This window comes from Pseudarthrobacter sp. NamB4, assembly GCF_005796185.1.
In the GTDB taxonomy this organism is placed as follows: Bacteria; Actinomycetota; Actinomycetes; order Actinomycetales; family Micrococcaceae; genus Arthrobacter.
On record NZ_VAHM01000003.1, the window covers coordinates 170843 to 280327 of the forward strand.

The following is a 109485-nucleotide window of genomic DNA, read 5'->3' on the forward strand; positions in this document are numbered from 1 at the left end:
AGCACCCCCGTGGCCGCCACTGCACGCGCAGCAGGCAGGCAGAACCCTTTGGGGCTTTTGGCGTCCTTCCCGGATACCGCGTGATTGCCCATGAGATTGTCTCCAGGACCTGGCCAACCGCCCTCTGTCTTGACGGTACCTCCCATGGGAACATACGGGTCGGGAGCGTGTGAACCCTGCAATTCCAGACTGTGGTTTTTTTGTGGATGCCCACCGTTGTGTTTCTGCCTGCCGGCATCCCCGGACCTGCCGCCTTGTGCTTACGATTAGCCAAGACCCACCAAGTTTTCCACAGGAGGGCGCGCACATGAAGAGTATCCTGAGTCCCGTTAAGCGACGCCTGGTCCGCACGTTCAGCAATGGCTCTGAAGGCGTTCCGCAGTGGCAACTCGATCTTGCGGAAGGCGGCGACCCTGGCTACCACCTGCCAGGGTCTGCTGTATGGGCTGTGCACGGCTCGATGTCGCCCATTGTTGCCGGAATCCGCACACTGCTCATGCAGTCCCTGCACCCGGGCGCCCTGGCAGGCGTCCACGAACACTCGAACTTCCGCGAGGATCCATTGGGGAGGCTCGCCAACACTATCCGGTGGATCTTCACCGTCACGTACGGCTCCACGGAAGCCGCGGGAAATGCCTCACGGAGGGTCCGTCAGCTGCATGAAGCTGTGCATGGCACCTACAGCGACAACAGCGGGGCGGAACGTGGCTACAGCGCCAACGATCCGGAACTTGCCAGCTGGATCCACCTCACCTTCACGGATGCGTTCCTGACAGCGCACAAGCTGTGGGGCGGCAGCATCCCGGGAGGGCCGGATGCGTATGTCAAGGAATGGGCCCAGGCCGGCAGCCTGATGGGGGTGGAGGACCCGCCGCTTTGCGAGGAGGACATGCACAGGCAACTGGACCGCTGGTACGAAAGCGGTGAGCTTCGCGGGGACGCCCGAGTGGCAGAGACGGTGGAGTTCATCCGGAACCCGCCCCTGAACAGGTTGCTCCGGCCCGGTTATCGGGTCCTGTTCGCCGGGGCGGTGTACAGCCTCGAACCAAGGTACCGCCAGATGCTCGGACTGGCTGTTCCACGGCTGGGACCCGTGGCTCTGCCCGTAAGGTCTGCAACCAAGCTGGTTCTCGGCGTCGTACGCCTTGCGCTTGGAAGGAGGGGCCCCAGCGAGCTGGCGGCCAGGGAGCGGCTCCGGAGGCTGGGCCTGCCGGCTGCAGACGAACGATAAGCGCCGCGGGCGGCGTTTGAAGTTGTGGCAAAACGAAAGAACCCGGCCCCTGCGTGCAGGGGCCGGGTTCCGACCGGCGGAGAATGGGGGATTTGAACCCCCGAGGGCGTTAACCCAACACGCGTTCCAGGCGTGCGCCATAGGCCGCTAGGCGAATTCTCCAACTGCTTCTGAATCAAAAGCAGGTACCAGATTACCTGATCTTTTGCGCATCGCCCAATTGGCTCAGGGGAAGCCTGCCGGCAGGGGCCTCCACAACCATGCCGACAGGCCTGCAACCCCCTGCTTAACCACGAAAATGGACGCCCCCAACGCGCCCATTTCAGCGAAACACCGTTGAGCTGCCGGGTCCGGCCCCGTTCAGCCAGGCCACGCCGCTCACCACCTCGAGATTGCCCCAATCGGTGTATATATCCATAATCGGTGGAGCCGCAGGGATAAGCAACGGATTCCGTGCACCGACTTGGTTGGTTCCGGCACCATGGAGGGCATGAAGCAACTTCATGCTTTGGTGATCTATGTCCCCCGCTCCCATACCGAGCAGGTCCTGATCGCTATCGGCAATGCCGGCGCAGGGAAGGTGGGCAAGTACTCGCATTGCTCCTTTGTCGCGCCGGGAACGGGCCGGTTCACTCCGCAGGAAGGCGCCGAGCCTTATCTGGGGAAGGTGGGGCAGCCGGAACAGGCCGCCGAGGACAGGATCGAGTGCGTGGTTGAGCAGCCCTTGCTTGCCGGCGTGGTGGCCGCGTTGAGGGCCGCCCATCCCTACGAGGAACCGGCCTTCATGAGTTGGCAGGTGGAGGGCTGGCGTTAAGTTTCGGCGGATTCGAGTCATGCCGGAAGTTCGGGTAAAGTGTCTGACGGCCCCTCATGTGGCGTCATCCTGTTGAACTCCCCCAGGACCGGAAGGTAGCAAGGGTAAATGGGCTCTGGCGGGTGCATGGGGGGTCTTTACTATTCCCCCACAGGGCGGCACGATGTCAGCCCGGATTGGTAGGGTTTTCTCTGTGACAGTTACTACCGCCCTCTACCGCAGATACCGTCCAGATTCGTTCGCTGACGTTATCGGGCAGGAGCATGTCACCGAGCCGCTCATGACGGCGTTGCGGAAAAACCGGGTTAACCACGCGTACCTTTTTTCCGGTCCCAGAGGCTGCGGCAAAACCACGTCCGCGCGAATCCTGGCGCGCTGCCTCAACTGCGCGCAAGGACCTACAGACACACCCTGCGGCACTTGCCCGAGTTGCGTTGAACTGGCCCGCGGCGGCTCAGGTTCCCTGGATGTCATCGAGATAGACGCCGCAAGCCATGGCGGTGTGGACGACGCCCGGGATCTCCGCGAGCGCGCCACTTTCGCCCCGGTGCGGGACCGCTACAAGATCTTCATCATCGACGAGGCCCACATGGTCACCTCGGCCGGGTTCAATGCCCTGCTGAAGATCGTTGAAGAACCGCCGGAACATATCAAGTTCATCTTCGCCACTACTGAACCGGACAAGGTGATCGGGACTATCCGCTCCCGCACCCACCACTACCCTTTCCGGCTGGTGCCTCCGGAACCCCTGATGGCCTACCTGGAGCTCCTGTGCCGGCAGGAGAACGTCCCCGTGGCCCCCGGCGTCCTGTCGCTGGTGATCCGCGCCGGCGGCGGTTCAGTCCGTGATTCGCTCTCCGTGCTGGACCAGCTGATGGCGGGGGCGGGGCCAAATGGGCTGGACTATGAGCTCGCCGTCGCGCTCCTGGGCTATACCCACGCTTCGCTGCTGGACGACGTTGTGGAGGCTGTTGCCGCCTCTGACGCCGCCACCGTTTTCCGGGCCGTGGACCGGGTGATCCAGACCGGCCACGATCCCCGCCGCTTCGTGGAGGATCTCCTGGAGCGCTTTCGCGACCTCATCATTGTCCAGGCGATGCCGGAGAGCGCGCAGACCATTCTCCGGGGCATGCCCGCGGACCAGATTGCACGCCTGAAGAGCCAGGCACACAATCTCGGCGCTGCCGAGCTGTCCCGTGCCGCCGATGTCACCAACACGGCGTTGACCGAGATGACCGGTGCCACGTCCCCCCGGCTTCATCTTGAGCTGCTGTGCGCACGGATCCTGCTGCCGGGTTCCGAGCAGAACGAGCGCGGCATCGCAGCAAGGATAGACCGCGTGGAGCGCCGGCTTAACTACGCCGGGAACGACGTCACGACTCCAGCCGGCCCACGTGCGGCTGGCGCCGATGCCGCCGTTGCAGGTCCGGCAGCCCCCGCTCCGGCCGCCGCTTCGGCTGTCGGATCCCCCGCCTCCCAGCCCGGCACACGTCCGGCCGCCATCCAGCAGCCGCCGGTACCTGTTGCCGCTGCAGAGCCCAGCGCTCCCGCAGCATCTGTCACTGGACCAGAAGATCCCTCGACCCGTATTGAGGACATCTCCGCCGGACCGGGCGAAAGCCGCACGCCACTGGCTGCTCCCCGCGTCAGCACCAATGACTGGCCGAAGGAGGATTCGGCCGGGAGCAGGGCCGCAGGCGCCCGTACTGCCCATCCATCAGGGTCCGGGCGAGACGGGGGTCCGCAGAGCGCCGGGCTGGAACATTCCGGTTCACCTGCGGCGCGTTCAGAGCAAGGACCTGGCCGGGTATCCGGAGCCGGACCAGCGCCGGCGGCAGGCCAAACAACCGGATCGGGTCCAGTGCCGGGTTCCGGCCCGCGCGCAGTCCCCGGTGCTGGCCGGCCGGACAATTCAGTTGGCGGGTCCAGGTTCACTGCGTCGCCTGGACCAATGGGTGATGTCGAGGTCGTGCGCCGCGCCTGGCCGGACATCCTGCAGAGACTGTCCAAAATCAAGCGCAGTACTTGGGCATTGGTTGAACCCAATGCCCAAGTAGCTGCATTCGACGGCACCCTCCTCACCCTTGCGTTCACAACGCCAGGACTTGCCGGCGCCTTTGGCCGGGGACACCATTCCGAGAACCTGCGGCAGGCAATCCACAAGACCGTCGGCATCGACTGCCAAATCAATGCGTCCGCTAACGGCGGTACCACGCAGGCGAGCTCTGACCCAAACCCAAAAGCACCCGCCCACCGGGTGGCACCGGCCACTTCGGCTGATGTCGCCTGGGGGCTGGCGCCCGCGCCTTCGCCCAGCGGCATCTCCCTTCAGCCGGCCAGTGCAGGCGAGACGAGCGCCGGAATCCAGCAGGGCAACAAGCCGGAAACAGAGCCCCAGCGGCCCGCCGCCCAGGGGCAGGCACCGGGCGGTGCCGGCCGCACCCGCGCTGATGTCCCGGCAGCTGCGGCCCCGCCCTCCGCCGTGCCCGCCGCACCGGCAGCCGTGTCCGCATCACCCGACGGTGCCGGTCCCCAGGTCGCCGCCGTCCAGCCCAGCGCTTCGGGCCCTGCCAATCAGGTTCCACCCTCCCTTCAAGAGCCCTCTGTTCGGGCTCCTTACGCCGATCCGGCAGGAGACTATTCGTACTCGGACGACGATTGGGGCCCTGCCAGGGATGAAGACGCTCCTCCACTGGACGAGGAACCTCCCATGGATTGGGATTCTTCCTCCCGGTCCCAGCCTGCGGCAGCACCGACCGGTCTGGATTCGGCCCGTTTGAATCCGGCCGGCGCTATAGCGGGTTCCCCTGCGGCCGGTTCCGCTGTGGCAGGTTCCACCGGGAACGCCTACACGTCGTCCGGACAAACGGCCGGTGCCATCCCGGCGTCCCGACCCTATGGGCAGCCTGAGGCAGTCACGGCACCCACTGCAGACACCGATCCTTGGGCGCGGGCCGTAGAGCAGACACCCGGGGTATGGGTGGTCGGCGAGGAAAGTAACCTGGGCAGGACCGCTGCGGGCAGGGCGGACGAAACGCCAGGGCCCCAGGTCCCCCGCTACGAACCTGCCGCGGCCCAGGTTCCGCCCTCCATCCCAGTGGTGAAGGCGGGCCCGGAACCGGAACCGGAATGGGGCTTGGCGCCCCCGGGACCATCCGATGGTGCGGGTGGTACAGGGGAGCCTGACACAACGGAGCAACCCTCGGCAGATCAGGTCAGGGTGCCTGAATATGCCATGGCCACAACTGCTTCCGCTCCCGCGGTTGCCGCCCAGGCCAGTCCTGCCACCGCCCCCGATGTCACAGCTTCGCCGGCCACTGCGCCCCAGCCTAAGGCTGCGCCGGCAAAGGCTGCGCCGGCAAAGACTGCACCGCGAGCTCCTGCCGGCGCAGGGCATGCCCGGCAGAGCCTTTACCAGCGCCTGTCCAACAGCCCCGAAGCAGAAGCAGGGCGCGCCAAGGCGCCTGCCCGGGCTGTGGCTGCCGCTGCCACCTACGTCCAGGACATCCCGAGCGCCGATGATGAGACGATCGAGGAGTCAGGCGTGTTCGGACGTGCTGCGGTGGAGCGTATTCTGGGCGGAAAGTTGATTGAAGAGCGCTCCCCCGATGGAAGCCCCGTCACGCCGCGCTACTGACCGCCCGTCCCGGTGATTGGCCGGGCGGTCTTCCAGGATGACTTTGCTTTACCCGCAATCCACACCGAGCTGAAGAGGGAAACGTGTACGAAGGTGCTGTCCAGGAGCTGATTGATGAGCTCGGACGCCTTCCGGGGGTGGGCCCAAAATCCGCTCAGCGGCTGGCATTCCACATCCTTGAAGCGGATTCCCAGGACATGAAACGGCTGGTTGACGCGATCACCACAGTCAAGGATCGGGTCAAGTTCTGCACTGTCTGCGGCAACGTCACCGAACAGGAACTCTGCAACATCTGCCGCGACCCCCGCAGGGACCCGGCCATCATCTGTGTGGTGGAGGAATCGAAGGATGTGCTGGCCGTGGAGCGTACCCGCTCGTTCCGGGGCCGCTACCACGTGCTGGGCGGTGCCATCAATCCCATTGCCGGGGTGGGCCCGGAGCAGCTCCGGATCCGTGAGCTGCTGACCAGGCTCAACGACGGCGCCATCCAGGAAGTCATCATCGCCACGGACCCCAACCTCGAGGGTGAAGCCACAGCCACTTACCTGGCCCGGATGCTGAAGACCATCGGCATCACTGTCACCCGCCTTGCCTCCGGGCTGCCGGTGGGCGGCGACCTGGAATACGCGGATGAAGTTACCTTGGGGCGGGCGTTCGAGGGACGCCGGAACGCCCTGGCCTGAACTCAGCCGCAAGGAGGCGCAGCCCTCCTGCCGGCACACCCCGGCTGCGACCGGCCGGCGCACCGGCTGGTCCAAAGGAGCAGCCGGGGCTGGGCAGCGCCTGCTCAGGCGACACGCGTTCCGGGGGCAAGCCTACGGGCAGGCGTGCGGAGTGACCGCCAGCCCAGCCACAACAGCAAACCGGCGAGCGCGAGCTGCAGGACCAGGCCCAGGGGCCAGAGCGGGGTGGTCTGCGACAGGTACTGCGGCTTCACCTCACCATTGGCACAGGGGTATGAACCCTCCGGGCCAGCCAGGGCATGACGGGCTCCCTGGCTGATGTTCTCGATGGCGCCCGCCGGCATGTAGGAGTAATGCTGCGCCGTCCTGTCCCGGTACGGGATGGCATCGGCCACCACTACATAGGGGTTCATGGACAGCAGCCAGGCCACGCGTTCTGTGCGCATCGCGGGCTGCTCCTGCAGCGGGCCAACGCAGGTGTATTCCGGCTGCGTGGGCCGTTGCGACAAGGGCTCAGACTGGCGGTACTGCGGCTGGTTGGCCAGGACTGTGCCGTGGCTGAGGCCGGTGCCCAGCCCGAAGGCGATCAAGGTCCCTGCCGCCAAGCCGGCGACTGCCAGGTAGGTGGTCACGATGGCGAAGAGGGGACGCCCGGCCAATGCCGAGATACCCACGCCCAGGGCGCGCACACGATTCCCACTTCAAGGGCAAGCATCACCAGTGACACCACAACGTGCGCTGGTGTGAGCCCGCCCAGAGCCACTCCGATCACCAGGAACGGGGCACTGGCCACAAGAAATGCCAGGGCTGCCAGCCACGCGGCAAAGAATTTCCCCCACAGGATCTGGCCGGGTTCAAGCAGGGTGACCTGCAGAATCGCCAGGGTGCCGCCTGCCCGGTCCCCGGTGATCGCATTTGCGGACAAGGCTGGTGCCACCAGCAGTGCGAACAACAGGACAAACGCCAGTACCACTTCAAAAATCATGGAGCCCGGGCTGGAGGCTTCCGGCGGGATGTAGCCGCCGTAGGCCCGCTGGGCATCCAGCGAAGCGCTCCAGCTTGCCCACGTCAGCCACGTCACCACACCGGTCAGGGCAAACCAGATGGCCAGCATGATGTACCAGCCGCGCGAACGCAGCCGCTGCTTGAGTTCCAGGACCACTACGTCGCGGATGGCCGCAAAGTGGGCAGCGGGTGTCCGGCCACCGGAAGACTCGGACCTGTTGAGGATTACCTGACTCATGGCTGCTCCCCCTCGAGGTTCATGTAGGTCTCTTCAAGGGCCCCGGCGGCCGGTGCGAAGGAACGGATCGCGACGCCGGCCAGCACCAGGTCGCGCAGGAGGCGCTCCGCGTCGCCGTCGTTTTGCAGCATGAGGCTTACGCCCGGATGGCGTCCGTCCTCCTTGCGAAAGGTCAGGCCAAACTCGGTGAGTTTGGCGGCAAGGGCAGCAACGTCCGGACCGGAAATTGCGTACCGGCGCCCCGCGGCGGCCGCCTGTGCGGTGGTCTGTGGCGGACGGTTCGGCCCTTGTTGACAAACACCGCCCCGTCGGCCACCTCATCAAGTTCGTTGAGGACGTGGGAGGAGACCACCACGGCTTTGCCCTCCGCCGCCAGTTGCCTGAGCAGGATGCGCAGCTCCACACGCGATCCCGGATCGAGGCCTGAGGCGGGCTCGTCAAGGAGCAGGACGGAAGGATCATGGATCAGGGCACGGGCGAGGCTCAGCCGCTGCTGCTGTCCACGGGACAACACCCGGGCGGGCTGGTCCGCGAGCCCGCCCAGCCGGACCCGCTCCAGCATGTCCGAAACCCGCTGCCCGATCCCTGGTGCCGGCAGCCGGTAAAACCGGGCCATCTGCGTGAGGATCTCCCGCGCGGTCAAGGACTCCCAAACGCCCAGGGTGTCCGGCATCCAGCCCAGCTGCCCCTCACCTCGGCGCGCTGCCGCAAAGGGTCCAGGCCGCCCACGCTGATGGTGCCCTCATCCGGAGCCAGCAGCGATGCCAGCATCAGCAGGAGCGTCGTTTTGCCTGCGCCGTTGGGCCCAATCAGGGCGCGGTCACTTTGCCTGCCGGGGCATGGAAATCCATGTGCTCGACGGCGCGCACCGTACCAAAGCTTCGGCTGACGCCGTTCGCAGTTATTCCGTCACGGGGCTCCGGCCCCGCCGAAGCCCCCGGCACCTCAGAAATCACTGCCATGTAGTTGCACCCGTCCCCCACAGTGTTCATGCATGCTGACTTCTGAGCGTACGCCTCCCCTTCACGCTTGCGGGTGCGCGCAGGGGCTGAAAATGGTCACAATTCAACGGCCGGGAGCGGGCGGCGATAAACTGTGGAGAGAAGTCGCGCCAACAACGGCGTTAGTTCAGCCCCCCCTGGCCACCACAGCGTTACGGCTGCCGGCCGGACTCCAATTTGATCCAGTGAAGGTACGCGCATGAGTACGCCCACTACCGAAGTGCACAACGCGACGCAGCCGCAGGAGCTGCCCGACGGCCGTGTGGTGACCAAACAGCTGATTGTGCAGAAGTTCGGCGGCTCCTCCGTGGCTGATGCAGACGGCATCAAGCGGGTTGCCAAGCGGGTTGTGGATGCGCAGGCTGCTGGCAACGAAGTAGTAGTCGTTGTCTCGGCCATGGGTGATACCACTGATGAACTCCTGGACCTCGCCGCACAGGTGACGGACTCAGCTCCCGCCCGCGAAATGGACATGCTGTTGTCCGCCGGGGAGCGCATCTCCATGGCCCTGCTGGCCATGGCCATCAACAAGCTTGGCGCCTCTGCACAGTCCTTTACGGGTTCCCAGGCGGGCATGATCACTGACGGCATCCACGGCAAAGCCAGGATCATCGACGTCGACCCCCACCGCATCCGCACCGCCCTGGACAAGGGAAACATCGCCATTGTGGCCGGCTTCCAGGGTATGAGCCGGGCAACCAACGAGATCACGACGCTGGGCCGCGGCGGCTCAGACACCACCGCGGTGGCACTCGCAGCTGCGCTGGAAGCGGACGTCTGCGAAATCTACACGGACGTGGACGGCATCTACACCGCTGACCCGCGCGTTGTTCCCTCCGCCCAGAAGATCGAGAGGATCTCCAGCGAGGAGATGCTTGAGCTGGCAGCCTCCGGCGCCAAGATCCTGCACCTGCGCTGCGTTGAGTACGCCCGCAGGTTTGGCGTGCCGCTGCACGTCCGCTCCTCATTCAGCCAGCACGAAGGCACCTGGGTCATCCCCAGCGCCGAAGACAAGATCACCACACAAGAGGGAGTTGCCTTGGAGCAGCCAATCATCTCCGGCGTTGCACACGACCGTTCCGAAGCCAAGGTCACCGTTGTCGGCGTGCCGGACATCCCCGGCAAGGCGGCAGCAATCTTCCAGGTCATCGCCGACGCCCACTCGAACATCGACATGATCGTGCAGAACGTGTCCACCCACGGTACGGGCCGGACGGACATCTCCTTCACCCTGCCCATTGTGGAAGGTGCGGACGCGCTGGCGGCCCTGCACGCAGCGCAGGACCAAATTGGGTTCGAAAGCATCGAATACAACGAGCAGATCGGCAAGCTCTCCCTGATCGGCGCCGGCATGCGCTCACACCCGGGCGTCTCAGCGACGTTCTTCAAAGCGCTGTCCGGTGCGGGCATCAACATCAACATGATCTCCACCTCCGAGATCCGCATCTCCGTGGTCACCCACGCGGACCTGCTGGATGAAGCTGTGCGCGTCATTCACAAGGCCTTTGACCTCGACAGCGAAAGCGAAGCCACGGTCTACGGCGGCACCGGCCGCTGAACGGCGGCGAAAAGGCCGGGCTCCTTCCCATCAAGTGGAAGGAGCCCGGCCTTTCTGCGTTTGCCGCTGCGCTTGTCCTTGACGCGGACAATGCACCGGGTGCATCAGGTTAGCCCTGCTTCTCCAGGTCTTCGCGGCGGACAGCGTAGTGATGGCCGGCTGAATCGGTCTCCACGATAAAGTGCGAAAGCTCTTCCTCCGAGGCCTGCTCAAACTCATCGTGCCTATGCACCACTGGTGAGCTGGAGTCCAGCCGGGCAGCCGGGCCGAAGAAGAAACGGAGCCTGTCGGTCAGGCTCATGAACCCGTCGACGGAATGTGCCACTGTTTTCCACCCCCTTCCCATACCAGGGAAAAGTGCTGCTGTCTGCGAAAGCAGTGCCCTCATTTTAAGCCCTTGGGCGGGAAAATGCTCCCGCAGGCTGTCGGGCGGGGGTCAGCGCAGGGACCTGTCCTCCGGGTTCCTCGGCACCACATACGTACTGCCGTCCGGCCGGGTGATGGTTTCCCATTGCTGGGTCTCCGCCTGGCGCTGGGCCAGCAACCGACGGTTTTCCTCGGTCATCTCGTGTGCGATCGAGGAGCGGTTCGCCGGTCCGAAAACAGCCCGCAGCTTGCCCGTGGCCCGCATGAACCGCTGCGCCGCGTTGCCCCTGTCTTCAATGCGCCCTTTCGCCATCACCGGCTCCTTCCGTTTACCCTGCTCCTGCTATGAGTGTACGCTAATTGTTAGTGGCCTAACAATCGAAGGAGCTAGGACCGTGGACACCGATATCGCGCAGGACGACGACCTGCTTCTGGAGCACCAACTGTGCTTTGCGCTGACCGTCGCCGCGCGGAGCGTAGTGGGGGCCTACAAACCGGTCCTGGAGAAGCTCAACCTCACCCATCCGCAGTACCTCGTCATGCTGTGCCTATGGGAAACCAGCCCCCGGACGGTCCGGAACATCAGTGAAGCGCTTGCCCTTGAACCCGCCACCATCTCGCCGCTCCTGCGCCGGCTGGAGGCGGCAGGCCTCATTACCCGACGGCGTGCGGACGGCAATGAGCGCGCCCTCGCCGTCGAACTGACGGAAAAGGGCGCGGCACTCCGCCAGGAGGCCCTGAACGTTCCCGGCACCATGATGGAGCGGCTCGGGCTCACACGCGGCCAGGTCAATGAACTGCATGCCTCAATGATGGGGCTGATTGCGGCCACTTCCAACGGCGGACAGACGCAGGGCCGGCAGTAGAATATGTGCATGAAGGACAGGTCGCGGTCCATGCGCAAAATGCATCTGCAGGCACTTGCCCTGCTGTTGGCGGCAGCGGTACTGCCGGCCTGTTCCCCTGGACAGGGGGGCGGCACACCCACGGCAACCACCGCAGCTCCCACAACACCCGACACTGGGTCGCCGGCACCCAGCCCTGGCGGTCCGTCTCCGGATGCCGAAACTTCCGTTCCGGCCCCTGCCCCCGAGCCTTCAGCGGCACCTTCCGGCCCGGGCCAGGGAAATGCAGAACTGGCCATCAACATCATCCCGGCAGAGGGAGAAGCGGAAATCAGCTACACACTGGTGTGCACTGACGGAGTCCCTGCTGCCGAGAGCGTACATCCCGACGCTGATGCCGCGTGCGCCGCGTTGAAGGAGAACGCAGGCCTGCTGAGCCCCGCCACCCCCGGAACAGACCAGGCCTGCACGCAGCAATACGGCGGGCCCCAGAAGGCTATGGTTACCGGCGTTGTGGACGGGATACCGGTGGAGGCCAGCTTCTCCCGCACGGACGGATGTGCAATCAGCTCCTGGGACGCGGCAAAGGATGTTCTTGGTGAAGCCGGTGGAGCTTAAGCTCCTGGCTGCTGACGATTGGCAGGTGCTGGAGAAAGCCCACCACCTGCGTGTCAGCCGCTACGCCGACCCCTACCTCGCCCGCAGGTCTGCGGGCAGGAAGCACCCGGTGGAAGATTTCCTTTTCACCTACTACACGCAGAAGCCGGGCCAGCTGCGCCGCTGGCATCCCGGTGCGGGCTACGTCCTGCTGGGTAAGGACGCGGCGGCGCGGCGGGACTGGAAGCATTACCGGGTGCTCGACGACGGCGAGCTGGCCTCACTGGGGCTGCCGCCAGGAAGCAACGCGGTTACCTTTGACCGGGAGGCTTTCCTTGCCGACCGCAGGGAGGCCGTTGCCTTTGCCGGCATCATCCTGCGCGGAACGGCTGCACGGCCTGCCCAGTTTGGCTGCTTCGGACTCCACGAGTGGGCCATGGTGTACCACCAGGACAGGTTCGACCTGCGCCACGAATACCTGCAGTTGCGTTTGGGGTCCGCGGGAACTGACAAGGTGGTGGAGGAAAACCGGATCCGCTGCACCCATTTCGACGCCTTCCGTTTCTACACGCCGGACGCCGCGCCACTGAACGAGTTTGAACCGAGCCGGGAAAACCAGCGCCGGCTTGAGCAGCCCGGCTGCCTCCACGCCAACATGGACCTGTATAAGTGGGCGTATAAGCTCCTTCCTGCCCTGCCCAGCGAACTGGTGATGGACTGCTTCGAGCTGTCCTGGCGAATCCGTGCCATGGACATGCAGGCTTCCCCGTATGACCTGGCGGAGTGGGGTTATCCAGCGATCCCCATCGAGACACCACAGGGCAAGGCAGCTTACGTGGAGCACCAGCGTGCGTTCGCTGCCGAGGCAGCAGGACTGCGGGAGAAACTGGCCGTGGAACTTGGTGTGCTGTCCAATCCGGTCCCCGCATGATTTCGGATTCCCCGATGATCGACCTCACCATACGGTTGCGCGAGGATCCGGAGTCCCCCGAACGCGTATTCCGCCTGGTTGCGGGCGGCGGGGGCATTCAGCCTGCAACCACAGTCACCGATCCCGGGGCGGCCTTAGCAGCTGTTGAAAAGTACGGCGAGGACATTTTCTTCCCCCGGCCGGGCCCGCCCAAGCTGTGCACGCAACAGTACGGCGGGCCGCAGGTGGCCGTTGTCACCGGGACTTTCCACGGTCGCACCGTGGAATCTGTCTTTACCAGGACCGACGGCTGCGAGATCTCACGCTGGAAAGCCATGGCGCCTTTGCTCGGCAGCGCAGGCGGGGCCTTCGGCGCCACGTAGTCCGCGGCGTCCCGCAGCCGCCATTGCCGCAAGAAAAAACAGGATCCCGGCGGTTCAACCACCCGGGATCCTGTTTTCGTTTTGAACGTCAGGCTGCTACCTCGCGGGGACCGCATCCGCGAGCGCGACCTGCGGGGCTCCGGCCGGGGCAGCAGGCGCGTCGCCCACCCGGACGTTGACCCAGGTCCTGATTCCGTTATCGCCCAGGCTCAGCCGCGACAGGTGGGCACCCTGGGAGAGGCCGGCCCAGGACAATGTGGCTGATGTGGCGGTGCCGTTCGGAGCCACGATCGGGTTCGGTTCGACGGAGAGGTTTCCGGCGTCACCGGCGAAAGTCACGGCCTGCACTGAGGCGCTGGCTGCACCGTTGTCCGGAGTCGAGTACAGGTTGGCCACGACGTAGTACGTGCCGGGGCGGGGGGACTCAAGGTCCAGGAACTCGCTGGCGGAAGCTGTCGCCACCTGGGTGGCAGTGAGGCCGCCCGAAGCGTTCGGCGCGTACACCACCATGTCCCAGTCGACGTCGTCAGACTGCGCCTGGACGCCTAGTCGGGCAAACGAAGCTCCCTGCCGAACGGTCACCTGAAGCAGCGCGTTGTGGGCGTCGTTCCGCGGTGCGTATTCGCCAGGGGTTTTGGTGATGGCGGTCTCGCTCATTGGGGCCAGGCCTTCCACACCCACATTGATGGGACTGTCCGAACCCGAAACCAGTTCCATCGTCCCGCTCCCGCTGCCCGTGGGTGAGCTGAAGGAGAAGGACGGCGCGATCTGTGCATCGACCGGACGGATGGCGACGGGTGAACTGACAATCCGGGGGCCCTTCCAGGTCAGGGTGCCCGTGCTGAATTTGCCCACCGGGGCATTGACGTTCCGGATGGTGAGGGTGATCTCCCGGGTCTGGCCGGCTTTGGCGAAGTTCAGGGACTTTGGCTCCACCTGGACGTTGAAGCCGGGCAGGTTGACTTCCGGCCGGTACATTCCCGGAACCAGGGCCGTCAGCTGGCGCTTGACCTGCACTTCTCCCACCAGGCTGCCGAGCGCTACGGACGGCACGTTGAGGTCCCGGGCGGCGATGGTACCTGCCTGCGGAACTCCGGTGTCCACGCCCTGGCCGTTGAGGAAGCCGAGCCAGTCCTTGATGCCGGACTTGTAGACCAGACCGGGATCGAGGACCCGGGTTGAGTCGACATGGCCGGCGCCGCCGTGGAAGGGATCGGTGTTGGGCGAGCCGTCAGCGTTCACCAGCGGGTACGCGGTGGTCATCATGGCTGACTTCACCATGGCGGGGGACCAAACCGGCTGCTTGCTAAGCACCAGGGCACCGAAACCCGCGATGTGCGGAGCAGCCATGGAGGTGCCGGACATGAAGCCGAACTGGTCACCGTTGTTGCCGATGGTTGATACGCCCGCCAGGACATTGACGCCCGGCGCTGCAACGTCCGGCTTCAACAGGTCCCCGCCAGCGGCCAGGGTGGGCCCACGTGAGGAGAAGCCGGCGATCTGCGGCGCCGGAGACGGCGGCAGGCCGGTGAGGTCACCCTTGACCAGGCTGACAGTCAACGCCGGGTTCGCTTCCAGCTTCGACTTCAGCTCCAGGCTCTTGGGTGCGTTGACATGGACAGTGGGCAGCACGTGGTTATCGGCATCTTCGGAGCTGCTGGCGAGGTTTACCAGGATCATGCCGACGCCGCCCTTGTCCTGGACTTCCTGGCTCTTGGCCGTCCTGTCCACCACGCCGCGGTCGCAGACAACGACTTTGCCCGCCACCTTCGCGGTGTCAAGGGAGCCAGGAGCGCAGAGGCTCGCGTTTGCGGCTCCTGCCGCTGCCGCTGCTGCGGCAACCACAACCGGCTTGTCCGCCACCTCCGACTTCATGATGGATGCCCCGCGGTAGAGCGAGCCATCAGATACCTTGACCGTTCCCAGCAGGTCACTGGGGAAGGTCGAGGCGGCAACCGTGGTCAGCCACGGCGATGCGTGGTTGACCGTGGAAACGGTAGGACCGGAGTTGCCGGCCGAGGCGGAGACGAAGACGCCTGCAGCGGCTGCGTTCAGGAACGCCAGCGCCACGGGGTCCGTCGTGTTGTTGTTGTTCCCGGAAATCGAGTAGTTCAGGACATCCACGCCGTCCTTGATGGCAGCTTCAACGGCTTCCACCGAGGCTGAGGAGTAGCAGCCTCCGGTGTCGGGGTTGGTGTCTTCCCAGCAGACCTTGTACACCGAGACTTTGGCCGCGGGGGCAACGCCCGAGCTCTTGCCGAAGCCTAAGCCATCGATGACCTGCTCCACATTGGCGTTGCCCGCCGCGGTGGTGGCAGTGTGGGTGCCGTGGCTTCCGACGTCGACCGGGGAGATCAACTCCTCCGGCGCCCGGTTTTCGGGAGGCACGTACCGCAGGAAGGTATCCGCGAAGTATCGGGCGCCCACCACCTTGGAGTTGCAGAGGGATCCGTCAAATGATGCACCGGACCCCTGGCCCTTCTGGCATTCACCCTCGAAAGTGGTGCCGTCTGCTTTGAGCATGGCGATCCTGCCCTCGGCTGTGCGGTAGGGAACGCCCACCTGCGCCGGGCCGGTCAGCGGCTGGACGGGTTCACCCTGCAGGAAGGGGTTGTCCGGCGCATAGCCGGAGTCGATGACACCGACAACTACGCCCTTGCCGGCATTGGCTTCGCCGCCGAACTGCTTGGCCCATACGCCATCAGGGCCGGTCAGCTTGAGGAAGTCCGTGGTGGTGTAGTCAGGCTTGTTTTCCACATCCGGTGCTACCGTCAGGACGCGCTCATCCTTTGCCAGCTCCATGGCCTGGGCAGCTGTCAGCTCAGCCGTGAAACCGTTAAGCGCCGCGGTGTATTGCTTCCCAGGCGTTACTCCCTGGCTGGCGGCAACATCACGCTGGACTTTGCGCAGGTGTGCGTCGTACGCCTTGTAGTTAGGGCTGCCAGCGTCCAGCTTCCGCCCGTTCTGGGGCTTTGTGGCGCCAAAACCGGCAATCTCCCCTTCATAAGCGGCCGCTGCCGCACCCGCCAGGACAACGATGTAGCGGCCGTCCTTGAACGCAATAGTTGCCGCGTTCTTTGCGGTAACTGCTTTGCCCTGCCCGGCCGGCGCCGCCGTAGCGGGGCTTATGGCCATCGAGGTGAGGAGAAGCGGCAAGCCTACGGCCAGGGCCGCTGCCTTCCGGAATCCCCCGCCCCGCATGGGGCTCTTTCCAGTAGATCTCACGCGCAACCCTTTCACGATGTACCGGCCCAGCCAGGATCGGGGGCCCGAAATGACTTGGCATGGCACGCGAAGTTACAGATCTTGTCATTCCGTGAGACCAGCCGATTCAAAGAGTACAGACTGATAGCCGAATATGACATGGGCCACTCAAGCCGATTTCCCGAACGCTGCAAAGCGGCAGGAAAGGTCCTTCGACAGGAAAAGGACAGAAAAAAGGGCGCCCCGCAGGACGCCCCGGCGCAACCGGAACCCGCAGCCGCCCGCGCTATTGCCGTGGCGTGCGGACCACGTCGCTGATCCACTGCCTGGTCTTATCATTCATGGGTCCCGCAACCCTGTTCTCCCTGGCGAACCGGTCAGCCTTGATCTTCTGGAGCACCATCCTCCCCAGTCCGGCAAACACTGCAGCGGCGACCATGGGCAACAGCACGGATTTCGGTTTATCAGCCATTCAACAATCCTAGTGAGGCCATACCCACAACTCCAGAACCTCCCGGGGGCCGCCATCGCGAACCAGCATTTCGCTCCGCACACCGCAGGACCCGGTGCCCCGGCGGAGGCAGGAATCCGCCGAATACAGCGTGGGGCGTTCCGGCCGGTAGAATGGTAAGGCAAGCTCGCGGAGCGCCCGTCCACGATGTCTAAAAAACAGTGTCGAAGCAACAGTGTCCATGCACCGTGCCGCAGACACCCGGTACGGCGTGAGACGGCAACACTCCGCTGCGCCCTTACCCAAGCTCACGCACAGGAGTTACCGGATGCCCCGGATCGTTGTTGACGTCATGCCCAAGCCCGAGATTCTGGACCCGCAGGGAAAGGCGATCGTTGGCGCTCTCCCCCGCCTGGGCTTCACCAGCTTCAGCTCTGTCCGCCAGGGCAAGCGTTTTGAACTGACGGTCGACGGCGAGGTGACCGAGGACATCCTTGCCCAGGCCCGCGACGCCGCCGAGACCCTGCTCTCCAACCCCGTGATCGAGGACGTCGTCAACGTCGAGGTCATCGAGGCCTAAGATGACTGAACTTCCCCTGATCGGCGAGGCCAGCACCGTCGCCGCAGAACCGCCCCTCGCCGGTGCCCGCATCGGCGTCGTCACCTTCCCCGGTACCCTGGATGACCGCGACGCCGCCCGCGCCGTGCGCCTCGCCGGCGGAACCGCCGTCGAACTCTGGCACGCGGACAAGGAACTTGGCGACGTTGACGCTGTCATCCTTCCGGGCGGTTTCTCCTACGGCGACTACCTGCGCGCCGGCGCCATCGCCCGCTTCGCACCGCTGATGTCGAAGATCATCGACGCCGCCAACAGCGACGCGAAGCTCCCCGTGCTCGGCATCTGCAACGGCTTCCAGATCCTGACCGAATCGCACCTGCTGCCCGGTTCGATGATCAAGAACGACCACCTGAAGTTCCTGTGCCGCGACCAGGTGCTGCGCGTCGAGAACAGCAACACCGCGTGGACGGTGGACTACCAGGCAGGCCAGGAGATCACCATCCCGCTGAAGAACCAGGACGGCCAGTACATCGCGGACGAAAAGACCCTGGACGCGCTCGAGGCAGAGGGCCGCGTGGTGTTCCGCTACGTCGGGTTCAACCCCAACGGCTCCCGCCGCGACGTTGCCGGCATTTCCAACGCCGCCGGCAACGTAGTGGGCCTCATGCCGCACCCCGAACACGCCGTGGAGGCCGGCTTCGGTCCCGAGTCGCTGGACGGAGTCGGCGGGTCCGACACCGACGGGCTGGGCTTCTTCACCTCCGTTTTGACCAAGATTGTGGGAGGCAAGTAATGACCGGGATCTCGACAGGCTCCATCACTGACGGCGGAGGCACGGCTACCGCCGCCGCCTCGCCCACCGCTGCCCCGGGTGCCATCACCCAGGTCAAGAAGTTCAACATCGATACCGTTGAGCATGCCGCGAAGACTCCGGACACCGAACTGCCCTGGGCCGAACTGGGCCTGAAGCAGAACGAGTTCGACGAGATCGTCAAGGTCCTGGGCCGGCGCCCCACCGGCGCCGAACTGGCCATGTACTCCGTCATGTGGAGCGAGCACTGCTCCTACAAGTCCTCGAAGAACCACCTGCGCCAGTTCGGCCAGAAGGTCACCGAGGAAATGAAGAAGGACATGCTGGTGGGCATCGGCGAAAACGCCGGCGTGACCAACCTGGGGGACGGCTGGGCCGTGACCTTCAAGATCGAATCGCACAACTCGCCGTCGTTCGTTGAGCCCTACCAGGGCGCCGCGACCGGCATCGGCGGCATTGTCCGCGACATCATATCCATGGGCGCACGCCCCGTGGCCGTGATGGACCCGCTGCGCTTCGGCGCCATCGACCACCCGGACACCGCGCGCGTCATGCATGGTGCGGTGGCTGGCATCGGCGGCTACGGCAACTCCCTGGGCCTGCCGAACATCGGCGGCGAAATGGTTTTTGACTCCGTCTACCAGGGCAACCCGCTGGTCAACGCCCTCGCTGTGGGCGTAATGCGGCACGAGGACATCCGCCTCGCCAACGCCTCCGGCAAGGGCAACAAGGTGGTCCTGTTCGGTGCCCGCACCGGCGGCGACGGCATCGGCGGCGCCTCCGTGCTGGCTTCCGAGTCCTTCGACGACACCAAGCCCTCCAAGCGCCCCGCGGTGCAGGTGGGCGATCCGTTCGCCGAGAAGGTCCTCATCGAGTGCTGCCTTGAGCTGTTCAAGGGCTCCCTGGTGGAAGGTATCCAGGACCTCGGCGCTGCAGGCATTTCCTGCGCCACGTCCGAGCTGGCCTCCAACGGCGACGGCGGTATGCAGGTGGAGCTGACCTCCGTCCTGCTGCGTGACCCCACGCTGACTCCGGGCGAGATCCTGATGTCCGAGTCCCAGGAACGCATGATGGCCGTTGTCACTCCCGAGAACGTTGAAGCGTTCGAGGCCGTGATGGACAAGTGGGCCGTGGAGTATTCCTGGCTGGGCGAGGTGACCGACACCGGCCGGTTGATCATCACCTGGGAAGGCGACGTGATTGTCGACGTCGATCCCCGCACCGTGGCGCACGACGGGCCGGTCTACGACCGCCCGTTTGCCCGTCCCGAGTGGCAGGACGCGGTCCAGGCAGACACCTTCACCGGCTCCGTGCAGGACGCCGGCCGTCCGGCAGCTCCGGCCGAGCTGGCCAAGGCTGTCACTGAGCTTGTGGCATCGCCGAACATGTGCTCCAAGTCCTGGATCACCAACCAGTACGACCGCTACGTGGGCGGCAACACCTCCATGGCGTTCCCCGACGACGCCGGCGTGGTCCGGGTGGACGAGGAGTCCGGCCTGGGTGTTGCCCTGGCTACCGACGCCAACGGCCGTTACACCTACCTGGACCCGTACCACGGGGCGCAGCTGGCGCTGGCCGAGGCCTACCGCAACGTCGCCACCTCCGGCGCCATTCCGATGGCCGTCAGCGACTGCCTGAACTTCGGCTCCCCTGAGGACCCGGACGTCATGTGGCAGCTGGCCGAAGCCATCCGGGGCCTGTCCGACGCCTGCATGGTGCTGGGCATCCCCGTGACCGGCGGCAACGTCTCCCTCTACAACCAGACGGGCAGCACGCCGATCCACCCCTCCCCCGTGGTGGCTGTACTGGGCAAGCTCGACGACGTCGCGCGGCGCACGCCATCGGGCTGGCGGGAGGACGGGCAGGCTATCTACCTGCTCGGCACCACCAGCGCGGAACTGGACGGCTCCGAATGGGCGAACATGCGCGGCCATCTGGGCGGGCAGCCGCCGAAGGTTGACCTCGAGGCAGAGCGTACCCTCGGCGAGATCCTGATCAATGCTTCACGTGACGGCATGATCGACTCCGCCCACGATCTCTCCGAAGGCGGCCTCGCGGCAGCTCTCGTGGAGTCCGCACTGCGCTACGGCGTGGGCGCCCGGGTCGCCCTGCAGGACGTGCTGGACCGGGACGGCGTTGACCTGTTCACCGCACTCTTCTCCGAGTCGCAGGGCCGTGCCGTCGTGGGTGTCCCCCGCTCGGAGGAGGTCCGGTTCACGGACATGTGCACCGCGCGCGGCTTCGCCCACACCCGCATCGGCGTGGTGGACGCGGCCAGCGGCACGCTGGAGATCAACGGCGTGGAGAGCCTGTCCCTGGACGCCCTCCGCGAAGCCCACGAAGGGACCCTGCCGAAGTACTTCGGCTAGCCCTCCCCACCGCCGCCCTCGCCTCGCATGCTCAGCCAGGGAAACCCGGCGGCGTGGGCCCATTCCAGGATCCGCGGCGGATCCGGACCATTAGTACCCTAATTTCAGGGGACGTGTCCGGAACCGCCGCGGTTCGGCTTTAATCGACTCATGGGCAAGGTTGCAAGGTTTTTGGCTGCGCTGCTGTTGCCGGCCCTGGTGGCGGTTGCGGCCGCACCAACACCGCCTCCAGCCAGGGAGGCAGCGTACCCCGGCAGCATGGCAGCCCTTGGCGACTCCATCACGCAGGCCAACAATGCCTGCTGCGGCCCCGGGGACCGCCCGGAAAATTCCTGGGCCACCGGCGACGGGCCGGGCGACGGCGTGGCCAGCCATTACGAACGGCTCCTCCGGCTGAATCCCGCCATCAGGGGAAACAACGCCAACCTCTCCGTCAGCGGGGCAAAGGCTTCCGACCTGCCCCGCCAGGCTGCGCAGGCCACGGAAACCCGGGTGGACTATGTCACCGTCCTGGTGGGTGCCAATGATCTTTGTGCGCCGTCCGCAGAACGAATGACGCCGGTGGAGAGCTTCCGCTTGCATGTGGCGGAGGCGCTGGAGACCCTGGACCAGATGCGGCCGCGGCCCCAAATACTGGTTGCAAGCATCCCCAACCTCTACGGGCTCTGGAGTGCCCTGGGCAACGATCCGGCCGCCCAGTCGGCCTGGTCCGGATCCCTGATCTGCCAATCCATGTTGGCCGCGTCCAACACCGAGGATATGCGTCAGCAGGTGGTCGAGCGCCAACTGGCTTTCAATGTGGTACTGGCAGCGGCCTGCGGGAAGTACCCCACGTGCCGGACGGACGGCGGGGCCGTTTTCGCGCACGTGCCAAGCCCTGGCGACGTGAGCACGCTGGACTACTTCCACCCCAGCCTCCAGGGCCAGGCCACACTGGCGGACATCACCTGGAGGGCGGGCTGGCAGGGCTGACAGCAGTCAGTCCTCGCTGTGCAGCTCCCGCTGCCGTGCACTCAGCAGTTCAATTTCGGGGCGTCCTGCCACCAGGCGTTCGACAGCGGCGAGCACCTCCACGAGGTGCGCGCGGTCTGCCGCCACCAGCCCGGCACCGACCTGGGAACGCCGGTACTGGTCGTGGTCCCCCACCTCGGCGACCGAGACGTCGAAACGGCGTTTGATCTCGGCGAGCAGCGGCCTGATGACGGAGCGCTTCTCCTTCAGGCTCTGAACGTCGCCCAGGAGGATGTCGAATTCAATCCAGCCGATCCACATGGTTTCAGCCTACAGAGGTGGCGGAGCTAGATGGTGAGCTCGCCCATCCGGTCCCAGCCTTCGCCGTCGAGCTGGCGGCTGATGATCTGCGGTGTCTCGGCAAGGGCCTGCGGCATGTCTGCCATGGCCTGCTTGAAGTGGGCGCTGTTGACGTGGTCGCCGGCGGCGTCGTCCTTGAACGCCTCCACGAGGACGTACTCATTCGGGTCCTCGAGGCTGCGGGACCAGTCGAACCAGAGGTTGCCGGGTTCCCGGCGCGTGGCCTCGGTGAAATCAGCCACCAGGCCGGGCCAGCGCTCCGACCATTCAGGCTTGACCTTGAACTTGACGACGATAAAAATCACGGGATTTGTCCTTCCGCGGCGAGTTGGCGTGCCCCTTCAATGTACCGGGAAGTAACGTAGCGCTGCGCCGCCCGGGTCACCGGGCCGCCTGCTGCATAAAACCAGCTGCCCGGTTTACTGAAGGCACGGATCCGCAGGAGCACCTCCCCGCGCCCGTCTATCCGAACCTCAAACGATTCTTCCCCGCGGGCGGGATGCCCGGGCAACGCCCCGTAGCCGAAACCGGCAGACTGCGGTTCATCCTTTGGCCGCGGTTCACGGACCCATACCACTTGGCACGGCACCTTCAGCCGGAAGGGCCCGATGCCGAAACCGCTGACCACCCGCGCCCCGGAAACGACGGTGGGTGAATCCGCACGGACGCGGAGTCCGGCGCGCCGCTGCAGCTCCCAGGAAAGGATGCCCGTGGCCACCCGCTGGTACGTATCCAGCCCGGCGCCGAGGTGGACTTCCTTCAAAACGGTTGCGTAGCCTTCCGGCGCCGCGCCATGCTCAGTGCCTCCGATACCGGGGTAATCCAGTCCGCCCGGCCGCGGGTGCCTGGACTTCATCCGCCGCTCCCGCCGGAGCCGCCGGCCCCGGCGAGGCGGGCCCATCCAAGCTGCTCCTGTTGCTTCCTGCTGAGGCCGGCCACCACCAGGTCGTAGGAGTCCTCCACCATGTCCCTGACCATGCTGTCCGGAAGAGACCCGTCAAGCCGTACCCCGTTCCAGTGCGTCTTGTTCATGTGCCATGCGCCGGTAATTTCCGGGTGCACCGCGCGGAGCTGGACGGCCAGGGCCGGCTCACACTTGAGGTTGACGTAAAGGTCCTGGACGTCCATTGAGGACAAGGCAAAGATTTTCGCTTCATGCCGTGCTCCGCCGGCAATGTCCGCGCGCACCTTGAACACGGCGGTTTCCGGCCCGAAGGGGTAGTCCTCGTATGCTCCGGGGAACGAGAGGCAGATCTTCCGCAGTACGTCGGGGTCCATGCAGGAAGCCTATAAAGCAGCGGCTTCCGGTGCTAGTCTGCGAGGATGTCACACGATCAGGGGGCCATACCTGTTCTGGACCTGGGCACGGCGCGGCAGGCCAACGGCTCGTTCAGCCCCGACTTCATCAAGCAGTTGCGTAACGCCACCCACAATGTTGGTTTCTTCCAGGTCACGGGGTATGGCGGGTCGCCCGGCCAGGCGGAACACCTCCTGGACGTCATCAGGCGGTTCTTTGCCCTGCCGCTGGAGGAGAGGATGAAGCTGGACAACCGGCTTTCGCCCCATTTCCGCGGCTATACGAGGATGGGCACCGAAGTCACGCAGGGCCGCGCTGATGCCCGCGAGCAGATCGACTACTCGCCGGAGCGCGAGCCAGTGACGGATTACCCGGCGGATCAGCCGTACTGGCTGCTGCAGGGCCCCAACCTCTGGCCCGATGATTCGTTCCCCGAACTCAGGCCGGCAGCCATGGACTGGGCCGAGCTGATGTCCGGGGTTGGGATGGAGCTGCTCCGGGCCATCGCCGTTTCCCTTCAGCTGCCGGAGGATTACTTTGACGAGCCCTTCCGGGACTCCCCTGCATGGATGGGCAAGCTGGTCCACTACGTGGGCGGCGTGGTGGAGGCCGCGGGAGACCAGGGCGTCGGGTCGCATGCGGATTACGGCTTCGTCACGCTGCTGCTGCAGGATGACGTGGGCGGGCTGGAGGTGCTCCCGCCGGGGGCCAGTGAATGGGAGCCGGTGGAACCTGTCCCGGGAGCGCTCGTTGTGAACCTTGGCGAGATGCTGGAGGTGGCCACGGAAGGCTATCTCGCCGCCACCATCCATAGGGTCCAGGCGCCGCCGCCTGGCGTGGACAGGTACTCAGTACCGTTCTTCTGGTCCCCGCGCCTTGATGCCGTCATCGATCCCGTCCCGCTGCCGCCGGATTTGAAGGCGGAGGCGAGGGGCATTTCCGACGATCCCGCGAATCCGCTTCTGGCCTCATACGGGTTGAACATGCTCAAGGGCAGGATGCGGGCCCACCCGGACGTCACCAAACGCCATTACCCCCATCTCTTGACGCCCTGAGTCCTCATGGCGTGGGCCACGCCGCAGGAGTCAGAGGTTGTACTTCCAGGCCAGCTGGGCCGGGCAGGCATTCATCACAACGTCCAGCCCTGCCGCTTTGGCGCGTTCCGCGGCAGCCTGGTCGATGACTCCCAGTTGCAGCCACACTGCTTTCGCTCCTGCCGCGATGGCCTGGTCCACCACCGCCCCCACTTTTTGTGAGTTCACAAAGCAGTCCACGACGTCGATCGGGTGCTTTTCAGACGGGATGTCACCGAGGGTGCGGTAACCGGCTTCCCCGTGCACGGGGTCTCCGGGAAGGTTGACGGGAATAATCTCCATCCCTAACCGCTCACGAATGAAGAGTGACGTATCGTAGGCCGCACGCCACTCATTAGTGGTCAGACCAACTATTGCCCAGCGTCCCTTGGTTCGCATAAGGCGTTCTATGACTGCAGGATCGTTCGCGTGGCCCATTCCCCCACCATACGCCGTTGCCGATAGGAAGCTGGTGCCGAATTTTTCGCTGACTACCCCCGCATTCCGGCACGATGAACGAATATTACGTAAAAACTGCCAGCATTTGGGATATGCCATTCATTTAGGTTCAGTTGGTAGTGACCATCCCGAGCGGCAGAGAGACCTGGATCTGTGACGCCGCAGCAACCCTGGTTACCGGAGGCCCCCAGGCTCCGATAAAAGCAAGGTCCTGTCATGCGCGCCAAGGAACTGACCACTCCGGCCGCACCACCGGATCCGCAGGGTGCTACTGCCAGGACCGATGGAGTGAACCTATGACCACAGTTCTGCCTTCCCGTTCTGCCGGGACCGCCCTTGGCCACGCTGCTGCCCTGCCGTTGTCCTTCCGCGGCCTGCGCCGGACCTTCGGTACTGGCTCCGCAGCGCACACCGTCCTGCGCGACGTGACATTTGACGTGGCAGCCGGCGAAGTCCTGGCCATCCTCGGACCATCAGGCTGCGGCAAGTCGACGCTGCTGCGGGCTGCTGCCGGACTGGACTCGCCAAGTGCCGGCTCGGTGGTCATTGCGGACTTTCCCGTACAGGGCATCGATTCCCGGTGCGCCTTTGCCTTCCAGGAACCCCGGCTCCTGCCATGGCACACGCTGCAGGCCAACATTGCCATTGGGCTGCCCACCGGCTGCAGCGCCAGCGAGGGGAAAGCCAAGGTGGCCCGCCTGCTGGAACTCGTTGGCCTGGAGCGCTTCGCCAAGCACCGCCCCAGGGAAGTGTCCGGCGGCATGGCGCAACGGGCATCCCTGGCCCGGGCGCTGGCCCGCAACCCCGGCGTCCTTCTCCTGGATGAACCCTTCGGCGCACTCGACGCACTCACCCGCATCCGGATGCAGGACCTGCTCCTGAACATCCATAGGGTGGAACCGGCCACCGTCCTGCTGGTCACGCATGACGTTGACGAAGCGCTCCAGCTCGCGGACAGGATCATCGTCCTGGGCAACCACGACGCCAACGGTCCCGGTGCGACGATCGTGAGGACTGTCGAGGTACCGGGCGGCCGGCCAAGGGACCGCGCGGACGCCGAACTGGCACAACTGCGCGTTTCGCTGCTCCAGACCCTGGGCGTAGACGGCCACTGACTCCCACCCACCCAAAAAAGAGCGGCCCGCCCCTGCTTCCCGGGCCGGAGGCAGTACCCCGCTGCCCTGATCTTCCCTACATTGCCTGTCTACCCGACACTGATTGATCCTCACCTAAGGAAAACCATGCCGTACGCTCGCCCCATCACCCGCCGCTCGCTCCTTGGCGCAGCAGCCCTCGCTGCCTCCGCAGCCCTGGCCCTGACAGGTTGCGTCGCCGGTGAAGGATCTTCCGGCGGTGCTGCCGCCGCTGCCGGCGCCACCAAGGGCGGCACGCTGAACATCGATTTCGCCACCTACAACCCGCTTAGCCTGGTCATCAAGGACCAGGGCTGGCTGGAAGCCAGCCTCAAGGACCAGGGCGTCACGGTCAACTGGATTCAGTCGGCAGGCTCGAACAAGGCCAACGAGGCGCTGCGTTCCGGTGCCATCGATGTGGGTTCCACCGCCGGCTCCGCTGCCCTGCTGGCGCGAGCCAACGGCTCGCCCATCAAGACCATCGACATCTACTCACAGCCTGAGTGGGCAGCCCTGGTGGCACCCGCCGGCTCGGACATCACGTCAGTGGCCGACCTCAAGGGCAAGTCCGTCGCCGCCACCAAAGGCACGGACCCGTATTTCTTCCTGCTGCAGGCCTTGGAACAGGCCGGGCTCAAGCCCGGCGATGTGACGGTGCAGAACCTGCAGCACGCTGATGGCCGCACTGCCCTGGAGAACGGCTCGGTACAGGCCTGGTCCGGGCTGGACCCGATCATGGCGGGGGCGGAACAGAAGGGCGCAACCCTGTTCTACCGCAACCTGGACTTCAACACTTACGGCTTCCTCAACGCCACCGAATCGTTCCTTAAGGACAAGCCCGAGCTGGCCCAGGCGGTAGTGAACGCGTACGAAAAGGCCCGTGCCTGGGCAGCGGAGAACCCGGATCAGACAGCCCGGATCCTGGCTGAGGTTGCCGGCCTGGACCCCGCTGTTGCCAAAACGGTAGTGCTGGAACGCAGCAATCTGCACGTCAACCCCGCGCCGGGCGAGGCGCAGCGCAAAGTATTGGAGAAGATCGGGCCCACCTTCGTGGAAACCGGTGACGTCAAAACGCAGCAGCAGATTGACGACGCCGTAAACTCCCTTCTCGACGACTCGCTGGTGAAGAAGGCTGATCCCTCAGCCATAAAGGCCTCCTGATGAACCAGCCAGGAGAGACTTCCGCCACCAGCACCAGTGTTGCGGATGCGCGTGCTGCAGCCGCCACCGCAACAATGGCAGACGCGGCCCAGGCGGGCGCCACTGAGGCACCCGCTCCGGCACGTGGATGGTCTCCCGCCGGAGTCCGCTCCAGGAACTGGGCGCGTCTGCCCCTTGGCCTGATCATCCCGGCCGCCCTGCTGGCTGCCTGGCAGCTGGCCTCGTCCAGCGGCCTGTTCACCGTGGTGCAGCTGCCGCCGCCGGTGATGGTTTTGGAGGCCGCAGGGGAGCTGCTGGAACGCGGTGAATTGGGGATCCACATAGCCATCTCCACCCAGCGCGTCCTTATCGGCTTCCTGGTGGGGGCGGCCCTGGGCTTGGTCCTGGGTGCAACCGTCGGGCTGTCCAAGCTCGCTGACGCCCTGCTGGCACCCACCATCGGCGCCCTGCGGGCCGTTCCGTCACTGGCCTGGGTGCCGCTGTTGATCCTGTGGATGAAGATCGGTGAGGACTCGAAAGTCACGCTGATCATCATCGGCGCGTTCTTCCCCGTCTTCACCACCGTCTCCTTGGCGCTGCGCCATGTGGACCGCAATTTGGTGGAGGCTGCGCGCGCCTTCGGGCTCAAGGGAATCCGGCTGCTCACCACGGTGCAGCTGCCCGCCGTCGTCCCCGCCGTGTTCTCCGGCCTTCGCCTGGCGCTGGCCCAGGCGTGGCTTTTCCTGGTGGCCGCTGAACTGATCGCGTCCTCCATGGGATTGGGCTTCCTCCTGATCGATTCCCAGAACAACGGCCGGACGGACCGGCTGCTCCTGGCCATCGTGATGCTGGCCGTGATTGGAAAGGTTACTGACGCCCTGCTGGGCCTGGCCGAAAAGTGGGCGGTGAAACGATGGGCCTGAGCATCACGGAAACCTTCAACCTGAATACGGGCGTCCGCCCGGACAACGTCGCGTTCTGGGAGCAGCAGGCGCTGCGCCTTGACTGGGACACCCCCTGGCATACCGCCCACCGCTGGGTTCCGGCGGATGCCGGGGCGGGCAGGGGCCCGGGCATCAGCTGGTTCGAAGGCGGAAAGCTGAACGTCGCCGTCAACTGCGTGGACCGGCACGTCGCGGCAGGGCGCGGAAACAAAGTGGCGCTCTACTTCGAAGGCGAGCCTGGCGACCGCCGTTCCATCACCTACGGGGAACTCCAAAGAGAAGTCTCCAAAGCCGCCAACGCGCTCCTGGCACTCGGCATCACCAAGGGCGACCGGGTGGTCATCTACCTGCCGGTCATTCCCGAAACGGTCATCGTCACCCTGGCCGTGGCCCGCATTGGCGCCATCCACTCCCTGGTCTTTGGCGGCTTCTCCGCCGAAGCCCTGAAGTTCCGGGTGGAGGACACCGGCGCCAAACTGCTGGTGACCACCGACGGCCAGTTCCGCCGCGGCGTGGCCGTTCCCGTGAAGGACAATGCGGACGCGGCTGTGGCCGGCGGGAACGCCATCGAGCACGTGCTGGTGGTCAACCGCACCACCGCGGCCAGGGACCTGGCAACCGTCCCCATGACGGAAGGCCGGGACGTGTGGTGGCACGACGTCGTCGGTAACGCCGCGGATGTCCATGAACCGGAAACCTTCGACGCCGAAACGCCGCTGTTCATCATGTACACCTCCGGCACCACCGGCAAGCCCAAGGGCCTGGTGCACACCTCCGGCGGCTACCTCACGCAGGCGTCGTGGAGTTTCGAGCACCTGTTCAGCAACCCTGACCCGGCACTGCGTGACCAGGACGTCCACTGGTGCACGGCGGACCTCGCCTGGGTCACGGCGCACACCTACGAAATCTACGGTCCGCTGTCCAACGGCGTGACCCAGGTGATCTTCGAGGGCACCCCCAACACCCCGCACCCCGGCCGGCACTTCGAGATCATCGAACGCTACGGCGTCACCCAGTACTACACCGCGCCCACGCTGGTGCGGTCCCTCATGGGCTGGTTCCCCGACGGCGTGCCGAACACCTACGACCTCTCCTCCATCCGCCTGCTCGGGACGGTGGGGGAAGCCGTGAACCCGGAAGCGTGGCGCTGGCTGCGGCAAAATCTTGGAGCAGGCACGGCACCCGTAGTGGACACGTGGTGGCAGTCCGAAACCGGCGCCACCATCCTCTCCCCTGCTCCCACCGACACCGCCTTTAAGCCAGGCTGCGCTGCCCGCCCCCTGCCCGGCGTCAGCACGCGCATTGTGGACGAGGGCGGCACCACCGTTCCGCCGGGCGTCCAGGGATACATTGTGGTTGACTCCCCCGGTCCCGCCATGGCGCGTACCGTCTGGGGCAATCCGCGCCGCTACTTCGACTCCTACTGGAGCAAGTACGTGGAGCATGGATGGTTCCTGGCGGGCGACGGCGCGAAGTACGATTCCGACGGCGACATCTGGATCCTGGGCCGTGTGGACGACACCCTCAACGTGTCCGGCCACCTGCTCTCCACCATCGAGATCGAATCCGCCCTGGTGTCCCACCCTGATGTGGTGGAGGCCGGGGTGTGTCCGGTGCCCGATCCCAGGACCGGGCATGCCGTGGTGGCGTTCGTGGTCTTGAAAGCTGACGCGCCAGCGGACTGTGTCGCCGACCTTCGCAACCACGTGGCGAAGGAGATCGGCCCCATCGCCAAGCCGCGCGACGTCGTCGTGGTCCCCGATGTTCCCAAGACCCGCAGCGGAAAGATCATGCGCCGGCTGCTGACCCAGCTGTTCGAGGGCACAGCCCTCGGCGACACCACCTCGCTACAGAACGAACCGGCTATTGCCGGTATCCAGGAAGTCCTGCGCCAGCGGGCCCAAGCAAAGGAAAAGCCATGACCGAGATCAGCAATGTTGCCCGACTCTCCGAACCCCTGAAGTTCGCCTACTGGGTCCCTAACGTCTCCGGGGGCCTGGTGGTTTCAACCATCGAACAGCGGACCAGCTGGGACTTTGACTACAACAGGAAGCTTGCCCGGATCGCGGAGAACTCCGGCTTTGAGTACGCCCTGACCCAGACCCGCTACGCCGCATCCTATGGAGCGGACAAGCAGCACGAGGCCACGTCTTTCAGCCTTGCCCTGCTGGCCGCCACGGAACGCCTCAAGGTCATCTCCGCAGTCCACCCCGGCATGTGGCACCCCGGAGTCCTGGCCAAATACATCATCACTGCCGACCACATCTCCAACGGTCGCGCCGCCGTTAACATCGTGTCCGGCTGGCTGAAGTCCGAGTTCACCAACTTTGGCCTGGAATGGCTGGAGCACGACGAGCGGTATGTGCGCACCGAGGAGTTCATCAAGGTACTGCGCGGGCTGTGGACCGAGCAGGAATACAGCCAGTCCGGCAAGTACTACAACATCACCGACTTCACGCTGAACCCGGCGCCCGTCAACGTCCCCGGCCGCGCCCACCCGGAGATCTTTTTCGGCGGCAACTCCACGGCTGCCCAGGCCACCGCCGGCCGCGTGGCGGACTGGTACTTCTCCAACGGCAAGGATCTGGAAGGCTTCAAGGACAACATCGCCGGCGTTGTGGCCTCAGCCGAAGAAACCCGCCGCGGCTCTGAAGGCCGGCTGGCCGCACCCCGCTTCGGGCTCAACGGCTTCGTCATCGCCCGTGACTCCGGGAAGGAGGCCCGGGACACCCTCCGTGAAATCGTCGAAAAGGCGCACAAGCCGGCCGTCCAGGGCTTCCGGGATGCCGTGCAGGAAGCCGGCGCCTCCACCAAGGACGGCAAGGGCATGTGGGCAGATTCCAGCTTCGAGGACCTGATCCAGTACAACGACGGCTTCAAGACCCAGCTGATCGGGACCCCGGAACAGATTGCCGAGCGGATCGTCGAATACAAGAAGATCGGCGTGAACCTGTTCCTCACCTGCTACCTGCACTTCCAGGAGGAGGTGGCCGCATTCGGCCAGGACATCCTGCCGATTGTCCGCGAACTCGAAGCAGACCTTGCACGCAAGAACGGCACGGAACTTGATCTTTCTGCCACGCCCGTCGCCGAGGCGGTGGCAGTCTGATGGCCGACCGCACATTCGGTTTCCGCACCCGCGCCCTGCACGCCGGCGGCACCCCCGACGCCGAGCACGGCGCCCGGGCCGTGCCGATATACCAGACCACATCCTTCGTGTTCAAGGACACCCAGGATGCCGCCAACCTGTTTGCCCTGCAGAAGTACGGCAACATCTACTCCCGCATCGGCAACCCCACGGTGGCAGCGTTCGAAGAGCGCATTGCCTCGCTGGAGGGCGGCATCGGCGCGGTTGCCACGTCGTCGGGCATGGCGGCGGAATTCATCACCTTCGCCGCGCTGACCCAGGCCGGCGACCACATCGTGGCCGCCTCCCAGCTGTACGGCGGCACTGTCACCCAACTGGACGTTACGCTGCGCCGCTTCGGCGTTGACACCACGTTCGTCTCCGGCACGGACCCCGCTGACTACGCCGCGGCGGTCCAGGACAACACGAAGGCGATCTTCGTGGAAGTGGTGGCCAACCCGTCGTCGGAGGTCCAGGACCTGGCGGCACTTGCGAAGGTGGCGCACGACGCCAAGATCCCCCTGGTAATCGACGCCACCTTAAGCACGCCCTACCTGGTGCGCCCGATTGAGCACGGTGCCGACATTGTGATCCACTCAGCCACCAAATTCCTGGGTGGCCATGGCACCACCCTGGGTGGCGTGATCGTTGAGAGTGGCCGGTTCAACTGGGGCAACGGGAAGTTCCCCACCATGACCGAGCCCGTGCCCTCCTACGGAAACGTCTCTTGGTGGGGCAACTTCGGCGAGTACGGCTTCCTGACGAAGCTGCGCTGCGAGCAGCTGCGCGACATCGGCCCCGCCCTGTCGCCGCAGTCGGCGTTCCAGCTGCTGCAGGGGGTGGAAACACTCCCGCAGCGCCTGGACGAGCACCTGAAAAACGCCCAGGCCGTCGCCGAATGGCTGGAAAACGACGACCGGGTTGCCTACGTGAACTACTCCGGCCTGCCGTCCCACCCGCACTTCGAGCGGGCGCGGAAGTACCTGCCCCTCGGCCCGGGATCGGTGTTCTCGTTCGGCGTGAAGGGCGGGCGCGCCGCCGGCCAGAAGTTCATCGAGTCGCTGCAGCTGGCCTCGCACCTTGCCAACGTGGGTGATTCCCGGACCCTGGTGATCCACCCCGGCTCCACCACTCACCAGCAGCTGAGCCAGGCGCAACTGGAATCGGCGGGCGTCCCCGAGGACCTGGTGCGCATCTCTGTGGGACTCGAGGACATCGAAGATATCCTGTGGGACCTGGACCAGGCCCTGACTGCAGCGCAGCAGGCCCCGACGGAAGACGCCGTGGCCGCCGCGGTTGCAGCGGGACCCGCCACCACCGCGGAAGCCTGCACGATCGGAGCAAACGCATGAGCACCGCCGAACGCACCTGGACCGGCCCGTCGGCGCCCGAACGCCTCAGCCTGCTCCGGGAAGCAAAGTCCATCGCCATCGTCGGCGCGTCGGACAAGCCTTCACGTGCCAGCTACTTCGTGGCCACCTACCTGCAGTCCTCTACGCGCTACAAGTTGTACTTCGTCAATCCAGTGGCTGAGGAAATCCTGGGCCAGCCCACGTACGCCTCACTGGCAGACCTGCCGGAGAGCCCCGATATCGTGGATGTCTTCCGCAAGCACGATGACCTTCCAGGGGTGCTGGATGAGGCGGTGGATGCCGGCGCCAGCACGCTGTGGCTGCAGCTGGGGTCCTGGCATGAGGAGGTGGCTGCGGGGGCTGAAGCCGCCGGGCTCAACGTCGTAATGGACCGGTGCGTCAAGATTGAACATGCCCGCTTCCACGGCGGCCTCCATCTGGCGGGCTTCGACACCGGCGTTATTTCATCCAAGCGCCAGGTCCTGGCCTGATCGGAAGCGCTATTTAGCCGTCGGCTTTTTCAGCCAGGGCAGGACGGGGTCGCCCCCAGGGGCGGCCCCGTTTTTCGTTGCGCTCTTGGCTGCTTCACCGACGTGCGCCGCGATTCCCGGCGTCTGCGGAGCCCCCGGGGACGATTGGCTCGCGCCGCCGCCGGGATTCCTGCGGACTGCCGCCTCCTGCGCCGCGTGCACCGGCGCCTTGCCGGGTTCCTCCCCGCTGCTGCTTTCCCGGTGCCGCGCCGCACCGGAGTCGGGCACCTTCAGTCACGGACGTAGTGCTTTCAGTCAAAAGAGGGAGTTGTTGGAGGGAGAGCCTGTCCGGCCTGCGGAACGGCTTCTCCCCGCATCACCTTACCCCTCAGTAACCACCGCCCAAGACTGCCACGCGTACGCTGCCGGTCCCTTTGTGGCAGCTGCCCCTGCGATTGGAAAGTGAAAGAGCCGGTCTGGAACGTGATGGGGGACAAGTTCCAGACCGGCGCTACATAGGGGTAATCGCTGCAGGTGTAAGAAGGGTTACGCAATCAGGGCAAAAAGTTAAAAAACTTTTCCGGGAGGCTCAGCGGGCAGCAGCAGTGCTCGAGCGGCTCCTGGTTCCCTGCCTCCGCGCCCCCTTCGCAAGAACGAACGTGTGCGCTGCGGCCGGGCCACGCGCATGGTCGCAGTCAATCCTGGCCGGAGCCGGCGTGGGGACAGCTGCCCGCGCCTGCTCCTGGACAAGGGCAGGAACAGTCGCGGTGACAACACCGGCGGGGCAAAGGTCGGTGACCAGGCCGGTACCGGCGCATTCCCGGACGGACGAGATCCCCGCCGCCAGCGCAGCCTTGTCAGCGTACGGGCCGGAGACAGCCACCACTGCACCGTCCGGGGCGACGAGCCGGAACCGGAAGTGTGATTCAGCGTCAATAAAGGCTTCGAACCTTCCGGCCATGGCAATCCCTCCTCGGGTCACTGGGTGTACCCACGAGTCTCCCGGTCCCGCCGGACGCCCCACAAGACCGGCAACGTAAACCCTGCGTAAATTGCCGCTGGCGCGGTTGCCGGCAAGACAATACAAAAACGGCGGGCACCTGTGGAGGGTGCCCGCCGCCGTCGTCATGCCTGCTGCGAAAGCGCGTCAGTCGTTAATCAGGTCGTTCACCACGATGGTCTGGTCCCGGTCGGGGCCAACTCCGATGGCGGAGAAGCGCGTGCCGGAAAGTTTTTCCAGCGCCAGCACGTAGTTGCGGGCGTTCTCGGGCAGGTCCGCAAGGGTGCGGGCACCGGTGATGTCTTCGGTCCAGCCCTCGAAGTACTCAAAGATCGGCACGGCGTGGTGGAACTCGGTCTGCGTCATGGGCATTTCGTCATGCCGGACACCGTCAACGTCGTAGGCCACGCAGACGGGGATCTGCTCGATGCCGGTCAGCACGTCCAGCTTGGTGACAAAGTAGTCCGTGAAGCCGTTGACGCGCGATGCGTGGCGGGCCAGTACGGCGTCGTACCAGCCGCAACGGCGCGGGCGGCCGGTGTTTACGCCGAACTCGCCGCCTGTCTTCTGCAGGTACACGCCCATCTCATCAAAGAGCTCGGTGGGGAATGGCCCGGCACCAACACGGGTGGTGTAGGCCTTGATGATGCCGATCGAGCGGGAGATGCGGGTGGGTCCGATGCCGGAGCCGACTGACGCGCCGCCGGCAGTGGGGTTGGAGGAGGTCACGAACGGGTAGGTGCCGTGGTCCACGTCCAGGAACGTGGCCTGCCCGCCCTCCATCAGGACTACTTTGCCCTCGTCCAGGGCGGTGTTGAGGACCAGGGTGCTGTCGATGACCAGCGGACGGAGCCGCTCGGCGAAGGACAGGAAGTAGTCCACGATCTCGTCCACCACAACACTGCGGCGGTTGTAGACCTTGACCAGGAGTTCGTTCTTCTGCCGCAGGGAACCTTCCACCTTCTGGCGAAGGATCGACTCGTCGAAAACATCCTGCACGCGGATGCCCAGGCGGGCCACCTTGTCCATGTAGGCGGGACCGATGCCACGGCCCGTGGTGCCGATGGCGCGGCTGCCAAGGAAACGTTCGGTCACCTTGTCCAGGACCTGGTGGTAGGGGGCCACAAGGTGCGCATTGGCAGAGACGCGGAGCTTGGAGGTGTCGGCGCCGCGGGCCTGGAGACCCTCGATTTCCTGGAAGAGGGCCTCAAGGTTCACCACGCAGCCGTTGCCGATGATGGGGACAGCGTTGGGGCTGAGAATGCCTGCCGGCAGCAGCTTGAGTTCGTACTTTTCACCGCCTACGACGACGGTGTGCCCGGCGTTGTTGCCGCCGTTCGGCTTGACGACGTAGTCAACGCGGCCGCCAAGCAGGTCGGTTGCCTTGCCTTTACCTTCGTCGCCCCACTGGGCTCCTACGATCACAATTGCTGGCATGGGATCCTCCCCCATTCGTTCGGGCTGGCGGTTCCGGCTTCAGCGTGGCCGTCCTGTCAGCGCCGTTCATGAGAATGCCCCGAACCTACCGGCCTTCGCTGGTCCGCGGGCGGCGCAGCGACGCAAGAGTTCCGGGGCCCTTACCACCCAAGTTTAGCTGATGGGCCGCTTCGTCCACTTGATAACGCCGCCGCGGCCCGTCCTGGGGAGTAACGGACTCCTGCAGGGAAGGACCGCGGCGGGCTGTCAGCGGGTGCTGCTATTCGTCGTCGGCTTCCTCCCCCGGGCGGGAGGTCTGGGTGGCGAGGCTGTCCCAGAAGGATACTTGACCAGGTGGATGTCCCGGCCTTTCACGGTCTGGCCGATGACCTCCAGTTCCATCGCGGACTGGCGGGCGTCCTGGTCTTTGAGGAACGAGACCGCGTCCAGCCGCCATGTCCCCCATTGCCGGCTGTGACAAGAAGCAAACCAACCTGGACAGGGTTGTCAATGCCTATGACTGAAACCTGCAGCCAGTTATCGTTCCGAAAACCTGGCGCCGGGTACGCGGGCCGACACATTTCTGCAGTGGATTTGCTCCCTGGCAGGAGCCTGGCTTTAAGTGAGAGTAACCCATCCGGAGCGGCTGAGAGACCTGGCTCAATGACGCCGCAGCAACCCACTTGGAGCAGCTGGTACCTGCCCATGAAGGTGCTACTGCCAGGACCGATGGAAAGGAATTCCAGCATGTCCCTGAACACCGACCACATCCGCGTCACCCACGCCGGATCATTGCCCCGCACCCCTGAACTGATTGCCGCCAATGCCGCCCGCGAGGAAAACCCGGCCGACGTCGAGGGCTACAACGAGCTCCTCACCGCTTCCGTGGTTGACCTGGTCCAGCGCCAGCAGAGCCTCGGCATCGACATTCCCAACGACGGCGAGTACGGCCACGCCATGTCCGCAGCAGTGGATTACGGCGCCTGGTGGTCCTACTCCTTTGCCCGCATGGGCGGGCTGGAACTGGACAACGACGCGAGGTGGGCTGTTGAACCGAAGGAGTCAAGCCCGGGCAACGTCCAACTGACCGGATTCATCCACCGCCGTGACCGCACCATCTTCGCCGAGGCCTACAACGACCCCACCAGCGGCATCTTCACGGGCGGCCCGAAGCCGTTCCCGAAGGTGACCGGGCCCCTCACCTACACCGGCCAGGAGGCGGTGGCCTCGGATATCGCCAACCTCAAGGCGGGCCTTGCCGCAGCCGGGCTGAAGGAAGGCTTCGTTGCCGCCCTCTCCCCCGGCAGCGCCTCCCGCATCACCAACGAGTACTACGCCACGGAGGAGGAGTACATCTACGCCTGCGCCGACGCGCTCCGCGAAGAGTACAAAGCTATCGTTGACGCCGGCCTGATCCTGCAGATCGATGATCCCTCCATTGCCGAGAACTGGGACCAGATCAGCCCGGAGCCTTCCGTGGAGGACTACCTCAAGTTCACCCGGATCCGGGTGGAGGCCCTGAACTATGCCCTCCGCGGCCTTCCCGAGGAGCAAGTCCGGTTCCACCTCTGCTGGGGCTCCTGGCACGGCCCGCACACCACCGACCTTCCGCTTGCGGACCTGGTGGACACCATGCTGGAGATCAACGCCGGCGGCTACTCCTTTGAGGCCGCCAATGTCCGGCATGAGCATGAATGGCGCGTATGGGAGGACACCAGGCTTCCGGAGGGCAAGGTCATCATTCCCGGCATCGTCTCGCACGCCACCAACGTGGTGGAACACCCGGACCTGGTAGCGGACCGCATCGTCCGCTTCGCCGAAGTCGTGGGCCGGGAGAACGTCATCGCCTCCACCGACTGCGGCCTCGGCGGACGCGTCCATCCGCAGATCGCCTTCGCCAAGCTTGACGCCCTGGGCGAGGGTGCCCGGCGGGCCACCAAGCGGCTCTGGTAGCAGCCGGTCCTTCACGGCCACACCGCCGGTTCCGTGTCCCACACCTGAGGGGTACACGGGACCGGCGTTTCGTTTCCCCGGGCTTGCTAAACTGGGCAAGGCCGACCCGGAATCGGCCCACCCCAACTAACCGCCGCTGATGAACCGTGCCGCCGTGCGCCCATTTTCAGCGGTGGAAGCACCAGCAATCCCCGCAGGAGACCCAGCACTACATGACAGCCCTGGCACCCGAATCCTTCCATGAGCAGCTCCTGAGCCGCCGTTACGAACCCAACGTTGCCGTCGTCAACGAGCTGTGCGATGCCCTCCAGGACGCCAGGCCCGGCAGCGTGGTGCCGTACGTGGACCCCATGCATGATGTGGATGAGTGCCGCATCATCAGCCTCTTCTCGAACATCGGCGAGGCCGACCAGTCCGGTTTCATCACCCCGGGTGACCAGGACGCCGCCACGCGCATGCTCGGCATCCAGTGGAAGCTGGGCCTGCGCCCCGAATTCGTCATGCCGTGGAACGTCCACCCCTGGCACACAGCGGGCGAGGCCAACGGCAAGTTCACCCCGGACCAGATCCAGGCCGGCCTGAAGCCGCTGCTCAAGTTCCTGGCGCTCGTCCCCCGTGCATCGGTCATCGTTGCCCACGGCACCGAAGCCAACCGCCTGGCCAACCTGCTGCTGAAGACGGAAGTCCCGCTGCTCTGGCGCCGCGGGCTGAAAACCTACAAGGTCCGGTCCCTCAGCGGCCGCGCCTTCGCCGGTTCACCGGCACGCCAGGAGGAATTCCTCGAAGACATGCGCGCCGCTTACGCAGACGCCATGGCCCGCACGGGACTGCAGAAGGCATAACCAGAGAATGGGCCCACGCCCGCAGGGTTCCCTGGCCGAGCTTGCGAGGCGAGGGTGCGGGTGGGGAACGACGGCGGGCGGTCACCTTTTCGAAAGGTGACCGCCCGGCGTCGAGCTTAAACCGCTGGTCGTTATTTCGCTTCGATGGCTGCCTTCGCTGCAGGATCGGAGTCGTTGAGGAACTTCTCGATCCGCTCCGGCTCGTCCGCTTCGCCAATGGCAGCCGCGGCGCGGCCCAGCGAGTACAGTGCCCGCAGGAAGCCCCGGTTGGGCTCATGCTCCCAGGGGATGGGACCAACGCCGCGCCAACCGTTGCGGCGCAGCGCGTCCAGCCCGCGGTGGTAGCCCACCCGGGAGTACGCGTAGGAATCGATGGTCCGTCCCTCAGCCCAGGCCTCTTCGGCCAGCACTGCCCACAACAGGGAAGAGGTGGGATGCTTGGCCACGAGGTCCAGGGGCTCCTGGCCCGCATCCAGCTGCTGGTAGACCTCCGTCTCGGCAGGCAGGAGCGTGGGCTCGGGGCCCATCAGGTTCCTACGGAACTCGTCGGACATTCCTAGAAGGTCTTTCCGGCGGAGCCGAGCTGCTTGGTGGCTTCGACCACGCGGGCTGCCAGGCCTGCTTCCGCGGCTGCGCCCCATACGCGGGGGTCGTAGGTCTTCTTGTTGCCCACTTCGCCGTCAACCTTCAGGACGCCGTCGTAGTTCTTGAACATGTGGTGTGCCACCGGACGCGTGTAGGCGTACTGGGTGTCGGTGTCGATGTTCATCTTGATGGTGCCGTACGAAACGGCGTCGGCGATTTCCTGGTCGGAGGAGCCGGAGCCGCCGTGGAACACCAGGTCGAACGGGCTGTCCTTGCCGATCCGGGCACCTACCTGGGCCTGGATGTCCTTGAGGATCTCCGGGCGGAGCTTCACGCCGCCGGGCTTGTACACGCCGTGGACGTTGCCGAAGGTCAGCGCGGTGATGTAGCGGCCGTTCTCGCCGGCGCCCAGTGCCTCAACGGTTGCAAGGGCGTCTTCAACCGTGGTGTAGAGCTTTTCGTTGATCTCGTTCTCAACGCCGTCCTCTTCACCGCCCACGGTGCCGATCTCAACCTCGAGGATCATCTTGGCGGCAGCGGTGCGCTCCAGCAGTTCGCGGGCGATGCGCAGGTTCTCCTGCAGGGTCTCTGCGGAGCCGTCCCACATGTGGGAGTTGAACAGCGGGTTGCGGCCGGCCTTGACCTCAGCCTCGGAAGCGGCCAGCAGCGGCAGCACGAAACCGTCCAGCTTGTCCTTGGGGCAGTGGTCCGTGTGCAGGGCGATGTTGACGTTGTAGTTCTTGGCCACCTCGCGGGCAAAAGCCGCGAAGCCCAGGGAACCGGCAACCATGTCCTTGGTCGCAGCGCCGGACCAGTAGGCCGCACCGCCGGTGGAGACCTGCACGATGCCGTCGGACTCAGCTTCGGCGAAGCCGCGGAGGGCGGCGTTCAGCGTCTGCGAGGATGTCACGTTCACGGCCGGGAATGCGAAGCCGCCCGCCTTTGCGCGGTCGATCATCTCGGAGTAGATCTCTGGGGTTGCAATGGGCATGCTGACTCCTATGCTGAGGTTCGTCTGTGGGCTGGTAACCCTGGAGTACCGCTTACGGCTAGCACCATCCTAGCCAGTTCCGCCCGGAGAGTGCTGTGGGTTACGCCCCACCCGCACCGTGGACTTGCTGGTTGAACACGTGCCGGCGCACCCACGCGTGCATGGCAATGGCCGCGGCGGAGGCGGCGTTGATGGACCGGGTGGAGCCGAACTGCTCAATGGACAGGGTGGCGACGGCGGCCTCGTGCACTTCGGGGGTCAGGCCGGGTCCTTCCTGACCGAACACCAGCACGCAGTCCCTGGGCAGATCGTAGGTCTCCAGCGGCACGGAGTCCGGGAAGATGTCGACGCCGATGATCGCCAGCCCCTCCCCCTGCGCCCACGCAACGAAGTCCGCCACGGTGGGGTGGTGGCGCACGTGCTGGTAGCGGTCGGTGACCATCGCTCCCCGCCGGTTCCACCGCCGTCGTCCGATAATGTGCACTTCCTTTGCGAGAAACGCGTTGGCGGTCCGCACCACTGTGCCGATGTTGAGGTCATGCTGCCAGTTCTCAATGGCCACGTGGAAGTTGTGGCGCCTGGAGTCCAGTTCCGCCACGATCGCCTCGTGCTTCCAGTAGCGGTACTTGTCCAGCACGTTGCGGCGGTCACCGTCGGCCAGGAGATCCGGGTCCCACTGGTCGCCTTCCGGCAGTTCGCCCTCCCAGGGCCCGACGCCGACCTCCGCCTTTGCGGGGCCTGTGTCCTGGGTCTGGTCCTCCTCCGGCATGGGATGCGGCTCGTTTGTCATACCGGGAGTTTGGTTCACCCCTCAACACTAGACTGGACCTTTCGGGCTTTCATTACACGCGGAGGTAGGCATGGCAGAAGCGGACGAGGTCAAGGGAAATCCGGCGGTTTACCGCAGCGGCCAGGACATCGAATGCTGGCTGACGGACATGGACGGCGTGCTGGTCCACGAGAACCAGCCGATCCCCGGTGCAGCCGAGCTGATCCAGCGGTGGGTGGACACGTCCAAGCGCTTCCTGGTGCTGACCAACAACTCCATCTTCACCCCACGGGACCTTGCCGCGCGCCTGCGTTCCTCCGGGCTGGAGGTCCCGGAGGAAAACATCTGGACCTCGGCCCTGGCCACCGCGCAGTTCCTCAAGGACCAGGTGCGTTCGGAATCCGGCAACAGGGCCTACACCATAGGCGAGGCAGGACTGACGACGGCGCTGCACGAGGCAGGCTTCATCCTCACCGACCAGAACCCGGACTTCGTGGTGCTTGGCGAAACTCGCACCTATTCCTTCGAGGCGATCACCACCGCCATCCGGCTGATCCTCGCCGGTGCCCGGTTCATCGCAACCAACCCGGATGCCACCGGCCCGTCGAAGGACGGCCCCATGCCCGCCACGGGGGCAATAGCAGCTCTGATCACCAAGGCAACGGGACGGGAGCCGTACATCGTGGGCAAGCCGAATCCCATGATGTTCCGTTCCGCGATGAACCAGATCGACGCCCATTCCGAGACCACCGCCATGATCGGTGACCGGATGGACACTGACATCATCGCCGGCATGGAGGCAGGCCTGCACACCGTCCTGGTACTCAGCGGCATCACGCACAAGGACGACATCGCCGCCTACCCCTTCCGGCCCAACCAGGTCCTGAACTCGGTGGCGGACCTGAAGAACCAGATCTAGGAGCCGGCCCTAGAACACCGTCACCCGGGATCCGCCGCGGGGCAGCGGGAAGTGTTCGTCCAGGAGCTCTTCCACGAGGGGCCGGTAGACGTTGGGATTCCAGCCGGGGCTGGCATGGGCTGGCCTGGCGTCTCCGGTGTGGAGGCTGCTGGAGACCATGTTGGCCTTGAAGGCTACTGCCCAGGCCTCCACCGCCGTCTGGTAGCGGACGGTGCGGTCCCGGGGATTGCCGATATACGCCATTTTCGCGCCGCCGATTTTGCCAGCGAACCGGCTGCCGTCGAAGTGGTAGATGTAGGCCGACTCTGACTGGATGAGGAGGCTGGACGGGGCAATGGGCGACAGCTGTTCAAGCGTCTGGTCGATGATTTGCCGCCAGCTGCGTTCGTCCTTGTGGATGACCCGTTCCCCCAGCTCATAACCACCACGGAGGGCGGAAGGGAAGCGGAAGCCGCGCTCGTACAGGAACACCACGCCGTCGAACCAGCTCTGGTCCAGCACGTCATGCTTGCTGTAAGGGCTGGAGTCCAACACGATGAACTGAACCTCCACACCGTGGATTTCCAGCAGGCGGGCGGCTACCTGGGTGGCCACCATTCCACCGAAGCTGTGGCCGTAGAAGAAGAGCTTGGTGAGCTTCTGGGCGCGGACATGCTCAATGACGGCAATCACAATGGCGTCGATGTCCAGGCCTTGATTGGAATAACCCACGGCTGCCAGCCGGGCCCGCTTGTTCAGCGCCCCGCGCAGCGAGTTAAGGATCCACTGGGCTTCTTCCCAGCTGGTCTTGTAGCCGGGAAACAGGAACCAGCTGGCGTCGGGGTAATAGGCATCCGCGAAATCGTCCGGGACAGTCAGGATCCTGTCCGTCCTGCGCCGGGACTGCACCTCCCGCGTGAGGAGCATGTCAGCCGCAAGCAGGCCCGAGGCCCCGGCCCCCGCCAGGAATCCGCGGCGGGAAAATTGCTTAAGGGCAGCACTTTCCGCCAGCAGCCGGGCCCCCGACACCCCGCGCCGGTCCTGCGGATTTACCTCCCCCTCATACGGCACACCCCTACCGTATGCACACCGGAAGACGCCCCCGCAAGCAGCCCGTTGTAACCATTCAGCGACAGCTGGTCACCAGCGGCTTCTCAGCTGGCCGCTTGGCCCTCCAAGCCGGGAAGCGGTGCCACACTGCCCTGCTGGCGCCGCAGCAGTTCCTGGCCAATGTCCGTGTACCGGCCCAGCAGGTCCGAGCCCGGGAACGCCTTCGGGTTGTCCAGCAGGGCGAAAATCGAGTCGCTGGCGGTCAGCAACTCCCCGTCCGAGTACTCCTCCAGCGGCCGGCCGAACAGCTCCTCGAAGCGGGCGTCGGGCAGCAGCGGGAGGCCCTCGGCCGGGTACTGCCCGTCCTCCGGAAAATCGGTAAAACCGTCCAGAAGGGCCAGCGGCTGTTCATTGGAACCGGTCACAGCCCAGTCGGCACCCGGGGAAAGATCCAGCGAAACGCCGCTGCCGTAAATCCCCGGAAGGGTATTGGAGTCGATCGCATTCAGGTCGCTGCGGAGACCGGCCAAGGCGGAGGATTCCACCAGTTCGGCCCAGGAAAGGTCGACGCTGATATGGGATCTGATGCCCATCCGCCTGATCCGGCGAATAGTGTGGATAAGTTCCGGGCGGGAGCAGCCATTGAGGCTGCCACGGACTTCTATCCGCACGACGTCGGCGGGGACGTCAAGGTTAACGAGGGCATTCAATGCGCGGTCCATAGGTACTCCAAAAGAGGGTGTCTATGGCCGACGGCTCAACCTCGGTAAGCGTAACCTCCCGGGAGTCCATACACAACCCGCCAGTAACAAGGAAGGAAGCGCGCTATCCGATCCTGTCCGCCTGCTTTTTCCTGGGTTCCTCGAAATGGGTGCGGGTGCCGGCCCCGCCTACAGAATCCACCAGCGATTTGGCGATGTCCCTCAGCTTGGTGTTCGAGTTGCTGGAAGCTTCGGTGAGAATATTGACTGCAGCTTCCTGGCCGCACCGGTTCTGGGCCATGACAATGCCGATGGCGATGTCTATGATCGTCCGGGATTCCAGTGTTGCCCGGAGGTTGGCCGCGCTGTCTGTGTGCAGTGAGAACCGCACGGCCAGCCTCAGTGCCTGGGAAATCTCCCGAGTGAATAACCGGGCCCGGGCGGTGGCCTGGTCATTGAACTTGCGCGGCGCGCTGGAGTAGAGGTTCAGCGCCGCCTTCGCTTCCCCTTGCAGGTTGAAGGGCAGGGACAACACCGAGCGCAGGCCGTGGGAAGCCACCGCGGACGCGTAGTCCGGGCCCCAGCGGTTCTCCTCATACAGGTCCGGAACATGGACCTCCCGTTCCTCCTGGGCAGCAGTAAGGCAGGGGCCCTGGGAGAGCGAATACTGGATCTCATCCACTTCCCGGGCCGAATCGCTGCTCCAGCCAATGGTGGCAGCCTTCCTGTCGCGCAGCAGCGTGATTCCGCACAGCGCGTCATCCCCCTCACCAGCCATCTGGTGGGCGGAAAAGCGGGCGAGTTCGTTGAGGAATTCCTCGAAATCGGCGCTCTCCAGAATGAGGTTCTGGACCTGGTCGGTGGCACTCAAGGGCTGTTCAGGCGGGAGCATAGTGCACGTTCTCCGTACGGCGAATTAGGGACTGTGCTCAATCGTAGCTAGGAAAGCCCCAGTTCGTCCTTGCCGAAGGCGAACAGGTAGGGAACGCCGGTTTCAGCCTCGATCTTTTCCTTGGCTCCCGTGTCGCGGTCCACGATCACGGCCACGGCCACTACATTCCCTCCGGCCTTCCGTACACCCTCCACAGCCGTCAGCGCCGAGCCGCCTGTTGTGGACGTATCTTCAAGGACCAGGACCTTCCGGCCTTCCACGGACGGCCCCTCCACCTGGCGTCCCATGCCATAGGACTTCTGCGCCTTGCGTACCACAAAGGCGTCAACAGTCCGCCCCGCATCCACTGCCGCGTGCATGACGGCCGTGCCAACAGGATCCGCGCCCATGGTGAGCCCGCCTGCGCATTCAAAATCGATCCCGGCCTCGTCGGCCAGTGCGAGCATGACCTGGCCCACCAGCCTGGAGGCTTCGTGATGCAGCGTGATTCGGCGGAGATCGATGTAGTAGTCGGCCTCGGTTCCGCTGGAAAGGATCACCTTGCCGCGGACAACAGCCAGTTCCTTGATCAGTTCCAACAGGCGGGCACGGGCGGCAGCAGTGTCAACTGCTGTATCACTGGGGGAAGTCATGGGTTCCAGTTTAGTGGGTCAGGGGGCCGGGACGCGGCGGGCGAAAGCGGGCGCATGCTCCGGCAGCGGCCCGAACGCGATGACCCTGGGCAGGACCCGCCCAACCACCGGGGCGTGCCGGACGATGAGCAGCATGACCGGCAGCGGCCGGGGCGTCTTCCCGGCGAACAACGGAACGAATATTGCCCTGTGCATGATGCGCTGGACATCCTGGACAACTGCAGTGGGCATCCGGCGGCGCCGCTCTACCCGGGCAAGATCCTTCGTTGTCACCCGGCCTTCAAGCAGGAGGGGTGCCAGTTTTGCGGCTGTTGCCACGGCGTCCTGAATTGCGAGGTTGATTCCCACACCCCCTGCCGGCGACATGGCATGGGCGGCGTCACCAATACAGAGGAGACCGTCCACGTACCACCGCTTCAGCCGGTCCAGCCGGACGTCCAGCCAGTGCAGGTCATCCACCGAGCGGATGGCGTCCAGGCGGTCGGCCAGGTCCGGGCGGAGCCGGGCAACCCGCTCCCGGAAGCGCTCTATGCCTTCGGCACGGATCCGGGCATCCGAACCTTTGGGCGCGAGGTATCCCATCTGGTAGTAGTCATCGCGGAACAGGGCAATCATTGCCTCACGGTGGCCAAAGGCGGGCACGACGCCGGCCACCGCGCCCTTTTCGGAAGCCGGGCGCGGGAGTTTGAACCACCAGGTGTCGAACGGCACGGGATACTGCTTCGGCTGCAGTCCCGCTGCGCGCCGCAGCACCGAGTGGCGTCCGTCAGTGGCCACCACCAGGTCGGCATGCAGTACCCCTTCCCGGTTCGGTCCACCGCCCTGGTCCGCGTCCGCGCCGCCACCGCGAGTCCGGTAGCCCACGCCGGTGACGCGGCCGCCGTCGAACACCAACCCCGTAACCTCGTGCTGCATCAGGAGCGTGAAGGACGGTTCCCGCGCCGCTTCCGAAGCCAGGAAGTTGAGGAAGTCCCACTGCGGCATCATGGCGATGTAGTTGTACGGGGGCTTCAGACCGGAGAAATCCCCAACGGTAACCAGCCCGGCTCCGGGGATGGGAAATGCCACCTGGTTCAGCCGGCTCTGCGGGAGCCTGCGGAAACCCGCGCCCAGGCCAAGTTCGTCAATCAGCCGCACCGTGGAGGCGTGGACGGTGTCGCCGCGGAAATCACGCAGGAAATCGCCGTGCTTTTCCAAAACCGTGACCTGCACCCCGGCCCGTGCGAGCAGCAGGCCCAACATCATTCCGGCCGGACCGCCGCCGACAACGGCGCACCCTGTTCGCTCCATGCACCCACGCTACGCCCGGGAGGACACCTCCACCACGGTGCCGCCACGGCCGGCACTTCCGGCGGAACAGTTGAGCGTTTTCGGCACCGCTGGCTAGGCTGGTCCACATGCGCAAACTCCAGGCAAGCATCATTGAAGAAATGGGCGTACAGCCCCGGATCGATCCTGCCGGGGAGGTGCGCAGACGCGTCACGTTCCTCAAGGACTACCTCCGGGCCACCCACACCAAGGGCTTTGTCCTGGGCATCTCCGGCGGCCTGGATTCGTCACTGGCCGGCAAGCTCGCCCAGCTGGCCGTGGAGGAGCTCGAGGCCGAAGGCGTGGAGGCCAATTTCGTTGCCGTGCGGCTGCCCTACGGTGTCCAGCATGACGAGGAAGACGCCCAGGCAGCCATGGACTTCATCCGGCCCAAGACTGAGTGGACGTTCAACATATCCGCTGCAGTGGACGCTTTCGAGGATGAGTTCGAGAAAACCGTCGGAACTGAAATTTCGGACTTCCACAAGGGCAACACCAAGGCGCGGACCCGCATGACCGCCCAGTATGCCCTGGCGGGAGAACACAACTATCTGGTGATCGGCACGGACCACGGCGCCGAATCCGTCACGGGCTTCTTCACCAAGTACGGCGACGGCGGCGCGGACATCCTTCCGCTGTTCGGCCTGAACAAGCGGCAGAACCGCGCGCTCCTGGCAGAGCTGGGCGCGCCGGCGCGGGTGTGGGAGAAGGTGCCCACGGCGGACCTGCTGGATGACAAGCCCGGCCGCACTGACGAGGACGAGCTCGGGCTGAGCTATGACCAGATTGACGATTACCTGGAAGGCCGGGAGGTTCCGGACTCCGTGGCTGAGCTGATCGAAGAGAAATACCTGCGGACCCGGCACAAGCGCACGGTTCCCGTCACCATCTTCGACACCTGGTGGAAGCACGAGGGTCCGGAAGACCCGCGCACAGGGCTCTAGTTCCCACCGGAGAGGGCCGCAGGCCACTCATATTCCACACTTTCGGGAAGCACGACGGCGCGTCGCACCACAGGGGGCGGCGCGCCGTCGTCGTACCAGTCAAGGTCGGGGAGACTCAGCGGGGCCGCCGGCCACCCTGGGTTCCGCCCAGCTGCTGGGTGATCCGGTGGGCCTCGGCCATGAGGAGGGCGCCCAGCTCCTCCTGCCGGTCAGGGCGGAAGCGCGGCTCTATGCCGGTCAGGGACAGCGCCCATGCAGGCCGGCCGGAGCGGTCGAACACCGCCGCGCCCATGCCCCAGCTGCCTTCCAGCACCAACCCCGGGTTCACGGAGTAGCCCGCCAGCCGGGTGCTGCCGAGGTTGGCGCGGACAACTTCCTCAGAGTGGTTTGCTGCGAACCTGCCTGCATGCGCCGTCCAGTCCCGCAGCAACTCCTCCTGCTCATCCTCCGGCAGGAACGCCATGATCGCCGTGCCCGCGGAGGCCACCCCCAACGGAAATCGGACGCCCTCGTGCAGCACGAAGGAACGGACTGGAAAGCTCCCCTCCTCCCGCAGCAGGCACACGGTCTCCGCACCCCGCCGCACGGAAAAGAACGCGCTCTCCCCGGTGGCCTCGGCAAGCCGCCGGAGGCTGGGCCGGGCAATATCCTCCATCGGAAACCTTGCGGCCGCCACTGAACCCATAAGGAGGACTTCCGGCCCCAGGACCCAGTTGCCGCTCCCGGCGTCGTGGTCCACGAGTCCCTCCGCTGCCAGGGAGGACAGCAGGCGGTGGACCGTGGGCCGGGTGAGGCCTGACTCACGCACCACTCCGGCCAAAGACATGCCTCCGGCGCTGCGCCCGACGAGGCGTAACACTCCGGCGATACGGCTGACCACCTGGGCGCCCTGGACGGGTGCGCTGCTCATATATTCCACCTTTTCTGTCCACATTATGGATTCTCCCCATCCTAGCGTCCACACTGTAGAAGAGCGCGCCGAAGCAGGCCTTTGTTGCCTTGACAGCCCCCGAAACCCCTCATAGTGTCCCTTGTCAGACTCGCCGTCCACAAAGTGGACAGCGCAGCAAGCTCAACGAGGAGACTCCATGACTAAACTTCAATCAACTGCTGCTGCTGCCTTGGAGGGGGCACTCCGGGACGGCGTCACACTCGCCGTGGGCGGCTTCGGCCTCAGCGGCATTCCCGCGGACCTGATCGAGGCGGTGCGGGATTCCGGCGTCCGGGACCTCACCGTTGTATCCAACAACATGGGCGTGGACGGCAAGGGCCTGGGCATCCTGATCGAGGCAGGCCAGGTCCGCAAGGTCATTGCTTCCTACGTGGGCGAAAACAAGCTCTTTGCCGAGCAGTATCTCGCCGGCCGCCTGGAGGTGGAGTTCACGCCGCAGGGCACCCTGGCGGAGCGCCTGCGCGCGGGCGGGGCCAGCATCCCGGCCTTCTACACCAAGACCGGTGTTGGCACCCTGGTTGCCGAAGGCAAACCGCACGAGGTGTTCGACGGCGAAAAGTACGTGCGCGAGCGCGCCATCCGTGCCGACGTCGCGCTGGTCCACGCGCACACCGCAGACACGGACGGGAACCTGCTCTACCGCTACACCGCGCGGAACTTCAATCCTGTGGTGGCAACGGCGGGCCTCCTGACCATCGCGGAGGCGGAGGAAGTGGTGGAACCGGGCGGACTTGATCCCAACCACATCGTCACCCCAGGGGTTTACGTCCAGCGCCTGGTCCGGGCCACCGCCCGCGTCAAGGACATTGAGCAGCGTACCGTCCGGCGGCGCGACCTTTCCGCAGGAACCGAAGCGTTGGCCGTCTAAGCACCGAATACCTACTGAAGAGGAGAACCCCATGGCCTGGACCAGGGACGAGATGGCTGCCATCGCGGCCGAGGAACTGAACGACGGCGACTACGTGAACCTGGGCATCGGCATTCCCACGCTGGTGGCCAACAACCTGCCGGAGGGCGTCCGGGTGGTGCTGCAGAGCGAAAACGGCCTGCTGGGCATGGGGCCGTTCCCGTACGAGGGCGAGGAGGACGCCGACCTCATCAACGCCGGCAAGCAGACCGTCACCGTCCTGCCAGGGGGAAGCATCTTCGATTCCGCCACGTCCTTCGGCATGATCCGCGGCGGGCACGTCAAGGTAGCAATTTTGGGGGCCATGCAGGTCTCGGGCAGCGGCGACCTGGCCAACTGGACCATCCCCGGGAAGGTGGTCAAGGGCATGGGCGGCGCGATGGACCTTGTCGCAGGGACGCCGCGCGTGGTGGTCCTCACTGAGCACAACGCCAAGGACGGCAGCGCTAAGATCGTCCGGGAATGCACGCTGCCCCTTACGGGACTGGCGTGCGTGGACCGGATCGTCAGCGACCTCGCTGTCTTCGATCTCTACAAGAACGACGACGGCGGGCGGCAGCTCACGCTGACCCGCCTTGCTCCCGGTGTCACCGTGGAGGAGATCCGCAGCAGGACGGAGGCGACTTTCGACGTCCAGCTGGAGAACGAGGAAGTGGCGGCATGAGCCTGAAGGAACAATTCGGCAAGGATGTCCTGCTCACCGGCTGGGGCCACAGCCGCTTCGGCAAGCTCAGCGATGCAGGGCGCGAAGTCCCTGCTGGCCGGCACTACCGACTGCTCCCCGGTGTCAGACGGTGCAGCCGCCGTCGTGCTTTCCACCTCCCCCACGGGAGGTACCGCCGGCGCGGTACGGCTAGCGGGCTTCGGCCAGGCCAATGGCTTTTTCCCGGCCGCCCGCCGCGATCCCGTGGCCTTCGAAGCCACCCGCATGTCCTGGCAGCGCGCCCTGGCGATGGCCCGGGTGGGGGCTCGATGACCTGGACTTCGCCGAGGTGCACGACTGCTTCACCATTGCCGAGCTCCTGATGTACGAGGGCATGGGACTGACGAAGCCCGGGCAGGGCGCACGCGCCATTGAAGAGGGCTGGGTCGGCAGGGACGGCAAACTGCCGGTCAACGTCTCCGGCGGACTCAAGGCCAAGTGCCATCCAGTGCGCGCCACGGGCGTCTCCCAGCACGTCATCGCGGCAATACAGCTCACCGGGACCGCAGGGAACATGCAGCTGCCCGGCCCGCGCCGGGCGGCCGTTCAGAACATGCGCGGGCTGGGGATCGCGAACTACGTGAGCGTCCTCGAGGCCGTCTAACCCCTACGGAGTTTTGTCCAGATATGCGGACTCCCGCGGCCCGTGGTCCTGCATATCTGGACAAAAACTCCAGGTCCGGGGGTTTAGTGGCTCCGGATCAGGGCCGCGATCTCCTCGAAGCCCAGCCGTTCGGCGTTCTGCAGGGCAGACCGGCCTTCAGGGTCGCGGATGTCCGGATCAGCGCCGGCATCAAGGAGCAGGCGGACCACCTCCTGCTGCCGCAGCCCACCGTTGTTCAGCAGGATGGCTTCCTGCATCGCGGTCCAGCCGAGGTTGTTGACGTGGTTGACCGGCACTCCGGCGCCGATCAGGATCCGAACCGTCTCCACGTGGCCGTGCTCGCTGGCAGGAATCAAGGCGGTACCGCCGTAGCGGTTGGTGCTGGCGACGTCCGCTCCCGCCGCCAGGGTCAACTGCAGCATCTCGTTGAACCCTTCGGCGCCGGCGTAGAGGAATGCCGAGTCCTGGATGGCGTCCTTGGCGTTCACGTTGCCTCCTCGCCCGATCAGTTCCTGTACCAGGAATACGTTGTTGGCTTTGGCCGCGGCAAGGAGTTCCTGGTCGAGCTTCGCCTGTTCCTCGGAGGACAGCAGTGGAGGAGCGGGCGGCGGCTCGCTGACCGGAGCTGTCGCGGTAGCGAGTTCCTGTGTTGCAGGGGGTTCCGCTTGAGTGCCGGCAGGGGCTGACGCCGGAGCGGACTTCGGCGGCTGCTCCACCGTCGGCCCTGCCTGGCAAGCTGTCATCGACAAAGTCGCCCCGAGGATCATGCCGATTACCCCAAGCCGCTTCATGCCCAGCCTATTGAACTGCACCGGCGGTGGCGATGGCCTCAGCTCCCGCGGTGGCACAGGCTTCGTCCAGGGCGCCGTCGGGAGCACCGCCGACGCCGATGCCGGCCACCGAAACGCCGTTCACCTTCAGCGGTACGCCCCCTGCCAGGAAGAGGGTGCCGGGCAGGTCTGCGATGCTGGGGCCAGTGCGGTTGACGCGTTTGGCCAGTTCGCTGGTGGGCGTCCCAAAGGCTGCCGCGGTGTAGGCCTTCTGCTGGGCGGCCTCGATGGTGTGTTCCGCCGCATTGTCGCCCCGCAGCAGCGCCTGTACTGTCCCGAAACGGTCCACCAGCGCCACCGTGACGAACGGGAGCTTGTCCGCCTGGCACCGGGCCAGTGCCGCCTGCACTGCTTTGGCCGAGGCACCCACGGAGATCCGGTCCTGCTGCACCACGTTGCCGGGCACGGGCTGGATGTCGACAGCAGGGACGGCGGTTGCTGCTGGACCCGCGCCGGCGTTGGCGGCGGCCGTCACCCCGGCGGTGAGGGCAAGGGCGCCTGCAGCTGCGGCGGCGAGTACTTTCGCGGACTTCTTCATGTTGTTTCCTTTGATCTGCAACGTTGGGAGTTGCTCAGCAACGTCCCGGAGCGGGTACGTTTCCATCCTTCCGGCGCTGCCCTCTCCTGGCATCGGGCCTTTAGCTGCTTCCTCCTGCACCGAAAGGCCAGCAGTATCAGCCAAAAGGCTGAGGGACGGAGCATCGCCGGGGGCAATACCATGGCGGATAGCTTTTCCTCCCTCCGAACCGGAATCCCCATGCCTACCCGAGCTTCCGTCCGCACCCCGGCTGATGCAGCCCAGGCTGGCAGCGCCCCAGCCACTGGCCCCTTCACCACCGGCACCCCGGCACGACCACATCTGGCAACCATTGATGTGGCTGTGCACCTTGGTTTCGCCGTGCTGCTGGTGGCGTCTCTGGTCCGCTACGTGATGCGGCACAGCCCGGCAGACAACCTGCTGGTCCTGGGGCTGGCCGCCGCCGCTTGCCTCTTGTACGCCGTCGTTGCGGTGCTGGCGCGCCGGGAGCGCCCGGGCGCCCCGTGGATGTTCGTCCTGGTGGCGGTGTGGGCGGTATTGGTGATCGCGGCGCCCAGTTTTGCCTGGTGCTCGTTCGCGCTCTTCTTCCTCAGCCGGAGCGCCCTGGCCGGCCCGGCGGCCTACGCTGCGGCCGGGGTTACGGCCACGGCCACAGCCGCCGGCCTGTTCCGGATGACCAATGGCACTGATGTTGCAATGCTCCTCGGCCCCCTGGCCGTGGGCGTCATGCTCACGCTCATCTATGACCGGATCCAGCGCGACGCCGAGGAGCAGCGCCGGCTGCATGCGGAGGTTACCCGCGCGCAGGGACAGCTGGCGGCCAGCGAGCGCCGGGCCGGCACCATTGCCGAACGGGAGCGGGTTTCCCGGGAAATCCATGACACTGTGACCCAGGGGCTGGCCAGCAGCCTGCTCTTGCTCGAGGCGGCGGGGCGTGCCTGGCCAAGTGCCACCGCGCGGGCTGATCTCGGTGAAGCAACCGCCCTGTTGCGGGGCAACCTGTCCGAGACCCGGAGCCTGGTGCACGAGCTCGCCTCCCCCGGCCTGGACACCTCCCCGCTGCCGGACGCGCTGCTCGTCGCTGCCAGGCGGTATGCCCCGGACGCCCGGCTCCTGGTCACCGGGGAACCACATCCTGTCCCTGCGGAAATCCGGCATACCCTGCTGCGGGTGGTGCAGAGCGCTGCCGCCAACATCAAACTCCATGCCTCCGCCACTGTTGCCACCGTGACGCTGGGATTCCTCCCGGAGTCCGTCACCCTGGACGTTTACGACGACGGCGCCGGCTTTGATCCGGAGGCGGCAGCACCGCCGTCGGCCGCCGGAGGCTACGGACTGCGGGCCATGCGGCAGCGGGTGGAGCAGCTGGGCGGCGTCTTCTCCGTGGAAAGCGCACCCGGGGAGGGAACAATCGTGGCCGCCCAGCTGCCTGTGCCCGGCCCTGGGGCAAGGACGACGGGAAGCACGGCATGAGCGTCATCACCGTGCTACTGGCGGATGACCACCTGGTGGTGAGAAGCGGTCTTCGCGCCCTCCTGGGAACCCAGGCCGACATCGCGGTGGTGGCCGAGGCAGCCTCCGGGGAGGAAGCGGTGCGGCTGGTACAGGAGCACGAGCCGGCCGTGGTGGTCCTGGACCTGGCCATGGGCGCGGGAATGGACGGCATCGAGGCGATCAGGAGAATCCGGGAAAGCAACAGCAAACAGGCGGTCCTTGTGTTCACCACCTATGACTCGGACGCCGACATCGTGCGGTCCGTGGACGCGGGGGCCATGGGCTACCTGCTCAAGGACGCGGCTCCGGAGGAAATTTTCGCCGCCATCCGCGGTGCTGTCCAGGGCAAGAGCGTGATGAGCCCGCCGGTGGCGTCGCGGCTGTTCCAACAACTGCGCAACCCGGAGGAAGTCCTCACCCCGCGCGAAGCGGAACTGCTGAGCCTCCTCACCCAGGGCCTCAGCAACAGGGAGCTCGGACAGCGGCTTTTCATCTCCGAAGCCACCGTCAAAACCCACCTTGCCCACATCTATGCCAAGCTTGGGGTTGACACCAGGGCAGCCGCAATCGCCACCGCCATCCGCCGTGAGGGGATGCGTTGACCTCGACAAATGTTGCCTTACCCTTGCAACCGGGGCCCGCGCCCCGTACGTTGGGGACTGCGGGGGACGTTCTCCCCGCACTCCTGGCCGATGGCCCGGGGAGAGAATCAGAGTCACACGAAGGAATGCAGCCATGGCAACAGGCACAGTTAAATGGTTCAACGCCGAAAAGGGTTTTGGCTTCATTGCCCCCGATGACGGGTCCGCTGACGTTTTCGCCCACTACTCCGCAATCGCCAGCAGCGGATACCGTTCACTCGATGAGAACCAGAAGGTTGAATTCGATGTGACCCAGGGCCCCAAGGGTCCGCAGGCAGAGAACATCCGCCCGCTCTAAGGCTTAGCCTTTCCCCGGCTCCCGCCGGCGGACCGGCACCTGCAGCGGCTTCTTCAGCATCGTGCTGGAGGGGCCGCTGTTTTGCGTCGACCAGCCATTGTCCTTCTTGTCTCCTTTCCCTTGCGCTGTGCTCCTGCCTGCTGCTCATGGGGATAATTGAAGGGTGAGCGGACAGGACCAGGATCCCTGGGAGGAGTTCGACAGGCTGGGACCGGCCGTGCCTGACCGCGTCCCCGGGCACCCCGGCGGTGAACCGCTGGGCTTCGGGTTCCGCACCGGAGTCCGCAGTGCACGCGTCGCTGTCGGATTCGCAATCTATGCCCTGGCTCTGGGAACAGTCCTGGCGTTGACCGGCTGCGTCTTTTTTGCAGCCCGCGGCGAATGGCTCCCCGTGGCGCTCATGCTCCTGATCGAGGCCGTGTTCATTTTCGCGTTCAACCGGCTCGTTGCCCAGGCCCGGACCCGCTCACGCCGCCGCCCACCGGGTCAGGGCTTTCCCGAAAAACCCGCTTGACCTTAACGCTGCGTCAAACCCTACGCTCAAAGCATGGAAGAAACCGGGAGCAGCGCCCGGCAGGACTGGTCCATCCAGGAGGTGGCTCGGATCGCCGGAACCACGAGCCGCACTCTGCGCCATTATGATGACGTCGGCCTGCTGGCGCCGAGCCGGGTGGGCAGTAACGGCTACCGATACTACGACGGCACCGCCCTCCTGCAACTGCAGCGGATCCTTCTCCTTCGGGAGCTTGGATTGGGCCTGCCGGCCATCGCGGAGGTGTTCCGGCAGCAGACGGACACTGTGCAGGCCCTGAGCCGCCACCTGGACTGGCTGGGACAGGAACAGCAACGGCTGGCACGGCAGATGGCATCGGTGCGGCAAACAATCGAAACAGTAAAAGGAGGGGGCGACATCGTGGCAGAGAAGATGTTCGACGGCTTCGACCACACCCAGTACAAGGACGAGGTGGAAGAGCGCTGGGGCAAGGACGCCTACGCCAAGAGCGACGCCTGGTGGCGGGGAATGGGCGCGGAGGAGAAGCAGGAATGGATGGTCCACGCCGGGAAACTCGGCAGCGACTGGATTGCTGTGGCAGGTTCAGGGGCCGGCCCGGACAGTTTCGCCGCCCAGGACTTGGCCAGGCGGCATGTGGCCTGGCTGGCATCGATACCTGGGACACCTGCAGCGGAGCGGGGAGGAGACCTCAAGGCCTACATCACGGGGCTTGCCGACATGTACGTTGCTGATCCCCGGTTCGCGGCCAACTACGGAGGCGAAACCGGCGCCGGCTTCGTGCGGGACGCATTGCGCATTTACGCCGGGCAGGACCTCTAAGGGTCCAGGTTTGCAGGTTCAGGGGCCCACTGGCTCAGGGCCTGCAGGGTCAGGGCGCGCGGGGGTCCAGGCCGCCGGCGGCTGCCGGGCTGCTCAGCCCAGCAACTTCCGCAATGCCACCGCTGTTCCGGCTAATGCTGCCGCACTCATGATTCCGCGCTGGGCAGTCCGGCGCCTGCCGTGCCAGCCGCCCGTCACGGACCCTTTCCTGATTGCCCCCGAGGGGGTGTACAGGTTGCCGGCAGTGATGGGTGCCGGCTTCCGCCGGGGCAACTGGGTTCTGTCCACCTGCTTGGCTATGGAGCCTTCCACTGTACGGGGGCTGAATTTATGCTGCAGGACCAGCAGGCGTCCGGTCGGTTTACCCACCACGGTTTCCCGGCGGGGCCGGTTGATTACCTTAACCACCGCTCTTGCCACCCGTTCCGGCGTGTACACCGGAGGCATCGCGGACGCGCGACGGCCGGTGTAGTTGGCCGCGTGCTGATAGAAGGGGGTATCGATGGTGGCCGGAAGGACAGTGCACACCTTCACTCCGGACACCCTTTCCAGAGCCAGCTCCGACCGCAGGCTGACGCTGAGCGCCCGGACGGCGGCCTTGGACATCGAGTAGGCGGCGTTGTACGGAAGCGGGGTTTCCCCCACCACGGAGGCAACGTTGACCAGGACGCCCGAGCCCTGGGCTGTCTGCCGCAGCAGGGCTGCACGGGCACCGTTCACGTAACCGGAAATATTGACATCCAGCACACGCTGGAAGTCCGCGGGCGGAACGTCGGTCAGACGCCCGAAGACCGCCACCGCTGCGTTGTTGATCCATACGTCAAGCCGCCCGAACTCTGCCACGGCGCGGGCGGCCAGGTTGTCAACCATGGCCGGATCCGTCACATCAGTGGCGACTGTTATGGCCTCGGCTCCGCGTTTCCTGCACTCACCGGCCACCACTTCAAGCTCTTCGGCTCCACGTGCCGCCAGGACAAGCCTGGCGCCCATGTCCGCGCAGCGAAGGGCGATGGCCCGGCCGATTCCGCTCGAGGCTCCGGTGATGACAACTACTGAGTTCTTGATGCGCATCGGGTTCCCTTCCCGCCTCCGCTCAAGGAGCAGAACCAGAACAGTAAGTAGGCTTACCTGTTCGATGCTAGCGAGTAGGAGCCCGCCGGACAACGGGCACAGCGCCCACCAGAATTTGCACTGCGAGCCGCAGGCAGCGCAGCTCCCCGATCAGGTGAATGCGGATTTCCCGGTCACGGCCCGCCCCACAATGAGGGAGTTGATCTCGTAGCTGCCCTCGTAGGTGTAGAGAATTTCAGCGTCACCGAACAGCTTGCCCATCTCGTAGTCACTGCTGATGCCGTTGCCGCCCAGTAAGGACCTCCCCATGGCCACCGTTGCCCGGGCCAGCCTGGTGGTGGTGGCCTTCGCCAGGGCGGCCTGCGCCATCTCCAGCTTGCCCTCCTCCTGTATCCGCGCCAGCTGCACCATGAGGGCCAGAGAGACCATTGCATTGCCCAGCATGTCCGAAAGCTGCTGCTGGACAAGCTGGAACCGCGCCAGTTCCCTTCCAAACTGCCGGCGGTCCAGTGAATAGGCGCGGGCAACATCGAACGCTGCAAGCTGGATCCCTGCGGCCTGCCACCCCACCCACGCCCGCGAGTCCCGCAACAGGCTGTTGGCGTTGGTGAAGCTTCCGGCCCCGGGAAGCAGGTTGGCCGCCGGAATCCGCACCTCCCGCAGGCTGATGTCCGCATTCTGCATGATGCGCAGGCCGATCTTGTTGGAGATCTTCGTGGCTGTGTAGCCAGGCCTGTCCGTTTCCACGATGAAGGCTTTGATCTGCCCGTCTGCCGCATCCCGCGCCCACACCAGGGCAAAGTCGGCAATGGTGCCTGCGCCAATCCACCGCTTGGCGCCGTTCAGCACCCACTCGCCACCGTCCAGCCTGGCCGAGGTTTCCAGACCTCCCGAGATGTCGGACCCATGCCCGGGTTCGGTCAGTGCGAAAGCTCCCAGCTGGGTAAAGCCCGCCAGCCCCGGAAGCCATGTTCGTTTCTGCTCCTCGGATCCCAATTCTTTAATGGTGCCGACGATCAGTTCATTGTGGATCCCGGTCAGGGCCGAGAGGGAGACGTCCGCCCTGGCCAGTTCTACATACATGAGTCCCTTGAAAAGGACAGAGGTGCCGTCCACCTGAAGCGCCCCCAGGCCACGGTTGCCCATTTCGCTGAGCAGCCCGTAGGGAAACTCCTCGCGGTTCCAGTACTCGATGGACTGCTGGCGGACAGCGGACTGCAGGAACCTGCGGAGGCAAAAGTACCGCTCCTGTTCAGAGTGCGGGAGGAGGTCCGCCACGTGCATGAGATCGGCGTTTGAAAAAGGCAGTGCATCGCCAGGTTCAAGGGACTGCACGGGCATCGGCCACCCCCCCTTCCGCATCGCCTAAACGTTGCATGTCCTAGTATATTCAGATACTGGCGCAATAAGTGAGCCATATCACCCGGGCGAAAGGTCTTCCATGGGCACTCCGCTCTCCCGCGATCCCATAGCCGAAGCCCAGCGCAACTGGGAAGAACAAGGGTGGGGGGACCTGGCCGCTCCCATGGCGGCCATCACCGCCATCATGCGCACCCAGCAGATCCTGCTGGCCAGGATCGAGTCCACGCTCAAACCGTTCGGGCTGACTTTTGCCCGCTACGAACTCCTGGCCCTGTTGAATTTCGCCAGGAAGGGGGCCCTGCCGATGAACAAGGCGAGCGCCCTGCTCCAGGTCCATCCGACCTCGGTCACCAACGCAGTGGACCGGCTGGAACGTGCGGGCCTCGTAGCCCGGTCGCCACACCCGACAGATGGCCGGACCACGCTGATTGAACTCACAGCCAAGGGACGGACTGCAGCAAAAAACGCGGCCACGGCGCTCAACACCGAAGTGTTCCGCGCTCCAGGATTCAGTCCTGGGGATGTAAAGGATCTCATTCGGATCCTGGGCGAATTTCGCCGGAATGCGGGGGATTTCGAGGAGTAGCGCCGGCCGGCTGTCAGCGCCGGATTTTTTGCCGCTTGAAATGCCTCAGCACGAGCAGGATCACCGTGATGCCCAGTGCAGCATACACGGCGTAATTCAGGTACCTGGAGTACTCCTCGATGAGCCGGTATTGGGTGCCCAGGAGGTATCCCAACCCGATCAGTGCCCCATTCCAGAGTCCGCTGCCTGCCAGGGTGTACAGGGTGAAGGTGCCCAACGGCATGCCGGAGGCACCTGCCGGCAGTGAAATCAGGCTGCGCACGCCGGGGAGCAGCCGCCCGAAAAAGATGGAAGACCTTCCATGGCGGCGGAACCAGTGGGCGGCGTGCTCAAAGTCTTCCCGGTCCACCAACGGGAGTTTGGACAGCCCCCGGATGGAACGCTCAAGGCCCAGTTTGGCCCCTAGCCAGTAGAGGAACAGCGCGCCGAGATAGGCGCCGAGAGTGCTGGTGACGAAGATCAGGAGCAGGTTCAGGTCCCCCTGGCGGGCAAGGTAGCCGCCCAGGGGCAGGATCACCTCGCTGGGGATCGGAGGCACCACCGTTTCGGCAAGGGTGAAGGCGCCGACGCCCCATTCGCCCAGCTGCTCGATGCCGCGGGCGGCAAAACCCACCAGCCCAGTGAGGTTATCTGCCGAGCCGTCCGCGCCCGCCGCTGTTTCCCACATACAAGTCCCCCGTCCGCTGCAAAGTAGACCTTGCCCTGTCTACCTTACGCACCTGTGAATAGGCTGGGGGCGACGCACCTGTGGACAGGCTGGGGGCGGCGCACCTGTGGACAGGCTGGGGCGGCGGACCCGCCTGCCAGGGCCCCGCCGGTCTTTACCGGTGCCTGAACTCCGGCTCGCGCTTCTCCGTGAAGGCCGCCATGCCTTCCTTTTGGTCTTCTGTGGCGAAGAGGGAGTGGAACAGCCGGCGCTCGAACAGGACACCCTGGGCCAGCCCGGTTTCGAAGGCGGCGTTCACCGCTTCCTTTGCCAGCATGGCAACCGGCTTGGACTTGGACGCGATGACCGCGGCAGCTTTGACGGCCTCATCCACGACGTCCTCCGCCGGGACCACCCGGGACACAAGGCCGCAGCGGTCAGCTTCCTCCGCCCCGATGAACCGGCCGGTGAGGATCAGGTCCATGGCTTTGGCCTTGCCCACGGCGCGGGTGAGCCGCTGTGAACCGCCCATGCCCGGCAGCACGCCCAGGTTGATCTCCGGCTGCCCGAACTTCGCGTTGTCCCCGGCGATGATGAGGTCGCACATCATGGCCAGTTCGCAGCCGCCTCCCAGGGCAAACCCCGAGACCGCGGCGACCGTGGGGATGCGCAGCCTGGTGAAGTCCTCCCAGCCGCGGAACCAGTCCGCGGCGTACATGTCCATATAGCCCTGATCCGCCATCTCCTTGATGTCGGCCCCCGCCGCAAAAGCTTTCCCCGAGCCGGTAATGACCACCGCTCCCAGGCCGGGATCGGCGTCCATGGCACGTACGGCGGACACGAGTTCCTCCATGGTGGCTTTGTTCAGGGCATTCAGTGCCTGCGGCCGGTTCAGCGTCACCAGGCCAACCCGGCCCCGTTGCTCCACCAGGATGTTCTCGTATTCCGTCACTCCGGGCTCCCGTCGTCCTGTGCTGCGCTGTGCGAAGCGCGCTGTGATGCACTCGCTGGTATCTGGCTGTGTTCACCGCCGGCGGAGCGGCCCGATCTGTCGCGGATGTCGGTGATGATGGCCGAGAAGTCCCTGCCCGCGCCGCCTTCCGCCGCAAACGTATCGTAGATTTCCGCTGCGAGCTGGCCCATCCGGCCCGCCACCCCGGTACTCCGCAGCGCATTAACGGCGAGCCCGAGGTCCTTGGCCATCAGGGCCCCGGCGAAACCTGGCTGATAGTCCCGGTTGGCCGGGCTGGTGGGGACGGGTCCGGGCACCGGGCAGTTGGTGGTGAGCGCCCAGCACTGGCCGGAGGCCGCCGATGCCACATCGAACAGCGCCTGGTGGCTCAGGCCGAGCTTCTCCCCCAGTACGAAAGCCTCGCTGACGGCTATCATCGAAACCCCAAGGATCAGGTTGTTGCAGATCTTGGCTGCCTGACCCGCCCCATGGGCGCCACAGTGCACGGCGCGCTTCCCCATGACCTCAAGCAGCGGCCGGAGCCTCTCAACGTCTTCGGCCTCCCCGCCCACCATGAAGGTCAGCGTGCCTGCCTCGGCGCCCACCACCCCGCCGGAGACCGGCGCATCCACGGACCGGTGCCCTGCGTCGATCGCCAGCCGGGCGGCCTCGCGGGCTTCCTCCACGTTGATCGTGGAGCAGTCCAGGAACATGGTGCCGGGGGCGGCTGCTGCCAACAGCCCCGGCTGCCCGCCCTGGCCGCGGTAGGCGTCCAGCACGTGCCGGCCGCCGGGAAACATGGTCAGGACCACGTCTGCCCCGGCCACTGCATCCGCCGCGCTGTCCACAACCGGCACCCCTTGCGCCCGGGCAGATTCCAGGGCTGCCGGCACCACATCGAAGCCCTTGACGGCGTACCCTGACTTGACCAGGTTCACGGCCATCGGGCCGCCCATGTGGCCCAGGCCCAGGAAGCCAATGGTGTACTTGTCAGGCATGATCGGTCTCCTTTGGCTGCGGGTCCACACGTTGAAGGTCCAGTTCCCGGACGCCCAGCGGCTTGAAGAACTCCTCCACCTGCCCGGGCTGCACGTCTGCCAGGGTGGGCGGCTTCCAGTGCGGCGTGCGGTCCTTGTCCACCACCTGCGCCCGGATGCCTTCCCGGAAATCCGGTGCGGACAGGAACCGCAGGCCCACCCGGTATTCCTGCGCCAGTGCCTCGTCCAGCGACAGGCCCCTCACCCTGCGCAGGGATTCCAGCGTGACCTTCACGGAAGTGGGCGACTTCGCCTCGATGGCACCTGCAGCTTCCAGGGCATCAGCGCTGCCTTCGCCCGCGTAGCTCCGCAGCCGGCGCAGAATGTCCTCCGCATCGTCGGAGGCATAGCAGGGATCGATCCAGTTCCGCTGCCCTTCCAGCACCGGAGGCTGAACCTCCTCCCGGTAACGCCCGACGGCGGCTTCCGCAGTTTCCGTTTCCAGCGCTTTCACCAGCGCAGGCAGCTTTCCGGACGGGACGTAGTGGTCGGCCAGGCCCAGGAACAGGGCATCTGGTCCGCTGAGATGAGCGCCCGTCAGCGCCGCGTGGGTGCCGGTTTCGCCCGGTGCCCGAGACAGCAGAAATGTCCCGCCGACGTCCGGTGCAAAACCGATGGTCGTTTCCGGCATCCCGGTGCGGGTGCGTTCCGTGACCACGCGGACGGAACCATGGGCGGAAATTCCGACGCCGCCGCCCAGCACCAGCCCGTCCATCAGCGCCACATAGGGCTTGGGATAGCGGGCAATGAGTGAGTTGACGCGGTACTCCGTCTCCCAAAAGTGCGCCGTCCGTTCCCCGCCGGCCAGCATGTCTTCATAGATCGCCACGATGTCGCCGCCGGCGCAGAGGCCCCGGTCACCCGCACCCTGCACCAGGACCGTGGCAACGCCGTCGTCGTCCGCCCACGCGGTGAGCTGCTCCAGAAGCTGCTCCACCATACCGGCGGTTAACGCGTTGACCGCCCGGGGCCGGTTCAGGGTAACCACCCCCAGCTGGCGGCGGCGCTCGAACAGCACCTCGCCGGTGCCGTGAGCCGGGTTTCCGGCACCCCTTATCCCGTCCGCCGCCCTGCCCGTCATCAGCTTCCTTCCGGCATCACGAAGCTGGCTCCGTGCCGTATTCCCGAGGGCCACCGCGTGGTCACCGTCTTGGTCTTGGTATAGAAGCGGAAAGCATCGGCGCCGTGCTGGTTCAGGTCGCCGAAACCCGAAGCCTTCCAACCGCCAAAAGTGTAATAGGCCAGGGGTACGGGAATGGGGACGTTGATGCCCACCATCCCAACATCCACCCGGCTGGCGAAGTCACGGGCGGCATCGCCGTCGCGGGTAAAGATGGCCACGCCGTTGCCGAATTCGTTCCCGCTGCACAGCCGCAGGGCATCGTCGTAATCAGCTGCCCTGACCACGCTGAGGACGGGGCCGAAGATTTCGTTGCGGTATATGGCCATGTCCTGCGTGACATGGTCGAAAAGGGTCGGGCCCACCCAGAACCCCTCCTCATGCCCCGGAACGTTGAAGCCCCTTCCATCTGCAAGGAGGGCGGCACCCTCCTCGACGCCTGCCCGGATGTAGCCCTCTATCCGCTCCTTGGCGTCGGCTGATACCACAGGGCCGAAATCGGAGTCTTCCGCCAGGCTGTGGCCCACCTTGAGCGCGGCCACCCGGTCCTGAAGCCTGGCCACCAGCTTGTCCGCCGTTTCCTCCCCCACGGGTACCGCCACGGAAATGGCCATGCACCGCTCCCCTGCTGAACCGTACCCGGCGCCGATGAGCGCATCCGCCGCCTGGTCCAGGTCCGCGTCCGGCATCACCACCATGTGGTTCTTGGCACCGCCGAAACACTGTGCCCGCTTCCCGTGGGAGGCCGCCGTCGCATAGATGTAATGGGCGATGGGGGTGGAACCGACGAAACCGATGGCTTTGACTCGCGGGTCCGCCAGCAGCGCGTCGACTGCTTCCTTGTCCCCGTTGACCACGCTGAACACGCCGTCCGGCATTCCCGCGTCAGTGTACAGCTCGGCTAGGCGGAGCGGCACGGAGGGGTCCCGCTCCGAGGGCTTCAGGATGAACGCATTGCCGGCGGCGAGGGCGGGTCCGGATTTCCACAGCGGAATCATGGCGGGAAAGTTGAAAGGCGTGATACCTGCCACCACACCCAGTGGCTGCCGGAGGGAGTGGATGTCGATCCCCGGGCCGGCGTCGCTGGAGAACTCGCCCTTGAGCAGGTGCGGCGCCGCTGCCGCGAACTCCACCACTTCCAGGCCCCGCTGTATGTCACCCCTGGAGTCCGCGAGGGTCTTGCCGTGTTCCGACGACAGCAGCCGGGCAAGCTCCTCCATGTTCCTGTTGACCAGGTCCACGAACCTGAGCAGGATCCTGCCGCGGCGCTGGGGATTCATGGCCGCCCAGTCCTGCTGAGCCTTCTCTGCGGCGGCAACAGCATTGTGGACCTCATCGCGGCCCGCCAGGGGCACGCGAGCCTGGACCTGGCCGGTGCACGGATCGAAGACATCGCTGTAACGGCCGGACATACCTGCCACCTCTCGGCCGCCTAAGTAGTGGGAGAGCTCGCGGACCATGACTGCACGCTCCTTCGCATGTGACTTAGGTCATTTCTGGTTGCGAATATACTCGGACTTCCTACTAACTGCCACAGGGCGGGCCCCCGGGCCTGGCACGGGTCCGCATTTCCGGTGCTCGCGGTAAGTTAGGAACTGTGAAGATAGCTACCTGGAATGTGAACTCGCTCCGCGCCCGCGCCGACCGCGTCGAAGCCTGGCTTCAGCGCAGCAACGTGGATGTCCTGGCCATCCAGGAAACCAAGTGCAAGGACGACAACTTCCCCTGGGAGCTTTTTGAGCGGATGGGCTACGAGGTGGCCCACTTCGGGGTAAACCAGTGGAACGGCGTTGCCATCGCATCCCGGGTGGGGCTCGAAGACGTTGAGCGCACCTTCCTGGACCAGCCAGCCTTCGGCAAGGCGGGCAAGGATCCCGTGCAGGAGGCGCGCGCCATGGCCGCCACCTGCGCCGGCATCCGGATCTGGAGCCTCTATGTGCCCAACGGCCGCTCCCTCGACGACGAGCATATGCCCTACAAGCTCAAGTGGCTGGAGAGCCTCAAGACGCACGCGCAGGAGCTCATCACAGAGGACCCGCGGGCACAGGTTGCCCTGATGGGCGACTGGAACATCGCCCCCTTCGACGAGGATGTGTGGGACATCGACCTGTTTATCAACAGCCGGTCCACCCATGTCAGCCCGCCCGAGCGGGCCGCCTTCCATGCTTTCGAATCGGCCGGCTTCGCAGATGTGGTGCGCCCCTACACCCCCGGGCCGGGCGTCTACACATACTGGGACTACACGCAGCTGCGCTTCCCCAAGAAGGAAGGCATGCGGATCGACTTCGTGCTGGCCTCCCCGGCGCTGGCCGCCCGGGTCACCGGCGCTTCCATCGACCGCGAGGAGCGCAAGGGCAAGGGCGCCTCGGACCACGCCCCCGTGCTGGTGGAACTGGCGGACTGATGACACCGTCCTGGACCCAAACAAGGAGACCGTGATGACCGGAAACCTCTACCGGGGCCAGGCCGGCCTGCCGTTCTCGTCCACCCTCCGGGTTTACGAACCATTGGAGGCGTTCCCCGAGGAGCAGCGCGAGGCCATCCAGGCGGCGGGGGCACGCACTGCCTCCCGCGCGGCCGTCGAAAATGCTGAACTGCTGGCGTCGCTCGGACGCATCACCCGTTCAGGGGGTGATCCCTTCCCCACCGGACGCACCGACTTGGTGCGCGTCACCACTGCGCCCGCGCCGGCAGGTGGAACGTCCGACGGCGCTGACGCCGACCCTGTGCTGCTGTACTGCCCCAGCCAGCTGGTACTGCGGGCGGGCCTGGCAGCCAATGCCCTGATGGAAGGGATCCACGGCCCCCTCGCTGAACTGCTGATCCCTGAAGAGCAGCGTGACAAGCACCAGGAGCGGATCGACCAGGTCAAGGCCCGCGACGGTTCCATCCGTGTGCACACCCGCGCATCCACCTGGGGAATCCCCTTCAGCTGGTTCTCTCTGTTCATGGAATCAGACCGGAAGGACGTGGTGGAGTCAGCCGGGCGGATCGTCACCGTCCGGGTCTGGGCCACCATTACCGATGCCTTGGAACGGGCACGTTACGCGGTGGCAAACCTGGCCCTGGCCGCTCCGGACCTGGACATGCTGGACGATCTGGCCCAGCTCACGGAGTGGCTTGAGCAGTTCCACGTGGACTCGATGGTGGAACTGGATTACGGCGCCGTGGCAGACAAGGTGTATCCGGATGACTCGCCCATGGACATCCGGCTTGGCATCGAGTGCCTCGCGGAAGGGGACATGACCGGAGCTGCCGCAGCCTACCGCCGCCTGGCCTCGCGCTGGATTCCTATCCGCCAGCTCGCCCGCGCTTCCTGACGCTGCGGCTAGGCCTGTGGCGGCGCGGTGGTCCTCCGGACAATCAGTTCGTGGGGCGCGACGGCGGACTGCACGGCTCCGGCCTGCCCGTCCAGTTCGTCAAGGAGCATCTTGGTGGCCAATTCGGCCTGCTCGTCCGGCCGCTGGCCAACCGTGGTCAGGCCCATGGCCTCGGCGAAGTCATGGTTGTCGATGCCCACCACCGAAAGGTCCTCCGGCACCCGCACACCAAGGCGTGCGGCTTCGAAAATCACGCCCATGGCCATCTCGTCGGAGGCGCAGAAGATCGCGGTGGGCTTCTCCCCTGGTTTCGCCCACAGCCGGCGGAAGGCCTCCTGGCCGCTGCGGACGCTGAAGTCGCCCCACTCATCCCACTCAGGGCGGGTGGGCAGGCCGGCCGCCGTCATCACATCCTTGAACGCAAGGATCCGGACGCGGGGAACGTCAAAGTTCAGGTCCGTCTCGTCGTCGCCGTGCAGAAGAGCGATGTTCCGGTGGCCGAGGTCGATCAGATGGCGGACTGCCGTGGATGCAGCGGCATAATCGTCGATTCCGATGTAGGAGCATTCCTCGACGTGGCCGCCCACCACTACCAGCGGAATGTCGATCTTCTGCAGGTGGTCCAGCTCGTCGTGGGAGAGGGCCATACACAGGACCAGCAGGGCATCGATCTGCTTGTAGACCATGGTCTTGCTGAAGAGCCGCTCCCGGTTACTGCCGTGCCCGCCCAGGTTGAACAGTGAAAGGTTGTAGTTGCGGGCGTGGAGTTCCCGGTCCGCGCCCTCAATGGCCTTGGAGAAAAACCAGCGGCTGACGAAAGGGGCCAGGACGCCGATGGTCCTGGTGCGCCCGGTGGCAAGGCCGGAAGCTGAAGAGGAAGCTACATAGCCAAGGTTTCCGGCCACCTCGAGAATTTTTTCCCTGGTGGCCGGCGAGACCCGCGGCAGCCCCCGCACTGCCCGGGACACTGTTGCGGTAGAGACTCCCGCTGCTGCAGCCACGTCCTCAATGCTGACTCCGCTGTGGCCGCCCCGTTGAGACCTTTCAGTTATGCGTGCCACGGTGTCCCCTCATGTACTTCCTGCAGGCATCCGCCCTGCTCCTGTGCGATGCCCTCTGCCATGGTATTTCGGGCGCCGGATGAATCGCAGTGTTACCTTCCTGCGGAAGGCAGGGCGGACCAGCCGGAAAGTACTACCTCCGGTCCGGCAACCGCCGCCGCAGCCGGACCATGCCATACAACGCAAGGAGCGTTGCCAGCAGGCCCAGGGCCCAGCCAAGTGCGGGCTGGGCCGTCACCTCCATCCAGACGGTGACCACGAGCAGGACCAGGGCCCAGAAGCCGAGGAACCCGATAATGATGTCAAAATCCTCGCCGGACCTGACGCGCCGGCGGTCGCCTCCCGCCCCGGCGGACCGGGAGCGGGAAGCATGGCCGGTCACTTGACTGCACCTGCCGTCAGGCCGGCAACGATCTTGCGCTGGAAGACCAGCACCAGGATCACCAAAGGAATGGTGACGATGGTGCCCGCGGCCATGATGGCCGTGTAGGGAATCTGGTTGGGCTGGGCACCGGCAAAGCTGGCAATGGCAACGGTGACCGGCTTCGTTGCCTCGTTGGACAGCTGGCTGGCGATCAGGAACTCGTTCCAGGATGAGATGAACGCCAGAATTGCCGTGGTGAAGATCGCCGGGGCTGCCAGGGGCATGATGACCTTCCGGAACGCCTGCCCCTGCGTGCAGCCGTCAACGCGCGCTGATTCCTCAAGCTCCCACGGCATTTCCCGGAAGAAGGACGTGAGCGTGTAAACGGTCAGCGGCAGGACGAAGGAGATGTTCGGGATGATCAGCGCCTGGTAGGTGCCCATCCAGCCGATGTTGGTGAAGAGCTGGAACAGCGGGGTGATCAGGGCAACGCCGGGGAACATTGAGGCACCGAGGATGAAGCCCAGCACCAGGTACTTGAACCGGAAGTTCAGGCGCGCCAGGGCGTAGGCGGCGAAGACGCCAATGATCAGTGAGATCACTGTGACAGTGACACCGATGATGATGCTGTTCAGCAGCGCCTGGCCGAACCGGTTGCCGAACGAGGTGTCGAAGGCCGTGATGAAGTTGTCCAGCGTGACGTGCGTGGGCCAGGGCGTGGTGTCGTAGGTGAAGCCCACCTCGCGGAAGGCCGTCACCACCATCCAGTAGGCAGGTGCCAGGCACCAGATGAGAATGACGGCGGCGCTGATGTACGTGCGGACGCTCGCCCATTTTTCCCTGTTCTGCGCCGTCTTGCGCCCCTTGTCCTGCTCCGCCCGCAATCCCGTTGAGGCAGCTGTGGTTGTCATTTCTTCCCCTTGCCGGTGGCTCCGCTTTGTTCCACCACGTTCGCCCCGAGGAAGCGCACAAAGATGAACGCGACCAGGAAGATGATGAGGAACGTAATGGTGGACAGGGCAGCCGCCGAGTTGAATCCTTGCCTGATCTGGTTGATCACCAGGATGGACAGCGTGGTGGTGTTGTTCGCACCGCCGGTCAGGATGTACGGAAGGTCGAACATCCGGAGCGCATCCAGGGTGCGGAACAGGATGGCCACCATGAGGGCCGGCTTCACCAGCGGAAGCGTGATGAGGCGGAACCTCTGCCAGGCGCTGGCACCATCAACCTTCGACGCCTCATAGACCTCCGCCGGGATCATCTGCAGCCCGGCCAGGATCAGCAGCGCCATGAACGGCGTGGTCTTCCAGGTGTCGGCGATGATCACGGCCCACTTGGCAGGCCACTCGCTGCCGGTCCACAGGATGGAGGCGTTGAACAGCTTGTTGATGATGCCGTTGAAATCGAACATAAAGAGCCAAAGCTGGGCCGTAACGGCAGTGGGGATGGCCCAGGGGACGAGCACCGCTGCACGGACCAGGCCGCGGCCCTTGAAGGTCCGTGCCATGATCATGGCCATCCAGAAACCGAGGACGGTTTCAAAAGCGACGGTGATGACCGTGAACAGGAAAGTGGTTCCGGTGGCAGTCCAGAACTGGCCACCCAGCGTACCGGGCGGGCAGGCCACGGTGCCGCCGCCCGGAGCGGCGCACTGCTGGCCCAGCCAGTTCACGTAGTTCTGGATGCCGGCCGGGCCGCCGGCAGTAAACAAGCCAGTGACGGGATCCAGGCCCGCATCCTTCTGGAAGGACATCACGATGGCGCTGATGATGGGGTAAACGATGACGACGCCCAGGGCGACGATGGTGGGTGCCAGCAGCCAGGAAGCCCACTTGCCCTGGCTCAGAATCCGGTTGTCTTCGCCTACGCCCTTGGGACCGTGATGGACCTCGGGCGTGCCCGACGCCGGCTTGACCGGCGTCGGGCCCAATTCGGTAGCCATGGCTTGTTACGATCCTGCGCCGGCGGACTCGATCGACTTCTGCATGTCGGCCAGGGCATCCTTGGCCGGCTTTTCACCCTTCAGGGCAGCGTAGGCGTTCTCCTGGATGGCCTGCGTGACCGCGGGGTAGAACGGGGTGACCGGGCGGGGAACAGCGTTTTCGATGGAGGTCTTCAGTACCGGCAGGTACGGCAGCTTGGAAACCAGCTCCTGGTCCTCATACAGTGCGCCGAGGACCGGCGCCAGCGAACCCTGCGTGGCGAAGAACTTCTGCTGCTCTTCCTCGACCAGGAACTTCACGAAGTCCAGGGCGGTTGCCTTGTGGTCCGAGTACACACTGATGGCTGCGCTGTGGCCCCCGAGGGAAGAAGCGCCGGGGCCGTCCTTGCCGGGCAGGGCAGCCATGCCCAGCACATCCTTCACCTGGGATGATCCTTCAGTGGTTGCCAGGTTGTAGACGTAAGGCCAGTTGCGCAGGAAGAGGAGCTTCCCTTCCTGGAAGGCGCGGCGGCTTTCCTCTTCCTGGTAGGTGATGGCTTCGGCCGGGATGTTCCCGTTCTTGAAGGCCTCCACCAGGTTGTTCAGGCCTTCCTCGGCCTCAGGGGTGTTCAGGTTCGGCTTGCCCTCGTCATTCAGGACGGAGCCGCCGGCGGAGTTGATGGCCTCGGAAGCGTTCACCGTCAGGCCTTCATACTGCTTGAACTGGCCGGAGTAGCAGCCGATGTTGTTCTGCTTGGCGATGGAGCACATCTCCATCATCTCGGCCCAGGTCTTGGGTGCTTCCGGGACCAGGTCCTTGCGGTAGTACAGGATGCCGCCGTCAGAGGAGACCGGTGCCGCGTAGAGCGTGCCCTTGTACGAACCGGCCTCGATGGTGGGTTCAAGCATGCCCTCGGTTTCAACAGCCATCTTGTCCTTCAGCGGCTGCAGCCACCCCTTGGCTGCAAATTCGGCGGTCCACACGACGTCGACGCTGGCCACATCGTAATCCGCGTTCTTGGCCTGGAAGTTCTGGACGAGGTCGTCATGCTGCTGGTCGGCCTGGTCAGTCTGCTCCTTGAAGGTGACCTTTTCGTCCGGGTGGGCGGCATTCCACTTTTCAATCAGCGGCCGCACCACGTTGCTGTTGTCCTTGCCCTGGACGTAGGTGATGGGTCCCCGGCTGTCGAGATTGGCTTCGGCGTCACTGCCGCCTCCGGTGGTCCCGCCGCCACCTCCGCCGCCGCATGCGGTCAGGGAAATGGCCAAGACGCCGGCGGTGGCAGCCGGAAGTAGGAATCTAGGGGTTTTCATTAGCTTGAAGCTCCTCGCTGAGTGACAAGTAAGTCGACAGTGCGCTTGCTAGGTGAGGTTGATGTGGTGACGCTCACACTAGTAAGGTTGCGACAGGTAATGCAAGCGTTTACATCAAAAAGTTATCTGAGAGGAAGCAAATGACCAACCCGGCCGTTCCCACTGACAGCCCAGCCCGCCGGGAGTGGTGGGCGGACGCCGTCGTTTACCAGATCTACCCTCGGTCCTTCGCGGACGGCAACGGTGACGGCATGGGCGACCTGCGCGGTGTCATGGACCATCTGCCGTACCTGGAGCGGCTGGGGGTGAATGCCATCTGGCTTTCGCCCTTCTATAAATCGCCGCAGGCGGACGGAGGATATGACGTGGCCGACTACCGCCAGGTTGATCCCCTCTTCGGGTCCCTGGCTGACTTCGATGCCATGTTGCAGGAAGCTCACCGGCGCGGCCTGAAGGTGATTGTGGACCTGGTTCCCAACCACACCTCGGACGAACACGCATGGTTCCAGGCTGCGCTTGCTGCGCCACCAGGTTCTCCTGAAAGGGACCGCTATATCTTCCGCCAGGGAAAGGACGAGGTGCCGGGTTCCGGGGACGGCAACCGGGCACCGAACAACTGGAAATCAATCTTCGGCGGAGCCGCCTGGACCAGAGTGACGGAAGCGGACGGATCCCCAGGGGAGTGGTACCTCCACCTTTTTGACACCAAGCAGCCGGACCTGAACTGGGAAAACCATGAAGTCCGGGAGGAAATGCGCTCGGTACTCCGCTTCTGGCTGGACCGGGGAGTCGACGGCTTCCGGGTGGACGTTGCCCACGGCATGGTCAAGGAACCGGGCCTTCCGGACTGGGAGGGCGTGGCGGCAATGGTTGAGGGCACCGCGGCGGACGGCAAAGTGGAAGTGAGAAGGGAACCCTCCCCGCCCGGCGACGCACCCGGAGCGCATACAGACGCGGAGGAGCCGCACCGCGCCGTTTCCCCGGTTTATCCGCCCTCGCCTTTCTTCGACCAGGACGGTGTGCACGACATCTACCGGGACTGGCACCAGGTCCTGTCCGAGTACGGCAGCGACCGGATGATGGTGGCCGAAGCCTGGGTGGAACCAGCAGAGCGGCTTGCCCTCTACGTCCGGCCGGATGAGATGCAGCAGGCCTTCAACTTCGATTTCCTGATGGCGGGGTGGGATGCCGAGCGTATGGCGGAGGCGATTGAGGCGTCCCTGAAGGCAGGGGCTGCGGTGGGGGCACCCTGCACCTGGGTGCTCAGCAACCACGACACCGTCCGCCACACCACCCGCTTCGGCCTGTCCGATCCCACCACGTTCCCCAAGGGCATCGCAGCTGATGACGAACAGCCGGATGCAGCGCTGGGGCTTGCACGCGCCCGGGCTGCTTCCCTGGTCGAGTTGGCCCTGCCCGGTTCCGCCTACCTGTACCAGGGCGAGGAACTCGGGCTTCCAGAGCACACCACGCTTCCGGCCGAGGCGCGGCAGGACCCCACCTTCTTCCGCACCCACGGCGCGGAAACGGGGCGGGACGGCTGCCGGGTCCCGCTGCCGTGGGCGGCGGACAAGCCCGGCTTCGGCTTCGCGGAATCGTTCCCGGGCGAAGCCGCCCTGCCGTGGCTGCCGCAGCCGGAAAGCTTCGGCCCCCTTGCCGCCGACCAGCAGGATAAGGAGGAGGGCTCTACCCTGGAGCTTTACCGGGCGGCACTGGCCTTCCGGTCTGCCCGGCACCTTGGCGCCGGTTCGCTGGAATGGGCGGAGATCAACGCACCGGACAGTGGCCTGCTGGCCTTCCACAACGGAGACGTCCTGGTCCTGGCCAACATGGGATTCGCCTCGGCCCCCATCCCCGATGGCTATTCCGTGGAGCTCTTCAGCGGACCTGAGCCGTCGTCCGAGTGGGGACTCATGCATGAAGTGCCGGTGGACTGCGCGGTTTACCTCACCAGGAACTGAAGCTCCGGGTACTGGGGATCAGCGGACGCGCTCGGCCCTGCTGAAGCGCGTCCGCGCCCCGGCACCAATATGGATGAGCACCGGAATCTTCCTGCCCACCACGGCCTCGAGTGCTTCGACCAGTCCGGCAACCTCGGCAGCGAGCAGATGCGGTGCCACGCCCTGCCGTGGCTGGAGGCGGACCTTCAGGGCCGGGGAACCCTTGACGTCATAGGTGACAACGGTGGCGCCGGCGAGGTCCGGCCTGCCGGCAAGGGCATGCTTGAGGGCCTGCTCAGCCACTCCCCCGCCGATCCGGACGTCGCCCGGAACGCTGCCGGGATCGTACTCGGCGGCGAGCAGGTTTGAGCGGCCTTTGCCCTGCTGGGCGATCCAGGCCACCATGAGGGCGATCAACACCAGCAGGGCAAGTGCAACCAGGATCCACAGCCAGCTCTCAGACCGGCCAGGGAACCGGGTGGCGTTGAAGGCCCCGTTGACAGTGTTCCAGACGCCCGCGGACCAGGAGTGCCACCATCCGGCAACTGCCGGCACTGAGGCCAGAAGCATCAGCAGTATGCCGACCGCCAGCAGCTTGAGGCCCAGAACAGTTATCAGGATCCGGTTGAGGACGCTTGGCGTGCTGTTCATGCCCCGATCACCCCGGACGGCGCCACATTGACCCGGACCTCCGGTGAGGGTTCGAGCCCCATGTCCCCCAGCTCGGCCTTCACTGCGGCCAGCACTCTGTCCTCGTGGACAGGCACCCCGGATGTGGGCCTGACATTCACCTGCACCTGCCGCTGCGAAACCACCACCATCACCTGTTCGGGTGTGACGTTGGCGGCGAGCCGCGCCCGGCGGGCCAGCGAGGACGCGATCACTTCGTCATCCACCACAACGGCGGGACCTGCACCGCCCCGGCCGCGCGCCAGCACATGCCGTGCCCGACGTCCGGGCAGCACTCCGTGGAGGAAGAACATCAGGCCCAGCATTGCCAGTACGGCACCGATGACCCCCAGCAGCAGCGGCGAAATTCCCGCAGGCAGGGCCATGATCCGTTGCGCGGCCACTTGGGGTTCAATGAGCCATGCCGGCTGACCGATGGCATGCACGGCGGCTTCGAGCAGGCCATAGGCGGCAAGGGCCATGACCACGACGGCGGCAATGGTCGCCATCACCGCACGCGAGGAATGGGTTTCGCGGTAAATGATCCGGTCCATGTCCGGTTCGTCCGCCCCCCGGCCCCCTGCTGACGCCCCGGGGCTGTCCGTACCGGCGTCTTCCGGGCGGGGACTTTGCTGGAGTGTATTCAATGAACCCGGCCTCCTTCACTGATCCTGACGCCGCTGATCCTGATGTCCACGCGGCTCAGCCGCGCGCCGCTGAGTTCAGTCACGGTAGCGAGGATGTGGGCCTTGGCGCTGAGGGTGCGGTCCCAGATGGAGCCACCGAGCGCATCAACCCGGCCAGGGTTGGAAGCCACCGTCCGCAGTGGCGGCACGCTGATCGGCGTGACGAGGGACAGTGCCAGCAGCCCGTCGTCGTCGGTCCAGTCCGCCCTGACGTCCTGGCCGTCGACGCCCAGTGCCTGGGCGGCGGCGGCTTTCGCCAGGCTGGTCAGTGCCTGGGTGCTGATCCTGTTGTGGCCGTTGAGCACCCGGGCCCGCACGGCCGGCGCGGGCGAGGTCATGAGGACGAGCGCCGGCCGATGATGGCATCCAGCACGCCGCGCAGGTCCAGCTTTCCCTCGGCAGCACGGCCCAGCAGCGCGCCGATGGCCATGAAAAGCAGGGATACCAGGAAGCCCCACAGGCCGAACTGAAGGGACATGAAGGCGACGAAGGCGCCCATCGCCGTACCTGCCACGGTGAGATTCACAGCAGCCCCTCCCTTTCGGTAGAGCCGGCAGTGGCCGGTTTCACGGGAGGCGGCACGTAGACGTCCGTGACTTCCACATTCACTTCTATCACCTGAAGCCCCACCAGTTCCTCGACCGCACGGTAGACGGCCGCACGCACTTGGTCGGCCAGCGAGTGGAGGGGCGTTCCGTAACTTGCGACCAGGCTGATGTCCACGGCCACCTGGGTTTCCCCGACTTCCGCGTGGACGCCCGCCGCATGGTCTGAGCTGCCGACGGCATCGCGGATGGCGCCCAGGGCACGGGACGGCACAGTGCCCAGGGAATAAACGCCTGGAACTGCCCTGGCGGCGATCCCAGCCACCTTGGCAACTGCTGTCTCAGAGATAACGGTGCGCCCCAGTGCGGGCGCCGGAACAGGAACCGGGACACTTCGGCTCCGGATACCTGCATCGGGTTGTGGGTTCTGGTACTCCATCAGGCACTCCCCCTTCTGTTGTTTCCAACCCTATCCCTTGGTTGTGACTTAACGGCAGCAGGCAGGGATGCACGCAACACGCACATCCCCGCCTGAGTTTCATCTGCGTCTAGGGCAACAGCTTTTACTTGTAGTGGCCTTCGCCGCCAACCTTGACGTTGGTGGGCAGGTAGCCGAACGGGCCGAGGCCGTTCTGGCCGAAGCTGCGGTCCACCTGGGTCACGCCGTTCTTGAAGTTGATCTTCACGGTCGGGGACAGCGAACCGCCCCTCACACCGTTGACGTTGTCGATGAAGGACTGCACCAGGCCGTTGGGCTGCACGTAGTGGGAGTAGGCCTGGAACTGGCGGCCGTTCTGCTGGCTGGAGATGGTCCCGCTCGGGTTGTTGGCCGGCAGGTTAAGGTCGGTGGGCGACCCGAGTGCCAGGCCGGAGTTGTTGACTGGCTGGTAGTCGGAGCGGACGCCGTCGCCCACGAAGCCATAGACGCCGTCCGGGCCGCGCATGCCGGCGGCGTAGGTGAACTGGTGGCTGATCGTGTACAAGTAATACTTGTTCTTGCCGTCTTCGTTCTGGATGAAGATCTGCGGACGCTCAGTCTGGTCGTTCACGCAGTTGGCGGAGAGGATCGGCGGCAGGAACGACCACTTGGTCAGGTCCTTGTTGTCCGCGACCGCGAGGCCCACGTTGCCGGTCTGGTACTGCGCGCCGGAGGCGTTCACGTCCGCAACGGACTCGGCCTTGGCGTCTCCCTCGCGGTAGCCCAGGTCCTCCTTGGTGCACTGGTATTCGCCGCGGTTGCCGGCGGTGTTGCCTTCGAAGACCATGAAGGTCTTGCCGGGGTGGGCGGGATCAGCGAATGTGAACGGGTCGCGGAACGCGAAACCCGGGTTCTGTTCCTTGGTCTGGTACATCTGGCCGTCCGGCTCAAGCAGCTTGGTGTGCTCGAAGCCGTCGAACCACACGCGCTCCCCGTTGGCGTGGATATTGCCCAGCGCCTTGGCGATGGCCGCGTCCGGCGCAATGCCGCCGCCGCCCGCGTTCCGCTCTGCAACATCGTGGAAGGTTGTGGCCGTGTAGAACACGTTGACGTGGTTGCCCTGCATCAGGCGGGTGGAGCCGGACCATTCGGTGTTGCCGATGGAGGAACCATCCACGAAGAGGTGTCCGCCGTAGTTCCACTTGTCCTTGGCCGGGTCGGCGTTGGTCCTGCGGAAGAAGAAGCCGATGCGGGCGTTCCAGTGGCGCTGGTCAAAGTTGTAGCCGGCGTGGCGGTCAGCGACGAGCGAGAAGATGACGTCATAGCCCTTGTAGCTGATCTGGTTGGCATTCTCGTCCGTCAGGGACCAGGTGTCCCAGACCCAGACATCCTTATTCATGCTAGGGAAATCCTCGGGGATTTCCGGCATGGTGACGTCCGGACTCATCGAGTTCTGCCCGGGCGTCACCGTGGTGTCGCTCTGCGCCATGATCTGGCTGGCATCCGCGCGGGTCCACTTGGAGGTGAAGTCCGACGCCGGGTCGAACGCTTCCTGGGTGTGCTCGGTGGGGAGGGGGAACCCGGGGGTCGGGGCCGGCATCTGCTCGACTGCAGGGGGATCTGCGGGCTCATTCGCCCGGGCCGGCGGGACGGCAAGGAACGCCGAGGCTGCGACCGATGCCGCCAATGCTGCGGCGGCGGACCGCCGCCGCAGCATCCAGGGTAATTGGGGGTGCTTGTGCATTTTTGCTCTTCTCGCGGGGTTGAAACTGTTCGTGGAAGACGGGCTGATGCCCTGGTCCTCTACGCAGGCGATCCCGACCACGGAGCGTCGTCGGGGACGCCGTTGTATCGGGACGGGACCTGAGTGCGGTCCCGGAAGCGAGTCCGGAAAGATCCGGGCCGGGGTCCACGGTAGCCAGCAGTGGAAGGACTGATCAAACCGTGTTTCAGCGGCGAAATAGGACCCTAAGGCCCGTGAGTGCAAGCGCTTACGCAACTTCAAAGCGCGCGCGTGCCACAACGGTTTGGCGATCGTCAAGTGTGTCCTGCCCGCCCGCTTTTTGAGCAAAATGTCACTCCTTGTCCACCGCCCGTTTACCACAAACGGACCTGGGGCCCGCAGCCACCGCGGTCACCGCCTCCCACCCTGGTGGTCAGCCGGTGGGGGTACTGCAGACGGTGCCCATGATGCGCCTCCTGCTCCACGGGACAAAGTAAGGAGACAGATTTAGGGGACAACCAGGCAGGAAAAACCCTAAAGTTGTAGTGCCCGCTTACAACCAGAAGGCAAGATGGACAGGACTCTTAGGCGCCGGAGGTTCCTACAGGGCGCTGCCGCTCTAATTGTGGGCGGCTGGGCGGTCCAAGGCGTCACCGGGTGTGTCAGGAGCACTGTGAAATATGTGAGTGCCGAGGGTTCGGACAGCAACCCGGGCACCCAGGCTGCACCGTGGGAGACCCTGGTGAAGGTGCGGTCCGCCATGGACAGCGGCGAGCTTCAGCGCGGCAGCCAGGTGCTTTTCCGCCGGGGCGACACGTTCTACGGCTATCTCCACGAGCCCACCCTGCAGGGTTTGTCCGGCGCCCTGGTGCTGGGTGCGTACGGAAGCGGAGACCGGCCGGTCATCAGTGGCTACAAAATCAGCAAAGCATCCTGGATTCGGCACACTGCCGGGGTGTGGAAGCTGGATATCACCGCAGGCTCGGGCGCTTACACCGGCAACACCATGGGCGCGTCCACCAACGTGGGCTTCCTCAAGGTTTCAGACACCATAAGGGGCTGGAAGAGGTTCAGCCTGTCGGAGCTTGAGAACCCCTGGGATTTTTACAGTGACGAAACCTATGTGTACGTGAAGCGCAACGGCAACCCGGGCGCAAACGTACATATCTCCGTCCAGCAGGATGGTTTGCGTCCTGCACCTGACAGCCACATCACGGGCCTTCGGATCGAGGGACACGGCGGGCACGGAATCAATGTCGGAAGCAGCCAGCGGGTAAGTATCCGGGATAACCACGTCACCGCGATCGGCGGCTCGGCGCTCTCCGGCACCACCCGGTATGGCAACGGTATCGAATGCTGGATCGGTGCGGCGGAGGTGGACATCCGGGAGAACACCATCCGTGAAACCTATGATGTCGCCTTCACCATGCAGGGTGAAGCTTCCGGCAGCAGCGTCTCGTGGGAAGACATCCGGTTCCGTAACAACCGGGTGGAAAACTGCAACCAGAGCTTCGAGATGTGGTCCAAGGGCACTCCGTCGCCAGTCAACGGACACATCCGCTGCTCGTTTACTGACAACATCTGTGTTGACGCGGGCTATTCATGGGCGGCAACCATCCGGCCGGACAGGAACGGCAAGGGCACCCACCTGCTGACTTACAGCATGGAGCTCCCCTGCGATGTGGAGATTACCCGCAACCAGTTCCTCGGTGCGCGGGACCACTACACGCGCAACGGCGACGACGGGCTGGTTCCCCCGGGTCTGGACATGCACCACAACATCATCAAGCTGGCTGCGGGGAAGAAGATCGCCTACCTGCATCCAGAAACTATTGAACAGGCAGCACGGTGGACGGCAAGGACCGGCAAGGAAAAGGGCAGCGTGGCACAGCGCCTGCCGGCCACAGCAACCAAAGAGTGATTTGGGCGGCGCCGGAAATATTAAAACGAAGAAACCCCGCAATTCCCGAATAATTACGGGACTTGCGGGGTTCCAGCTGGTGGCTCCGACCGGCGTCGATCCGGTGACCTTTCGATTTTCAGTCGAACGCTCTACCAACTGAGCTACAGAGCCTAGGTGACTAGTCACCATGAGAGCCGGAATGTCTTCCAGCAATCAGAGCGACCCTGACGGGACTTGAACCCGCGACCTCCGCCGTGACAGGGCGGCGCGCTAACCAACTGCGCTACAGGGCCTTGCGTTTCTTGCGTCAGCAGTATCTCTACCGCTTTTTTCAAGGCTTCCAGCCTACCAGACTTTTTTAGCCTGTTTGACCAGTTCCTTGCGTACCCCCAACGGGATTCGAACCCGTGCCGCCGCCGTGAAAGGGCGGTGTCCTAGGCCGCTAGACGATGGGGGCCAGAACCCGTTCGGAACAAAATAAAAGGCGTAAAGCGGGGCTTTCCGTCTTTGTCCTTTGCGTTTCTCCGAACTGGACTCTAAAACTATAGGGCCTAGTCCGGAATTATCCAAAATCGGCCAAAACACCGCCCCTGAGTGCGCAGGACAGGTGAAGATGGACAGATGGATGCCGTAGCAGCCCTCAACGAGATTGCCTTCTGGCTGGAGCGCGGACGCGCTGCCACCTTCAAAGTCCAGGCCTTCCGCAAAGCAGCCGCCGCCATCAGCCCGCTTCCTGCGGAGGAAGTGGCTGCGCGTGCCCGGAACGGGCGCCTGAAGTCAATGAAAGGCATCGGTGACCGGACCTACCAGGTGATCCGCCAGGCCGTGGATGACCAGGTCCCGGAGTACCTGGCGGACCTCCGGGAGAAAGGCGCCAAGCCGCTCGCTTCCGGCGGCTCCATCATCCGGGATGCGCTACGGGGAGACCTGCACAGCCACAGTGAATGGTCCGACGGCGGATCCCCCATCGAGCTGATGGTGGCTGCCGCGGGGGTTCTAGGCAGGGAGTACCTCGCGCTTACGGACCACTCCCCCAACCTCACCATCGCCAACGGGCTTTCAGCCGAACGCCTGCTGCAGCAGCTGGACGTGGTGGACGAAATCAACAACGGCAGCCAATCCGGCTCCGACGGCCAGCCAGGAACCGGGGTGCGGCTGCTGACCGGCATCGAAGTGGACATCCTGGAGTCCGGGGAGCTGGACCAGGACCCTGAGCTGCTGGACCGCCTGGACATCGTGGTGTCCAGCGTCCATTCGAAGCTCCGGGCCGACCGGAAGACCATGACCCGGCGCATGCTCGGCGGAATCCAGGACCCGCACACCAACGTCCTGGGTCACTGCACAGGCCGGCTGGTGGAGGGCTCCCGGGGGACGCGTCCGCCGTCGGAGTTCGATGCCAAGGAAGTCTTCGCCGCCTGCGCGGAAAACAATGTGGCAGTGGAGATCAATTCCCGGCCTGAGCGCCAGGATCCGCCGGACGCGCTGATCCAACTGGCGCTGGACGCAGGGTGCCTGTTTTCCATCGACAGTGACGCCCACGCTCCGGGGCAGCTGGATTTCCTGCAGTACGGCGCCGAACGCGCGGAGCGGAACGGCGTCCCGGCAGACCGGATCATCACCACCTGGCCCGTGGGGCGTCTCCTTGAGTGGGCTGGGCCGGGCAACTAGCCCTACTTGGCTTGGACGAGGGGCTTGCCCCCGGCACGGTCGATGTCTTTGGCAGGATGTTGGCCAGAGATGGCTGATTTCCGCCAGTCCGCTGCACGATCCTCCGGTTAGATTGGCTTCATGCCTTCACCCAGTCCCGCCAACAGCACCGCCCCCGTACGTCCCGAAACGGTTGCCAGCCCGGTCAAGGCACTGGGGGTTGCGGCCATGGTGGTCACCGTGGTGCTCTGGGCGTCGGCCTTCGTGGGAATCCGGGCCATCGGCCCGCACTTCTCCCCGGGCTCCTTGACCCTTGGCAGGCTGGCGATTGCCGCCGTCGTGCTGTCCCTGCTGGTCCTGCCCCAGCTCCTGAAGAGCCGGCTCCTCCCGAAGGGCAGGCAGTGGTGGCCGATCATCGCCTACGGCGTGATGTGGTTCGGCGGGTACAACGTGGCGCTGAACGCCGCCGAGCACGTGCTGGACGCGGGCACCAGCGCCCTGCTCATCAACGTGAATCCAATCCTGGTGGCCATCATGGCGGGCTTTTTCCTCAAGGAGGGCTTCCCGCGGTGGCTCATCATCGGGAGCCTTGTTGCCTTCGCCGGGGTGGCGCTGATCGCCTTCGGTTCCAGCCAGGCGTCCCCCTCAGGGGAACGTCCGACAGCCGATGTGGCGGGCGTGCTGCTATGCCTCCTTGCCGCCGTGCTCGCCGCCGTCAGCGTCATTATCCAGAAGCCGGTGCTGCGGAAATTCCCTGCCGCCCAGGCCACTTGGTTCGGGATCATGGTGGGGGCCCTGTGCTGCCTGCCGTTCACCGGCCAACTGGTCGCAGAAGTGCAGGCCGCGCCGCCGGCGGCTGGCTGGGGGCTTGTTTACCTGGGGATCTTTCCCACGGCGATTGCCTTCACCACGTGGGCCTACGCCCTCTCGTTGGTGGACGCCGGGAAACTGGCCGCCACCACGTACCTGGTGCCCGGAACCACCATCCTGATTTCCTGGCTCCTGCTGGGCGAAATTCCCACGGCACTGGGCCTGGTGGGCGGGCTGGTCTGCCTGGTGGGCGTGGCGCTGACCCGGCGCAGGAGCCGGCAGGATCCGGGAACGGGACCGGCCGCTTCCAGCTAAAGTCGGAGTATGCCAGCCAGCCTGCCGCCGGGTCTGCCCATCATTCCCGAGGGTTCCCGCGAGCCCCTGCACTTCACCATGTCAGCCGACGAGTTCGAGTCCGCTGTCCAGGACGCACTGGACAGTATCCCGGAAAAGCTGGCACGTGCCATGGACAACGTGGCGGTGTTCATCGAGGACGACTATGTGCCGCGGCCCGGGGAGGACCCGGACACCGTACTGCTGGGGCTTTACGAGGGCGTGCCGCTGACAGAACGCGACTCCTGGTGGGACGCGGGTTCCCTGCCTGACAGGATCACCATCTTCCGTGAACCCATCCTGGAAATCTGCGCCTCGCGGGAGGACGTCATCCACGAAGTCGCGGTGACAGTGGTGCACGAAATCGCCCACCATTTCGGAATAGACGACCACCGGCTGCACGAGCTTGGCTGGGGCTAGCCTTGTAGGCATGGGACACAACCACGGCCACACGCATGGCATCACGGCAACCGGCCGGCACCGAAAGCGGCTGGTGGCTGTGCTGGTGATCACCCTCACCGTGGTCCTGGTGCAGGTTCTGGGCGCCGTCCTTTCAGGATCACTCTCCCTGCTTGCCGATGCAGGCCATATGCTCTCGGATGCGGCAGGCGTGACCATCGCCCTGCTGGCCTCGTGGATAGCAGGGCGTCCTGCCAGCGACCAGAGGACGTACGGCTACCAGCGTGCCGAGGTGCTCGCTGCGATGGCCAACGCCTTGATCCTGGTGGTGATTTCGGTGGTCATCTTCAGTGAGGCGCTCCGGCGGATCGGGGCTGCGCCGGAAGTCGAAACCGACATCATGCTGTTCGCCGCCATCCTCGGCGCCGCCGCCAACGTGGTTTCCCTGGTGATCCTGCACAGGGCGCACCGGGAAAGCCTCAATGTGCGGGGCGCCTACCTGGAAGTGCTGGGCGACCTCCTGGGTTCCTTCGCGGTCATCGCAGCGGCAGTGGTAATCATGGTGACCGGCTTCAACGCTGCTGACACCATCGCCTCCGTCCTGATCGCCCTGCTGATCCTCCCCCGGGCCTGGACACTGTTGCGCGATGTGGTGGATGTCCTGCTGGAGGCCAGCCCCAAGGGTGTGGAAGTACAGATGATTCGTGAGCACATCCTGTCCGTCGAGGGCGTGACAGACGTGCACGATATCCACATTTGGACGATCACCTCCGGCGTTCCGGTCTTTTCGGCACACGTGGTAGTGGAAGACGGGGTGCTCAACGCGCGTGGAGCAGACCAGCTGCTGGACAAGCTGATCACCTGCCTGGGCTCACACTTCGATACCGACCACTGCACCTTCCAGCTGGAGCCTGCCAGCCACTCCGATCACGAGGCGCACCAGCACGCCTGACCGGACCTCGCTCCTTTAGGCGATCGCCGTCAGCTCAGGATGTCCTTGGTGACAAAGCGGCCGTAGGCGAGCGCGCCGAACACTGCCACATACCCCGCCTGGAGCAGGGCGTTGCCGGTGAACGAGTCCCACAGCAGGGGCTGCCGGAGCAGGTCCCCGAAGCCCAGCCAGTAGTGACTGAAAAGCCACGGGTGCAGCCACTCCAACTGCGGCAGCTGGTCCAGCACCTGGGACACCACGGACACCACAACCGTGGCTGCCATGGCACCTACCGGAACCACCGTCAGGGTGGACAGGAACAGCCCGACTGCTGAGAGCCCGGCCAGGGAGACGGCAAGGTACGCCGCGATCAGAAGGATGCGCAACGCGGCCTGGGGCGGCTCGATCACGTCCCCGGACAACAGGGTCACCGGGCCCACCGGGAAGAGTGCCGCCCCGATGGCGGCACCGGCCAGGCCAACCGTGAGCGGTGCGGCCAGACAGAAGGCCAGCGCCCCCGCGTACTTGACCAGGAGCAGCCGCACCCGGCCGGCCGGTGCGACCAGCAGGTACCGCAGCGTCCCCAGGTTGGCTTCGCCCGCGATCGTGTCCCCCGCCACCACACCCACGGTCAACGGCAGGAACAACGGAACGGACACCAGCATGGCGGTGAACGCAACGAACAGCCCGTTCTGGGAAATGCGGTCAAGAAAGGCCGGGCCGCGCCCGGCAGGAACAGCGGACGACAGGCGGACGGCCACCGCGATCAGCACCGGAATGGCGGCAAGCGCCAGCAGCAGGGCCCAGGTCCGGCGGCGGCCGAACAGGACCCGGAGTTCTGACCACAAAAGGGAAAGCCCCAATCCCCGCGGCGCCGCCGCATCCGTTGCGCCTGCTGTTCCCAAAGTCTCCGGCCGTAGGCTACTGGACAACGTCGAACCCCTCCCCGGTCAAAGCCACGAACCTGTCCTCCAGGCTCTCCCGTTCCACCGCGAATCCGCGGACCCGCACGCCGCCAGCCACGAGGTGCGCCACAATATCCTCGGGGGCGGGACGTCCCATATCTGCGCCCAGGCCGGCGAGCGCCGCCGTCACCACCTGGCCGTCCGGCTGCGCCGGTGCGGGTTCAGGTGCCAGCCCAAGGCGCGCCAGGGCGGAAGTTGCGGGCCCAGCGTCAGGCGTGACCACGCGGATGCGGGCGCTTCCGGACCGCCTGAGGTCGGGCAGCGGGCCCTGGGCCACAAGCCGGCCGGCGCTCATCACGGCCGCGTGGGTACAGATCTGTTCGACCTCGGCCAGCAGGTGGCTGGAAACAAAAACGGTGGTTCCGTCCGCCGCCAGGGACCTGACCAGGTTACGCACCTCCCTGGTGCCCTGGGGGTCCAGCCCATTGGTCGGCTCATCGAGCACCAGCAGCTCCCGCGGGGAAAGCAGCGCGTTGGCGATCCCCAACCGCTGCTTCATGCCCAGGGAATACGCGTGGACCCGTTTGCCGGCGGCATGGCTGAGGCCAACGCGTTCCAGCGCATGGTCCACCCGTGCTTTCCGGGTGCCTGGGGCGGCGTGCCGGGTGGCGGCGTCAAGGCGGTGGAGGTTCGCCGACCCGGAGAGGAATGGATAGAAAGCGGGCCCCTCCACCAGCGCCCCGACCCGCGGGAGGACTTCCCGGAACTGGCTGGGCATCTCCATCCCCAGTAGTTCGATGGTCCCGGCCGAGGCCGCCGCGAGCCCCAGCAGCATCCTGATGGTGGTGGTTTTTCCTGAGCCGTTGGGTCCCAGGAAGCCAAAGACGGCGCCTTGGGGTACCGCCAGATCGAGGGCATTCACCGCCACCTGATGCCCGAAGCGCTTGGTCAGCCCCTTCGTCTCGATGGTCAGGCCGTACGTCCGGGATCCGGGGCCTCCCGCGGCTGCTGTCACGGAGCCGCGGATGCTGCCTGCAGCCTCTCCACCGGCACCATGCCCGCGAAGACCCGGCCGTCGTCGGTGAGCAGGACGTTGAACAGGGCGGTGGACAACACGCGCCCGCCGGGAACGGCGACGGCGGCCTGCGCCAGCAGCGGATTGCCGGCCAGCAGGGCATTCAGGCGCGAGGCGGCCCCTGCCTCCGCCGGGACTGCCACCACTGTCTCCCACCCCGAGCCTGTTGTGTATTGCCCGGCTTTCTGCTCAAGGGCGGCCGCCAGGTCCTCGGGGGTTGCGTGCGAATCCGGAGTTCCCGGGCTGAGCGATTGCCGATTAGGGTGGCCGGGCTGCAGTTCCTCCACCGTGCTGCCCGGCGGCGGGACGAAGTTGAACAGTGCCACGTCCGGCTGGTCCAGCGACAGGCTGATGAATCCGGCACTGAAAGCAGGCTGGGATGCGCCGCGGGCCGTCACCTGGACGGAGAGAGGCATCCCGGTGGCTGCGTCGACGGCGATGGCCACCTTGCCCACGAGGGTGCCGTTGGTGCGCGGCTCAAGCAGCAGGTTGTAGGCGGCGCGCCCGGCGGCCTGCACGTCGGGGCCAACGGAGATGGCAGTGGAGCTGTCCGCTGCCGCCAGGAACCTTTCGGCAAGTTCCTGCGGGGTGCGCGGGGCGGCTGGGGTCCCGGGGTGGGCCAGGGGGAGGTCGCTCGCGTCGCCGGCCAGGGTCAGGTGGGCGGTGGAGTTATCCTTTGAGGAGTAGAACCAGACTTCGTTGCCGCTGCGGATTACGTTCCTCTCGGCGAGCCGGTCCACCACCTGGATCCGTGCCTTGGTTTTTCCGTCCATGAACACCCGGGCAGTGTGCTCGCCGGTGAGGACCTCAATGGCGGACGCGATGCCGTCGGCTGATGCAGGGCCTGCGGTGGGACCTGTTGCCGGCAGCTCCGGCAGTCCCAGTTCCGAGGACTGTTCGATCGTGCCGGAAAAAGTATGGGTCTTGTGTCCGGCTGCCAGGGCTATGACGTCAGCGGGAGTCTTGGTTGGCAGGGGATCACCCGCCCGGGCCGGGATGGTGCCGGCCAGAAACCCGGCTGCGATGACTGCAGGCACGGTCACCGCCGGAACCCAGCGCAGCCACGCCCGGTTCCGCGCACGATCGGCACCGCTGCCCTCCGGCCCTTGCTGCCTTGGCCGGCCGTTCATAATCCGGTTCATTGTCCCGTCCACTCCGTCGTTGGAGCCATAGTCCAAGGGTACGCCTCGGTGCCCGCCCATACACCTGCCCTGCAGCCTATCCGGGGTGACCGTGTTGCTGAGGGGAAGGACCAGGCCGGCGCTGTTTCCCCCGCCCGGTACGGAGGACTCGTGCCCGGTTTCCGTGCCGGATCAGCAGCCACGGTGGTGCTCCCGGTGAGAGGCTCAGGTCACGATGCGTCGAGCATCGGCCCAAAGCGGGCACGGTCCGCCAGGCGGGGGTCCTCCCGGTCCGGGACCACCATCACGGGGCCTTTGGCATGGTGGAGCACGCCATCGGATGTTGAGCCCAGGAGCATTCCGGTGAAGCCGCCGCGGCCACGGGTGCCAACCACCACCAGTTCAACGTGCCGGCTTTCTTCCACCAGGACGTCCACCGGGGAACCATCCTTAAGTACTGATTCGGCGGGCAGGTTGGGGAAGTGGCTCCGCAGCCACGCCATGCCGGCGTCCAGGGTGGCCTGGATGTCGGCAAACAGTGCCTTGCGGTCCATGGGAGCCGGAACCCAGGCCAAGGAGCCGCTGTACTGGGGCACCGCACACACCACCCGGAGGGTGGCACCCAACCGTTCAGCCTGGTCGGCCGCCTCCAGCACGGCCACGCGCGCCTGCTCTGAGCCGTCCACGCCTACCACCACCACGTTTTCGACGCGCTGGTGCCCGGCTTTTGCCTGCTCGGCCCTGACGCGCCGGTCCTCGGTGGGCTCACCCAAGCGGTCCGAGCAAACCAGGGGAATGGTCACGGTGGGGCACTTGGCGTGGGCCGGCAGGGCGCTGCTCACGGAACCGAGCAGCCTGCCCACAAAACCACCGCGGCCGCGGGTGCCGAAGACCAGGAGTTCGGCAGTCTCGGACATCTCCAGCAGCACGCCGGAGGCATCACCGTTTTCCACGGATCCGGTGACCTCGATGTCGTAGGACGAGACCTTCTCCAGCGCCTGCCTGACGATGGCCTCCGCACCTTCCCGGATCACCGAATCATCCACGGTGGCGTAGCCGCCGTCGAGGCCCGAGGCAGCAAAGATGGGCACGGAGTATGCGGTGACAATGTGCAGCGGCCGACGGCGGCGCTGGGCTTCGCGGGCTGCCCACACCAGGGCGCACTGGCCATGGTCCGACCCATCGACTCCAACAACGATTCCTTCGGGGGCGGCAGAATTGCCGCCACCGTCCCGGGCCGGGTCCGGATGCAATTCATGTGCGCCCATGGGGCCGCCTCCTTGCGCTACTGCACGATATTGCCGCTATTCTGCCAGAAAGCGGACAGTTCCTTGCGCACCTGGTCAGGCGCCGCAGACGCAGCGGAAACTGCCGCTTCCGCTTCTCACTATTCTCCGTCAGCCCTGCCATAGCAAGCCTGGCCAGGTGCGGAATCCACACAATATCCACAGCTTTTCCACAGCCTGTCCAACGCGTTCGGGAAGGCTTTCTCCGGGATGTGGAGACGCGCTGACTCTTGCGTACCGGGCGCGCCAGGCACCTGAGGCCAGGTCATCGTACGGTGCCGGTTATGGCCGGTCTTGCCCTGCCTGGGTTGGGATCCAGCCAAGTGCGGGACCCAGCTTGCCGGCAATGTCCGTAAGGATCTGGACGTAATCCTCGTGGTCAAAGCTGAAGGGCAGGGCGAACGCCACCTCGTCGACTTCCTGGAATCCTGCGTGTGCGTACAGCTGCTCGGCGATTTCATCGCTGGTGCCGATGAGGTCCGGGGCGAACAGCATGCCCTTTGGCCCCTGCGGCGCCCGCGTGCGGGGCGTGCGCTCGTCGACGTACCGCCGGTACTTCTCCCGCTGTTCCGGTGATGCCGAATCGGTGGGAATTACCACCAGGCCCTGCGACACCCGGGCACGCCGCTCAGCCTGAGCAGATGATGCGGCGGCTTCACGGTATGCGCGGATCTGCGATTGTTGAATCTTGGCGAAGTCCGGTTCCTGGTCCGGTTCAGGGAAAACCACGCTGCTGGAGAGAAGGTTGAAGCCGTTGGCCCCGGCCCACACAGCCGACTTCGTGCTGCCTGCCCCGTACCAAAGGCGGTCCCGCAGCCCGGGAGAGTGCGGCTCGACGCGGTTGGAGAATTCCTCCACCACACCTTGCCTGCCGGAGAAGTCCCGCACCGGCCCTCCCGCAACCAGGCGGGCAAACCGCTCCACCCGGGCGTAGCTGAAGTCCTCCAGCTCCGCGGAATCCGGGTACAGCTCGCGCTTCACGGTGTCGTAATGCATCGGCTCCCCCACGCTCAGTCCTGGGTTGATTCGTCCTCGGGCGAGCAGATCCACGGTGGCCAGGTCCTCTGCCAGCCGCAGTGGGTTTTCCCAGCCGAGCGGGGTCACAGCGGTTCCAAGCTCGATCCGGGAGGTGCGCTGGCTGGCCGCAGCCATCATTGCGATGGGAGAGGAAATGCCGAACTGCAAATGCCGGTGCCGCAGCCAGGCGCTGTCGAATCCGAGCCGCTCGCCCAATTCGATGATCTGCAAAGTGGAGTCGTGGCCTGCGGCGGGATCGGCCGGATCGAAGAGGCCAATAGTGAGGAATCCGAGCTTGCGTAAGGGACGGGTGGGGTGGGGCATGGGCTTCCTTCAGGATGGGATGCAACTGCTTTTCAGAGTAGGCGCCCGGAAGGCGCCCGCAGGACGTCCAGAGCATAGACGCTGTGGATCGCATGGGCGGCAGGCTCTCATCGCTCAGGTTTGGCATTGGCCGGCAGCCGCGAAACCAGGAGCTTATCGACAACCGTTATTAACGAATTTCGATAGTAGGGGGAACCATGAAACTCACGCGCGGGTCAGCCGGAACAGGCCAAAAGAAAGTTGTATCGAGGGCCGATGCTATCTTTTTGATGATCGCTTCAGCCCTTGCGGCGCTTGTTACAACGGCTGCGACTGTATCCGGTACTGTCGCTCTGTTTACCGGGCCGGTGACACTGGTGCTTCCGGTGGCTACGTCGCACCAGAGGGCCACAGGTCTGTCGCTGGAGGCGACAGGGCACTTCACGTCACTGGAAACCACCATTCCAGTCCTGCCGTCCGGCCCGGCCGCAAGCCTCGCCTGGGCCGGCCTGCTGAACCAGGTCGCGGTCTTGGCAATCCTTGCGCTGTCGTTCCTGCTGGCCTACCGCCTTCAGGGCAGGATCCTGTTCACTGCAAAGTCTGCGCACCTGGTCGGGGCGGCCGGAATTGTCCTGGCCGTGGCAGGCATGTCCGGCCAGGTTCTCGACGGTGTGGGTCGCAGCAGACTGGCCGAGATCGTCGGCGCCAACCCCCGGGGCCCTGGGGAGTCGCAGGTCTTCCCGGCGGAGTTCGACACCGGCCCGTTGATGCTGGGCATCGCCCTGCTCCTGGTTGCGGCAGTCTTCGAGTACGGGCGCCGGCTACAGAAAGATACCGAGGGGCTGGTCTGATGCCGGCCGAGGACCCGTCGAACATCCACTGCCACCTGGACGAGCTCCTGGCGGACCGCGGAATGACCCTGACTGAGCTGAGCAAGCGCGTTGGAGTCAGCCTGGTAAATCTGTCTGTCCTGAAGAATGACCGGGCAAAGGCGATCCGGTTCTCGACCTTGACTGCGATCTGCGAGGTGCTCGATTGCCAGGTTGGTGATTTGCTGGCGATCGCGCGCGACCTGTAACGGCTTTTCCCTGTTCCGGTTTGCCGGATGTTTCGGCTCCATGCCCGGGGCAGAAGAACCTCGGCGTTGCGGTCTGTTCAGGGGCGGAAATGTTCTGTAGTCTTCAGGACATTGTTGGTCCGGGACGCCGACTTCCACTTCCGTTCGAAAGCTGCCCGGCAACACACTGCGGCCGGACTTTGGGGGTAACGGGACGCTCGCGGGCGAGGACGCCTGCACCTGCGAAGCTTCGAAGGAGGAAACTGTCGTGTCAAGCATGCCTGGGAATGCCCGGACTGAGCAGACCACCGCTGTGATCATCGGCGCAGGCCTGTCCGGCCTTGCCGTCGCCGCCGAGCTGTGCCGCCGCGGCGTCGATGCAATAGTGGTGGACGGACTGGACATCCTGGGCGCCGCACAGACGGCCAACACCGCCCCGCTCCAGCGCTGCGACGCAGCCGACTCCGCCACCCTTCGAGAGCGGAACGAAATCATGCGCCACCTCCGGAACTACGCCGCGAGCCATGACGTGGACGTGCGCACCACTACCCGCGCCGTCCAGCTGTCCATGGTGGACGGGGTAGAGGAGCGCACGGCCGCTCCGCAGTGGGAGGTGCACACTCCCACCGGAATCCTGGTGGCCAACCATATCGTCCTGACCCGCTGCGCCCAGAGCCAGCTCCGCCGGATGATCAATAATTTCGGTATCTCAGTGGGAAGGAACCTTGCTGCCGCGATGCGGGCCATCGGTATCTACCTGGTGGGCGTGGGAGAGCTCATCACGCCATCACCGAAAGAGGTCCTGCGCCAGGCCAAGACTGTGGGCCACGCGATTTCCGCCAAGGTGCATCCGGACACCGTGACCTACCCGGCTACCGGAAGCTTCGCGGGCCTGACCTGCTAGCACAGGCAGCCGCCCCGCTGAAGGGGGCGCCTTCTATTCGTCGCTTGCGGCGGTAAGCCTGCGCCGGGCGAGGACGGCAAGGGCTGCAAGCAGCCCCACCGCAACGACGGCGAAGATGACGATGCTCCACTGGAACGGCTCCGAGGCGTCCACGGGTTCCGCAGGCTCCATGGTGGTTCCGGGCTGTGCGGTACCAATAGCGGGGGCCGATGCCCCAGGAGCCGGGGCCGCCGGAACGGTTGCCGGAGCAGCCTGGGGGGCAACCGGCCCGGCGGCAGCCGCCGTGAAGCCAAAAGTCCCCTCAATGGGATGCGAGTCTGAACTCACCACGCGCCACGCGACCGTGTATTCCCCCGCGGGACCTCCAGCGCGAAGCTTTTGCGATGCGACCTTGTCCACGATCTTCACCGGCCCGTCGGCCCACTCGGTGCCGGAGGTGTCTTTGACGGAAAACGCGGCACCAATGCCGAGGGGGTTCTTGTTAAAGGTGACAGAAACCTGTTCCGGCGGCGCTGCCAGGGAAGCGCCCGGGGAGGGGCTGCTGGATTCAGCGGCGTCGTGCGCGGCGGCGGGACCTGCCAGTCCCAGCACAGCGGCGGCGAAAACGAGGAACCCAAGCCCAAGGCTCAGGATCTGGCGGCGGATGGGACGCATGCTTGGGCTGCTCCTTGTGTTGGCTTCCTTACAGACTAAGCGAATTTGCCGGCCGCCCTGCCCCCGCCCCCATAGGATGCAGGTATCCCCACAGACTTCCCCGGAGGACTAATGCTTAAGCAAGGCTCTGCCCTGGACCGGTATTTCAAGGTTACGGAGCGCGGTTCGAATCTTTCCCGCGAGATCCGCGGCGGCTTCGCCACGTTCTTTGCCATGAGCTATATCGTGGTGCTGAACCCCCTGATCCTCTCCGGGCCGGACTCCACGGGCGCCACCTTGGGCTTCACGGCAGTGGCTGCCGTGACAGCCTTCGTGGCCGGGCTCCTGACCATCCTGATGGGCGCCTGGGCAAAGCACCCCTTCGCGCTGGCCACCGGCCTGGGCGTCAACGCCTTTGTGGCGGTCACCGTTGCCACCAACCCGGGGCTCACCTGGCCGGACATGATGGGCCTGGTGGTCCTGTCCGGCGTCACCATGCTCATCCTGGTCCTCACGGGCTTTCGTACAGCAGTCTTCAGAGCCGTACCGGACGGGCTGAAGACGGCGATTGTGGTGGGCATCGGGCTGTTCATCGCGCTGATCGGACTGGTGAATGCCGGCTTCGTGCGGCGTATCCCTGACGTTGCCGGGACCACTGTTCCGGTTGGCCTGGGTTTCGAAGGCAAGCTCCTGGGCTGGCCCACCGCGGTGTTCGTGTTCGGCCTGATCCTGACCATCGCCCTGGTGGTGCGCAAGGTCAAGGGTGCCATTCTGATCGGCATCATCACTTCCACGATTATCTCGGTGCTCCTGGAGATGACCCTGCACATCGGGCCGAGCTTCGACGGCGAGACCTCCAACCCGCAGGGCTGGTCCCTGGTGGCTCCGACCTTTACCGGATGGGCGGCCCCGGACCTTTCCCTGCTTGGCAAGGCAAACCCGTTCGGCGCCTTCGGGCACCTGGGTTTCGTGGCAGCTACCCTCCTGGCCTTCGTGATCCTGCTCAGCATCTTCTTTGACGCCATGGGCACCATGGTGGGCCTGGCCAACGAGGCAGGCACCGTGGATGAACACGGCAATATTCCCGACGTCGACCGGGTCCTCCAGGTGGACGCCCTGGGCGCGATCGTGGGCGGCGGAGCCTCAGTGTCCTCCAACCAGATTTACGTCGAAGCCGGCGCCGGCATCGGCGAAGGTGCCCGCACCGGCATCGCCTCGATCGTCACCGGCCTGCTGTTCCTGGTGGCCATGTTCTTCACCCCGCTCATTAACCTGGTCCCCTTCGAGGCAGTGGCCCCGGCCCTGGTGGTGGTGGGCTTCATGATGGTGTCCCAGGTGGGCAGGATTGACTGGCAGGACTGGGGCGTCGCGATTCCGGCCTTCCTGACCTTTACGCTGATGCCGTTCACGTACTCGATCGCCAATGGCCTGGGTGCAGGGTTCATCGCATTCGTCCTGATCCGCACCTTCCAGGGCCGGATCAAGGAAATCCACCCCCTGATGTGGGCCGTAGCCGCGGCCTTCCTGCTGTTCTTCGCCGTCGGCCCCATCGAGGCCGCACTGGGCATGTAACCGGCTCGCCCGGCATGCCCTACACCGGCGTATTGGGCGCGAGCCCCTCATCACCGGACACTGCCCGGGCCTTCCTTTCCCGCAACTTGTCCAGCCGGTTCATCAGCGGCGAGGTGGTGGCGCCGTGGAGCACGATGGAAAGGGCCACCACCAGCCCGATGAACGCCCAGAGCCGCTCAGCCTGGTCACCGAACTCGCCCTTGCCCAGGGCATAGGAGAGGTAGTAAAGCGAGCCGATCCCCCGGATCCCGAAGAAGGACAGGGCGATCCGCTCCCGCGGCCCCGTCTTGCCGCGCAGAAGCCCCACCCAACCCGCCAGCGGCCGGACCACCAGCAGGAATGCCAGTGCCACCAGCACTTCCGCCCAGCCGATCCCTTCCAGCAGGCCGCGCGCGATAGAGCCGCCCAGCAGGACCAGGATCACTACGGTCAGGAGCCGCTCCAACTGCTCAACGTAGGAGTGCAGGACGCGGTGGTAGCCGTGGGTGCGTTCCGCCGCGCGGATGGTCACGGCACACACAAAGACTGCGATGAAGCCATAACCCTCCACCATTTCGGTCACCCCGTATGCCAGGAAGGTGGCCGCCAGCGCCACGAACCCCTCCGAGTGGTTGGACAGCCGCAGGCTTTCGGCTCGGGCTGAAAAGAAGAGGCGGGCCAGGAGCTTGCCGGTCAGGAAGCCGCCCAGCAGCCCGATGGCCAGCCGCCAGAGCACATCCACGCCGAACCACTCCGGAAACCACGCGGAAGGTGACGATCCTGCAATGCTGATGGCGATGGCCAGGTAGACAAAGGGAAAGGCCAGCCCGTCATTGAGGCCGGCTTCCGAGGTGAGGCCGAAGCGCACCTCATCCTCTTTGTTGGCGCCATCGTCGTGGTCCGCCGGTTCGCCCACCTGCACTTCCGACGCCAGGACAGGATCCGTGGGCGCGAGGCTGGACCCCACCAGCAAGGCGGCGCCCAGGCCCAGGCCCAGGAACCACAGCCCCATCAGTGTCAGGGCAATGATGCACAGCGGCATGGCAATTCCCAGGAGTCGCCATGTGGTGGACCAGCGCCTGCGGCCAACGGGCCGGTCCAGCGCCAGCCCGGCGCCCATCAGCGAGATGATGACGCAGATTTCTGAAAGGTGCACAACGAAATCGCCGTGGGCTATGGGGTCCGGATCAGGAAGGGTGGGTATCAGTGCGAATGCACCCATTCCCGCTCCCAGGAACACCATGGGCATGGAAAAAGGCATGTCGCGCAGCAGCTTAGGGAGTACTGCGGCCACGAACACGGCCATACCGGCGGCGGCATACAAAATGTTGGGGGCTTCAAACATGGTGCTGTTCTCCGGCCTTGATTGGTTGCGCCATCGGGCGCAGGCAAAGTGACACATCCCCGGGGAGGGATTGCTCCACCATAGCCCGTGCTCTCGACCGGTGCGTGGTCTCGAATCTCAGACATAACGACGGCGGCACGGCTGGTTTTCGCGGCAGGCATACGGTGAGCTTGGAACATGCCTTCACTGATTCCTGCCGTCGATGTCCCGTACCAGCCTTGGACAGGCAGGTACGACGGCGACGGCACAGCGCACCGCCGCTGGTGGCAGGCGGTAGCCCATCATGACGGCGGGAAGCGCGCCACGGCGGGCAGCGCGGGTGCCGCTGGTTCCCCGGATGCGGAGGGAACCCAGAAACCGGCCGTGCTGCTCGGCTTCGCCAGCGACGAGGGCGTGCGCAGGAACAAGGGCCGCACCGGCGCTGCCGCCGCGCCTGCTGCCATCCGAAAGGCCCTGGGGCCCCTGGCGTTCCATCTGAACCGGGCTGTCACTGACACCGGCGACGTGGCGGTATCCAACGGTCAGCTCGAGGATGGCCAGGAACGCCTGGGCCGGAATGTCGCTGCACTGCTGGATTCCGGTCACCTGACCGCGGTGCTCGGCGGCGGCCACGAAACGGCCTACGCCAGCTATCTGGGGGTCAGTGCTTCCGAAGCCGTACAGCGCGGCCAGCGGCTGGGCATCCTGAACCTCGATGCCCATTTTGACCTGCGCGCCGAACCTGTTCCGAGTTCCGGGACGCCGTTCCTCCAGATGGCCCGGGCGGAAGCAGCCGCCGGACGGGACTTCCGGTACGCCGTCGTCGGAATCTCCGAACCCAACAACACCCGCGCGCTCTTTGAAACCGCCAAGGGGCTGGGCGTGCAGTACCTGCTGGATGAAGACTGTGAAGCGGAGCGCGCCAGTGAATTCGTGACCGGGTTCCTTGCGGGCATCGACGTCCTCTACCTGACGATCGACCTCGACGTACTGCCGGCAGCAGTGGCTCCGGGTGTCAGTGCGCCGGCTGCATACGGGGTTCCGCTGCCGGTCGTCAGCGCCGTCTGCCGGCAGATTGCCCGGAGCGGGAAGCTGCTCCACCTTGATATTGCGGAGCTGAATCCGGCCTTCGACATCGACGGGCGGACGGCCCGGGTGGCGGCGCGACTCCTGGACACCATCCTCCGCTAAGTTCTGCGGCTCACTTCTCCCCTGGCATCTCACCAAATGAGAAGCATGCTGTCTAGCATGATGGTGAAGTGCCTAAAGGAAGGAGCGGGTGATGAGTCGGGGCAGTATCCTGGTTTTTCTGCTGGCAACGCTGCTGGGCCTTTCCGGCTGCCGTGCTTATCCGGCTGACCCGGAGGGAACCCTGGACCGGGTCCGGGGCGGCACCCTCCGGGTGGGTGCGAGCCTGAACGGGGACTGGGTGGCGATCCGAGCCTCCGGTGGTGACACCTCGGACAAGAACCTCCGTGACCGCGATGTGCAGGGCAAGGATGCAGAACTGGTGCGGGGCTTCGCCGAGCATCTGGGAGCGGACATCGAATGGGTGGCGGGCACCGAGCAGGTCCTGGCTGAAGAGCTGAAGCACGGCGGTCTGGACCTGGTGATCGGCGGGTTGGACGACAAGACGCCCTGGACCACCCATGCCGGCCTCACCCGCCCCTATGTGGAATCAGAGGACGAACGGGGGAAGCTGCACAAGCACGTCATGCTCGTCCCGCTGGGGGAAAATGCGTTCCTTCTTGAGCTGGACCGCTACCTGATGGCAGCCAAGGAGTCATCATGACGAACGTCAAGAACAGCAGTGACGCAGTCCGGTTCGGAAATACAGACCTGCCGGCTGAACAGCAGGAGGCGCTGCGCAAGGCCATGAGGATCGAATGGGCCACCATGGGCTTCCTGGCGGTCACCACAACCATGGTGTTCCTGGTGCTGGGCAACTCGCAGGCCATGAAGGCCGCCTGGGTCGAGGACATCCTCTCCTTCCTCCCGCCTATCTCCTTCCTGGTAGCGGCGCATGCCATCCGTAAACCTCCCTCCGAGAAGCATCCCTATGGCTACCACCGGTCCACCGGGGTGGCTCACCTGGTGGCTGCCGTCGCGCTGACGGTGATGGGCGGTTACCTCCTGGTGGAGTCCGTCCTTGGCCTGCTCAAGGCGGAGCATCCCACCATCGGCGGCATCGAGATTTTCGGCAACACCATTTGGCTGGGCTGGTTGATGATGGCCGTCATGATCATCACTTCGGCGCCGCCCGTCTTCCTGGGCCGGGCCAAGATGAAGCTCGCAGAGAAGCTGCACGACAAGGTCCTCTATGCGGATGCCGATATGAACAAAGCTGACTGGATGACGGCCATTGCTGCCGTGGCCGGGGTGGCGGGCATCGGCTTCGGGCTGTGGTGGGCCGACTACGGGGCCGCCTTGATCATTTCGGCAAGTATTTTGCGCGACGGGATCGGCAACACCAGGGGCGCCGTTTCCGCACTCATGGACAAGCGGGCCATGACCTACGACGACAAAGAACCCCACCCGTTGGGCCGGCAACTGGATGAATACCTCCGCAGCCTCGACTGGACCCGGGATGCCAAGTCACGGATCCGCGACGAGGGGCACGTCTTCCACGTGGAGTCGTTCGTGGTTCCCGCGGGCGACTCGATGCCTACCTTCGGGCAGCTTGAGGCCGCGCGGGACGCGTGCGCCGCCATGGACTGGAAAGTCCAGGACATCGTGATCATTCCGGTTGCCGAGCTGCCGTCCGAGCTCCTTCCCGGCCCCGGGTCCGGCGGCGAGCGCTGACTGCTGCCAGCCGCATTACTGACCCTTGAGGACGTAGCGCCGCTCCGGGCGCCCCACACCATACTTGAGCTTCACGTCCAGCGAACCTTCGTCATGCAGGTACTCCAGGTAGCGGCGGGCACTGACCCGTGAGGTGCCCAACTGTTCGGCCACCTCCGCAGCCGACACGTCGCCGTCGGCCTCCTTCAACGCGGCCTCCACCAGCTTCAGGGTCTCGACGCTGCAGCCCTTGGGCAGCGGGCGCTCGGCGCGGTCCAGTCCGAAGACCCGGTTCACGTCAGACTGCTCGGCGACGTCCTTGGACGAATCCAGCCCCTGGTATGCGCTCCGGTAATGCTCGAGCCGTTCCTGGAGGTCGGATTGTGAGAACGGCTTGATCAGGTAGTGCACAATCCCGCCGCGCAGCGCTTTGCGCACGGTTTCCACCTCGCGGGCAGCGCTGATCACCAGCACATCCAGTTCGGGGGCCACGTCCCGCAGCCGCTGCATGAGGTCCAGCCCGTTGATGTCCGGAAGGTGAATATCGAGCAGCACGAGGTCCGGCTGCAGCCGCTCGGTTTCGGCGACTGCCTGTGCACCCGTATGGGCGGCACCCACCACAGTGAAGCCGGCGGTCCGTTGGATGAAGCCCGCGTGAACCTTGGCAACCATGAAGTCGTCGTCGACGATCAGTACCTTGATCATGGCTGCGTTGCACCTCGATTGAATCGTGCCGTGAAGACTGCTCCCTTGTCGTTGGCCACCGTGAGGTCACCGCCGGACCGCCGGCAAACCACCCGTGAGAGGGCCAGCCCAAAGCCGCGGACATCAGCCGGCCCGGCCTCCTTGGTGGAGAACCCTTGGCGGAAGATCTCCTCGGTGGCCTGCTGCGGAACACCCGGTCCGGTATCACTGACCGTTACGGTAACGGCGTCGGCGGAGGTCTCCACCAGCACGCGGACGGCCGCGCCCGGAAGCCCTGTGACGGCGTCGAACGCGTTGTCCACGAGGTTGCCGACCACTGTGGTGAGGTCACGGGACAGCTCGTCGCTGACCGGAGGCAACGCTGACTCGGGCTCCAGCTGCAACGCTAATCCACGCTCGGTGGCGAGGCTGGACTTGGCAATCAGCAAAGCGGCGAGCGCCGGATCCTGGATTCGGCTGGTCACTTCATCGTTCAGCCTGGTCCGGTCCACAGTGGCACCGTTGACGAACTGCACCACGGAGTCGTATTCGCCGATCTGGATCAGGCCGGAGATTACGTGCAGCTGGTTGGCGAACTCATGGGCCTGCGCCCTTAGCGTGTCTGTGGCAGTGCGGGTGGCGCCCAGCTCACGCTCCAGCGAGGACAGCTCCGTACGGTCCCGCAGCGTGGTCACTGAGCCGATGTCGCGGCCGCGGGAACGGATGGGAACCCGGTTCAGCACCACCAGCCGCTCCCCCACCAGCACCAGCTGGTCCGGGTCCGGCTGTTCCCTGGTCAGGACCACCTTGAGCGCTGGGTCCACGGGCAGGGATCCAATCTTCCTGCCCACGCAGTCCGGCGGCAGGCCCAGCAGCTGCCGGGCGCTGTTGTTCGCGACGGTGATGCGCTCGTGGGGGTCCAGCGCCACCACGCCTTCCTTCAGGCCCTGCAGCATCGCCTCGCGGTTCTCCACGAGCCCGGTAATCTCGCTGGGCTCCATGCCCAGGGTCTGGCGCTTGACCCGGCGGGACAACAGCAGGGATCCCGCCACCCCCAGGACGCTGCCGACGCCGAGGTATGTCAGGAGGTTGGGGACGGCGTCCCCCAGCCGCTCAAGCGTGGACGGATAATTCCGGCTGATGGAGGCAATGCCGATCATCTTTCCGGCGTCGTTGAGGACCGGAACGTGGGCGGACAGGACGGGAGCGCTGTTTCCGGTTACCACACCGGTCCATGCCCGCCCCTCCATGACCCTGCTGGCGCCCAGTTCCAGCGGCTTGCCCAACAGGCCGGGATCGGAGGCGACAACCACAGTGCGGTCAAGCTTTGCCAACGTGACATGGGATGAGCCGGAAACAGTACGGACGGACTCGGCTACTGCGGGAAGAGCGGCGCCGACACGCGGCTCAGCATCCGGCAGCAGCGCCCGCACAGCGGGATTGTTCCCCAGCGCTTCGGCGGCGGACAGCGCCCGGCGGCCCTCGATGCGTTCGAAGGCGGCGGCTGACTGGGCAAGGGAGATGGCTACGACTGCCACCAGTACCGCCAGGACAATCAGCAACTGCAGCACAAGGTACTGCCCGGCGAGGGACATTCCTCTTCGTCGAGTCACTGCGTGGATTCCTTTTGTTTCTGATGCCGGCACTGCACGGCGGCAGTACCGGGAACTATATCCCAGCGTAGCCCCGCCGTTGCCGTCATTGGGCGCCCCAGGTGGGATCCCGGAAACGTGAACGCAATGAACTTAACTTTCTCTGCGTACACAAGAGTGATCGCCGTCACGGTGGGGCCTAGCATCGGAAGCACAGATCAGGTCCGCTGATCATTTTTGTACAGAATTGCATTACTGAGAAGAGGAACACATGCGCCAGATCCGCGCATTGCGCGTCGCCGCCGTCGCAGCCGGCATCGCCCTGATGGCCACCGGTTGCGGTGCCACCAGCAAGAGCTCCACCGGCTCGGAAAGCTCCGGTGCCGCAGCCGGTCCCATCACCGGGCTGCAGATCATGGTCCCCAACACCCCAGGCGGCGGCTACGACACCACCGCGCGCGCAGCAGCGAAGGTCCTCGAGGACGAGAAGATCACCAGCAACACCGAGGTCTTCAACCTTGCGGGCGCCGGCGGAACCGTAGGCCTAGCCCGCGTGGTCAACGAAAAGGGCAACGGCGACCTCGCCATGCTGATGGGCCTGGGCGTGGTGGGCGCGAGCTACACCAACAAGTCCGAGTCCAAGCTGACCGAGACCACTCCCCTGGCCCGGCTCATCGAGGAACCCGGCGCCATCATGGTCAGCAAGGATTCCCCCTACAAGACCATCGACGACCTGGTGGCTGCCTGGAAGGCTGACCCGGGCTCCATCTCCGTAGGCGGCGGCTCCTCCCCGGGCGGTCCTGACCACCTGCTGCCCATGCAGCTGGCCGGCGCCGTTGGCATCGACGCCACCAAGGTAAACTTTGTTTCCTACGACGGTGGCGGCGACCTCCTTCCCGCGATCCTCGGCAACAAGCTGGGCTTTGCCGCTTCGGGTGCCGGCGAGTACCTGCAGCAGATCGAATCCGGCGAGGTCCGCGTGCTGGCCACCAGCGGCGAAGAGCGCCTGGAAGGCGTGGACGCCCCCACGCTGAAGGAATCCAACATCGACCTGGTATTCACCAACTGGCGCGGCATCGTTGCCCCTCCGGGCATCAGTGACGAGGACAAGGCAGCCATGATCGCCGCCCTTGAGAAGATGCACAAGAGCGCAGGCTGGCAGGAAGCCCTGAAGACCCACAGCTGGAGTGACGCTTTCATCACCGGCGACGAGTTCGAAACCTTCCTCACCGAGCAGGACAAGCGGGTGGCGGACGTGCTCACCAAGCTTGGGTTGGCGTGAGCCCGCTGACCACAGGCCTTAAGGGCCGCGCCGAGCTGGGAGTAGCCCTCCTGCTCGGCGCGGCCGGCGTCCTTGTCTTCCTGGACGCCAACGGCCTGGTAACCCCGTACTCCCAATCGGACCCGGTGGGCCCCAAGACGGTCCCGTACATCGTGGCCGGAATGCTGGTTGTCTGCGCGGTCCTTCTGGCCATCAACGTGATCCGGGGCGGCCAGGGCGAGGCGGAAGGCGGCGAGGACGTTGACCTTACCCACCCCGCCGACTGGAAAACTATCCTGCCCCTGGCAGGCGCATTCATCCTGAACATCCTGCTCATCGACTGGGCCGGCTGGGTCATCTCCGGCACCGTCCTGTTCTGGGGCAGCGTCCTGGCATTGGGCAGCCGCCGCTATGTCCGGGACGGGCTCATCTCCGTTGCCCTGTCCCTGCTGACCTTCTACGGCTTCTACCTCGGCCTCGGCATTGCACTGCCCGCCGGACTCCTGGAAGGAATCCTCTGATGGACGTCTGGTCCTCACTGATGGACGGTTTCGCCACCGCCCTGACCCCCATGAACTTCCTGTATGCCGTGATCGGCGTACTGCTGGGCACCGCCGTCGGCGTCCTTCCGGGCCTGGGCCCGGCCATGACCGTGGCCCTCCTGCTTCCGGTCACCTACGCGCTGGAACCCACCAGTGCCTTCATCATGTTCGCCGGCATCTACTACGGCGGCATGTACGGCGGTTCCACCACCTCCATCCTGCTGAACACTCCCGGCGAATCGTCGTCCGTGGTGACGGCCATCGAGGGCAACAAAATGGCCAAAGCCGGGCGGGCTGCACAGGCGCTGGCGACGGCGGCCATCGGCTCATTCGTTGCAGGCACCATCGGCACCGCCCTCCTGGCAGTCTTCGCGCCTATCGTCGTCGAATTCGCCGTCAGCCTGGGTGCGCCGAGCTACTTTGCCATCATGGTTCTGGCCCTGCTGGCCGTCACCGCCGTCCTTGGCAACTCCCGGCTCCGCGGCTTCGCCTCGCTGGCCCTGGGCCTGGCCATCGGGCTGGTGGGCATGGACTCCGTCACGGGCCAGCGCCGGCTGACCTTCGGCCAGCCGCTGCTGGCGGACGGCCTGGACATCGTGGTAGTTGCCGTGGCCATCTTCGCGGTCGGCGAAGCGCTCTGGGTTGCCGCCCACCTGCGCCGCACTCCCCTGCACGTCATCCCCGTCGGCCGGCCCTGGATGGGGAGGAAGGACTGGAGCCGCTCGTGGAAGCCCTGGCTTCGCGGCACCGCGTTCGGTTTCCCCTTTGGCGCCCTTCCCGCCGGCGGCGCCGAAATCCCGACGTTCCTCTCTTACGTCACGGAGAAGCGTCTCAGCAAGCACCCGGAGGAATTCGGCAAGGGCGCTATTGAAGGCGTCGCAGGCCCTGAAGCTGCCAACAACGCTGCCGCTGCCGGTACCCTGACCCCGATGCTGGCCCTGGGCCTGCCCACCAACGCCACAGCGGCCGTAATGCTCGCAGCCTTCACCTCGTACGGCATCCAGCCGGGCCCGCAGCTCTTCTCCAGCCAGGGACCCCTGGTGTGGGCGCTGATCGCCAGCCTCTTCATCGGCAACCTGCTGCTCCTGCTGATCAACCTGCCCCTGGCTCCGCTCTGGGCCAAGCTCCTGCAGCTGCCCCGCCCCTACCTCTACGCAGGCATCCTGTTCTTCGCCACGCTGGGCGCCTACTCGGTAAACCTGCAGGCCTTCGATCTTGTGCTCCTGCTGGTCCTTGGCGCCCTGGGCTTCATGATGCGCCGCTTCGGGCTGCCCGTGCTGCCACTGATCCTCGGCGTCATCCTCGGCCCGCGCATCGAAGGCCAGCTCCGCAAGACCCTGCAGCTCAGCGCCGGTGACCCCGTGGGCCTCTTCAGCGAGCCGATCGCCGTCGTGATCTACATCATCGTGGGACTCATCCTGGCGTGGCCGCTGCTCTTCAAGCTGGTCCGGCGGAACCGCCCGGAGCGCAAGACCCTGCTTCCCGCGAACTCCGGCGCAGCCGACTACAGCGACTGAACCGCGACGCAGAGGCACAAGACCTACAGAAAAGAGAAGCAACCATGACCATCGTGGTGGGATATGTCCCGACACCCGAGGGCGAAGCAGCCCTCACCCAGGCCATCGCCGAAGCCCGGAAGAACAACACGAAACTGTTGGTCATCAACTCGTCCAAGGGTGACGCGCTGGTGGACAACCGCTACGCCCAGGAGCCAGAGATCCAGAGCATCGAGGACCGGCTGGCCATCCAGGGCATCGACCACGTGATCAAGCAGCCGGTCCGTGGCCACGATGCCGCCGCTGAGGTGCTGGACGCCGCAGAGGAGAACAACGCTGATTTGATCGTGATCGGGCTCCGCCGGCGCACGCCGGTAGGCAAGCTCATCATGGGCAGCGTCTCCCAGCGCATCCTGCTCGAGGCTGACTGCCCGGTCCTGGCGGTAAAGGCCGGTTAGTCCGGCCCGGGCCGGCCTGCCTGTCCTGCCCGGTACAGTTCCTGGCGCTGGCGGCCCAGCCCCTCGACCTCTACCTCCACCAGATCGCCCGGCTGGAGGTAGGGGAAGCGGCCGCTCAGGGCCACACCTTCTGGAGTCCCGGTGAGAATCACGTCACCGGGCTCCAGTCGCATGTACTGGCTGCAATGGTGGACCAGGGTGGGTGCGTCGAAAATGAGCTCTGAGGTGGCTGAGTCCTGGCGCGGCTCCCCGTTGACCCAGCTGCGCAACGGCAGGTTGCCGCCGTCGATATCGTCTGCCGGAACAAGCCACGGGCCCAGGGGTGTGGACCCCGGGAGTGACTTGCCCTTGGTCCACTGCCCGGCCGCGCCGGGAAGCTGATATTCGCGTTCAGACAAGTCATTCGCAGTGACGTATCCTGCGATGCAGGCCTTCGCCTCCTCCGGGGATTCCAGGTAGCTGGCTTCGCGCCCGATCACGATCCCCAGTTCCACTTCCCAGTCGTACCTGCTGGAGTGCGGCGGGATGGGAGCGGCGTCAAAGGGTCCCGCTGCCGTGTTACTTGGCTTGAGGAAAACCACGGGGATTTCCGGCGGCGCGGAACCGGACTCGGCGGCGTGGGCTGCGTAGTTCATCCCGACTCCAACGATGGATCCGGGCCGTGCCACCGGTGCCCCCACCCGGAGCCCTTCGGCACCTTCGAGCACCGGCAGGGTGGCGGCTTCCAGCGCGTCCCGGACTTTGCCGACTCCCCCGCCTGCCAGGAATGCACCGTCCACATCCCGCGTCAACGGCAACAGGCTGTAGTACTGGGCGGGGCCCTCCGCAGAGGCAACCATGACCGCCGGCTGTTCCTTGCCTATGTCACCGAGGCGCATGATTTTCATTCGGATCTCCTTCGATCTATGGATGTTCACGGGGCTCGTTCCATCGTTGCCCAGGCGGGCGGCGGGGGCCAAAAGCACCCTATTGTGACTGTCTGCCAGGGCCGGATCAACAGTGGGAGAAAGGCCTGTGCCGAGCTTAGAAAGAGCAGACATCTGACATTTGCTCGTAGCAGCCGATAGAATTGTGGGGCCACCAGGCATGAAACACAGAAAGTTCACATCATGACTACAGTCACCATGGAACGGACCCCCGCCGTTTCCGCCCCTGCCGAAGTTCCTGCTGCCAGGTCCATCGACCTTGAGTTTTCCACCGCGGAAGAAGTCCACGCAGGATTGGAAGAGGCAGTTGCGGAGCTGATCGAGGTTGCGGCGCAGGAAGCTTCCTGCGGCATCCTGGTCACCAGGCTGCACCCCGGCCGCTACACCGTTGCCCTCGACGAATCCGTGCCGTTCGGCGAAACCTACGAGGCCATCGCGGCCTGACCAGGACCGCTTCTGCGGCTGCTCGAGAAGGCGGTTGCCGCAGCAACAGAAAATCCCCGCCCTGCCGAAGCAGGGCGGGGATTTTTTATTGCGTATCTCTTGGGGCTGCTACGCGCGGCGCACCTGAACGCCGTCGGACTTCAGGAACAGCTGCTTCTCGGCCGGGCCGGCCGGCACGAGCCACAGGACGTTTCCGCTCTGCGACACCTCTTCCACCTCCCCGGCAGCAACCACATGCGCATGCTTGATGATCTCGACGCGGTTCCCTGCCTGGAGTGTCTTCCAGTCGGAAACGGCGGCGGCATGGGCGTTTCGCCTTGATAAGACTGCCCCACGTGCTTTCATTTGAACTTCTACCCCTTTGTATACGTTCGGCGCCACAGCGTCTGTGATGTGACTTTCACTACACCTTCAGTTCTACTACACTCACTGGCCGCCTGCTGCCCGTGTCGGTGGAAATTCCAGCAGGTGGACGTTCTGTGCAAAGAAGCTGAAGATCATTCGGAATCAGGCGAGGTTCCCGACGGCGGATTCCGCCGCCCGCCGCACCTCGCCGGACGCGACCAGCAGGTCGGCGGCCTGCAGTTCAGGCGACAGGAACCGGTCCGTCCCCGGCCCGCCCATCACGTTCCGCAGCGCGGATACGACGGCGGCACCTGCCGGTCCCGGCGTCAGCACCCCGCCGGAGAGCTGCGTGCGGATGTCCAGGGCACGCGCCGACGTCACCAGCTCAATGGCCAGGACGCGGCGCAGGTTGTCCACGGCCTTCCGCAGCTTGCGCGCCGCGTGCCACCCCATGGAGACATGGTCCTCCTGCATGGCGGAACTGGGAATGGAGTCTACCGAGGCGGGGACAGCCAGCCGCTTGTTGTCGGAGACCAGCCCCGCCTGGGTGTACTGGGCGATCATGAGGCCGGAGTCCACGCCCGGGTCCGAGGCCAGGAAAGCGGGCAGGCCGTGGGACCGGGCCGGGTCCAGCATCCGGTCCGTCCGTCGCTCCGCAATGGAGCTCAGGTCGGCGACGGCGATGGCCAGGAAATCCAGGACGTACGCCACCGGGGCGCCGTGGAAGTTGCCGTTCGAGCTTACCCGGCCGTCGGGAAGGACCACCGGATTGTCGATGGCGGCGGCCAGTTCACGGGACGCCACCAGCGCTGCATGGTCCAGGGTGTCGCGGACGGCGCCGGCGACCTGGGGAGCGCACCGGAGCGAGTAGGCGTCCTGCACCCGGGAGTCGCCCACCTTGTGGGACGCCACGATCGGGGAATCGGACAACACGCGCAGCATATTGTCCGCACTGGCCGCCTGGCCCGGGTGCGGACGCAGCGCTGCGTGGAGCTCCGGCAGGAACACCTGGTCGGTGCCGAGCAGCGCCTCCACGCTCATCGCGGCGGTGATGTCCGCTGTCGTCAGCAGCTGGCGCAGGTCCTCGATGGCCATGAGGAGCATGCCCAGCATGCCCTCGGTGCCGTTTACCAGCGCCAGCCCTTCCTTTTCTGCGAGGATGACCGGCTCGATGCCGTGCTCCGCAAGCAGCTCGGCGACGGTGCGCTGCCCTGCTCCGCCGAAGCACTCGCCGTCGGGCCCTTCCGCCTCGCCTTCACCCATCAGCACCAGGGCGCAGTGGGACAGCGGGGCAAGGTCGCCGGAGCAGCCAAGGGAGCCGAACTCCCGGACCAATGGCGTAATGCCGGCATTCAGGACGTCCACCATGGTCTGCAGGACGACAGGACGGACGCCGGTGCGCCCGGAGGCGAGGGTTTTAGCGCGGAGGAACATGATGCCGCGCACCACTTCGCGCTCCACCGCGGGCCCCATGCCGGCGGCGTGGCTCCGGATGAGGCTCTTCTGGAGCTGGGTGCGCAGTGTATTGGGGATGTGGCGGTTGGCCAGGGCGCCGAAGCCGGTGGAAATGCCATAGGCCGGGACGTCGCTGGCGGCGAGGCCGTCGATGTGGGCGCGGACCTTGGCTACTGTTTCCAGCGCTTCCGGGGAGATAGTCACCTTGGCGTTGTGGCGCGCGACGGCGAGCACATCCTCGGGCATGACCCCGCGTGATCCGAGGGCGACGGTCAGCGGTTCGTGGGTGGTGATGGTCACTTGTGGTTCCTACTTTTCTGTGGGTTCAGACATCGGGATGCGTACGCCGCGCTCTTTGGCGACGTCGAGGGCGCGCTCGTAGCCGGCGTCGGCGTGGCGGATCACGCCCATGCCGGGATCGTTGGTGAGGAGGCGTTCGAGCTTCCGGGCGGCGAGGTCGGTGCCGTCGGCGACGGAGACCTGGCCGGCGTGGATGGAGCGGCCGATACCCACGCCGCCGCCCTGGTGCAGGGAGACCCAGGTGGCGCCGGAGGCGGTGTTGAGGAGGGCGTTCAGCAGGGGCCAGTCGGCAATGGCGTCGGAACCGTCGGCCATGGCTTCCGTTTCGCGGTACGGGGAGGCGACGGAGCCGGAGTCCAGGTGGTCGCGGCCGATCACAATGGGTGCCTTGACCTTGCCTTCCTTGACGAGCTGGTTGAACAGCAGCCCGGCCTTGTGTCGTTCGCCGTAGCCGAGCCAGCAGATGCGGGCCGGCAGGCCTTCGAACTCCACACGCTCCTGGGCGGCGTCGATCCAGCGGTGCAGGTGCTTGTTCTCCGGGAACAGTTCCTTAATGGCGGCGTCCGTGACGGCGATGTCTTCCGGATCTCCGGAAAGCGCCACCCAGCGGAACGGGCCCAGCCCTTCGCAGAACAGCGGCCGGATGTAGGCGGGGACGAAGCCGGGGAACTCGAAGGCGCGTTCGTAGCCGCCCTTGCGGGCCTCGTCACGGATCGAGTTGCCGTAGTCGAACACCTCGGCGCCGGCGTCCTGGAACTCCACCATGGCCTGGACGTGCTTGGCCATTGAGGCCTGGGCCTTCTTGGTGAAACCTTCCGGATCAGCTTCGGCTTCACGGTGCCACTCCGCCACGGAGATGCCCTCTGGAAGGTAGGACAGCGGATCATGGGCGGAGGTCTGGTCGGTGACGATGTCCACGGTGAGCTCGCCGGCCCTGTGGCGGCGGAGGATTTCGGGGAACACCTCAGCGGCGTTGCCCACATAACCCACAGACCAGCCGCGGCGCTCCTCCTTGGCCTTGAGCACCTTGGCGATGGCGGCGTCGAGGTCGGTTTCCACCTCGTCCAGGTAGCGCTTGCCGGCGCGGCGGCGCAGACGGGTCTCATCGACGTCGACAATCAGGCAGGCACCCTCGTTCAGCGTGACCGCCAGCGGCTGCGCGCCGCCCATGCCGCCGCAGCCGCCGGTGAGGGTGAGGGATCCGGCGAGGGTGCCGTTCTCGTCCCCGCTGAGCTTCCGGGCGATCGCGGCGAAGGTCTCGAAGGTGCCCTGCAGGATGCCCTGGGTGCCGATGTAGATCCAGGACCCGGCGGTCATCTGGCCGTACATCATGAGGCCCTCGGCCTCGAGGCGGCGGAACTCGGGCCAGGTGGCCCAGTCCCCCACGAGGTTGGAGTTGGCCAGCAGCACGCGCGGTGCCCATTCGTTGGTGCGGAACACCCCCACGGGCTTGCCGGACTGAACCAGCAGGGTCTCGTCCTTTTCCATGGATTCCAGGGTGCGGGTGATGGCGTCGAACGCTGCCCAGGACCGGACGGCGCGACCGGTGCCGCCGTAGACCACCAGGTCGTCCGGGCGTTCGGCCACCTCGGGATCCAGGTTGTTCATCAGCATGCGCAGCGGCGCTTCGGTCTGCCAGGACTTGGCGGTGAGCTCAGTGCCGCGGGCTGCTTTGACCGGGCGGGCACCGGTGGTGAAATCGGCGGGTGCCATGGTGGCTCCTTTACGTAATGAGGTTGTGGAGTGGAAGAAGTTCTGTATCAACTAAAGCCCTTCGGTGACGGGCTTTACAGGAGTTTCAGGAGGGTGCTGTCCGGGATCTAAGACCGCCCGGACCCTCTGTGGCTGTCACTTTTAGCCCCCAGAAAGCAGGAATGGGAACCAGACGTCACCGGGCAATTTTGGAGGGAAGGCTATTTTCCGGGGCGGCCGTGGAGCCGCACCGAGAGTTCGTCGGCGACCCTCTGGACGCGCCCGGCGAGCACCGGCCATTCCTCCGCCGGCAATCTGTCCTCGAGGAACGTCACGGCGACTGCTGCCGTCGGCCATCCCACATGGTCCGTGACGGCGGCGGCGATGGACCCGAAACCCGGGGTGACCTCGCCATGCTCTGTGGCGTAGCCGCGCTGCCGCACCTGGTCCAGATGGGAGGAGAGGGCCGAGTACTTCATGATGGCGCCTTCCACCTCGTGCCGGGCGGTGAAGGCGGCAGCATTGGGGTAGAGCGCCCGCACCTGCGACTTGGGAAGCGCGGCAAGGATTGCGCGTCCGCTGGCGGTGAGATGGCTGGGGAGCCGGACTCCGACGTCGGTCACCAGGGACGGGCGGTTCTTGGCCCGCTCCTCCACGATGTACAGCACGTCCCGGCCATGCAGCACCGCCAGGTGGGCACTCTCACCGATGGCATCCACGAGACTCGCGAGCAGGGGGCGGCCCAGCCGGGACAACGGCTCCTGCCGGGAATACGCGGAACTGAGCTCGAAGGCACTGATTCCGAGTCCGTACCGCTGCTCCTCGTGCAGGTGGAGTACAAAGCCGTTTGCTTCCATCACCCCAAGCAGGTGGTAGACGCTGGACCGGGGCAGGCCCAGCGTGGAAGCAATTTGCGACGCGGCCATCGGCCCACGGCGTGAGGCCAGCAGTTTGAGGATGCGCAGCGTGTTTTCGGCGGCGGGAACTTTGGATGTCACCTTTGATGCCGTCCGCGGCACGTCTTCGGCGCGCGGGCGCGCTTCCGTGGCTGTCACCGGCTCCTCCTTAGACTCTCAGGGCTCGGTCAGTCCGGAATCCCGTACTTAAGCCTGACCCCTCGCTGACCGCGTGCAGCACGATTAGACAGTCTTTCCGTCTCAAATACCAGACATCGCCCCATGGAAGGCACCTTTGATCGTCAAGGTTCTTGAAATACCGCGCTACGGGCCATCGCTCGGATCCAGCTGCTTCGTAAGCGCGCGGGACAGGTGCATGGCCAGTATCGTCACCAGTCTCTACGAGCACCATGCTCATGCCGGCCTTTCGGCCAGCCTGGTGCAGACCCAGCCCACCACCTGGTTTCTCCGGCTCATCATCATGTCGCGATACTGGCGTTCCTCCCACCCCATCGGGTAGAAGGCCTCATAGACAGACTCCGGCACTGCATGGCGAACCAAAGGAAATACCGGCTTCCAGGCTCTTAGGGAAAGCGCGAGCGCTTCTGCCCGATATTCCGGCTTGTACTCAACAATCCGCACCATCTAATGATGCTAATCCGATGCTGACTGCAAGGTTGAGCGGTGCGAAGTGACAGCCATTCATGGCAGGAAGAAGCAGGAACCAGCGGATCGTCTGGAATGAAAGACACCAAGCTCCCGTGAGGCTCATCACGCTGCCTCCGGAGATGGTCTGCTGGTTAGCGGCTCCCCTCCCAATGACGAGAAGGTTATTTGCATGCAACCAGCACCAAGCCCAACCCGGAACGAAAGTCCTGCACCGCACCGGACCGCGACTGCCGCCGTCGGAAGCGTCCTCAATCGGGGACTGAACGTGCGTCATATCCGGTTCATGGCCCTGGGCTCGGCGATCGGTACCGGCCTCTTCTATGGATCAGCTTCCGCCATCCAGAAAGCCGGCCCGGCCGTCCTGCTGGCCTATATCATCGGCGGGGCTGCCGTGTTCATGGTGATGCGGGCGCTCGGTGAAATGGCCGTGCGGCACCCCGTCTCCGGCTCATTCGGCCAGTACGCCAGCCGCTACCTTGGACCCCTCGCCGGTTTCGTCACCGGCTGGACCTACGTGTTTGAGATGGCGATCGTCGCCATCGCGGACGTCACCGCGTTCAGTATCTATATGGGGTTCTGGTTCCCGCAGGTGGAACGCTGGGTCTGGATCCTGGCGATCATCTTCTTCCTGGCCGCCCTGAACCTGCTCAGCGTGAAGGTCTTCGGGGAACTGGAGTTCTGGTTCTCGCTGATCAAGGTCGCAGCCATCATCGCCATGATCACCGGTGGCGCAGCCATCATCGTTTTCGGCTTCCAGGCCG

112 protein-coding genes, 4 tRNA genes, 1 other RNA gene, 3 pseudogenes and 1 riboswitch (2 of these 121 only partly in view) are annotated in these 109485 nt (G+C 65.3%); of the genes and pseudogenes, 56 read left to right on the plus strand and 64 right to left on the minus strand.

Features of this window, described 5'->3' with window-relative positions; all coding sequences use genetic code 11:
* Positions 1-92: the 5' end (the start) of a M23 family metallopeptidase gene (locus tag FDW81_RS03755; protein ID WP_138132829.1), read on the minus strand. It extends 1525 nt beyond the left edge of the window; the window shows 92 of its 1617 coding nt (coding positions 1-92); the start codon lies at positions 90-92; its stop codon lies off the left edge, out of view.
* A gap of 215 nt (positions 93-307) precedes the next feature.
* On the opposite strand from FDW81_RS03755, the gene FDW81_RS03760 reads away from it, so the two are divergent.
* Positions 308-1231 (plus strand): oxygenase MpaB family protein, encoded by a 924-nt coding sequence (locus tag FDW81_RS03760; RefSeq protein WP_138132830.1) that lies wholly within the window; start codon positions 308-310, stop codon positions 1229-1231.
* A 77-nt stretch (positions 1232-1308) separates the two neighbouring features.
* Here FDW81_RS03760 and FDW81_RS03765 read toward each other — a convergent pair.
* Positions 1309-1393 (minus strand) — tRNA-Ser (locus FDW81_RS03765).
* 328 nt (positions 1394-1721) lie between these two features.
* On the opposite strand from FDW81_RS03765, the gene FDW81_RS03770 reads away from it, so the two are divergent.
* The 4 genes from FDW81_RS03770 (at position 1722) to recR (ending at position 6365) form a co-directional block, all read left to right on the plus strand.
* A complete protein-coding gene (locus FDW81_RS03770) occupies positions 1722-2045 on the plus strand; it encodes a hypothetical protein (RefSeq protein ID WP_138132831.1) in 324 nt (107 codons plus the stop codon).
* A gap of 45 nt (positions 2046-2090) precedes the next feature.
* Positions 2091-2187: signal recognition particle sRNA small type (ffs, locus tag FDW81_RS03775), an RNA gene on the plus strand.
* Positions 2188-2208: 21 nt separating this feature from the next.
* Positions 2209-5682 carry a DNA polymerase III subunit gamma and tau gene (locus FDW81_RS03780; protein ID WP_138132832.1) on the plus strand — a complete coding sequence of 1158 codons (3474 nt, stop codon included), beginning with the start codon at positions 2209-2211 and terminating at the stop codon, positions 5680-5682.
* Between the two features lie 83 nt (positions 5683-5765).
* Positions 5766-6365 carry a recombination mediator RecR gene (gene recR / locus FDW81_RS03785; protein WP_138132833.1) on the plus strand — a complete coding sequence of 200 codons (600 nt, stop codon included), beginning with the start codon at positions 5766-5768 and terminating at the stop codon, positions 6363-6365.
* Between the two features lie 104 nt (positions 6366-6469).
* Here recR and FDW81_RS18310 read toward each other — a convergent pair whose 3' ends face one another.
* The 3 genes and pseudogenes from FDW81_RS18310 to FDW81_RS03795 all read right to left on the minus strand — a co-directional run bounded on the left by FDW81_RS18310 (position 6470) and on the right by FDW81_RS03795 (position 8570).
* Positions 6470-7024: a hypothetical protein gene (locus tag FDW81_RS18310; RefSeq protein ID WP_240719897.1), complete on the minus strand. Its 555-nt coding sequence runs from the start codon at positions 7022-7024 to the stop codon at positions 6470-6472.
* Positions 6994-7608, minus strand: coding sequence for a hypothetical protein (locus FDW81_RS18315; RefSeq protein ID WP_240719899.1), 615 nt, complete (start codon positions 7606-7608; stop codon positions 6994-6996). The genes FDW81_RS18310 and FDW81_RS18315 overlap by 31 nt, the downstream gene beginning before the upstream one ends.
* Positions 7605-8570, minus strand: a pseudogene (locus tag FDW81_RS03795) (ABC transporter ATP-binding protein). Before FDW81_RS03795 ends, FDW81_RS18315 begins: the two are co-directional and overlap by 4 nt.
* Positions 8571-8808: 238 nt before the next feature.
* On the opposite strand from FDW81_RS03795, the gene FDW81_RS03800 reads away from it, so the two are divergent.
* Entirely contained in the window at positions 8809-10167 is a 1359-nt protein-coding gene (locus tag FDW81_RS03800) for an aspartate kinase (protein WP_138132834.1), read from the plus strand.
* Positions 10168-10276: 109 nt separating this feature from the next.
* On the opposite strand, the gene FDW81_RS03805 is transcribed toward FDW81_RS03800, so the two are convergent.
* Complete coding sequence (locus FDW81_RS03805) at positions 10277-10492, minus strand: hypothetical protein (RefSeq protein WP_138132835.1); 216 nt, start codon at positions 10490-10492, stop codon at positions 10277-10279.
* 111 nt (positions 10493-10603) lie between these two features.
* A complete protein-coding gene (locus tag FDW81_RS03810; protein ID WP_138132836.1) occupies positions 10604-10846 on the minus strand; it encodes a hypothetical protein in 243 nt (80 codons plus the stop codon).
* Positions 10847-10928: 82 nt separating this feature from the next.
* On the opposite strand from FDW81_RS03810, the gene FDW81_RS03815 reads away from it, so the two are divergent.
* Genes FDW81_RS03815 through FDW81_RS03830 form a run of 4 tightly spaced genes read left to right on the plus strand, consistent with a single transcriptional unit; the run spans position 10929 to position 13268 of the window.
* Positions 10929-11399 carry a MarR family winged helix-turn-helix transcriptional regulator gene (locus tag FDW81_RS03815; protein ID WP_240719901.1) on the plus strand — a complete coding sequence of 157 codons (471 nt, stop codon included), beginning with the start codon at positions 10929-10931 and terminating at the stop codon, positions 11397-11399.
* A 9-nt stretch (positions 11400-11408) separates the two neighbouring features.
* Entirely contained in the window at positions 11409-11996 is a 588-nt protein-coding gene (locus FDW81_RS03820; protein WP_240719903.1) for an SSI family serine proteinase inhibitor, read from the plus strand.
* Positions 11968-12906 (plus strand): 3-methyladenine DNA glycosylase, encoded by a 939-nt coding sequence (locus tag FDW81_RS03825; RefSeq protein ID WP_138132837.1) that lies wholly within the window; start codon positions 11968-11970, stop codon positions 12904-12906. Before FDW81_RS03820 ends, FDW81_RS03825 begins: the two co-directional genes overlap by 29 nt.
* A 14-nt stretch (positions 12907-12920) precedes the next feature.
* A complete protein-coding gene (locus FDW81_RS03830; protein WP_138132961.1) occupies positions 12921-13268 on the plus strand; it encodes a serine protease inhibitor in 348 nt (115 codons plus the stop codon).
* Between the two features lie 96 nt (positions 13269-13364).
* Here the strand turns inward: FDW81_RS03830 and FDW81_RS03835 are convergent, their stop codons facing one another.
* Together FDW81_RS03835 and FDW81_RS03840 are read right to left on the minus strand one after the other, a co-directional pair.
* Complete coding sequence (locus FDW81_RS03835) at positions 13365-16469, minus strand: S8 family serine peptidase (protein ID WP_138132962.1); 3105 nt, start codon at positions 16467-16469, stop codon at positions 13365-13367.
* 289 nt (positions 16470-16758) lie between these two features.
* Positions 16759-16944, minus strand: a complete 186-nt coding sequence (locus tag FDW81_RS03840; RefSeq protein ID WP_138132838.1) for a hypothetical protein — start codon at positions 16942-16944, stop codon at positions 16759-16761.
* 307 nt (positions 16945-17251) lie between these two features.
* Between FDW81_RS03840 and purS the strand changes: the two genes are divergently transcribed.
* The 4 genes from purS to FDW81_RS03860 all read left to right on the plus strand — a co-directional run bounded on the left by purS (position 17252) and on the right by FDW81_RS03860 (position 21634).
* Positions 17252-17503 (plus strand): phosphoribosylformylglycinamidine synthase subunit PurS, encoded by a 252-nt coding sequence (purS, locus tag FDW81_RS03845; RefSeq protein ID WP_138132839.1) that lies wholly within the window; start codon positions 17252-17254, stop codon positions 17501-17503.
* Between the two features lies 1 nt (position 17504).
* Positions 17505-18275 carry a phosphoribosylformylglycinamidine synthase subunit PurQ gene (purQ, locus tag FDW81_RS03850; protein ID WP_138132840.1) on the plus strand — a complete coding sequence of 257 codons (771 nt, stop codon included), beginning with the start codon at positions 17505-17507 and terminating at the stop codon, positions 18273-18275.
* Positions 18275-20662 carry a phosphoribosylformylglycinamidine synthase subunit PurL gene (gene purL / locus FDW81_RS03855; protein ID WP_240719907.1) on the plus strand — a complete coding sequence of 796 codons (2388 nt, stop codon included), beginning with the start codon at positions 18275-18277 and terminating at the stop codon, positions 20660-20662. The genes purQ and purL overlap by 1 nt, the downstream gene beginning before the upstream one ends.
* A 150-nt stretch (positions 20663-20812) precedes the next feature.
* Positions 20813-21634: a GDSL-type esterase/lipase family protein gene (locus FDW81_RS03860; protein WP_138132841.1), complete on the plus strand. Its 822-nt coding sequence runs from the start codon at positions 20813-20815 to the stop codon at positions 21632-21634.
* Positions 21635-21640: 6 nt separating this feature from the next.
* Here FDW81_RS03860 and FDW81_RS03865 read toward each other — a convergent pair whose 3' ends face one another.
* Genes FDW81_RS03865 through FDW81_RS03880 form a run of 4 tightly spaced genes read right to left on the minus strand, consistent with a single transcriptional unit; the run spans position 21641 to position 23251 of the window.
* Positions 21641-21934 (minus strand): DUF503 domain-containing protein, encoded by a 294-nt coding sequence (locus tag FDW81_RS03865; RefSeq protein ID WP_138132842.1) that lies wholly within the window; start codon positions 21932-21934, stop codon positions 21641-21643.
* A 26-nt stretch (positions 21935-21960) separates the two neighbouring features.
* On the minus strand, positions 21961-22278 hold the full coding sequence (locus FDW81_RS03870; protein ID WP_138132843.1) for a putative quinol monooxygenase: 318 nt from the start codon (positions 22276-22278) through the stop codon (positions 21961-21963).
* On the minus strand, positions 22275-22829 hold the full coding sequence (locus tag FDW81_RS03875) for a DUF1990 family protein (RefSeq protein ID WP_138132844.1): 555 nt from the start codon (positions 22827-22829) through the stop codon (positions 22275-22277). The genes FDW81_RS03870 and FDW81_RS03875 overlap by 4 nt, the downstream gene beginning before the upstream one ends.
* Complete coding sequence (locus tag FDW81_RS03880; RefSeq protein ID WP_138132845.1) at positions 22826-23251, minus strand: MmcQ/YjbR family DNA-binding protein; 426 nt, start codon at positions 23249-23251, stop codon at positions 22826-22828. The genes FDW81_RS03875 and FDW81_RS03880 overlap by 4 nt, the downstream gene beginning before the upstream one ends.
* 45 nt (positions 23252-23296) lie before the next feature.
* Between FDW81_RS03880 and FDW81_RS03885 the strand changes: the two genes are divergently transcribed.
* Positions 23297-24325 (plus strand): isopenicillin N synthase family oxygenase, encoded by a 1029-nt coding sequence (locus FDW81_RS03885; RefSeq protein WP_138132846.1) that lies wholly within the window; start codon positions 23297-23299, stop codon positions 24323-24325.
* 30 nt (positions 24326-24355) lie between these two features.
* On the opposite strand, the gene FDW81_RS03890 is transcribed toward FDW81_RS03885, so the two are convergent.
* A complete protein-coding gene (locus FDW81_RS03890; RefSeq protein WP_138132847.1) occupies positions 24356-24781 on the minus strand; it encodes a CoA-binding protein in 426 nt (141 codons plus the stop codon).
* Positions 24782-25098: 317 nt separating this feature from the next.
* Here FDW81_RS03890 and FDW81_RS03895 point away from each other — a divergent pair, with 317 nt between their 5' ends.
* The 7 genes from FDW81_RS03895 to FDW81_RS03925 all read left to right on the plus strand — a co-directional run bounded on the left by FDW81_RS03895 (position 25099) and on the right by FDW81_RS03925 (position 32989).
* On the plus strand, positions 25099-25917 hold the full coding sequence (locus tag FDW81_RS03895; RefSeq protein ID WP_138132848.1) for an ABC transporter ATP-binding protein: 819 nt from the start codon (positions 25099-25101) through the stop codon (positions 25915-25917).
* Between the two features lie 126 nt (positions 25918-26043).
* Positions 26044-27096 carry an aliphatic sulfonate ABC transporter substrate-binding protein gene (locus FDW81_RS03900; protein WP_138132849.1) on the plus strand — a complete coding sequence of 351 codons (1053 nt, stop codon included), beginning with the start codon at positions 26044-26046 and terminating at the stop codon, positions 27094-27096.
* Positions 27096-27998, plus strand: a complete 903-nt coding sequence (locus FDW81_RS03905; RefSeq protein WP_240719909.1) for an ABC transporter permease — start codon at positions 27096-27098, stop codon at positions 27996-27998. Before FDW81_RS03900 ends, FDW81_RS03905 begins: the two co-directional genes overlap by 1 nt.
* Positions 27989-29941: an acetate--CoA ligase gene (gene acs / locus FDW81_RS03910; protein WP_138132965.1), complete on the plus strand. Its 1953-nt coding sequence runs from the start codon at positions 27989-27991 to the stop codon at positions 29939-29941. Before FDW81_RS03905 ends, acs begins: the two co-directional genes overlap by 10 nt.
* Positions 29938-31128 carry a dimethylsulfone monooxygenase SfnG gene (gene sfnG, locus FDW81_RS03915; RefSeq protein WP_138132850.1) on the plus strand — a complete coding sequence of 397 codons (1191 nt, stop codon included), beginning with the start codon at positions 29938-29940 and terminating at the stop codon, positions 31126-31128. Before acs ends, sfnG begins: the two co-directional genes overlap by 4 nt.
* Positions 31128-32498: an O-acetylhomoserine aminocarboxypropyltransferase/cysteine synthase family protein gene (locus FDW81_RS03920; protein ID WP_138132851.1), complete on the plus strand. Its 1371-nt coding sequence runs from the start codon at positions 31128-31130 to the stop codon at positions 32496-32498. The genes sfnG and FDW81_RS03920 overlap by 1 nt, the downstream gene beginning before the upstream one ends.
* Positions 32495-32989, plus strand: coding sequence for a CoA-binding protein (locus tag FDW81_RS03925; RefSeq protein ID WP_138132852.1), 495 nt, complete (start codon positions 32495-32497; stop codon positions 32987-32989). Before FDW81_RS03920 ends, FDW81_RS03925 begins: the two co-directional genes overlap by 4 nt.
* 568 nt (positions 32990-33557) lie before the next feature.
* Here the strand turns inward: FDW81_RS03925 and FDW81_RS03930 are convergent.
* The 3 genes and pseudogenes from FDW81_RS03930 to FDW81_RS18320 all read right to left on the minus strand — a co-directional run.
* Positions 33558-33929: a YegP family protein gene (locus FDW81_RS03930; protein WP_138132853.1), complete on the minus strand. Its 372-nt coding sequence runs from the start codon at positions 33927-33929 to the stop codon at positions 33558-33560.
* Positions 33930-34115: 186 nt separating this feature from the next.
* Positions 34116-35405 carry an adenylosuccinate synthase gene (locus FDW81_RS03935; protein ID WP_138132854.1) on the minus strand — a complete coding sequence of 430 codons (1290 nt, stop codon included), beginning with the start codon at positions 35403-35405 and terminating at the stop codon, positions 34116-34118.
* Between the two features lie 300 nt (positions 35406-35705).
* A pseudogene (locus tag FDW81_RS18320) lies at positions 35706-35825 on the minus strand (carboxypeptidase); the annotation flags it as partial.
* A gap of 189 nt (positions 35826-36014) precedes the next feature.
* A riboswitch (SAM riboswitch) is annotated at positions 36015-36120 on the plus strand.
* Between the two features lie 11 nt (positions 36121-36131).
* On the opposite strand from FDW81_RS18320, the gene FDW81_RS03945 reads away from it, so the two are divergent.
* Positions 36132-37337 (plus strand): cobalamin-independent methionine synthase II family protein, encoded by a 1206-nt coding sequence (locus FDW81_RS03945; protein ID WP_138132855.1) that lies wholly within the window; start codon positions 36132-36134, stop codon positions 37335-37337.
* Between the two features lie 212 nt (positions 37338-37549).
* On the plus strand, positions 37550-38179 hold the full coding sequence (locus FDW81_RS03950; RefSeq protein WP_138132856.1) for a uracil-DNA glycosylase: 630 nt from the start codon (positions 37550-37552) through the stop codon (positions 38177-38179).
* A 131-nt stretch (positions 38180-38310) separates the two neighbouring features.
* Here FDW81_RS03950 and FDW81_RS03955 read toward each other — a convergent pair whose 3' ends face one another.
* From FDW81_RS03955 to FDW81_RS03965, 3 genes are all read right to left on the minus strand, one after another.
* Positions 38311-38733 carry a DUF3151 domain-containing protein gene (locus FDW81_RS03955; RefSeq protein ID WP_138132857.1) on the minus strand — a complete coding sequence of 141 codons (423 nt, stop codon included), beginning with the start codon at positions 38731-38733 and terminating at the stop codon, positions 38311-38313.
* A 2-nt stretch (positions 38734-38735) separates the two neighbouring features.
* Positions 38736-39755, minus strand: coding sequence for a class II fructose-bisphosphate aldolase (gene fbaA, locus FDW81_RS03960; RefSeq protein ID WP_138132858.1), 1020 nt, complete (start codon positions 39753-39755; stop codon positions 38736-38738).
* A gap of 100 nt (positions 39756-39855) precedes the next feature.
* The gene (locus FDW81_RS03965) at positions 39856-40545 is read right to left on the minus strand and encodes a TrmH family RNA methyltransferase (RefSeq protein ID WP_240719911.1); all 690 of its coding nucleotides are present in this window, start codon (positions 40543-40545) and stop codon (positions 39856-39858) included.
* A 70-nt stretch (positions 40546-40615) separates the two neighbouring features.
* Here FDW81_RS03965 and FDW81_RS03970 point away from each other — a divergent pair, with 70 nt between their 5' ends.
* Positions 40616-41443, plus strand: coding sequence for an HAD-IIA family hydrolase (locus FDW81_RS03970; RefSeq protein WP_138132860.1), 828 nt, complete (start codon positions 40616-40618; stop codon positions 41441-41443).
* 9 nt (positions 41444-41452) lie between these two features.
* Here FDW81_RS03970 and FDW81_RS03975 read toward each other — a convergent pair whose 3' ends face one another.
* From FDW81_RS03975 to FDW81_RS03995, 5 genes are all read right to left on the minus strand, one after another.
* Positions 41453-42493: an alpha/beta fold hydrolase gene (locus tag FDW81_RS03975; RefSeq protein WP_138132861.1), complete on the minus strand. Its 1041-nt coding sequence runs from the start codon at positions 42491-42493 to the stop codon at positions 41453-41455.
* Between the two features lie 83 nt (positions 42494-42576).
* On the minus strand, positions 42577-43194 hold the full coding sequence (locus FDW81_RS03980) for a hypothetical protein (RefSeq protein ID WP_138132862.1): 618 nt from the start codon (positions 43192-43194) through the stop codon (positions 42577-42579).
* A 103-nt stretch (positions 43195-43297) separates the two neighbouring features.
* A complete protein-coding gene (locus tag FDW81_RS03985) occupies positions 43298-44065 on the minus strand; it encodes a GAF and ANTAR domain-containing protein (protein ID WP_138132863.1) in 768 nt (255 codons plus the stop codon).
* 47 nt (positions 44066-44112) lie between these two features.
* The gene (gene pyrE, locus FDW81_RS03990) at positions 44113-44697 is read right to left on the minus strand and encodes an orotate phosphoribosyltransferase (RefSeq protein WP_138132864.1); all 585 of its coding nucleotides are present in this window, start codon (positions 44695-44697) and stop codon (positions 44113-44115) included.
* Between the two features lie 18 nt (positions 44698-44715).
* Positions 44716-45987 (minus strand): FAD-dependent oxidoreductase, encoded by a 1272-nt coding sequence (locus FDW81_RS03995; protein ID WP_138132865.1) that lies wholly within the window; start codon positions 45985-45987, stop codon positions 44716-44718.
* A 107-nt stretch (positions 45988-46094) separates the two neighbouring features.
* Here FDW81_RS03995 and nadE point away from each other — a divergent pair, with 107 nt between their 5' ends.
* A complete protein-coding gene (gene nadE, locus FDW81_RS04000; protein ID WP_138132866.1) occupies positions 46095-46949 on the plus strand; it encodes an ammonia-dependent NAD(+) synthetase in 855 nt (284 codons plus the stop codon).
* 115 nt (positions 46950-47064) lie between these two features.
* Here nadE and FDW81_RS04005 read toward each other — a convergent pair whose 3' ends face one another.
* Positions 47065-47859, minus strand: a complete 795-nt coding sequence (locus tag FDW81_RS04005) for an IclR family transcriptional regulator (protein ID WP_138132867.1) — start codon at positions 47857-47859, stop codon at positions 47065-47067.
* 178 nt (positions 47860-48037) lie between these two features.
* Between FDW81_RS04005 and FDW81_RS04010 the strand changes: the two genes are divergently transcribed.
* From FDW81_RS04010 to FDW81_RS18690, 3 genes and pseudogenes are all read left to right on the plus strand, one after another.
* Positions 48038-48769, plus strand: a complete 732-nt coding sequence (locus tag FDW81_RS04010; protein ID WP_138132868.1) for a CoA transferase subunit A — start codon at positions 48038-48040, stop codon at positions 48767-48769.
* Between the two features lie 31 nt (positions 48770-48800).
* The gene (locus FDW81_RS04015; protein ID WP_138132869.1) at positions 48801-49472 is read left to right on the plus strand and encodes a CoA transferase subunit B; all 672 of its coding nucleotides are present in this window, start codon (positions 48801-48803) and stop codon (positions 49470-49472) included.
* A gap of 105 nt (positions 49473-49577) precedes the next feature.
* Positions 49578-50115, plus strand: a pseudogene (locus FDW81_RS18690) (thiolase domain-containing protein); the annotation flags it as partial.
* An 83-nt stretch (positions 50116-50198) separates the two neighbouring features.
* Here FDW81_RS18690 and FDW81_RS04025 read toward each other — a convergent pair.
* The gene (locus FDW81_RS04025; protein WP_240719917.1) at positions 50199-50906 is read right to left on the minus strand and encodes an ankyrin repeat domain-containing protein; all 708 of its coding nucleotides are present in this window, start codon (positions 50904-50906) and stop codon (positions 50199-50201) included.
* Between the two features lie 7 nt (positions 50907-50913).
* Complete coding sequence (locus FDW81_RS04030; protein ID WP_138132870.1) at positions 50914-51483, minus strand: heme-binding protein; 570 nt, start codon at positions 51481-51483, stop codon at positions 50914-50916.
* Between the two features lie 219 nt (positions 51484-51702).
* On the opposite strand from FDW81_RS04030, the gene FDW81_RS04035 reads away from it, so the two are divergent.
* The 5 genes from FDW81_RS04035 to FDW81_RS04055 all read left to right on the plus strand — a co-directional run bounded on the left by FDW81_RS04035 (position 51703) and on the right by FDW81_RS04055 (position 55249).
* The gene (locus tag FDW81_RS04035) at positions 51703-52956 is read left to right on the plus strand and encodes a sensor histidine kinase (RefSeq protein WP_138132871.1); all 1254 of its coding nucleotides are present in this window, start codon (positions 51703-51705) and stop codon (positions 52954-52956) included.
* Complete coding sequence (locus FDW81_RS04040; RefSeq protein WP_138132872.1) at positions 52953-53579, plus strand: response regulator transcription factor; 627 nt, start codon at positions 52953-52955, stop codon at positions 53577-53579. The genes FDW81_RS04035 and FDW81_RS04040 overlap by 4 nt, the downstream gene beginning before the upstream one ends.
* A 133-nt stretch (positions 53580-53712) precedes the next feature.
* Positions 53713-53916 (plus strand): cold-shock protein, encoded by a 204-nt coding sequence (locus FDW81_RS04045; RefSeq protein WP_013599688.1) that lies wholly within the window; start codon positions 53713-53715, stop codon positions 53914-53916.
* Positions 53917-54079: 163 nt separating this feature from the next.
* Positions 54080-54430 carry a hypothetical protein gene (locus FDW81_RS04050; RefSeq protein WP_138132873.1) on the plus strand — a complete coding sequence of 117 codons (351 nt, stop codon included), beginning with the start codon at positions 54080-54082 and terminating at the stop codon, positions 54428-54430.
* A 33-nt stretch (positions 54431-54463) separates the two neighbouring features.
* Positions 54464-55249 carry a TipAS antibiotic-recognition domain-containing protein gene (locus tag FDW81_RS04055; protein WP_138132874.1) on the plus strand — a complete coding sequence of 262 codons (786 nt, stop codon included), beginning with the start codon at positions 54464-54466 and terminating at the stop codon, positions 55247-55249.
* Between the two features lie 93 nt (positions 55250-55342).
* Here FDW81_RS04055 and FDW81_RS04060 read toward each other — a convergent pair whose 3' ends face one another.
* On the minus strand, positions 55343-56320 hold the full coding sequence (locus FDW81_RS04060; protein ID WP_138132875.1) for an SDR family oxidoreductase: 978 nt from the start codon (positions 56318-56320) through the stop codon (positions 55343-55345).
* Between the two features lie 150 nt (positions 56321-56470).
* Positions 56471-57661 carry an acyl-CoA dehydrogenase family protein gene (locus FDW81_RS04065; protein ID WP_240719919.1) on the minus strand — a complete coding sequence of 397 codons (1191 nt, stop codon included), beginning with the start codon at positions 57659-57661 and terminating at the stop codon, positions 56471-56473.
* Positions 57662-57761: 100 nt separating this feature from the next.
* Between FDW81_RS04065 and FDW81_RS04070 the strand changes: the two genes are divergently transcribed.
* Positions 57762-58268 (plus strand): MarR family winged helix-turn-helix transcriptional regulator, encoded by a 507-nt coding sequence (locus FDW81_RS04070; RefSeq protein ID WP_138132877.1) that lies wholly within the window; start codon positions 57762-57764, stop codon positions 58266-58268.
* A 13-nt stretch (positions 58269-58281) separates the two neighbouring features.
* Here FDW81_RS04070 and FDW81_RS04075 read toward each other — a convergent pair whose 3' ends face one another.
* The 5 genes from FDW81_RS04075 to FDW81_RS04095 form a co-directional block, all read right to left on the minus strand.
* Positions 58282-58935, minus strand: a complete 654-nt coding sequence (locus FDW81_RS04075; RefSeq protein WP_138132878.1) for a DedA family protein — start codon at positions 58933-58935, stop codon at positions 58282-58284.
* Positions 58936-59089: 154 nt separating this feature from the next.
* Positions 59090-59866: an enoyl-CoA hydratase gene (locus tag FDW81_RS04080; protein ID WP_138132879.1), complete on the minus strand. Its 777-nt coding sequence runs from the start codon at positions 59864-59866 to the stop codon at positions 59090-59092.
* On the minus strand, positions 59863-60864 hold the full coding sequence (mmsB, locus tag FDW81_RS04085; protein WP_138132880.1) for a 3-hydroxyisobutyrate dehydrogenase: 1002 nt from the start codon (positions 60862-60864) through the stop codon (positions 59863-59865). The genes FDW81_RS04080 and mmsB overlap by 4 nt, the downstream gene beginning before the upstream one ends.
* Positions 60857-61984 carry an enoyl-CoA hydratase/isomerase family protein gene (locus tag FDW81_RS04090; protein WP_138132881.1) on the minus strand — a complete coding sequence of 376 codons (1128 nt, stop codon included), beginning with the start codon at positions 61982-61984 and terminating at the stop codon, positions 60857-60859. Before FDW81_RS04090 ends, mmsB begins: the two co-directional genes overlap by 8 nt.
* On the minus strand, positions 61984-63483 hold the full coding sequence (locus FDW81_RS04095; RefSeq protein WP_138132882.1) for a CoA-acylating methylmalonate-semialdehyde dehydrogenase: 1500 nt from the start codon (positions 63481-63483) through the stop codon (positions 61984-61986). The genes FDW81_RS04090 and FDW81_RS04095 overlap by 1 nt, the downstream gene beginning before the upstream one ends.
* Positions 63484-63620: 137 nt before the next feature.
* Here FDW81_RS04095 and FDW81_RS04100 point away from each other — a divergent pair, with 137 nt between their 5' ends.
* Positions 63621-64427 (plus strand): exodeoxyribonuclease III, encoded by an 807-nt coding sequence (locus FDW81_RS04100; protein WP_138132883.1) that lies wholly within the window; start codon positions 63621-63623, stop codon positions 64425-64427.
* A gap of 34 nt (positions 64428-64461) precedes the next feature.
* Entirely contained in the window at positions 64462-65343 is an 882-nt protein-coding gene (locus FDW81_RS04105; RefSeq protein ID WP_138132884.1) for a hypothetical protein, read from the plus strand.
* 8 nt (positions 65344-65351) lie between these two features.
* On the opposite strand, the gene FDW81_RS04110 is transcribed toward FDW81_RS04105, so the two are convergent.
* The 5 genes from FDW81_RS04110 to FDW81_RS04130 form a co-directional block, all read right to left on the minus strand.
* Entirely contained in the window at positions 65352-66404 is a 1053-nt protein-coding gene (locus FDW81_RS04110) for a LacI family DNA-binding transcriptional regulator (protein WP_138132885.1), read from the minus strand.
* Positions 66405-66537: 133 nt separating this feature from the next.
* On the minus strand, positions 66538-66786 hold the full coding sequence (locus tag FDW81_RS04115) for a hypothetical protein (RefSeq protein WP_138132886.1): 249 nt from the start codon (positions 66784-66786) through the stop codon (positions 66538-66540).
* Positions 66783-67679: a carbohydrate ABC transporter permease gene (locus FDW81_RS04120; protein WP_138132887.1), complete on the minus strand. Its 897-nt coding sequence runs from the start codon at positions 67677-67679 to the stop codon at positions 66783-66785. The genes FDW81_RS04115 and FDW81_RS04120 overlap by 4 nt, the downstream gene beginning before the upstream one ends.
* Positions 67676-68710 carry a carbohydrate ABC transporter permease gene (locus FDW81_RS04125; protein WP_138132888.1) on the minus strand — a complete coding sequence of 345 codons (1035 nt, stop codon included), beginning with the start codon at positions 68708-68710 and terminating at the stop codon, positions 67676-67678. The genes FDW81_RS04120 and FDW81_RS04125 overlap by 4 nt, the downstream gene beginning before the upstream one ends.
* A gap of 6 nt (positions 68711-68716) precedes the next feature.
* A complete protein-coding gene (locus FDW81_RS04130) occupies positions 68717-70003 on the minus strand; it encodes an ABC transporter substrate-binding protein (protein WP_138132889.1) in 1287 nt (428 codons plus the stop codon).
* Between the two features lie 140 nt (positions 70004-70143).
* Between FDW81_RS04130 and FDW81_RS04135 the strand changes: the two genes are divergently transcribed.
* Positions 70144-71964 (plus strand): glycoside hydrolase family 13 protein, encoded by a 1821-nt coding sequence (locus FDW81_RS04135; RefSeq protein WP_138132890.1) that lies wholly within the window; start codon positions 70144-70146, stop codon positions 71962-71964.
* 18 nt (positions 71965-71982) lie between these two features.
* Here FDW81_RS04135 and FDW81_RS04140 read toward each other — a convergent pair whose 3' ends face one another.
* The 6 genes from FDW81_RS04140 to FDW81_RS04165 all read right to left on the minus strand — a co-directional run bounded on the left by FDW81_RS04140 (position 71983) and on the right by FDW81_RS04165 (position 76005).
* Entirely contained in the window at positions 71983-72594 is a 612-nt protein-coding gene (locus tag FDW81_RS04140) for a hypothetical protein (protein WP_138132891.1), read from the minus strand.
* Positions 72591-73166: a DUF6286 domain-containing protein gene (locus FDW81_RS04145; protein ID WP_240719929.1), complete on the minus strand. Its 576-nt coding sequence runs from the start codon at positions 73164-73166 to the stop codon at positions 72591-72593. Before FDW81_RS04145 ends, FDW81_RS04140 begins: the two co-directional genes overlap by 4 nt.
* A gap of 89 nt (positions 73167-73255) precedes the next feature.
* On the minus strand, positions 73256-73636 hold the full coding sequence (locus tag FDW81_RS04150) for a hypothetical protein (protein ID WP_138132893.1): 381 nt from the start codon (positions 73634-73636) through the stop codon (positions 73256-73258).
* Positions 73633-73824, minus strand: a complete 192-nt coding sequence (locus FDW81_RS04155) for a hypothetical protein (protein ID WP_138132894.1) — start codon at positions 73822-73824, stop codon at positions 73633-73635. Before FDW81_RS04155 ends, FDW81_RS04150 begins: the two co-directional genes overlap by 4 nt.
* Entirely contained in the window at positions 73821-74282 is a 462-nt protein-coding gene (locus FDW81_RS04160) for an Asp23/Gls24 family envelope stress response protein (RefSeq protein ID WP_138132895.1), read from the minus strand. Before FDW81_RS04160 ends, FDW81_RS04155 begins: the two co-directional genes overlap by 4 nt.
* Before the next feature lie 124 nt (positions 74283-74406).
* Complete coding sequence (locus FDW81_RS04165; RefSeq protein WP_138132896.1) at positions 74407-76005, minus strand: glycoside hydrolase family 68 protein; 1599 nt, start codon at positions 76003-76005, stop codon at positions 74407-74409.
* A 652-nt stretch (positions 76006-76657) separates the two neighbouring features.
* Between FDW81_RS04165 and FDW81_RS04170 the strand changes: the two genes are divergently transcribed.
* Positions 76658-77905, plus strand: coding sequence for a right-handed parallel beta-helix repeat-containing protein (locus FDW81_RS04170; RefSeq protein WP_171027099.1), 1248 nt, complete (start codon positions 76658-76660; stop codon positions 77903-77905).
* A 77-nt stretch (positions 77906-77982) separates the two neighbouring features.
* Here the strand turns inward: FDW81_RS04170 and FDW81_RS04175 are convergent.
* From FDW81_RS04175 to FDW81_RS04185, 3 genes are all read right to left on the minus strand, one after another.
* Positions 77983-78058 (minus strand) — tRNA-Phe (locus FDW81_RS04175).
* A 48-nt stretch (positions 78059-78106) separates the two neighbouring features.
* Positions 78107-78180: transfer RNA gene (locus FDW81_RS04180), tRNA-Asp, on the minus strand.
* A 91-nt stretch (positions 78181-78271) separates the two neighbouring features.
* Positions 78272-78344 (minus strand) — tRNA-Glu (locus tag FDW81_RS04185).
* A gap of 164 nt (positions 78345-78508) precedes the next feature.
* On the opposite strand from FDW81_RS04185, the gene FDW81_RS04190 reads away from it, so the two are divergent.
* The 4 genes from FDW81_RS04190 to FDW81_RS04205 all read left to right on the plus strand — a co-directional run bounded on the left by FDW81_RS04190 (position 78509) and on the right by FDW81_RS04205 (position 82028).
* Entirely contained in the window at positions 78509-79555 is a 1047-nt protein-coding gene (locus FDW81_RS04190) for a PHP domain-containing protein (protein ID WP_138132898.1), read from the plus strand.
* Positions 79556-79675: 120 nt separating this feature from the next.
* Positions 79676-80659, plus strand: coding sequence for a DMT family transporter (locus FDW81_RS04195; RefSeq protein WP_255467076.1), 984 nt, complete (start codon positions 79676-79678; stop codon positions 80657-80659).
* A 9-nt stretch (positions 80660-80668) separates the two neighbouring features.
* Positions 80669-81097 (plus strand): metallopeptidase family protein, encoded by a 429-nt coding sequence (locus FDW81_RS04200; protein WP_138132899.1) that lies wholly within the window; start codon positions 80669-80671, stop codon positions 81095-81097.
* Between the two features lie 10 nt (positions 81098-81107).
* The gene (locus tag FDW81_RS04205) at positions 81108-82028 is read left to right on the plus strand and encodes a cation diffusion facilitator family transporter (protein WP_138132900.1); all 921 of its coding nucleotides are present in this window, start codon (positions 81108-81110) and stop codon (positions 82026-82028) included.
* A gap of 29 nt (positions 82029-82057) precedes the next feature.
* Here FDW81_RS04205 and FDW81_RS04210 read toward each other — a convergent pair whose 3' ends face one another.
* From FDW81_RS04210 to FDW81_RS04230, 5 genes are all read right to left on the minus strand, one after another.
* Entirely contained in the window at positions 82058-82912 is an 855-nt protein-coding gene (locus tag FDW81_RS04210) for an ABC transporter permease (protein WP_138132901.1), read from the minus strand.
* A 16-nt stretch (positions 82913-82928) separates the two neighbouring features.
* The gene (locus tag FDW81_RS04215; RefSeq protein ID WP_138132902.1) at positions 82929-83927 is read right to left on the minus strand and encodes an ABC transporter ATP-binding protein; all 999 of its coding nucleotides are present in this window, start codon (positions 83925-83927) and stop codon (positions 82929-82931) included.
* On the minus strand, positions 83924-85189 hold the full coding sequence (locus FDW81_RS04220; protein WP_240719921.1) for a hypothetical protein: 1266 nt from the start codon (positions 85187-85189) through the stop codon (positions 83924-83926). The genes FDW81_RS04215 and FDW81_RS04220 overlap by 4 nt, the downstream gene beginning before the upstream one ends.
* Positions 85190-85338: 149 nt before the next feature.
* Positions 85339-86376 (minus strand): universal stress protein, encoded by a 1038-nt coding sequence (locus tag FDW81_RS04225; RefSeq protein WP_138132903.1) that lies wholly within the window; start codon positions 86374-86376, stop codon positions 85339-85341.
* A 300-nt stretch (positions 86377-86676) separates the two neighbouring features.
* The gene (locus FDW81_RS04230) at positions 86677-87735 is read right to left on the minus strand and encodes an LLM class flavin-dependent oxidoreductase (protein WP_138132904.1); all 1059 of its coding nucleotides are present in this window, start codon (positions 87733-87735) and stop codon (positions 86677-86679) included.
* A gap of 269 nt (positions 87736-88004) precedes the next feature.
* Here FDW81_RS04230 and FDW81_RS04235 point away from each other — a divergent pair, with 269 nt between their 5' ends.
* The 3 genes from FDW81_RS04235 to FDW81_RS04245 all read left to right on the plus strand — a co-directional run bounded on the left by FDW81_RS04235 (position 88005) and on the right by FDW81_RS04245 (position 89675).
* Positions 88005-88565, plus strand: coding sequence for a hypothetical protein (locus tag FDW81_RS04235; RefSeq protein WP_240719923.1), 561 nt, complete (start codon positions 88005-88007; stop codon positions 88563-88565).
* Complete coding sequence (locus FDW81_RS04240; protein WP_138132906.1) at positions 88565-88792, plus strand: helix-turn-helix transcriptional regulator; 228 nt, start codon at positions 88565-88567, stop codon at positions 88790-88792. Before FDW81_RS04235 ends, FDW81_RS04240 begins: the two co-directional genes overlap by 1 nt.
* A gap of 256 nt (positions 88793-89048) precedes the next feature.
* Entirely contained in the window at positions 89049-89675 is a 627-nt protein-coding gene (locus FDW81_RS04245) for an FAD-dependent oxidoreductase (RefSeq protein ID WP_138132969.1), read from the plus strand.
* Between the two features lie 33 nt (positions 89676-89708).
* Here FDW81_RS04245 and FDW81_RS04250 read toward each other — a convergent pair whose 3' ends face one another.
* Entirely contained in the window at positions 89709-90329 is a 621-nt protein-coding gene (locus FDW81_RS04250) for a copper resistance CopC family protein (protein ID WP_138132907.1), read from the minus strand.
* A 111-nt stretch (positions 90330-90440) separates the two neighbouring features.
* Between FDW81_RS04250 and FDW81_RS04255 the strand changes: the two genes are divergently transcribed.
* Entirely contained in the window at positions 90441-91880 is a 1440-nt protein-coding gene (locus tag FDW81_RS04255) for an NCS2 family permease (RefSeq protein WP_138132908.1), read from the plus strand.
* A gap of 19 nt (positions 91881-91899) precedes the next feature.
* On the opposite strand, the gene FDW81_RS04260 is transcribed toward FDW81_RS04255, so the two are convergent.
* Complete coding sequence (locus tag FDW81_RS04260; protein ID WP_138132909.1) at positions 91900-93204, minus strand: sodium:proton antiporter; 1305 nt, start codon at positions 93202-93204, stop codon at positions 91900-91902.
* Positions 93205-93381: 177 nt separating this feature from the next.
* Here FDW81_RS04260 and hutG point away from each other — a divergent pair, with 177 nt between their 5' ends.
* The 3 genes from hutG to FDW81_RS04275 all read left to right on the plus strand — a co-directional run bounded on the left by hutG (position 93382) and on the right by FDW81_RS04275 (position 95985).
* Entirely contained in the window at positions 93382-94374 is a 993-nt protein-coding gene (gene hutG / locus FDW81_RS04265; protein WP_138132910.1) for a formimidoylglutamase, read from the plus strand.
* A gap of 91 nt (positions 94375-94465) precedes the next feature.
* Complete coding sequence (locus FDW81_RS04270; protein WP_138132911.1) at positions 94466-94975, plus strand: ABC transporter substrate-binding protein; 510 nt, start codon at positions 94466-94468, stop codon at positions 94973-94975.
* On the plus strand, positions 94972-95985 hold the full coding sequence (locus FDW81_RS04275; RefSeq protein ID WP_138132912.1) for a cation transporter: 1014 nt from the start codon (positions 94972-94974) through the stop codon (positions 95983-95985). Before FDW81_RS04270 ends, FDW81_RS04275 begins: the two co-directional genes overlap by 4 nt.
* 15 nt (positions 95986-96000) lie before the next feature.
* Here the strand turns inward: FDW81_RS04275 and FDW81_RS04280 are convergent, their stop codons facing one another.
* Positions 96001-96669 carry a response regulator gene (locus FDW81_RS04280; protein WP_138132913.1) on the minus strand — a complete coding sequence of 223 codons (669 nt, stop codon included), beginning with the start codon at positions 96667-96669 and terminating at the stop codon, positions 96001-96003.
* Positions 96666-98243, minus strand: a complete 1578-nt coding sequence (locus tag FDW81_RS04285; protein WP_138132970.1) for a sensor histidine kinase — start codon at positions 98241-98243, stop codon at positions 96666-96668. Before FDW81_RS04285 ends, FDW81_RS04280 begins: the two co-directional genes overlap by 4 nt.
* A gap of 268 nt (positions 98244-98511) precedes the next feature.
* On the opposite strand from FDW81_RS04285, the gene FDW81_RS04290 reads away from it, so the two are divergent.
* Genes FDW81_RS04290 through FDW81_RS04305 form a run of 4 tightly spaced genes read left to right on the plus strand, consistent with a single transcriptional unit; the run spans position 98512 to position 101997 of the window.
* Positions 98512-99522: a tripartite tricarboxylate transporter substrate binding protein gene (locus FDW81_RS04290; protein WP_138132914.1), complete on the plus strand. Its 1011-nt coding sequence runs from the start codon at positions 98512-98514 to the stop codon at positions 99520-99522.
* Positions 99519-100022 carry a tripartite tricarboxylate transporter TctB family protein gene (locus FDW81_RS04295; protein WP_138132915.1) on the plus strand — a complete coding sequence of 168 codons (504 nt, stop codon included), beginning with the start codon at positions 99519-99521 and terminating at the stop codon, positions 100020-100022. The genes FDW81_RS04290 and FDW81_RS04295 overlap by 4 nt, the downstream gene beginning before the upstream one ends.
* Entirely contained in the window at positions 100022-101560 is a 1539-nt protein-coding gene (locus FDW81_RS04300; protein WP_138132916.1) for a tripartite tricarboxylate transporter permease, read from the plus strand. The genes FDW81_RS04295 and FDW81_RS04300 overlap by 1 nt, the downstream gene beginning before the upstream one ends.
* A gap of 44 nt (positions 101561-101604) precedes the next feature.
* Positions 101605-101997, plus strand: a complete 393-nt coding sequence (locus FDW81_RS04305; RefSeq protein ID WP_138132917.1) for a universal stress protein — start codon at positions 101605-101607, stop codon at positions 101995-101997.
* On the opposite strand, the gene FDW81_RS04310 is transcribed toward FDW81_RS04305, so the two are convergent.
* On the minus strand, positions 101994-102884 hold the full coding sequence (locus tag FDW81_RS04310) for a fumarylacetoacetate hydrolase family protein (RefSeq protein WP_171027100.1): 891 nt from the start codon (positions 102882-102884) through the stop codon (positions 101994-101996). The genes FDW81_RS04305 and FDW81_RS04310 overlap by 4 nt on opposite strands.
* 222 nt (positions 102885-103106) lie before the next feature.
* On the opposite strand from FDW81_RS04310, the gene FDW81_RS04315 reads away from it, so the two are divergent.
* Positions 103107-103367 (plus strand): hypothetical protein, encoded by a 261-nt coding sequence (locus FDW81_RS04315; RefSeq protein WP_138132918.1) that lies wholly within the window; start codon positions 103107-103109, stop codon positions 103365-103367.
* Between the two features lie 108 nt (positions 103368-103475).
* On the opposite strand, the gene FDW81_RS04320 is transcribed toward FDW81_RS04315, so the two are convergent.
* The 5 genes from FDW81_RS04320 to FDW81_RS04340 all read right to left on the minus strand — a co-directional run bounded on the left by FDW81_RS04320 (position 103476) and on the right by FDW81_RS04340 (position 108700).
* Positions 103476-103712 (minus strand): hypothetical protein, encoded by a 237-nt coding sequence (locus FDW81_RS04320; protein WP_138132919.1) that lies wholly within the window; start codon positions 103710-103712, stop codon positions 103476-103478.
* Positions 103713-103874: 162 nt separating this feature from the next.
* Positions 103875-105467 carry a histidine ammonia-lyase gene (gene hutH / locus FDW81_RS04325; protein ID WP_138132920.1) on the minus strand — a complete coding sequence of 531 codons (1593 nt, stop codon included), beginning with the start codon at positions 105465-105467 and terminating at the stop codon, positions 103875-103877.
* 9 nt (positions 105468-105476) lie between these two features.
* On the minus strand, positions 105477-107180 hold the full coding sequence (locus FDW81_RS04330) for a urocanate hydratase (protein ID WP_138132921.1): 1704 nt from the start codon (positions 107178-107180) through the stop codon (positions 105477-105479).
* A gap of 200 nt (positions 107181-107380) precedes the next feature.
* On the minus strand, positions 107381-108214 hold the full coding sequence (locus tag FDW81_RS04335) for an IclR family transcriptional regulator (protein ID WP_370278724.1): 834 nt from the start codon (positions 108212-108214) through the stop codon (positions 107381-107383).
* A 255-nt stretch (positions 108215-108469) separates the two neighbouring features.
* The gene (locus tag FDW81_RS04340; RefSeq protein WP_205754594.1) at positions 108470-108700 is read right to left on the minus strand and encodes a hypothetical protein; all 231 of its coding nucleotides are present in this window, start codon (positions 108698-108700) and stop codon (positions 108470-108472) included.
* 193 nt (positions 108701-108893) lie between these two features.
* Here FDW81_RS04340 and FDW81_RS04345 point away from each other — a divergent pair, with 193 nt between their 5' ends.
* A protein-coding gene (locus tag FDW81_RS04345; RefSeq protein ID WP_138132922.1) for an amino acid permease crosses the window boundary here: on the plus strand, positions 108894-109485 show its 5' portion. It continues 890 nt past the right edge of the window; 592 of the gene's 1482 nt are visible here — the first part of the coding sequence; the start codon lies at positions 108894-108896; its stop codon lies beyond the right edge, outside the window.

Excerpts from the sequence above, each read along its gene's own strand:
- FDW81_RS04025 (WP_240719917.1), bottom strand. The coding sequence starts at position 50,906 with ATGAAGCGGCTTGGGGTAATCGGCATGATCCTCGGGGCGACTTTGTCG.
- FDW81_RS03970 (WP_138132860.1), top strand. The coding sequence starts at position 40,616 with ATGGCAGAAGCGGACGAGGTCAAGGGAAATCCGGCGGTTTACCGCAGC.
- FDW81_RS04055 (WP_138132874.1), top strand. The coding sequence starts at position 54,464 with ATGGAAGAAACCGGGAGCAGCGCCCGGCAGGACTGGTCCATCCAGGAG.
- FDW81_RS04275 (WP_138132912.1), top strand. The coding sequence starts at position 94,972 with ATGACGAACGTCAAGAACAGCAGTGACGCAGTCCGGTTCGGAAATACA.
- FDW81_RS03830 (WP_138132961.1), top strand. The coding sequence starts at position 12,921 with ATGATCGACCTCACCATACGGTTGCGCGAGGATCCGGAGTCCCCCGAA.
- FDW81_RS03935 (WP_138132854.1), bottom strand. The coding sequence starts at position 35,405 with ATGCCAGCAATTGTGATCGTAGGAGCCCAGTGGGGCGACGAAGGTAAA.
- FDW81_RS04300 (WP_138132916.1), top strand. The coding sequence starts at position 100,022 with ATGGACGTCTGGTCCTCACTGATGGACGGTTTCGCCACCGCCCTGACC.
- FDW81_RS04230 (WP_138132904.1), bottom strand. The coding sequence starts at position 87,735 with ATGCCCCACCCCACCCGTCCCTTACGCAAGCTCGGATTCCTCACTATT.
- FDW81_RS04340 (WP_205754594.1), bottom strand. The coding sequence starts at position 108,700 with ATGGTGCGGATTGTTGAGTACAAGCCGGAATATCGGGCAGAAGCGCTC.
- mmsB (WP_138132880.1), bottom strand. The coding sequence starts at position 60,864 with ATGCCTGACAAGTACACCATTGGCTTCCTGGGCCTGGGCCACATGGGC.
- FDW81_RS04095 (WP_138132882.1), bottom strand. The coding sequence starts at position 63,483 with ATGGTCCGCGAGCTCTCCCACTACTTAGGCGGCCGAGAGGTGGCAGGT.
- FDW81_RS04225 (WP_138132903.1), bottom strand. The coding sequence starts at position 86,376 with ATGGGCGCACATGAATTGCATCCGGACCCGGCCCGGGACGGTGGCGGC.
- FDW81_RS03800 (WP_138132834.1), top strand. The coding sequence starts at position 8,809 with ATGAGTACGCCCACTACCGAAGTGCACAACGCGACGCAGCCGCAGGAG.
- FDW81_RS04070 (WP_138132877.1), top strand. The coding sequence starts at position 57,762 with ATGGGCACTCCGCTCTCCCGCGATCCCATAGCCGAAGCCCAGCGCAAC.
- FDW81_RS04120 (WP_138132887.1), bottom strand. The coding sequence starts at position 67,679 with ATGACAACCACAGCTGCCTCAACGGGATTGCGGGCGGAGCAGGACAAG.
- FDW81_RS03770 (WP_138132831.1), top strand. The coding sequence starts at position 1,722 with ATGAAGCAACTTCATGCTTTGGTGATCTATGTCCCCCGCTCCCATACC.
- FDW81_RS03925 (WP_138132852.1), top strand. The coding sequence starts at position 32,495 with ATGAGCACCGCCGAACGCACCTGGACCGGCCCGTCGGCGCCCGAACGC.
- hutG (WP_138132910.1), top strand. The coding sequence starts at position 93,382 with ATGCCTTCACTGATTCCTGCCGTCGATGTCCCGTACCAGCCTTGGACA.
- FDW81_RS03780 (WP_138132832.1), top strand. The coding sequence starts at position 2,209 with ATGTCAGCCCGGATTGGTAGGGTTTTCTCTGTGACAGTTACTACCGCC.
- FDW81_RS03950 (WP_138132856.1), top strand. The coding sequence starts at position 37,550 with ATGACAGCCCTGGCACCCGAATCCTTCCATGAGCAGCTCCTGAGCCGC.
- purQ (WP_138132840.1), top strand. The coding sequence starts at position 17,505 with ATGACTGAACTTCCCCTGATCGGCGAGGCCAGCACCGTCGCCGCAGAA.
- FDW81_RS04315 (WP_138132918.1), top strand. The coding sequence starts at position 103,107 with ATGACTACAGTCACCATGGAACGGACCCCCGCCGTTTCCGCCCCTGCC.
- FDW81_RS04140 (WP_138132891.1), bottom strand. The coding sequence starts at position 72,594 with ATGAACAGCACGCCAAGCGTCCTCAACCGGATCCTGATAACTGTTCTG.
- FDW81_RS03895 (WP_138132848.1), top strand. The coding sequence starts at position 25,099 with ATGACCACAGTTCTGCCTTCCCGTTCTGCCGGGACCGCCCTTGGCCAC.
- FDW81_RS03905 (WP_240719909.1), top strand. The coding sequence starts at position 27,096 with ATGAACCAGCCAGGAGAGACTTCCGCCACCAGCACCAGTGTTGCGGAT.
- FDW81_RS04060 (WP_138132875.1), bottom strand. The coding sequence starts at position 56,320 with ATGCGCATCAAGAACTCAGTAGTTGTCATCACCGGAGCCTCGAGCGGA.
- FDW81_RS04270 (WP_138132911.1), top strand. The coding sequence starts at position 94,466 with ATGAGTCGGGGCAGTATCCTGGTTTTTCTGCTGGCAACGCTGCTGGGC.
- FDW81_RS04220 (WP_240719921.1), bottom strand. The coding sequence starts at position 85,189 with ATGGGCGGGCACCGAGGCGTACCCTTGGACTATGGCTCCAACGACGGA.
- FDW81_RS04130 (WP_138132889.1), bottom strand. The coding sequence starts at position 70,003 with ATGAAAACCCCTAGATTCCTACTTCCGGCTGCCACCGCCGGCGTCTTG.
- FDW81_RS03820 (WP_240719903.1), top strand. The coding sequence starts at position 11,409 with ATGAAGGACAGGTCGCGGTCCATGCGCAAAATGCATCTGCAGGCACTT.
- FDW81_RS03840 (WP_138132838.1), bottom strand. The coding sequence starts at position 16,944 with ATGGCTGATAAACCGAAATCCGTGCTGTTGCCCATGGTCGCCGCTGCA.
- FDW81_RS03980 (WP_138132862.1), bottom strand. The coding sequence starts at position 43,194 with ATGGACCGCGCATTGAATGCCCTCGTTAACCTTGACGTCCCCGCCGAC.
- FDW81_RS03835 (WP_138132962.1), bottom strand. The coding sequence starts at position 16,469 with ATGCGGGGCGGGGGATTCCGGAAGGCAGCGGCCCTGGCCGTAGGCTTG.
- FDW81_RS03875 (WP_138132844.1), bottom strand. The coding sequence starts at position 22,829 with ATGAAGTCCAGGCACCCGCGGCCGGGCGGACTGGATTACCCCGGTATC.
- FDW81_RS04200 (WP_138132899.1), top strand. The coding sequence starts at position 80,669 with ATGCCAGCCAGCCTGCCGCCGGGTCTGCCCATCATTCCCGAGGGTTCC.
- FDW81_RS04245 (WP_138132969.1), top strand. The coding sequence starts at position 89,049 with ATGCCTGGGAATGCCCGGACTGAGCAGACCACCGCTGTGATCATCGGC.
- FDW81_RS03885 (WP_138132846.1), top strand. The coding sequence starts at position 23,297 with ATGTCACACGATCAGGGGGCCATACCTGTTCTGGACCTGGGCACGGCG.
- FDW81_RS04280 (WP_138132913.1), bottom strand. The coding sequence starts at position 96,669 with ATGATCAAGGTACTGATCGTCGACGACGACTTCATGGTTGCCAAGGTT.
- FDW81_RS03995 (WP_138132865.1), bottom strand. The coding sequence starts at position 45,987 with ATGGAGCGAACAGGGTGCGCCGTTGTCGGCGGCGGTCCGGCCGGAATG.
- FDW81_RS03860 (WP_138132841.1), top strand. The coding sequence starts at position 20,813 with ATGGGCAAGGTTGCAAGGTTTTTGGCTGCGCTGCTGTTGCCGGCCCTG.
- FDW81_RS04250 (WP_138132907.1), bottom strand. The coding sequence starts at position 90,329 with ATGCGTCCCATCCGCCGCCAGATCCTGAGCCTTGGGCTTGGGTTCCTC.
- FDW81_RS04205 (WP_138132900.1), top strand. The coding sequence starts at position 81,108 with ATGGGACACAACCACGGCCACACGCATGGCATCACGGCAACCGGCCGG.
- FDW81_RS04075 (WP_138132878.1), bottom strand. The coding sequence starts at position 58,935 with ATGTGGGAAACAGCGGCGGGCGCGGACGGCTCGGCAGATAACCTCACT.
- FDW81_RS03930 (WP_138132853.1), bottom strand. The coding sequence starts at position 33,929 with ATGGCCGGAAGGTTCGAAGCCTTTATTGACGCTGAATCACACTTCCGG.
- FDW81_RS04195 (WP_255467076.1), top strand. The coding sequence starts at position 79,676 with ATGCCTTCACCCAGTCCCGCCAACAGCACCGCCCCCGTACGTCCCGAA.
- FDW81_RS04035 (WP_138132871.1), top strand. The coding sequence starts at position 51,703 with ATGCCTACCCGAGCTTCCGTCCGCACCCCGGCTGATGCAGCCCAGGCT.
- FDW81_RS04045 (WP_013599688.1), top strand. The coding sequence starts at position 53,713 with ATGGCAACAGGCACAGTTAAATGGTTCAACGCCGAAAAGGGTTTTGGC.
- FDW81_RS04240 (WP_138132906.1), top strand. The coding sequence starts at position 88,565 with ATGCCGGCCGAGGACCCGTCGAACATCCACTGCCACCTGGACGAGCTC.
- FDW81_RS04015 (WP_138132869.1), top strand. The coding sequence starts at position 48,801 with ATGGCCTGGACCAGGGACGAGATGGCTGCCATCGCGGCCGAGGAACTG.
- FDW81_RS04330 (WP_138132921.1), bottom strand. The coding sequence starts at position 107,180 with ATGGCACCCGCCGATTTCACCACCGGTGCCCGCCCGGTCAAAGCAGCC.
- FDW81_RS03880 (WP_138132845.1), bottom strand. The coding sequence starts at position 23,251 with ATGGACCCCGACGTACTGCGGAAGATCTGCCTCTCGTTCCCCGGAGCA.
- FDW81_RS03890 (WP_138132847.1), bottom strand. The coding sequence starts at position 24,781 with ATGGGCCACGCGAACGATCCTGCAGTCATAGAACGCCTTATGCGAACC.
- FDW81_RS03920 (WP_138132851.1), top strand. The coding sequence starts at position 31,128 with ATGGCCGACCGCACATTCGGTTTCCGCACCCGCGCCCTGCACGCCGGC.
- FDW81_RS03810 (WP_138132836.1), bottom strand. The coding sequence starts at position 10,846 with ATGGCGAAAGGGCGCATTGAAGACAGGGGCAACGCGGCGCAGCGGTTC.
- FDW81_RS04190 (WP_138132898.1), top strand. The coding sequence starts at position 78,509 with ATGGATGCCGTAGCAGCCCTCAACGAGATTGCCTTCTGGCTGGAGCGC.
- FDW81_RS04040 (WP_138132872.1), top strand. The coding sequence starts at position 52,953 with ATGAGCGTCATCACCGTGCTACTGGCGGATGACCACCTGGTGGTGAGA.
- FDW81_RS03865 (WP_138132842.1), bottom strand. The coding sequence starts at position 21,934 with ATGTGGATCGGCTGGATTGAATTCGACATCCTCCTGGGCGACGTTCAG.
- FDW81_RS04310 (WP_171027100.1), bottom strand. The coding sequence starts at position 102,884 with ATGAAAATCATGCGCCTCGGTGACATAGGCAAGGAACAGCCGGCGGTC.
- FDW81_RS03825 (WP_138132837.1), top strand. The coding sequence starts at position 11,968 with ATGTTCTTGGTGAAGCCGGTGGAGCTTAAGCTCCTGGCTGCTGACGAT.
- FDW81_RS03955 (WP_138132857.1), bottom strand. The coding sequence starts at position 38,733 with ATGTCCGACGAGTTCCGTAGGAACCTGATGGGCCCCGAGCCCACGCTC.
- FDW81_RS03985 (WP_138132863.1), bottom strand. The coding sequence starts at position 44,065 with ATGCTCCCGCCTGAACAGCCCTTGAGTGCCACCGACCAGGTCCAGAAC.
- FDW81_RS04030 (WP_138132870.1), bottom strand. The coding sequence starts at position 51,483 with ATGAAGAAGTCCGCGAAAGTACTCGCCGCCGCAGCTGCAGGCGCCCTT.
- fbaA (WP_138132858.1), bottom strand. The coding sequence starts at position 39,755 with ATGCCCATTGCAACCCCAGAGATCTACTCCGAGATGATCGACCGCGCA.
- FDW81_RS04065 (WP_240719919.1), bottom strand. The coding sequence starts at position 57,661 with ATGCCCGTGCAGTCCCTTGAACCTGGCGATGCACTGCCTTTTTCAAAC.
- FDW81_RS03760 (WP_138132830.1), top strand. The coding sequence starts at position 308 with ATGAAGAGTATCCTGAGTCCCGTTAAGCGACGCCTGGTCCGCACGTTC.
- FDW81_RS04305 (WP_138132917.1), top strand. The coding sequence starts at position 101,605 with ATGACCATCGTGGTGGGATATGTCCCGACACCCGAGGGCGAAGCAGCC.
- FDW81_RS04285 (WP_138132970.1), bottom strand. The coding sequence starts at position 98,243 with ATGTCCCTCGCCGGGCAGTACCTTGTGCTGCAGTTGCTGATTGTCCTG.
- FDW81_RS04150 (WP_138132893.1), bottom strand. The coding sequence starts at position 73,636 with ATGACCTCGCCCGCGCCGGCCGTGCGGGCCCGGGTGCTCAACGGCCAC.
- FDW81_RS04005 (WP_138132867.1), bottom strand. The coding sequence starts at position 47,859 with ATGAGCAGCGCACCCGTCCAGGGCGCCCAGGTGGTCAGCCGTATCGCC.
- FDW81_RS04260 (WP_138132909.1), bottom strand. The coding sequence starts at position 93,204 with ATGTTTGAAGCCCCCAACATTTTGTATGCCGCCGCCGGTATGGCCGTG.
- FDW81_RS18315 (WP_240719899.1), bottom strand. The coding sequence starts at position 7,608 with ATGAGTCAGGTAATCCTCAACAGGTCCGAGTCTTCCGGTGGCCGGACA.
- FDW81_RS04255 (WP_138132908.1), top strand. The coding sequence starts at position 90,441 with ATGCTTAAGCAAGGCTCTGCCCTGGACCGGTATTTCAAGGTTACGGAG.
- FDW81_RS04160 (WP_138132895.1), bottom strand. The coding sequence starts at position 74,282 with ATGGAGTACCAGAACCCACAACCCGATGCAGGTATCCGGAGCCGAAGT.
- FDW81_RS04165 (WP_138132896.1), bottom strand. The coding sequence starts at position 76,005 with ATGCACAAGCACCCCCAATTACCCTGGATGCTGCGGCGGCGGTCCGCC.
- FDW81_RS03900 (WP_138132849.1), top strand. The coding sequence starts at position 26,044 with ATGCCGTACGCTCGCCCCATCACCCGCCGCTCGCTCCTTGGCGCAGCA.
- pyrE (WP_138132864.1), bottom strand. The coding sequence starts at position 44,697 with ATGACTTCCCCCAGTGATACAGCAGTTGACACTGCTGCCGCCCGTGCC.
- sfnG (WP_138132850.1), top strand. The coding sequence starts at position 29,938 with ATGACCGAGATCAGCAATGTTGCCCGACTCTCCGAACCCCTGAAGTTC.
- FDW81_RS04320 (WP_138132919.1), bottom strand. The coding sequence starts at position 103,712 with ATGAAAGCACGTGGGGCAGTCTTATCAAGGCGAAACGCCCATGCCGCC.
- FDW81_RS04235 (WP_240719923.1), top strand. The coding sequence starts at position 88,005 with ATGATCGCTTCAGCCCTTGCGGCGCTTGTTACAACGGCTGCGACTGTA.
- FDW81_RS03945 (WP_138132855.1), top strand. The coding sequence starts at position 36,132 with ATGTCCCTGAACACCGACCACATCCGCGTCACCCACGCCGGATCATTG.
- purS (WP_138132839.1), top strand. The coding sequence starts at position 17,252 with ATGCCCCGGATCGTTGTTGACGTCATGCCCAAGCCCGAGATTCTGGAC.
- nadE (WP_138132866.1), top strand. The coding sequence starts at position 46,095 with ATGCGCAAACTCCAGGCAAGCATCATTGAAGAAATGGGCGTACAGCCC.
- FDW81_RS04125 (WP_138132888.1), bottom strand. The coding sequence starts at position 68,710 with ATGGCTACCGAATTGGGCCCGACGCCGGTCAAGCCGGCGTCGGGCACG.
- FDW81_RS04145 (WP_240719929.1), bottom strand. The coding sequence starts at position 73,166 with ATGGACCGGATCATTTACCGCGAAACCCATTCCTCGCGTGCGGTGATG.
- FDW81_RS04010 (WP_138132868.1), top strand. The coding sequence starts at position 48,038 with ATGACTAAACTTCAATCAACTGCTGCTGCTGCCTTGGAGGGGGCACTC.
- purL (WP_240719907.1), top strand. The coding sequence starts at position 18,275 with ATGACCGGGATCTCGACAGGCTCCATCACTGACGGCGGAGGCACGGCT.
- FDW81_RS04090 (WP_138132881.1), bottom strand. The coding sequence starts at position 61,984 with ATGACGGGCAGGGCGGCGGACGGGATAAGGGGTGCCGGAAACCCGGCT.
- FDW81_RS04290 (WP_138132914.1), top strand. The coding sequence starts at position 98,512 with ATGCGCCAGATCCGCGCATTGCGCGTCGCCGCCGTCGCAGCCGGCATC.
- FDW81_RS03965 (WP_240719911.1), bottom strand. The coding sequence starts at position 40,545 with ATGACAAACGAGCCGCATCCCATGCCGGAGGAGGACCAGACCCAGGAC.
- FDW81_RS04135 (WP_138132890.1), top strand. The coding sequence starts at position 70,144 with ATGACCAACCCGGCCGTTCCCACTGACAGCCCAGCCCGCCGGGAGTGG.
- FDW81_RS04105 (WP_138132884.1), top strand. The coding sequence starts at position 64,462 with ATGACCGGAAACCTCTACCGGGGCCAGGCCGGCCTGCCGTTCTCGTCC.
- acs (WP_138132965.1), top strand. The coding sequence starts at position 27,989 with ATGGGCCTGAGCATCACGGAAACCTTCAACCTGAATACGGGCGTCCGC.